Origin of the sequence: Fructilactobacillus fructivorans, from assembly GCF_001434095.1 — a bacterium.
Classification (GTDB): Bacteria; Bacillota; Bacilli; order Lactobacillales; family Lactobacillaceae; genus Fructilactobacillus; species Fructilactobacillus fructivorans.
The window spans coordinates 1-115,343 of sequence record NZ_AZDS01000003.1; the positions used below are offsets into that span (position 1 = coordinate 1).

Annotated in this window: 117 protein-coding genes, 6 tRNA genes, 1 other RNA gene, 1 pseudogene and 1 other annotated feature (1 of these 126 running past the window's edge); of the genes and pseudogenes, 105 read left to right on the forward strand and 20 right to left on the reverse strand. The window is 39.5% G+C overall.

What is annotated here, in order from left to right; all coding sequences use genetic code 11:
• The first annotated feature begins 35 nt into the window (after nucleotides 1-35).
• The 4 genes from FC73_RS03430 (at nucleotide 36) to glnA (ending at nucleotide 2,223) form a co-directional block, all read left to right on the forward strand.
• A tRNA-Asn gene (locus FC73_RS03430) sits at nucleotides 36-108 on the forward strand.
• A gap of 56 nt (nucleotides 109-164) precedes the next feature.
• Nucleotides 165-237, forward strand: a tRNA-Thr gene (locus FC73_RS03435).
• A 249-nt stretch (nucleotides 238-486) separates the two neighbouring features.
• Nucleotides 487-870, forward strand: a complete 384-nt coding sequence (locus tag FC73_RS03440) for a MerR family transcriptional regulator (protein ID WP_010021739.1) — start codon at nucleotides 487-489, stop codon at nucleotides 868-870.
• A gap of 12 nt (nucleotides 871-882) precedes the next feature.
• Entirely contained in the window at nucleotides 883-2,223 is a 1,341-nt protein-coding gene (gene glnA / locus FC73_RS03445; protein WP_010021741.1) for a type I glutamate--ammonia ligase, read from the forward strand.
• Between the two features lie 37 nt (nucleotides 2,224-2,260).
• Here glnA and mscL read toward each other — a convergent pair whose 3' ends face one another.
• Nucleotides 2,261-2,626 (reverse strand): large-conductance mechanosensitive channel protein MscL, encoded by a 366-nt coding sequence (gene mscL, locus FC73_RS03450; RefSeq protein ID WP_029327112.1) that lies wholly within the window; start codon nucleotides 2,624-2,626, stop codon nucleotides 2,261-2,263.
• Between the two features lie 127 nt (nucleotides 2,627-2,753).
• Between mscL and FC73_RS03455 the strand changes: the two genes are divergently transcribed.
• The 4 genes from FC73_RS03455 to FC73_RS03470 all read left to right on the forward strand — a co-directional run bounded on the left by FC73_RS03455 (nucleotide 2,754) and on the right by FC73_RS03470 (nucleotide 5,301).
• Complete coding sequence (locus tag FC73_RS03455) at nucleotides 2,754-4,238, forward strand: peptide MFS transporter (RefSeq protein WP_010021744.1); 1,485 nt, start codon at nucleotides 2,754-2,756, stop codon at nucleotides 4,236-4,238.
• Nucleotides 4,239-4,367: 129 nt separating this feature from the next.
• Nucleotides 4,368-4,450, forward strand: a tRNA-Tyr gene (locus tag FC73_RS03460).
• 8 nt (nucleotides 4,451-4,458) lie between these two features.
• A tRNA-Gln gene (locus tag FC73_RS03465) sits at nucleotides 4,459-4,530 on the forward strand.
• Nucleotides 4,531-4,599: 69 nt separating this feature from the next.
• Nucleotides 4,600-5,301, forward strand: coding sequence for a GntR family transcriptional regulator (locus FC73_RS03470; RefSeq protein ID WP_010021745.1), 702 nt, complete (start codon nucleotides 4,600-4,602; stop codon nucleotides 5,299-5,301).
• A 36-nt stretch (nucleotides 5,302-5,337) separates the two neighbouring features.
• Here FC73_RS03470 and FC73_RS03475 read toward each other — a convergent pair whose 3' ends face one another.
• A complete protein-coding gene (locus FC73_RS03475; RefSeq protein ID WP_010021746.1) occupies nucleotides 5,338-6,072 on the reverse strand; it encodes a WecB/TagA/CpsF family glycosyltransferase in 735 nt (244 codons plus the stop codon).
• 84 nt (nucleotides 6,073-6,156) lie between these two features.
• Between FC73_RS03475 and FC73_RS03480 the strand changes: the two genes are divergently transcribed.
• From FC73_RS03480 to FC73_RS03510, 7 genes are all read left to right on the forward strand, one after another.
• Nucleotides 6,157-7,623 carry a nicotinate phosphoribosyltransferase gene (locus tag FC73_RS03480; protein WP_010021748.1) on the forward strand — a complete coding sequence of 489 codons (1,467 nt, stop codon included), beginning with the start codon at nucleotides 6,157-6,159 and terminating at the stop codon, nucleotides 7,621-7,623.
• Between the two features lie 9 nt (nucleotides 7,624-7,632).
• The gene (gene nadE, locus FC73_RS03485; RefSeq protein ID WP_010021749.1) at nucleotides 7,633-8,472 is read left to right on the forward strand and encodes an ammonia-dependent NAD(+) synthetase; all 840 of its coding nucleotides are present in this window, start codon (nucleotides 7,633-7,635) and stop codon (nucleotides 8,470-8,472) included.
• 70 nt (nucleotides 8,473-8,542) lie between these two features.
• Complete coding sequence (locus FC73_RS03490) at nucleotides 8,543-10,711, forward strand: Tex family protein (RefSeq protein WP_010021750.1); 2,169 nt, start codon at nucleotides 8,543-8,545, stop codon at nucleotides 10,709-10,711.
• Nucleotides 10,712-10,723: 12 nt separating this feature from the next.
• Nucleotides 10,724-11,173: a SprT family protein gene (locus tag FC73_RS03495; RefSeq protein ID WP_010021752.1), complete on the forward strand. Its 450-nt coding sequence runs from the start codon at nucleotides 10,724-10,726 to the stop codon at nucleotides 11,171-11,173.
• A 6-nt stretch (nucleotides 11,174-11,179) separates the two neighbouring features.
• A complete protein-coding gene (gene thrB / locus FC73_RS03500; protein WP_010021754.1) occupies nucleotides 11,180-12,067 on the forward strand; it encodes a homoserine kinase in 888 nt (295 codons plus the stop codon).
• Nucleotides 12,068-12,123: 56 nt separating this feature from the next.
• Nucleotides 12,124-12,209 (forward strand) — tRNA-Leu (locus tag FC73_RS03505).
• A 149-nt stretch (nucleotides 12,210-12,358) separates the two neighbouring features.
• Nucleotides 12,359-13,801, forward strand: a complete 1,443-nt coding sequence (locus tag FC73_RS03510; protein WP_010021755.1) for a catalase — start codon at nucleotides 12,359-12,361, stop codon at nucleotides 13,799-13,801.
• 47 nt (nucleotides 13,802-13,848) lie between these two features.
• Here FC73_RS03510 and FC73_RS03515 read toward each other — a convergent pair whose 3' ends face one another.
• Nucleotides 13,849-15,003, reverse strand: coding sequence for an LCP family glycopolymer transferase (locus FC73_RS03515; protein WP_010021756.1), 1,155 nt, complete (start codon nucleotides 15,001-15,003; stop codon nucleotides 13,849-13,851).
• 187 nt (nucleotides 15,004-15,190) lie between these two features.
• Here FC73_RS03515 and FC73_RS03520 point away from each other — a divergent pair, with 187 nt between their 5' ends.
• The 3 genes and pseudogenes from FC73_RS03520 to FC73_RS03530 all read left to right on the forward strand — a co-directional run bounded on the left by FC73_RS03520 (nucleotide 15,191) and on the right by FC73_RS03530 (nucleotide 17,858).
• Nucleotides 15,191-16,138 carry an AEC family transporter gene (locus FC73_RS03520; protein WP_010021757.1) on the forward strand — a complete coding sequence of 316 codons (948 nt, stop codon included), beginning with the start codon at nucleotides 15,191-15,193 and terminating at the stop codon, nucleotides 16,136-16,138.
• A 159-nt stretch (nucleotides 16,139-16,297) separates the two neighbouring features.
• A pseudogene (locus FC73_RS03525) lies at nucleotides 16,298-17,163 on the forward strand (DMT family transporter).
• A 23-nt stretch (nucleotides 17,164-17,186) separates the two neighbouring features.
• Nucleotides 17,187-17,858, forward strand: coding sequence for a 2,3-bisphosphoglycerate-dependent phosphoglycerate mutase (locus FC73_RS03530; protein WP_010021761.1), 672 nt, complete (start codon nucleotides 17,187-17,189; stop codon nucleotides 17,856-17,858).
• A 95-nt stretch (nucleotides 17,859-17,953) separates the two neighbouring features.
• Here FC73_RS03530 and rpiA read toward each other — a convergent pair whose 3' ends face one another.
• Nucleotides 17,954-18,643, reverse strand: a complete 690-nt coding sequence (gene rpiA / locus FC73_RS03535; protein ID WP_010021762.1) for a ribose-5-phosphate isomerase RpiA — start codon at nucleotides 18,641-18,643, stop codon at nucleotides 17,954-17,956.
• 158 nt (nucleotides 18,644-18,801) lie between these two features.
• On the opposite strand from rpiA, the gene FC73_RS03540 reads away from it, so the two are divergent.
• The 14 genes from FC73_RS03540 (at nucleotide 18,802) to mprF (ending at nucleotide 30,404) form a co-directional block, all read left to right on the forward strand.
• Nucleotides 18,802-19,338: a dCTP deaminase/dUTPase family protein gene (locus FC73_RS03540; RefSeq protein ID WP_010021764.1), complete on the forward strand. Its 537-nt coding sequence runs from the start codon at nucleotides 18,802-18,804 to the stop codon at nucleotides 19,336-19,338.
• 15 nt (nucleotides 19,339-19,353) lie between these two features.
• Entirely contained in the window at nucleotides 19,354-20,736 is a 1,383-nt protein-coding gene (gene radA, locus FC73_RS03545) for a DNA repair protein RadA (RefSeq protein ID WP_010021765.1), read from the forward strand.
• Nucleotides 20,737-20,835: 99 nt separating this feature from the next.
• The gene (gene cysS / locus FC73_RS03550) at nucleotides 20,836-22,245 is read left to right on the forward strand and encodes a cysteine--tRNA ligase (RefSeq protein ID WP_056936290.1); all 1,410 of its coding nucleotides are present in this window, start codon (nucleotides 20,836-20,838) and stop codon (nucleotides 22,243-22,245) included.
• 5 nt (nucleotides 22,246-22,250) lie between these two features.
• Entirely contained in the window at nucleotides 22,251-22,676 is a 426-nt protein-coding gene (locus tag FC73_RS03555; protein WP_010021766.1) for a Mini-ribonuclease 3, read from the forward strand.
• Nucleotides 22,666-23,418, forward strand: coding sequence for a 23S rRNA (guanosine(2251)-2'-O)-methyltransferase RlmB (gene rlmB / locus FC73_RS03560; protein WP_010021769.1), 753 nt, complete (start codon nucleotides 22,666-22,668; stop codon nucleotides 23,416-23,418). Before FC73_RS03555 ends, rlmB begins: the two co-directional genes overlap by 11 nt.
• A 189-nt stretch (nucleotides 23,419-23,607) precedes the next feature.
• Nucleotides 23,608-24,189, forward strand: a complete 582-nt coding sequence (locus FC73_RS03565) for a sigma-70 family RNA polymerase sigma factor (protein WP_010021770.1) — start codon at nucleotides 23,608-23,610, stop codon at nucleotides 24,187-24,189.
• A 48-nt stretch (nucleotides 24,190-24,237) separates the two neighbouring features.
• Nucleotides 24,238-24,387 (forward strand): 50S ribosomal protein L33, encoded by a 150-nt coding sequence (rpmG, locus tag FC73_RS03570; RefSeq protein ID WP_010021771.1) that lies wholly within the window; start codon nucleotides 24,238-24,240, stop codon nucleotides 24,385-24,387.
• Nucleotides 24,388-24,400: 13 nt separating this feature from the next.
• Complete coding sequence (gene secE, locus FC73_RS03575; protein WP_010021772.1) at nucleotides 24,401-24,580, forward strand: preprotein translocase subunit SecE; 180 nt, start codon at nucleotides 24,401-24,403, stop codon at nucleotides 24,578-24,580.
• A 102-nt stretch (nucleotides 24,581-24,682) separates the two neighbouring features.
• On the forward strand, nucleotides 24,683-25,243 hold the full coding sequence (gene nusG / locus FC73_RS03580) for a transcription termination/antitermination protein NusG (RefSeq protein WP_010021773.1): 561 nt from the start codon (nucleotides 24,683-24,685) through the stop codon (nucleotides 25,241-25,243).
• A 124-nt stretch (nucleotides 25,244-25,367) separates the two neighbouring features.
• Nucleotides 25,368-25,793 (forward strand): 50S ribosomal protein L11, encoded by a 426-nt coding sequence (rplK, locus tag FC73_RS03585; RefSeq protein ID WP_010021774.1) that lies wholly within the window; start codon nucleotides 25,368-25,370, stop codon nucleotides 25,791-25,793.
• A gap of 91 nt (nucleotides 25,794-25,884) precedes the next feature.
• Nucleotides 25,885-26,577, forward strand: a complete 693-nt coding sequence (rplA, locus tag FC73_RS03590; protein ID WP_010021777.1) for a 50S ribosomal protein L1 — start codon at nucleotides 25,885-25,887, stop codon at nucleotides 26,575-26,577.
• A gap of 56 nt (nucleotides 26,578-26,633) precedes the next feature.
• Nucleotides 26,634-26,749: a sequence feature (ribosomal protein L10 leader region), on the forward strand.
• A gap of 26 nt (nucleotides 26,750-26,775) precedes the next feature.
• On the forward strand, nucleotides 26,776-27,294 hold the full coding sequence (gene rplJ, locus FC73_RS03595; protein WP_010021778.1) for a 50S ribosomal protein L10: 519 nt from the start codon (nucleotides 26,776-26,778) through the stop codon (nucleotides 27,292-27,294).
• Between the two features lie 38 nt (nucleotides 27,295-27,332).
• On the forward strand, nucleotides 27,333-27,698 hold the full coding sequence (gene rplL / locus FC73_RS03600; protein ID WP_010021780.1) for a 50S ribosomal protein L7/L12: 366 nt from the start codon (nucleotides 27,333-27,335) through the stop codon (nucleotides 27,696-27,698).
• Nucleotides 27,699-27,821: 123 nt separating this feature from the next.
• On the forward strand, nucleotides 27,822-30,404 hold the full coding sequence (mprF, locus tag FC73_RS03605; RefSeq protein ID WP_010021782.1) for a bifunctional lysylphosphatidylglycerol flippase/synthetase MprF: 2,583 nt from the start codon (nucleotides 27,822-27,824) through the stop codon (nucleotides 30,402-30,404).
• A 47-nt stretch (nucleotides 30,405-30,451) separates the two neighbouring features.
• Here the strand turns inward: mprF and nrdF are convergent, their stop codons facing one another.
• The 3 genes from nrdF to nrdH all read right to left on the reverse strand — a co-directional run bounded on the left by nrdF (nucleotide 30,452) and on the right by nrdH (nucleotide 33,951).
• Nucleotides 30,452-31,459, reverse strand: a complete 1,008-nt coding sequence (gene nrdF / locus FC73_RS03610) for a class 1b ribonucleoside-diphosphate reductase subunit beta (protein ID WP_010021783.1) — start codon at nucleotides 31,457-31,459, stop codon at nucleotides 30,452-30,454.
• A gap of 17 nt (nucleotides 31,460-31,476) precedes the next feature.
• Complete coding sequence (gene nrdE / locus FC73_RS03615; protein WP_010021784.1) at nucleotides 31,477-33,642, reverse strand: class 1b ribonucleoside-diphosphate reductase subunit alpha; 2,166 nt, start codon at nucleotides 33,640-33,642, stop codon at nucleotides 31,477-31,479.
• A 78-nt stretch (nucleotides 33,643-33,720) separates the two neighbouring features.
• Complete coding sequence (nrdH, locus tag FC73_RS03620; protein WP_010021786.1) at nucleotides 33,721-33,951, reverse strand: glutaredoxin-like protein NrdH; 231 nt, start codon at nucleotides 33,949-33,951, stop codon at nucleotides 33,721-33,723.
• A 160-nt stretch (nucleotides 33,952-34,111) separates the two neighbouring features.
• On the opposite strand from nrdH, the gene FC73_RS03625 reads away from it, so the two are divergent.
• From FC73_RS03625 to FC73_RS03715, 20 genes are all read left to right on the forward strand, one after another.
• Nucleotides 34,112-34,705 carry a class I SAM-dependent methyltransferase gene (locus FC73_RS03625; protein ID WP_010021787.1) on the forward strand — a complete coding sequence of 198 codons (594 nt, stop codon included), beginning with the start codon at nucleotides 34,112-34,114 and terminating at the stop codon, nucleotides 34,703-34,705.
• A gap of 14 nt (nucleotides 34,706-34,719) precedes the next feature.
• On the forward strand, nucleotides 34,720-35,184 hold the full coding sequence (locus tag FC73_RS03630; protein ID WP_010021789.1) for a nucleoside deaminase: 465 nt from the start codon (nucleotides 34,720-34,722) through the stop codon (nucleotides 35,182-35,184).
• Nucleotides 35,185-35,231: 47 nt separating this feature from the next.
• Nucleotides 35,232-35,318: signal recognition particle sRNA small type (gene ffs, locus FC73_RS06915), an RNA gene on the forward strand.
• Nucleotides 35,319-35,450: 132 nt separating this feature from the next.
• The gene (gene dnaX / locus FC73_RS03635) at nucleotides 35,451-37,250 is read left to right on the forward strand and encodes a DNA polymerase III subunit gamma/tau (protein WP_056936291.1); all 1,800 of its coding nucleotides are present in this window, start codon (nucleotides 35,451-35,453) and stop codon (nucleotides 37,248-37,250) included.
• A 15-nt stretch (nucleotides 37,251-37,265) separates the two neighbouring features.
• Nucleotides 37,266-37,580, forward strand: coding sequence for a YbaB/EbfC family nucleoid-associated protein (locus tag FC73_RS03640; protein ID WP_010021792.1), 315 nt, complete (start codon nucleotides 37,266-37,268; stop codon nucleotides 37,578-37,580).
• A 17-nt stretch (nucleotides 37,581-37,597) separates the two neighbouring features.
• Nucleotides 37,598-38,197, forward strand: coding sequence for a recombination mediator RecR (recR, locus tag FC73_RS03645; RefSeq protein ID WP_056936292.1), 600 nt, complete (start codon nucleotides 37,598-37,600; stop codon nucleotides 38,195-38,197).
• Nucleotides 38,198-38,207: 10 nt separating this feature from the next.
• Nucleotides 38,208-38,453, forward strand: coding sequence for a YaaL family protein (locus FC73_RS03650; RefSeq protein WP_039144534.1), 246 nt, complete (start codon nucleotides 38,208-38,210; stop codon nucleotides 38,451-38,453).
• A 97-nt stretch (nucleotides 38,454-38,550) separates the two neighbouring features.
• Entirely contained in the window at nucleotides 38,551-39,201 is a 651-nt protein-coding gene (gene tmk / locus FC73_RS03655; protein WP_010021797.1) for a dTMP kinase, read from the forward strand.
• 11 nt (nucleotides 39,202-39,212) lie between these two features.
• The gene (locus FC73_RS03660) at nucleotides 39,213-39,539 is read left to right on the forward strand and encodes a cyclic-di-AMP receptor (protein ID WP_010021798.1); all 327 of its coding nucleotides are present in this window, start codon (nucleotides 39,213-39,215) and stop codon (nucleotides 39,537-39,539) included.
• Nucleotides 39,540-39,547: 8 nt separating this feature from the next.
• On the forward strand, nucleotides 39,548-40,573 hold the full coding sequence (gene holB, locus FC73_RS03665; RefSeq protein WP_010021801.1) for a DNA polymerase III subunit delta': 1,026 nt from the start codon (nucleotides 39,548-39,550) through the stop codon (nucleotides 40,571-40,573).
• 13 nt (nucleotides 40,574-40,586) lie between these two features.
• Nucleotides 40,587-40,913 (forward strand): DNA replication initiation control protein YabA, encoded by a 327-nt coding sequence (locus FC73_RS03670; protein WP_010021802.1) that lies wholly within the window; start codon nucleotides 40,587-40,589, stop codon nucleotides 40,911-40,913.
• A 5-nt stretch (nucleotides 40,914-40,918) separates the two neighbouring features.
• Entirely contained in the window at nucleotides 40,919-41,800 is an 882-nt protein-coding gene (gene rsmI / locus FC73_RS03675) for a 16S rRNA (cytidine(1402)-2'-O)-methyltransferase (protein ID WP_010021803.1), read from the forward strand.
• Nucleotides 41,801-41,811: 11 nt separating this feature from the next.
• Entirely contained in the window at nucleotides 41,812-42,579 is a 768-nt protein-coding gene (locus tag FC73_RS03680; RefSeq protein ID WP_010021806.1) for an acyl-[acyl-carrier-protein] thioesterase, read from the forward strand.
• Between the two features lies 1 nt (nucleotide 42,580).
• Nucleotides 42,581-43,306 carry a tRNA (adenosine(37)-N6)-threonylcarbamoyltransferase complex dimerization subunit type 1 TsaB gene (gene tsaB / locus FC73_RS03685; RefSeq protein WP_010021807.1) on the forward strand — a complete coding sequence of 242 codons (726 nt, stop codon included), beginning with the start codon at nucleotides 42,581-42,583 and terminating at the stop codon, nucleotides 43,304-43,306.
• On the forward strand, nucleotides 43,290-43,886 hold the full coding sequence (rimI, locus tag FC73_RS03690) for a ribosomal protein S18-alanine N-acetyltransferase (protein ID WP_010021809.1): 597 nt from the start codon (nucleotides 43,290-43,292) through the stop codon (nucleotides 43,884-43,886). The genes tsaB and rimI overlap by 17 nt, the downstream gene beginning before the upstream one ends.
• Nucleotides 43,887-43,904: 18 nt before the next feature.
• Nucleotides 43,905-44,933: a tRNA (adenosine(37)-N6)-threonylcarbamoyltransferase complex transferase subunit TsaD gene (gene tsaD, locus FC73_RS03695; RefSeq protein WP_010021810.1), complete on the forward strand. Its 1,029-nt coding sequence runs from the start codon at nucleotides 43,905-43,907 to the stop codon at nucleotides 44,931-44,933.
• Nucleotides 44,934-45,084: 151 nt separating this feature from the next.
• Nucleotides 45,085-45,720, forward strand: coding sequence for a redox-sensing transcriptional repressor Rex (locus FC73_RS03700; protein WP_010021811.1), 636 nt, complete (start codon nucleotides 45,085-45,087; stop codon nucleotides 45,718-45,720).
• 144 nt (nucleotides 45,721-45,864) lie between these two features.
• Entirely contained in the window at nucleotides 45,865-46,149 is a 285-nt protein-coding gene (gene groES, locus FC73_RS03705; RefSeq protein WP_010021812.1) for a co-chaperone GroES, read from the forward strand.
• A 32-nt stretch (nucleotides 46,150-46,181) separates the two neighbouring features.
• Entirely contained in the window at nucleotides 46,182-47,807 is a 1,626-nt protein-coding gene (groL, locus tag FC73_RS03710) for a chaperonin GroEL (protein ID WP_010021813.1), read from the forward strand.
• A 151-nt stretch (nucleotides 47,808-47,958) separates the two neighbouring features.
• Nucleotides 47,959-49,794: an APC family permease gene (locus tag FC73_RS03715; protein ID WP_010021815.1), complete on the forward strand. Its 1,836-nt coding sequence runs from the start codon at nucleotides 47,959-47,961 to the stop codon at nucleotides 49,792-49,794.
• 51 nt (nucleotides 49,795-49,845) lie between these two features.
• Here FC73_RS03715 and ade read toward each other — a convergent pair whose 3' ends face one another.
• The 3 genes from ade to FC73_RS03730 form a co-directional block, all read right to left on the reverse strand.
• The gene (gene ade, locus FC73_RS03720) at nucleotides 49,846-51,519 is read right to left on the reverse strand and encodes an adenine deaminase (RefSeq protein WP_010021817.1); all 1,674 of its coding nucleotides are present in this window, start codon (nucleotides 51,517-51,519) and stop codon (nucleotides 49,846-49,848) included.
• Nucleotides 51,520-51,603: 84 nt separating this feature from the next.
• Complete coding sequence (gene lrgB, locus FC73_RS03725) at nucleotides 51,604-52,341, reverse strand: antiholin-like protein LrgB (RefSeq protein ID WP_010021818.1); 738 nt, start codon at nucleotides 52,339-52,341, stop codon at nucleotides 51,604-51,606.
• Nucleotides 52,342-52,347: 6 nt separating this feature from the next.
• Nucleotides 52,348-52,770, reverse strand: a complete 423-nt coding sequence (locus tag FC73_RS03730; RefSeq protein ID WP_010021819.1) for a CidA/LrgA family protein — start codon at nucleotides 52,768-52,770, stop codon at nucleotides 52,348-52,350.
• Between the two features lie 200 nt (nucleotides 52,771-52,970).
• Here FC73_RS03730 and FC73_RS03735 point away from each other — a divergent pair, with 200 nt between their 5' ends.
• Nucleotides 52,971-54,125, forward strand: a complete 1,155-nt coding sequence (locus FC73_RS03735) for a glycosyltransferase family 4 protein (RefSeq protein WP_081454150.1) — start codon at nucleotides 52,971-52,973, stop codon at nucleotides 54,123-54,125.
• A 7-nt stretch (nucleotides 54,126-54,132) separates the two neighbouring features.
• On the opposite strand, the gene FC73_RS03740 is transcribed toward FC73_RS03735, so the two are convergent.
• Nucleotides 54,133-54,783 (reverse strand): YigZ family protein, encoded by a 651-nt coding sequence (locus tag FC73_RS03740; protein ID WP_010021822.1) that lies wholly within the window; start codon nucleotides 54,781-54,783, stop codon nucleotides 54,133-54,135.
• A gap of 45 nt (nucleotides 54,784-54,828) precedes the next feature.
• Between FC73_RS03740 and FC73_RS03745 the strand changes: the two genes are divergently transcribed.
• The 18 genes from FC73_RS03745 (at nucleotide 54,829) to FC73_RS03825 (ending at nucleotide 73,861) form a co-directional block, all read left to right on the forward strand.
• Nucleotides 54,829-56,169, forward strand: a complete 1,341-nt coding sequence (locus FC73_RS03745; RefSeq protein ID WP_010021824.1) for an ATP-dependent helicase ComFA — start codon at nucleotides 54,829-54,831, stop codon at nucleotides 56,167-56,169.
• Nucleotides 56,170-56,250: 81 nt separating this feature from the next.
• Entirely contained in the window at nucleotides 56,251-56,847 is a 597-nt protein-coding gene (locus FC73_RS03750; RefSeq protein ID WP_147299365.1) for a ComF family protein, read from the forward strand.
• Between the two features lie 88 nt (nucleotides 56,848-56,935).
• The gene (hpf, locus tag FC73_RS03755; protein WP_010021826.1) at nucleotides 56,936-57,469 is read left to right on the forward strand and encodes a ribosome hibernation-promoting factor, HPF/YfiA family; all 534 of its coding nucleotides are present in this window, start codon (nucleotides 56,936-56,938) and stop codon (nucleotides 57,467-57,469) included.
• Between the two features lie 137 nt (nucleotides 57,470-57,606).
• Nucleotides 57,607-59,973, forward strand: a complete 2,367-nt coding sequence (gene secA / locus FC73_RS03760) for a preprotein translocase subunit SecA (protein WP_010021828.1) — start codon at nucleotides 57,607-57,609, stop codon at nucleotides 59,971-59,973.
• A gap of 54 nt (nucleotides 59,974-60,027) precedes the next feature.
• Nucleotides 60,028-61,144 (forward strand): peptide chain release factor 2 gene (prfB, locus tag FC73_RS03765; protein WP_115791451.1). Its coding sequence is split into 2 segments (ribosomal slippage): nucleotides 60,028-60,099 and nucleotides 60,101-61,144, totalling 1,116 coding nucleotides; the frame shifts between segments, so codons are not numbered across the junction.
• Between the two features lie 18 nt (nucleotides 61,145-61,162).
• Entirely contained in the window at nucleotides 61,163-62,320 is a 1,158-nt protein-coding gene (locus tag FC73_RS03770; protein WP_010021832.1) for a PDZ domain-containing protein, read from the forward strand.
• A gap of 114 nt (nucleotides 62,321-62,434) precedes the next feature.
• Nucleotides 62,435-63,451, forward strand: coding sequence for an HPr(Ser) kinase/phosphatase (gene hprK, locus FC73_RS03775; RefSeq protein WP_010021834.1), 1,017 nt, complete (start codon nucleotides 62,435-62,437; stop codon nucleotides 63,449-63,451).
• Nucleotides 63,452-63,453: 2 nt separating this feature from the next.
• On the forward strand, nucleotides 63,454-64,275 hold the full coding sequence (gene lgt / locus FC73_RS03780; protein WP_029327119.1) for a prolipoprotein diacylglyceryl transferase: 822 nt from the start codon (nucleotides 63,454-63,456) through the stop codon (nucleotides 64,273-64,275).
• A gap of 23 nt (nucleotides 64,276-64,298) precedes the next feature.
• Complete coding sequence (locus tag FC73_RS03785) at nucleotides 64,299-65,315, forward strand: NAD(P)H-dependent glycerol-3-phosphate dehydrogenase (RefSeq protein ID WP_010021837.1); 1,017 nt, start codon at nucleotides 64,299-64,301, stop codon at nucleotides 65,313-65,315.
• A gap of 23 nt (nucleotides 65,316-65,338) precedes the next feature.
• Entirely contained in the window at nucleotides 65,339-66,238 is a 900-nt protein-coding gene (gene galU, locus FC73_RS03790; protein WP_010021838.1) for a UTP--glucose-1-phosphate uridylyltransferase GalU, read from the forward strand.
• Nucleotides 66,239-66,355: 117 nt separating this feature from the next.
• Complete coding sequence (locus FC73_RS07145) at nucleotides 66,356-66,628, forward strand: redoxin domain-containing protein (protein WP_010021840.1); 273 nt, start codon at nucleotides 66,356-66,358, stop codon at nucleotides 66,626-66,628.
• Nucleotides 66,629-66,661: 33 nt separating this feature from the next.
• On the forward strand, nucleotides 66,662-66,865 hold the full coding sequence (locus tag FC73_RS07150; RefSeq protein WP_010021841.1) for a thioredoxin domain-containing protein: 204 nt from the start codon (nucleotides 66,662-66,664) through the stop codon (nucleotides 66,863-66,865).
• Nucleotides 66,866-66,881: 16 nt separating this feature from the next.
• The gene (gene trxB, locus FC73_RS03800; RefSeq protein WP_010021843.1) at nucleotides 66,882-67,814 is read left to right on the forward strand and encodes a thioredoxin-disulfide reductase; all 933 of its coding nucleotides are present in this window, start codon (nucleotides 66,882-66,884) and stop codon (nucleotides 67,812-67,814) included.
• A gap of 156 nt (nucleotides 67,815-67,970) precedes the next feature.
• The gene (gene uvrB / locus FC73_RS03805; RefSeq protein ID WP_010021844.1) at nucleotides 67,971-69,986 is read left to right on the forward strand and encodes an excinuclease ABC subunit UvrB; all 2,016 of its coding nucleotides are present in this window, start codon (nucleotides 67,971-67,973) and stop codon (nucleotides 69,984-69,986) included.
• A gap of 9 nt (nucleotides 69,987-69,995) precedes the next feature.
• The gene (uvrA, locus tag FC73_RS03810; RefSeq protein WP_010021846.1) at nucleotides 69,996-72,860 is read left to right on the forward strand and encodes an excinuclease ABC subunit UvrA; all 2,865 of its coding nucleotides are present in this window, start codon (nucleotides 69,996-69,998) and stop codon (nucleotides 72,858-72,860) included.
• A gap of 44 nt (nucleotides 72,861-72,904) precedes the next feature.
• Nucleotides 72,905-73,255, forward strand: coding sequence for a DUF308 domain-containing protein (locus FC73_RS03815; RefSeq protein WP_010021850.1), 351 nt, complete (start codon nucleotides 72,905-72,907; stop codon nucleotides 73,253-73,255).
• Nucleotides 73,248-73,445, forward strand: coding sequence for a DUF308 domain-containing protein (locus FC73_RS07105; protein ID WP_225416840.1), 198 nt, complete (start codon nucleotides 73,248-73,250; stop codon nucleotides 73,443-73,445). The genes FC73_RS03815 and FC73_RS07105 overlap by 8 nt, the downstream gene beginning before the upstream one ends.
• A gap of 146 nt (nucleotides 73,446-73,591) precedes the next feature.
• On the forward strand, nucleotides 73,592-73,861 hold the full coding sequence (locus FC73_RS03825; RefSeq protein WP_010021852.1) for a CsbD family protein: 270 nt from the start codon (nucleotides 73,592-73,594) through the stop codon (nucleotides 73,859-73,861).
• Nucleotides 73,862-73,930: 69 nt separating this feature from the next.
• Here FC73_RS03825 and FC73_RS03830 read toward each other — a convergent pair whose 3' ends face one another.
• Nucleotides 73,931-74,983 carry a lactonase family protein gene (locus FC73_RS03830; protein ID WP_010021853.1) on the reverse strand — a complete coding sequence of 351 codons (1,053 nt, stop codon included), beginning with the start codon at nucleotides 74,981-74,983 and terminating at the stop codon, nucleotides 73,931-73,933.
• 239 nt (nucleotides 74,984-75,222) lie between these two features.
• Here FC73_RS03830 and FC73_RS03835 point away from each other — a divergent pair, with 239 nt between their 5' ends.
• The 4 genes from FC73_RS03835 to whiA all read left to right on the forward strand — a co-directional run bounded on the left by FC73_RS03835 (nucleotide 75,223) and on the right by whiA (nucleotide 79,497).
• Complete coding sequence (locus tag FC73_RS03835; RefSeq protein ID WP_056936293.1) at nucleotides 75,223-76,575, forward strand: hypothetical protein; 1,353 nt, start codon at nucleotides 75,223-75,225, stop codon at nucleotides 76,573-76,575.
• 88 nt (nucleotides 76,576-76,663) lie between these two features.
• A complete protein-coding gene (rapZ, locus tag FC73_RS03840; protein ID WP_010021855.1) occupies nucleotides 76,664-77,545 on the forward strand; it encodes an RNase adapter RapZ in 882 nt (293 codons plus the stop codon).
• Nucleotides 77,546-78,553 (forward strand): gluconeogenesis factor YvcK family protein, encoded by a 1,008-nt coding sequence (locus tag FC73_RS03845; RefSeq protein WP_010021857.1) that lies wholly within the window; start codon nucleotides 77,546-77,548, stop codon nucleotides 78,551-78,553.
• An 11-nt stretch (nucleotides 78,554-78,564) separates the two neighbouring features.
• Complete coding sequence (gene whiA, locus FC73_RS03850; protein ID WP_010021859.1) at nucleotides 78,565-79,497, forward strand: DNA-binding protein WhiA; 933 nt, start codon at nucleotides 78,565-78,567, stop codon at nucleotides 79,495-79,497.
• Between the two features lie 70 nt (nucleotides 79,498-79,567).
• Here whiA and clpP read toward each other — a convergent pair whose 3' ends face one another.
• The 4 genes from clpP to FC73_RS03870 form a co-directional block, all read right to left on the reverse strand.
• The gene (clpP, locus tag FC73_RS03855; RefSeq protein WP_010021861.1) at nucleotides 79,568-80,161 is read right to left on the reverse strand and encodes an ATP-dependent Clp endopeptidase proteolytic subunit ClpP; all 594 of its coding nucleotides are present in this window, start codon (nucleotides 80,159-80,161) and stop codon (nucleotides 79,568-79,570) included.
• Nucleotides 80,162-80,259: 98 nt separating this feature from the next.
• Complete coding sequence (gene asnB, locus FC73_RS03860) at nucleotides 80,260-82,176, reverse strand: asparagine synthase (glutamine-hydrolyzing) (protein WP_010021862.1); 1,917 nt, start codon at nucleotides 82,174-82,176, stop codon at nucleotides 80,260-80,262.
• Nucleotides 82,177-82,367: 191 nt separating this feature from the next.
• On the reverse strand, nucleotides 82,368-83,024 hold the full coding sequence (locus FC73_RS03865; RefSeq protein ID WP_010021863.1) for a helix-turn-helix domain-containing protein: 657 nt from the start codon (nucleotides 83,022-83,024) through the stop codon (nucleotides 82,368-82,370).
• A 97-nt stretch (nucleotides 83,025-83,121) separates the two neighbouring features.
• Nucleotides 83,122-83,193: transfer RNA gene (locus FC73_RS03870), tRNA-Arg, on the reverse strand.
• Nucleotides 83,194-83,430: 237 nt separating this feature from the next.
• Here FC73_RS03870 and gap point away from each other — a divergent pair.
• From gap to FC73_RS03930, 12 genes are all read left to right on the forward strand, one after another.
• Complete coding sequence (gap, locus tag FC73_RS03875) at nucleotides 83,431-84,435, forward strand: type I glyceraldehyde-3-phosphate dehydrogenase (protein ID WP_010021864.1); 1,005 nt, start codon at nucleotides 83,431-83,433, stop codon at nucleotides 84,433-84,435.
• Nucleotides 84,436-84,525: 90 nt separating this feature from the next.
• Nucleotides 84,526-85,743, forward strand: a complete 1,218-nt coding sequence (locus tag FC73_RS03880; RefSeq protein WP_010021865.1) for a phosphoglycerate kinase — start codon at nucleotides 84,526-84,528, stop codon at nucleotides 85,741-85,743.
• Nucleotides 85,744-85,858: 115 nt separating this feature from the next.
• Nucleotides 85,859-86,626: a triose-phosphate isomerase gene (gene tpiA / locus FC73_RS03885; RefSeq protein WP_010021866.1), complete on the forward strand. Its 768-nt coding sequence runs from the start codon at nucleotides 85,859-85,861 to the stop codon at nucleotides 86,624-86,626.
• A gap of 86 nt (nucleotides 86,627-86,712) precedes the next feature.
• On the forward strand, nucleotides 86,713-88,032 hold the full coding sequence (gene eno, locus FC73_RS03890) for a phosphopyruvate hydratase (protein WP_010021867.1): 1,320 nt from the start codon (nucleotides 86,713-86,715) through the stop codon (nucleotides 88,030-88,032).
• A gap of 100 nt (nucleotides 88,033-88,132) precedes the next feature.
• On the forward strand, nucleotides 88,133-89,038 hold the full coding sequence (locus FC73_RS03895) for an LPXTG cell wall anchor domain-containing protein (protein WP_010021868.1): 906 nt from the start codon (nucleotides 88,133-88,135) through the stop codon (nucleotides 89,036-89,038).
• A gap of 85 nt (nucleotides 89,039-89,123) precedes the next feature.
• Nucleotides 89,124-89,360 (forward strand): preprotein translocase subunit SecG, encoded by a 237-nt coding sequence (gene secG / locus FC73_RS03900; RefSeq protein WP_010021870.1) that lies wholly within the window; start codon nucleotides 89,124-89,126, stop codon nucleotides 89,358-89,360.
• A 115-nt stretch (nucleotides 89,361-89,475) separates the two neighbouring features.
• Nucleotides 89,476-91,815, forward strand: a complete 2,340-nt coding sequence (gene rnr / locus FC73_RS03905; RefSeq protein ID WP_010021873.1) for a ribonuclease R — start codon at nucleotides 89,476-89,478, stop codon at nucleotides 91,813-91,815.
• Nucleotides 91,816-91,826: 11 nt separating this feature from the next.
• Complete coding sequence (smpB, locus tag FC73_RS03910) at nucleotides 91,827-92,300, forward strand: SsrA-binding protein SmpB (RefSeq protein WP_010021874.1); 474 nt, start codon at nucleotides 91,827-91,829, stop codon at nucleotides 92,298-92,300.
• An 83-nt stretch (nucleotides 92,301-92,383) separates the two neighbouring features.
• Nucleotides 92,384-93,085 carry a uracil-DNA glycosylase gene (locus FC73_RS03915; protein WP_010021875.1) on the forward strand — a complete coding sequence of 234 codons (702 nt, stop codon included), beginning with the start codon at nucleotides 92,384-92,386 and terminating at the stop codon, nucleotides 93,083-93,085.
• Nucleotides 93,086-93,087: 2 nt separating this feature from the next.
• The gene (gene pta, locus FC73_RS03920; protein ID WP_010021876.1) at nucleotides 93,088-94,062 is read left to right on the forward strand and encodes a phosphate acetyltransferase; all 975 of its coding nucleotides are present in this window, start codon (nucleotides 93,088-93,090) and stop codon (nucleotides 94,060-94,062) included.
• A 15-nt stretch (nucleotides 94,063-94,077) separates the two neighbouring features.
• Entirely contained in the window at nucleotides 94,078-94,554 is a 477-nt protein-coding gene (gene tsaE / locus FC73_RS03925) for a tRNA (adenosine(37)-N6)-threonylcarbamoyltransferase complex ATPase subunit type 1 TsaE (protein WP_010021879.1), read from the forward strand.
• Complete coding sequence (locus tag FC73_RS03930; RefSeq protein WP_010021881.1) at nucleotides 94,544-95,026, forward strand: GNAT family N-acetyltransferase; 483 nt, start codon at nucleotides 94,544-94,546, stop codon at nucleotides 95,024-95,026. The genes tsaE and FC73_RS03930 overlap by 11 nt, the downstream gene beginning before the upstream one ends.
• Before the next feature lie 18 nt (nucleotides 95,027-95,044).
• On the opposite strand, the gene FC73_RS03935 is transcribed toward FC73_RS03930, so the two are convergent.
• Both FC73_RS03935 and FC73_RS03940 read right to left on the reverse strand, forming a co-directional pair.
• On the reverse strand, nucleotides 95,045-95,578 hold the full coding sequence (locus FC73_RS03935; RefSeq protein ID WP_010021882.1) for a 3'-5' exonuclease: 534 nt from the start codon (nucleotides 95,576-95,578) through the stop codon (nucleotides 95,045-95,047).
• Between the two features lie 14 nt (nucleotides 95,579-95,592).
• Nucleotides 95,593-96,363, reverse strand: a complete 771-nt coding sequence (locus tag FC73_RS03940; protein ID WP_010021883.1) for an exodeoxyribonuclease III — start codon at nucleotides 96,361-96,363, stop codon at nucleotides 95,593-95,595.
• Between the two features lie 99 nt (nucleotides 96,364-96,462).
• Between FC73_RS03940 and murB the strand changes: the two genes are divergently transcribed.
• Both murB and FC73_RS03950 read left to right on the forward strand, forming a co-directional pair.
• Complete coding sequence (murB, locus tag FC73_RS03945) at nucleotides 96,463-97,362, forward strand: UDP-N-acetylmuramate dehydrogenase (RefSeq protein ID WP_010021884.1); 900 nt, start codon at nucleotides 96,463-96,465, stop codon at nucleotides 97,360-97,362.
• 14 nt (nucleotides 97,363-97,376) lie between these two features.
• Nucleotides 97,377-99,488, forward strand: a complete 2,112-nt coding sequence (locus FC73_RS03950) for a cation:proton antiporter (protein WP_010021885.1) — start codon at nucleotides 97,377-97,379, stop codon at nucleotides 99,486-99,488.
• Nucleotides 99,489-99,525: 37 nt separating this feature from the next.
• On the opposite strand, the gene FC73_RS03955 is transcribed toward FC73_RS03950, so the two are convergent.
• Entirely contained in the window at nucleotides 99,526-100,176 is a 651-nt protein-coding gene (locus FC73_RS03955; protein ID WP_010021887.1) for a DUF1361 domain-containing protein, read from the reverse strand.
• 167 nt (nucleotides 100,177-100,343) lie between these two features.
• Here FC73_RS03955 and cdaA point away from each other — a divergent pair, with 167 nt between their 5' ends.
• The 12 genes from cdaA to FC73_RS04015 all read left to right on the forward strand — a co-directional run bounded on the left by cdaA (nucleotide 100,344) and on the right by FC73_RS04015 (nucleotide 112,008).
• On the forward strand, nucleotides 100,344-101,192 hold the full coding sequence (gene cdaA / locus FC73_RS03960) for a diadenylate cyclase CdaA (RefSeq protein ID WP_010021889.1): 849 nt from the start codon (nucleotides 100,344-100,346) through the stop codon (nucleotides 101,190-101,192).
• A gap of 2 nt (nucleotides 101,193-101,194) precedes the next feature.
• Complete coding sequence (locus FC73_RS03965) at nucleotides 101,195-102,166, forward strand: CdaR family protein (protein WP_010021891.1); 972 nt, start codon at nucleotides 101,195-101,197, stop codon at nucleotides 102,164-102,166.
• Between the two features lie 17 nt (nucleotides 102,167-102,183).
• A complete protein-coding gene (gene glmM / locus FC73_RS03970) occupies nucleotides 102,184-103,536 on the forward strand; it encodes a phosphoglucosamine mutase (protein ID WP_010021892.1) in 1,353 nt (450 codons plus the stop codon).
• Between the two features lie 202 nt (nucleotides 103,537-103,738).
• The gene (gene glmS / locus FC73_RS03975; protein ID WP_010021894.1) at nucleotides 103,739-105,556 is read left to right on the forward strand and encodes a glutamine--fructose-6-phosphate transaminase (isomerizing); all 1,818 of its coding nucleotides are present in this window, start codon (nucleotides 103,739-103,741) and stop codon (nucleotides 105,554-105,556) included.
• A 157-nt stretch (nucleotides 105,557-105,713) separates the two neighbouring features.
• The gene (locus FC73_RS03980; RefSeq protein ID WP_082587784.1) at nucleotides 105,714-106,859 is read left to right on the forward strand and encodes an ABC transporter ATP-binding protein; all 1,146 of its coding nucleotides are present in this window, start codon (nucleotides 105,714-105,716) and stop codon (nucleotides 106,857-106,859) included.
• A gap of 56 nt (nucleotides 106,860-106,915) precedes the next feature.
• A complete protein-coding gene (locus FC73_RS03985; protein WP_010021900.1) occupies nucleotides 106,916-107,230 on the forward strand; it encodes a hypothetical protein in 315 nt (104 codons plus the stop codon).
• Between the two features lie 95 nt (nucleotides 107,231-107,325).
• Nucleotides 107,326-108,369 (forward strand): lactonase family protein, encoded by a 1,044-nt coding sequence (locus tag FC73_RS03990; protein ID WP_010021901.1) that lies wholly within the window; start codon nucleotides 107,326-107,328, stop codon nucleotides 108,367-108,369.
• A gap of 95 nt (nucleotides 108,370-108,464) precedes the next feature.
• Nucleotides 108,465-109,292, forward strand: a complete 828-nt coding sequence (locus FC73_RS03995; RefSeq protein ID WP_010021902.1) for an HAD-IIB family hydrolase — start codon at nucleotides 108,465-108,467, stop codon at nucleotides 109,290-109,292.
• 49 nt (nucleotides 109,293-109,341) lie between these two features.
• On the forward strand, nucleotides 109,342-109,590 hold the full coding sequence (locus FC73_RS04000) for a hypothetical protein (RefSeq protein ID WP_010021903.1): 249 nt from the start codon (nucleotides 109,342-109,344) through the stop codon (nucleotides 109,588-109,590).
• A gap of 85 nt (nucleotides 109,591-109,675) precedes the next feature.
• Nucleotides 109,676-109,996 carry an ArsR/SmtB family transcription factor gene (locus FC73_RS04005; RefSeq protein WP_010021904.1) on the forward strand — a complete coding sequence of 107 codons (321 nt, stop codon included), beginning with the start codon at nucleotides 109,676-109,678 and terminating at the stop codon, nucleotides 109,994-109,996.
• Entirely contained in the window at nucleotides 109,986-110,585 is a 600-nt protein-coding gene (locus tag FC73_RS04010; RefSeq protein WP_010021905.1) for a cation efflux transmembrane domain-containing protein, read from the forward strand. Before FC73_RS04005 ends, FC73_RS04010 begins: the two co-directional genes overlap by 11 nt.
• A gap of 82 nt (nucleotides 110,586-110,667) precedes the next feature.
• A complete protein-coding gene (locus tag FC73_RS04015) occupies nucleotides 110,668-112,008 on the forward strand; it encodes a dihydrolipoyl dehydrogenase family protein (RefSeq protein ID WP_010021906.1) in 1,341 nt (446 codons plus the stop codon).
• 61 nt (nucleotides 112,009-112,069) lie between these two features.
• Here FC73_RS04015 and FC73_RS04020 read toward each other — a convergent pair whose 3' ends face one another.
• Entirely contained in the window at nucleotides 112,070-112,951 is an 882-nt protein-coding gene (locus FC73_RS04020) for a 3-hydroxyacyl-CoA dehydrogenase (protein ID WP_010021908.1), read from the reverse strand.
• Between the two features lie 155 nt (nucleotides 112,952-113,106).
• Between FC73_RS04020 and FC73_RS04025 the strand changes: the two genes are divergently transcribed.
• The 4 genes in view from FC73_RS04025 to FC73_RS07110 are tightly spaced (at most 37 nt apart) and all read left to right on the forward strand, a layout consistent with a single transcriptional unit that may run on beyond the window.
• Nucleotides 113,107-113,634 carry a GNAT family N-acetyltransferase gene (locus FC73_RS04025; RefSeq protein WP_010021909.1) on the forward strand — a complete coding sequence of 176 codons (528 nt, stop codon included), beginning with the start codon at nucleotides 113,107-113,109 and terminating at the stop codon, nucleotides 113,632-113,634.
• 37 nt (nucleotides 113,635-113,671) lie between these two features.
• The gene (locus FC73_RS04030; protein WP_010021910.1) at nucleotides 113,672-114,424 is read left to right on the forward strand and encodes a sulfite exporter TauE/SafE family protein; all 753 of its coding nucleotides are present in this window, start codon (nucleotides 113,672-113,674) and stop codon (nucleotides 114,422-114,424) included.
• A gap of 18 nt (nucleotides 114,425-114,442) precedes the next feature.
• Complete coding sequence (locus tag FC73_RS04035) at nucleotides 114,443-115,189, forward strand: sulfite exporter TauE/SafE family protein (protein WP_010021911.1); 747 nt, start codon at nucleotides 114,443-114,445, stop codon at nucleotides 115,187-115,189.
• A 14-nt stretch (nucleotides 115,190-115,203) separates the two neighbouring features.
• A protein-coding gene (locus tag FC73_RS07110) for a sulfite exporter TauE/SafE family protein (protein ID WP_263852799.1) crosses the window boundary here: on the forward strand, nucleotides 115,204-115,343 show its 5' portion. The gene runs 274 nt beyond the window's last position; only the first 140 of its 414 coding nucleotides appear in the window; its start codon is at nucleotides 115,204-115,206; its stop codon lies beyond the right edge, outside the window.

Consider the following 115,343-nt stretch of genomic DNA (forward strand, 5'->3'; position numbering starts at 1 on the left):
CCCCCTGCAAGGGTAGGACGTTGCCACGCGATTATTCCGGCATAGCTCAGTTGGTAGAGCACCTGACTGTTAATCAGGTTGTCGACGGTTCGAGCCCGCCTGCCGGAGCTATGTCCGAGTGCTAACAACAATTGTCGTTAGCACTTTTAATTTATCGTCATTTTGCCGGCTTAGCTCAGCTGGTAGAGCATCGGTATCGTAAACCGAGGGTCACAGGTTCAAATCCTGCAGCCGGCATAAATCTTGTTTTATTCATTCTTAATGACGTTTGAATTCCGACATAGAAATACGAGTGAATAAAAATAATAATGGATTAAATGATCCATATACATAATGAAGGCATCAGAGATTATTTAATCTCTGATGCCTTTTTAATTAGCCTTAATTTTTAGAATAACTTGAATTGTATGTTACTTTTTATGACATACTATATTGACGCTTATACCAATAACGAATAGAATGGTCTCATATCAGGGAGATATGCATATGAGTGAGAAAGTATTAAGGAAATCCTTGGCGGTTCTCCCAATGGGAACCGTGATGAAGCTTACTTCCTTATCATCCAGACAAATAAGATATTACGATGATCAGGGCCTTGTTCATTCTAAACGAACCTCAGGGAACCGACGCTTATATTCATTAGAAAACGTCGATCAAATTCTTGAAATTCACAACTATTTAGTTGAGGGAATGACAATTGCTCAGGTTAAGCGAGTTTTTGAAAAACAACGTCGTCGAAAAGCTTTACATGATAGTAATCAATCACTTAGTGATGAAGATGTGCGTGAGTATTTAAAGGACGATATTTTAAAGGCTGGACGCTTGTATGATGATTCTGATTTAAAGCAACAAGGCAAGTATTTAAAATAAGGGAGATTACTTATGGTACATGATTATACAAAAGACGACATTCGCCAGATGGTAAAAGATGAAGATGTACGATTTATCAGATTAATGTTCACTGATTTAATGGGTAGCATCAAAAATGTTGAAGTTCCCGTTAACCAATTGGACAAGGTATTGGATGGGAAGATTATGTTTGATGGTTCTTCAATTGACGGATTCGTTCGCATTGAGGAAAGTGATATGTATCTTATCCCAGATCTCTCAACATGGATGGTATTTCCATGGGGTGATGAACACGGCAAAGTTGCTCGTCTAACATGTAGTGTTCATACTTCAGATGGCGAAGTATTCGCTGGTGATCCAAGAAACAACTTGATTCGTGTTCTTGGTGAAATGAAAGAAATGGGCTTTTCCAACTTTAACATTGGTCCAGAGCCTGAATTCTTCCTATTCAAGATGGATGATAAGGGTAACCCTACTACTGAATTAAATGATCATGGAAGTTACTTTGACCTTGCACCAATGGATCTGGCAGCCAACATTCGTCGTGATATGGTTTTAGAACTTGAAAACATGGGCTTTCGGGTTGAAGCTTCTCATCATGAAGTTGCATCTGGCCAACATGAAATTGACTTCCAGTATGATAATGCGGTTGTAACTGCTGACCACATCCAAACCTTTAAGTTAGTTGTGAAAACCGTTGCTAGAAAATACGGCTTATATGCAACCTTTATGCCAAAACCCTTAAATGGTATTAACGGATCAGGAATGCACATTAACATGTCATTATTTGATAAAGATGGCGATAACGTCTTTTACGATAAAGATGGTGACCTTCAGTTGTCACAAACGGCATATTACTTCTTAGGTGGACTTTTAAAGCACGCTAAGGCATTAACAGCCGTATGTAACCCAATCGTTAACTCATACAAGCGTCTAGTTCCTGGATTTGAAGCTCCTGTCTACGTGGCATGGTCTGCATCCAACCGTTCACCATTAGTTCGAGTTCCAGCCAGCCGTGGCTTAAGTACTAGACTTGAACTTAGAAGTGTTGATCCTTCAGCTAACCCATACTTAGCAATTGCTTCAATTCTTGAAGCTGGATTAGATGGAATCAAGAATAAAATTGAACCAGGTGAACCAATTGACCGTAACATTTACCACATGGATGGTCAGGAACGTAAGTTAGACCACATTGAAAACTTACCTTCTACTCTTCATAACGCACTAAAAGCCTATGAAGCCGATCCACTCATGAAGAAGGCCATGGGTCCTCACATGTACCAAAACTATTTGGACGCTAAAAACATGGAATGGAATGCTTACAGACAAAACGTTTCTCAATGGGAACGAGACAGATACTTGGATATGCTATAAAAAAACATCAACTTTTTGTTGATGTTTAAAGGGAAATTTATTTTTTAAGCAGTTTAATAATTTCTGCAAGATATTGATCAGTAAGGCTCGGTTCTTGAGCCTTCTTTTCTTGTTTTTTGTTAGATAATTTATTAATGAATTTAATTAATAAAAACACTATAAAAGCAATCAATAAGAAATTAATTACCGAATTTAGAAACAACCCATACTTTATCTTCGCCTTACCAACGGTAATTGCCAGAGATGAAAGATCGATTTTTCCTAAGAATAGGCCAATAAACGGATTAAAAATATTATTAACCAATGACGTTACGATGGAAGTAAAGGCAGACCCAACGATAATTCCAATGGCCATGTCGATAACATTTCCACGTGATATAAATTCTTTAAATTCCTTAAACAACATATCTACTTCCTTTTCCTTGATAATCACTATTCTAACAAATTTTTTGTCGAAATATGATTGTAAATGAAAATCAAGAATGGTATTATTTCTGATAATTGTTAAAAGATTGACAGGAGGAGATTTTATGGACGGACAAGGCGAGAAAAGTCTCGACCATGCGTTCTTTGGACAGCCAAAGGGGCTGCAAACACTGTTCTTCACTGAAATGTGGGAACGATTTAGTTACTATGGGATGCGTGCAATTCTTCTGTACTACATGTATTTCTCAGTTGCAAAGGGTGGATTAGGATTCTCTCCAACCACCGCAGCTTCAGTTATGGCGATTTACGGTTCACTGGTATTTCTAACCTCAGTTTTAGGTGGTTATCTAAGTGACCGGGTCTGGGGTAGTCGAAAGACCGTTCTATACGGTGGAATTTTAATCATGTTTGGTCACGTGGTCTTGTCGTTACCATTTGGCGCCGGAGCATTATTTATTTCGATCGTATTAATCACCGTTGGTACTGGGCTTTTAAAACCAAATGTTTCTGAAATGGTTGGTGCTCTGTATGGTGAAAATGATCCAAGGCGAGATACCGGATTTACGATTTTTGTTTTTGGAATTAACTTAGGATCATTTATAGCTCCAATCCTAGTCGGAACCGTTGGAATGGACTTTAACTTCCACGCTGGGTTCTCACTGGCTGCGATTGGAATGTTCTTTGCTTTAATTTACTACTACTTCAGTGGTAAAAAGACTTTGAGTATCGATGGCTTGTATCCAAGTGATCCCTTAGAACCAGACGATTTAAATCGGTTAGTTCTTGAAATCATTGGTGGCTTAGCTGTCTTTGCTGCTATCATCGCAGGAATGTGGTACTTCAAGGTTTTGAGCATTGATAACTTTGTTTTGTTATTAAGTATCATTGCAATCTTAACTCCCATTATTTACTTTGTTGTTATTTTGCGGAGTAAGAAGGTTACGAAGACCGAGCATTCACGGGTCTTAGCTTACATCCCATTATTTATCGCTGCGGCGGTATTCTGGGCAATTGAAGAACAAGGATCAGTTGTTTTAGCTTTATTTGCTGAAAATCAGACTAATAATAACTTAGGATTTCTTCATATTAATGCAACGTGGTATCAGTCATTAAACCCATTATTTATTATGATTTATACACCACTCTTTGCATTCTTGTGGACCTATCTTGCAAAGAGAAAAGATGAACCAAGTTCACCAGCTAAGTTTACTTGGGGAATGTTTTTCGCCGGACTGTCATACTTATTCATGATCATTCCAATCTTCTTGTTTGGATCATCTGCTAAGGTTAGTCCACTTTGGTTAATTGGTAGTTGGGCCATTGTTGAAATTGCTGAAATGTTGATTTCTCCAATTGGTTTATCAGTTACCACTAAACTTGCTCCTAAGGCATTTGAGTCACAGATGATGAGTATGTGGTTCTTAGCTGATGCTGCTGGTCAGGCCGTTAACTCACAAATTGTTAAGTTCTATACTCCTGGACATGAAATTGCATACTTCGGGATTGTTGGACTGGTTGCCATCGCATTTGGGGTTGTCTTACTATTGATGATCAAACCAGTTAAGAAGTTAATGGATGGAGTCAATTAAAATCACGATAATGAAAGGCGCTGTAAAGTTAGCGTCTTTTATTTTTTGCAAAAAAGGTGTTGACGAAACCATCATTTCCGTGTAATATAATAAACGTTGATTCGTTGCTACGAATTACTCATTTATTATGGAGGGGTAGCGAAGTCTGGCTAAACGCGGCGGACTGTAAATCCGCTCCTTCGGGTTCGGTGGTTCGAATCCACTCCCCTCCATTAATTCTTGGGCTATAGCCAAGTGGTAAGGCAACAGGTTTTGATCCTGTGATGCGCTGGTTCGAACCCAGCTAGCCCAATACTAATTATTGGTGTAAAATCGACTAACAGATGTTAGTCGATTTTTTTATACCAAGGTAGGAGTAATTATGACAGTACCTGTTTATATTAAGATTCACGATGATATCAAGAACAAGATTGAGAATGGGAGCTGGAAAGTAGGGACCGGAATTCCTTCTGAAAGGAAATTGTCCGAACAGTATGGGGTTAGTCGGATGACATTTAGACAGGCTGTGCAAGCGCTTGTTGAGGATGGTATTTTAAAACGTGTGGCCGGATCAGGAACATATGTTACCAATCAAAAGGTGCAAGAGAAGATGTCAGGAGTCACGAGCTTTACTAACATCATGCTGGCACAAGGCAAACAACCCTCCACTAAAACGCTATCGTATAAGATTGTGGAACCAACCTTTAAGGAAGCTTCCGTCCTGGGACTTAGTCAGGATGATCGAGTGCTGCGCATGAATCGGATTCGCTATGGTGATGAGGTACCAATTTGTTACGAGGTGGCGGCGGTTAATGCTTCCATGGTCGAAGGATTAAGTGAAGAAGATGTCTCAAGTTCTCTGTATCGTTCTTTAGAGGATAAGAAGGGCCTTCGTCCAAGAAGTGCGAAACAGTTTATCTCGGCCATTTTAGCTACTGATCGGATTGCAGAGTTACTTGACATTGATGCAAAGGCCCCAATCCTAAAATTAAAGCAGATTTCCTATCTCCAAAATCAGCAACCATTTGAATTTGTTCAAACTCAGTATGCGGCCGAACGATTTGAGTTTTATTTAAATAAATAAAAAACGGACCCGCAAGTGGATCCGCTCTGGATGAGATTATTTCTCATCCTTTTTTTGTTTTCTAACTAATTTTAAGAATTCTGGAATTGCTAGCATCCGTTTGAAACGGGTGGGCTGCTTGATTAGGCGATACAACCACTCAATGTGATGATCAATCCAAAATTGTGGCGCTCTTTGGGTGTGACCAGCGAGCACGTCGAAACTACCACCAACGCCAATCCATAAGCCGTTGTTTTTGTTTCTGTACTTCTCAATGAACTCCTCTTGGAAGGGGAATCCAGTGGCCACAAAGATCATGTCAACATCATGACTTTCGATGGTGCTAACAATGGGAGTTTCATTTTTGAAATAACCATCCTGCATTCCAACAATGTTTAAATTGGGGTAGTTAACCGCTAGAATTTTGCGGAGGTCAAACACCACCTCTGGTTTAGCGCCCAGAAAGTACGCTGATTTGTTGTTCTGATTACCCCATTCTAATAAGCGGCAAAAAATATCATAACCGGTAATTCTTTCGGGAATGGGATCATTCAACATTTGGGCTCCTTTAATAATTCCAATTCCATCTGGAGCGACATAAGTGGCTGATTTCAGAATTTTTTGGTATTGAGGATGATGATCCGCATACACCACAATTTCTGGATTAGCCGTTACCACAAACGTGTTTTTGTGATCATTAATACGAGCTTCAATTGTCCTCATAAAATCATTGAAAGTCGTGTTAACAAAGGGAATTGAGACGATGTCGGTGGTCTTAAATTTAGGGGTCATTTGATATCCTTCCTTAGGTTGAATTTGTGATACAATGTGACTTAAGTAACAGTGTCTTAGCTTCTAGCTAAAGGAGATTTAAAAATGTCAACATTAAGAGATCCTGATAATTTAACTTTACACACTGATGATTATGAAATCAATATGATGGCAACTTACTTTGAGAAACACATGCAAAATCGCCATGCGGTTTTTGAAGTGTTTTTCAGAGACATGCCATTTGGAAATGGTTACGCCGTGTTTGCTGGATTAAAGCATATCATTGAGTACATTAATCACATTCACTTTACCGAAGACGATATTAATTATCTAAAATCAGTTGGAGATTATTCCGATGAATTTTTGGATTACTTACGGAACTTTAAATTTACCGGAACCGTTCGTTCGGCGGTTGAAGGTGACCTGGTTTATAACAATGAACCAATCGTCCAAGTTGAGGGAACGATTGCGGAGTGCCAGTTGGTTGAAACTGCCATTTTAAACATGGTGAACTACCAGACACTAATTGCAACTAAGGCTGCCCGGATTCGTATGATAGCGGGTGATGATCCGCTAATGGAATTCGGTAGTCGAAGAGCTCAAGAAGTTTCTGCCGCACTGTGGGGAACGCGAGCTGCTTACATTGGTGGTTTTAATGCCACTTCTAACGTGTTAGCTGGTAAAGAATTCGGCATTCCGGTTAGTGGAACAATGGCGCACTCGTTGATCGAATCGTTTGGAAATGACTACGATGCCTTCATGGCATATGCTCAGACGCATAAGAACTGCACCTTTTTGTTAGATACCTTTGATACCATCAAAAGTGGAGTTCCTAATGCCATTAAGGTTGCTAAAAAGATGGGTAATAAAATTAACTTTGAGGGAGTTCGAATTGACTCCGGTGATATGGCTTATCTATCCAAACGAGTTAGAGAAATGCTGGATGACGCTGGTTTTAAAGACGTCAAGATCGTCGCTTCCAATGATTTAGATGAGTATACCATTAGCAGTTTGAAGATGCAGAATGCTAAAATTGATTCATGGGGAGTTGGAACCAAGTTAATTACGGCCTTTGATCAACCCGCACTGGGAGCAGTTTACAAACTGGTTTCAGTTGAGGATGAACAGGGTCACATGGTTGATACCATCAAGCTTTCTAACAATGCTGAAAAGGTTTCAACTCCTGGAAAGAAGCAGGTTTGGAGAATCACTGAAAAAGATGATGGGAAGTCCGAGGGTGATTACATCACCCTTGCTGGGGAAGATCCACAAGAACAGTCGTCATTGTTCATGTTTCATCCCCATTTCACTTACATCAATAAGACCATTAAAAACTTTAATGCTAAGCCACTCCTTAAAGATATTTTTAAAGATGGAAAACAGGTTTATTCTTTGCCATCATTAGAAGATACCAAGCAACATGCCACGGACTCACTCGGAGCTTTGTGGCCTGAATACAAGCGTCAACTTAATCCACAAGATTATCCGGTTGACCTTTCTAAGAAAGCTTGGGATCACAAGATGAATTTGATTAATCAGATTCATAATGGGGTTGAACAAAAATTAGAGTAGGTGAGTACGATGGATGAAAAGCAAAAACAACTTCAAAAACAAATTATTGATGATTTAAAGGTGCATCCAAAGATTGATCCAGAAACCGAGATTCGTCGTAGCGTTGATTTTATCAAGAATTACGTTCAAAAGAATTCCTTTATTAAGTCGGTTGTGCTAGGAATTTCTGGTGGGCAAGATTCGACTTTAACCGGAAAATTAGCCGCCATGGCCATGAACGAGTTAAGGGAGGAAACGGAAGATACGGAGTACCAATTCATTGCCGTTCGACTTCCTTATGGTGAACAGGCTGATGAATCCGATGCGATGGAAGCCATTGATTTCATGGATGCTGATCGTGTGGAACGTGTCAACATCAAGGCATCGGTTGACTCGATGGTGAAAGCGGTGGAAGCCAATGGTGATTCTATTTCAGACTTTAATAAGGGTAACATTAAGGCTCGAACTAGGATGATTGCTCAGTTTACGATTGCTGGTGCCAATCAAGGAATTGTCCTTGGAACTGATCATGCTGCCGAGGCGGTTACTGGATTTTATACCAAATTTGGGGATGGAGCTTCAGATATTGTTCCTATTTGGCGTTTAGACAAGCGTCAAGGACGCGCTTTGTTGGAATATCTTGGTGCTCCTAAACACCTTTACGAGAAGACCCCAACGGCTGATCTCGAGGACGACCGTCCGTCACTTCCAGATGAGAAGGCACTAGGGGTCAGTTATAAAAATATTGATGACTTCTTGGAGGGGAAAGATATTAGTTCAGACGCAGCTCAAGTCATTGAAAACTGGTATTTGAAAACCCAACATAAGCGTCACCTTCCAATTAATGTTTATGACACATTTTGGAAATAAGTAAATGTAAGTGTACTAAACTCCGTTAATTATTTAATGGAGTTTTTCTTTGAAGGAAGATGATTAAGAGATGGATAAAACGTTAGTTGACAAAACTGCCGGGGCCTTACCCCACATTTCAAAACGACAGATTGAAGTCACCCTAAAACTGTTAGATGATGGAAATACCGTTCCCTTTATCGCCCGTTATCGAAAAGAACGAACCGGAAACTTAGATGAAGTTCAGATTAGGGAACTCGAAGATACCTACAAACGATTAGAGAAACTCAGTCATCGAAAAACCGAAGTCATTAAAAAGATTGATGAAGAGGGACAATTAACCTCACAGCTAAAGAATGAAATTTTAAACGCAGAAAGCATGCAAATGGTTGAAGATCTCTACCTTCCATACAAACAGAAGCGTAAGACCAAGGCTACGGTTGCTAAAGAACATGGGTTAGAGCCACTTGCAGCTGCCATTTTACATTTTCGTAATCAACCCTTAGCCCAGTTGGCGCAAAAATTTGTAAATAATGAGCAGAACGTTGATTCAACTGATGATGCTTTAGACGGAGCCCATGAAATTATCGCTGATGCAATTGGTAATAACGCTAAGCTTAGAGAGTGGATTCGAAATTATACCCTCAAGAATGCCATTTTAGTGACTAAGGTTAAAACCAAGGGAAAGAAAAATGATGATGGTGGCGTTTATAGTGACTACTATGACTTTAGTGAACGAGCAAAAGCAGTTCCGAGTTATCGAATTCTGGCCATTAACCGTGGTGAAAAAGCCAAGGTTTTAAACGTGAAACTGGATGTTGATGTGAATGCCATCATTCATTACATCGATTTCCATGTGGTTGGTAATCATAAGGGGCCAGCTGTGGAGTTCGTAAAAGAAGCTGGAAAAGATGCTTACAAGCGGTTTATTGGTCCTGCCATTGAACGTGAAATTCGTTCCAACATGACTGATACGGCCGAAAAACATGCCATTGAAGTGTTTGGTAGAAACCTGTATCACTTATTGATGCAGGCGCCCATCAAGGGGAAAGTAGTACTAGGATTTGATCCAGCTTATCGAACGGGATGTAAACTTGCTGTGATTGACGCTAGTGGTAAATTTTTAACCAAGAAAATTATTAAAGCAACCAAACCAGCCACTGCTTCCGAGCAGGCCCATGCAAAGCAACAACTCATTGATTTAATTAAACATTATCACGTTGAAATGATTGCGATTGGAAACGGAACGGCTTCCCGTGAGTCAGAACAGTTTGTGGCGGATGCCATTAAGAAGATTAATTATCCGGTTCATTACGTAATTGTTAATGAAGCAGGAGCGTCCGTTTACTCCGCTAGTAACAATGCCAGAAAAGAATTTCCAGATTTACACGTTGAGGAACGGTCTGCAATTAGCATCGGACGTCGTTTACAGGATCCACTTGCGGAACTAATCAAGATTGATCCTAAGGCGGTTGGGGTTGGTCAGTATCAACACGATGTTTCTGAAAGTAATCTCGATGATCAGTTGGACCGAGTGATTGAGACGGCGGTTAATCAAGTTGGGGTGAACTTGAATACCGCGAGCCCGGACCTTTTAGAACATGTTTCGGGTCTTTCAAAGGCAATTGCCCAAAATATTGTGACGTATCGGGATGAAAATGGTATGTTTTCGAATCGTAATCAGCTCAAAAAGGTTAAGCGACTTGGACCAAAAGCTTTTGAGCAGTCGGTTGGCTTTTTGCGCATTATCAACGGTAAAAATTCACTGGATAACACTGATATTCATCCAGAAAGTTATCCAGAAGCTAAGCAAATTTTAAGTGAATTGGGATTAACCCATGATGATTTTAGTTCTGAAGATGGCAAGAAACAGCTCGAAAAAGCTGATCCAGTACAATTGTCCCGATCATTATCAATTGATCAACAACTTGTGACCGATATTCTGACTAGTCTTAAGAATCCAGGACGGGATCAACGGGATAACATGCCTAAGCCCCTCTTGAAATCAGACGTCATGAAGATTGATAATTTAAGACCCGGAATGAAATTACAGGGAACGGTGCGAAACGTAACCGATTTTGGAGCATTTGTTGACATTGGAGTAAAGCAGGACGGTCTGGTTCATATTTCTAAAATGAGTCACAAGTTTATCTCGGATCCGGCGAAGGTCGTTTCCGTTGGTGATATTGTTGATGTTTGGGTCTTAGACGTTGACCTTGATCGAAAACGGATCCAACTTTCAATGGTGGGACCAGAATAGGAGCGGGGCCAGTTGCAAGATGATGAATTACAGAAGTTAGTTGAACGAATTTCGTTAGAGTCGTTTGGAAAACCGTTTAAGCATCGGGCTTATTTTAATGGTCGCCTGAAAACAACGGGTGGTCGTTATCACTTAAAAGATCATAATATTGATATTAATCGAAAAATGGCAGACGTGATTTCAAAGGATGAACTGATTGGAATCATTAAGCATGAGCTGGTTCATTATCATTTACACCTAGCTGGTTACTCGGCTAATCATCGTTCTAAAGAATTTAAGCAGTTACTTAAAGCTGTCGGTGGGAGTAGATATGCCCCTAATTTAAAAGCAAAATCGACAATTTATTATCTTTACCAGTGTACGAATTGTGGTCAGATCTATCGACGTAAGCGACGGGTAAATATTTCCCGCTTTGTATGTAGTAAATGTCGTGGTAAGCTAAAATTAGTTAAAAAGGAGTGAAATATCATGGAAAAAATTATTGTTAGAGTTCCTGCAACCTCAGGAAACGTTGGAAACGGATATAGTTCAATCGGACTGGCTCTTCACATGTATTACACGGTTATTGTTGAAGAAGAGACGGAAAAATGGCGGGTTAACCACGCTTTTGGTGATTCAGTCCCTCACGACGACAAGAACTTAGTGGTTCAAACTATTTTGAAGGTTAATCCTAAGATTATGCCCCACCAACTAACGGTAATGTCAGATGTTCCGCTTGAAAAAGGACTAGGTTCGAGCACTACGGCAATTGCAGCGGGAATTAAGATTGCCAACAAACTTGAAAATATGAACTTATCTGTTAATGATCAGATTAACATTGGTAGTCGGATGGAAGGTCATCCGGATAACATCGCTTCGGCAATTTTAGGTGACATTACCATCTCTCATTATGAAGATGGTAAGACAGACGTGGTAAAAGCTCACATGCCTGACGAAATGCAAGCCTTGGTCTTTATCAGAAACGAGAAAATTACCCAAAAGAAGGGGATGGAACGTTTTCCTAAGGAAATTAAATTTGCCCAAGAGGTCCAAACCAGTAGTGCTTCGAATGTGTTTGTTGCTGCTTTGATGCAAAAAGATTGGGATAAGGCTGCTCATATGGTTGAAGCTGATAGTCTGATTCGAACCGGTCAGGGAAATGACTTTAAAGACTTTAAGGTTATTCAACAAACCGCTCATGAATTAGGAATCTATGGAACCTACATTAGTGGAGTGGGTTCCTCAATCATTACGTTAGGTGACTATGATCACTTAACGACCTTACAAAGCAAGATTGAAAATAACGATCAGTTGGACGGAAAATGTCGGTTAATTGACCTTGATCGTGATGGTGCTACCATTCGTGGTGAAGATTAATTCAAAAATTCATTGCGCTTCGTCGTTAAATTTGCTATGATGTTTATTGTAGCAATGCGGCCATGGCGGAATTGGCAGACGCGCAAGATTAAGGATCTTGTCGGGATTTATCCCGGTGGAAGTTCGAGTCTTCTTGGCCGCATAATTGAATGATGATTCAAATAACACCTAATCTTTCTTAAGATTAGGTGTTATTTTTTGGCTTTTAGGTTCCTTTGATTGACTTTCAGCGCGCTATGATTAACTTAAAGAAGTGGGTATATTAATTAATTATCAAGGGATGGTGTGATTATGACAGATAAATTAACAACTGAAGCTGGCCAACCATGGGCCAACAATGAACATTCACAAACTGCTGGGGTTCGTGGCCCAGTTTTAATGCAAGACTATCAACTGCTGGAAAAGTTAGCTCACTTTAATCGTGAGCGAATTCCAGAACGAGTTGTCCACGCTAAGGGTGCTGGTGCCAAGGGTGTTTTTAAACTAACTCATGATATGAGCAAGTACACTAAGGCTGACATCTTTAACGGAAAGGGGAAGGAAACCCCGATGACAATCAGAATTTCTCAGGTTGCAGGAGAAGCTGGTTATCCTGATACAGTGCGGGATGTTCGTGGATTTGCGTTGAAGTTTTACACCAAAGAGGGCAATTATGACATTGTCGGAAACAATACTCCGGTATTCTTTGTAAATGATCCCCTTAAGTTTCCTGATTTTATTCATTCTCAAAAACGTGATCCTAAGACTCACTTGCGTTCTCAAGAAATGCAGTGGGACTTCTGGTCTCATTCACCGGAATCAGTTCATCAGGTAACCTATTTGATGGGTGATCGTGGCAATCCGGCTAGTTACCGAACCATGAATGGTTATGGTAGTCACACCTATAAGTGGGTTAATAAAGAAGGAACTCCATTTTGGGTTAAGTATCACTTTATTAGTCAACAAGGTGTTAAAAACATGACGAATGAGCAGGCCTCTAAAGCAGCTACTAAGGATACGGATTACCTTATTCATGACCTGTACGATGCGATTGAACAAAAGAACTATCCAACATGGAAGGTTTACGTCCAAATTCTTCCATATCAAGCTGGAATTGACTATCAGCCTGACATTTTTGATGTCACTAAAGTTGTTTCTCATAAAGATTACCCATTGCAAGAAGTTGGTGAATTTACCCTTAATCAAAATCCAACTAACTATTTTGACGACGTTGAGGAATTAGCTTTCTCACCAGCTAACCTAGTTCCTGGAATCGAAGCTAGTCCAGATAAACTGTTACAGGGACGTTTGTTTGCCTACAAGGATGCTGAGCGATACCGTTTAGGAGCTAATTATGAACAGCTTAAGGTCAACCGTCCTGTTGATGGTGTTCATAACTATGAACGAGATGGCTTAATGGCACAAGGACAAGACGGATCGGTTAACTATGAGCCAAATAGTAAGGGCGGTCCAGTTGAAGATCTCAGTGCTTCAATCAGTCCTGATAAGGTCGAGGGTGAAACTGGTGCCTTTAAACCTTACGATACCGATTATTATAGTGAGGCTGGAAAGCTTTACCATGTTATGAAGCCTGAAGAACAAGATCGTTTGATTCAGACCATCAAGGGCGCTTTAGGTTCCGTTAATAACCATGAGATTAAGGTTCTGGAGACTAGACAGTTTTATAAGGCTGATCCTGAATATGGAACTCGGGTTGCTAAAGCATTAGGCCTTGATTTAAATGAAATTAGATAAAAAATTAAATTAAAATAAAAAGCACTTCACGTTACGTGAAGTGCTTTTTAGTATGCTGGTATGGTTGAAGTGGAACCAGAGTTACCACTTGAGTCTTGATTATTAGCTTGGTCCCCGCCATTTCCATTATTAGGGGAGTTAGTTTGTTGCTGCTTGGAAGTTAATCCCTTAGCAGGATCAAGATTCAAAGTTGTCCGAATATGATTAGAAACGTTCATTAACTCATCGGGTTGAGCTACTTGGTAACTAATTCCATTAATCATTGCTTCATTTCCCTGTAATGTTTCCGACTTAATGTGATGAGTAGCGGGACCATACTTGGCTCTTATCGCAATCATGTCATCAAATGACAGATCAGTCTTGAGATTTCCGTTTAGTGATTCAAGAATTTGCTGGTACCTAGGAATGGAAGAAATTCCCATTCCCTTCATCACCAGCTTTTCCAGAATTTGACGTTGTCGTTGTTGACGACCGTAATCACCCTTTGGATCATCGTCACGCATTCTGGAATAGTCAAGGGCTTGGTCTCCATCTAGGTGGGTCATTTTGCCTTTAACTACGTTTGCATTGCCGTATTTGAATGTGAGTGGTGGTTTAACGTCCACTCCACCGACCGAATTCACCATCTGTTTTAATCCGCCCATGTTAACAATGGCAAAATAGTCAATGGGAACGTTAAGAAGATCCTGGACGGTAGAAATGGCAGTTTTAGGACCGCCAATGGTATAAGCTGCGTTAATTTTTTCGTATGGTTGGGAATCGCCGTTAACAACCACCTTAGTATCACGAGGGATGCTGGTTAGGTAAGTAGTTTCTTTTTGTGGATTAACGGTGGCAACGATAATTGTGTCAGTACGACCGACGTCGTGTCTTCCTAGTGCCCCTGTATCAGTTCCCATCAATAGGATGGAAAAGGGCTTTCTTTTTTTGAGGATCCCAGATACGTTTCGTGATTTTCCAATGCCATCATCTTGAAACGTTCCGCCAAACGAATGACGTGCTTGCGTATAAGCTCGAAATCCGAACGCTAGTCCAATGAGGACAATTAGTAAGACGATGGCCATAAAGGTCCATGCGATTGGATGGTGTGGTTCTTCATCGTAATCAACGGCGGGTTCGGATTGTGGCTCCGCAAAGTGTGGATTACCTGACCGACGATTACGTGATTGATAATTGTCATTATTGTTATCGTTATTTGACATGTGTAGCCCCCACTTATTATTAATACTGGTTCAAATTATATAGCAGTTTTGAAGACAAACGCTAGTTATTTCTTAACTTTTTAGTATATTTTAATATAACCATATTGTCCCATTATAGTAGTCTTTAATAGCACAAAATCATATGGTACAATAAATTAAGTTAAATTTATAGGAATAGGATGGTCTAATGGGGATCTTTTTTAAAAGTATTTCAGGAATACTAATCGTGTTAATCATGATTATACTTGGTTTTGTTTTGGCAAAACGGCACTGGTTCAACGATGATTCCACGAACTTAATTGTAAAATTGGTGATTGATGTTGCCTTACCGTGTTACATGATTTATACCATTGGTCATGATTTTACGGCTGATACTCTACTTTCAACCTTGCCAGATTTGCGGTTTCCCGTGGTAAGTATGTTGATCATGTTCGGCATTTCTGTGGCAATTGCACGAGTTATTCGCATTAAAAAGTATCACCGCGGCTTGTTTGAATCGATGTTTTTAAATTCTAATACGGTCTTTGTTGGTTTGCCGGTTAATATGGCGTTGTTTGGAGCACAAAGTCTCCCATACGTTCTGGTGTACTACATGGCCAACACGACGTTTTTCTGGACCATTGGAGTTTACCTGATTCAAATGGACGGGGATGCCAATTCCAAGTTTGATTGGAAAAAGACAATCGGGAAGATCCTTTCGCCGCCACTTCTAGGATTCATTATTGGGGTCATATTGGTCCTTCTTAGGATCAAACTCCCTAGTTTCTTAATGAGTGATTTTCAATACGTTGGGAACTTGACAATTCCACTTTCCATGATGTTCACTGGAATTTCAATGGCAAATGTCAATCTTGCCAAGTTCGATTTGAGTGCTTCCAATTGGGGGATCTTACTAGGAAGGTTTATCATTTCGCCATCCCTCATGGCGCTCTTGGTAATTCCAACTGGAATGCCAATTTTAATGAAACAGGTCTTTATCATGCAAGCGGCCATGCCAGTTATGACAAATGCTCCAATTGTTGCCAGAAAGTATGGTGCGGACGCCGATTACGCTTCATTGATGGTTACTGAGACGACCATCATCAGTTTGATTGTTTTACCCATTTTAATGGTGATCGTACAACAGATCCATTAAGACGAGTCAATTGAAAAATAGACAAGTAAAGAATGGGAGTAGTAGTGTAAAGTGAAAAAATCAGTGATATATGTTTTAATTTCAACGTTAATGTTTAGTTCGATGGAGATTGCCTTAAAGGTTGCTGGCAGTGAGTTTAATCCAATTTAGTTAAATTTACTGCGATTCTTCATTGGTGGGGCAGTATTGTTGCCATTTGCCTTTTATGAGTTACATAAAAGACGGCGGAAGCTTAATCTAGATGACTGGAAAGCCTTTGCGTTTACCGGATTTGCATGTGTGGTTATCAGCATGACTTTGTATCAGTTAGCCATTGTTTATGATAAACCAGCCATTGTGGCCGTTTTGTTTAGTTGTAATCCAGTGTTTGCAGTTATTTTTGCCTACTTCATTTTGCACGAACGAATTGGCCGAGCAAATTTAATTTCGCTTATTATTTCCGTTATTGGGTTAATTGTGATTGTCAATCCGTTTAATCTGACTAATCCAGTTGGAATTATTTTATCCCTTCTGTCGGCGGTTACCTTTGGCTTCTATAGTATTTTGTCACAATCCTGTTCGGTTAAAAGGAATTTAGATGGGATAACCATTACCTGTTTTACATTTATTGCTGGTTCTTTTGAACTTTTTGTTCTATCATTGATTACCAACATTCCTGCTGTTGCTAGCGGAATGAAAACGGTGGGATGGCTAAACCAGTTCGCTGCCATTCCCATTTTGAAAGATGTTAACTTACAAAACTTTTGGATTTTGTTTTTTATTGGAGTTTGTGTGACTGGTGGTGGATTTGCCTTCTACTTCTTGGCCATGCAGGAGTCCGGGGTTTCTATTGCTTCCCTAGTATTCTTCATAAAACCTGGTTTGGCACCAATCTTAGCCATGATTTTTGTTGGTGAGAAGATCAGCCAACCGTAGTCGGGATCGTGATCATTTTGATTGGTTCCGTGGTTACCTTTATCGGAGAACGCTACAAGGAGACCGATGCCACCATGTTAAATGACAAGACGATTGAGGAAAGTAAGTAATCTTAGTTTATTGAGGCGATTGGATGAGTAAATTAGTAATTATGAGACACGGCGAAAGTGTCGCAAATCACACTAATACCTTTACTGGATGGAGTGATGTCCCACTAACTAAAAAGGGTGCTGAAGAGGCAATTAAAGCTGGCAAACGGTTAAAAGAAACCGGGATTCAATTCAGTGACGTCCATACTTCCGTTTTAAAACGTGCTATTGTTACCGCGGAGATTGTCCTAGATGTGATTGATCAGGATTTTATTCCTGAACACAAGAGTTGGCGCTTAAACGAGCGGCATTATGGTGCATTAAGGGGCCAAAATAAAGAAGAAGTTAGAAAACGGGTAGGAGATACCCAGTTTATGAAGTGGCGAAGGAGTTTTTATGCGGTCCCACCGAAATTAGACAAAGTCCCGCCGGTGCGAAAGTATCGACGACTGGGAGTGGTTGAACCGCCAGCAGAAAGTCTTAAAATGGCTTATGATCGTATGATTCCATATTGGCAGGATGAGATTGCTCCTCGACTTCTCGATGGCAAAAATCAATTGGTAGTAGCTCACGGAAGTACTCTACGAGCGTTAATTAAATACTTAGAAAACATTAGTGATAAGGGAATTGATGGAGTCGAAGTTAAAAATGGTCGTCCTATCATCTATACCTTTGATCCTGATTTAGACATTTTGGATAAAACGTATCTGAAGTAAAATAAAAAGGACGAAAACTTTTACTTAAGTTTTCGTCCTTTTTATTGGCTAAGATTGTTAAGACTTGGCGTAATTATTCTTGTAATTTCTCGAATCTAACGGGCTTCGATTGTTTCGGGACCGTCAGCATGTTCAACAATAATGGTATTAACGATGTTTAGGAACAAACCATGTTCCACAATTCCGGTCATACTATCGAGTTTTTCACCTAGTTGAACTGGGGTGGTGATCTCTGGTAGTCCAAGATCGATGATGTAATCACCGGAATCAGTCGTTAACTTTCCTCCATGACCACTTTGACGGAACTTTGGATGAAGTCCCATTCGATTAAGGCGGCGATAAAGTTGACCACTACCGTATGGAATTACTTCAAGTGGAAGTGGATAGTTGAGCTTTTTAACCATCTTACTTTCATCAACAATCCACATATTACGATCAGAGTTAATGGCCACGATTTTTTCCATCAAGTGCGCTGCACCGCCACCCTTAATTCCTTGGAAGTTCTTATCGATCTGATCAGCCCCATCAATGGTGAGGTCAATGTGATCGACTTTGTCGACGTCCTTGGTGGTAATCCCAAGACTTTCAGCATAACGCTTAGTCTTGTTAGAAGTTGGTACCCCAATAATGTCTAAGCCTTCGTTCTTAATGCGTTCGCTTAGAGCATCTACCATGTACTTGATGGTGGTTCCCGATCCAAGACCTAAGACCATTCCATCCTTAACGTGTTTAACAGCTTCTTTTCCAACGTGTTTCTTTAACTCTCGCTGATCTGCTGAATTCATTTGATTGTTCCCCTTCAAATTAAGTCGTTACTTTCAGTAACTTGACTACTAATATTAATTTTCACTGGTCTTCATGATTTTGTCAAGCAATGTCAAATTTTAGAAAAGACTGGTAAAATAATAATAGGAATTTTTGATAAATGAAGAGGTAATCGATTATGCTAAGAGGCTTTGAAATTGTTTCAAAATATCAGAACGAAAATTTAACGTTACCAAAACGAGCAACGGAAAAAGCAGCTGGCTATGACTTTGCCAGTGCTTGTGACATGACCATCCCATCAATCTGGAAAACCGGTTTGGTGCATGCGTTTGCCATTATCAAGGCACAAAAGAATTTAGATCAGCAAGCTATCATGGATTCAGAAAAGGCCTTAAAACCGTTTCTGGTTCCAACCGGAATCAAGGCTTACATGCAACCAAACGAAGTGTTGATTATCGCAAATCGTTCGAGTAATCCACTTAAACGAAACTTAGTGATTCCTAATGGGATTGGTGTCATTGATGCTGATTATTATAATAATGAAAGTGATGAGGGGGAGATTTTTGTCCAGATTTTAAATTTCGGCATCGTTGATCGCAAGATCAAGAAGGGTGACCGAATTGGACAAGGAATCTTCATGCCTTATTTATTGGCGGACAAAGATGAAGGACCAAAATTAACTCGAAATGGGGGATTTGGCTCTTCTGGCAAATAGTTAGGAAATGATTTAATGGCTAAAACAAAAACACAATACGTTTGTTCCAACTGTGGATACATTTCACCACGTTATATGGGACGTTGTCCCAACTGTGGCGAGTGGAACACGATGGTGGAGCAGACCGTTCAGAAGACCGATCCGAAAAAAGCTAATGTTAGTCGGGTTTCCCTTAGTGGCAACAAATCACGACCGCAGTTAATCGGACAGGTTAACGCAGAAAGTGCTCCTAGGGTCCAAGTAGACTCAAATGAATTAAATCGTGTCCTAGGTGGTGGAATCGTACCCGGGTCACTGGTATTAATTGGTGGTGATCCAGGAATTGGTAAGTCGACCTTACTCTTGCAAGTTTCTGGTCAGTTGGCTGAATCAGGGCAAAGGGTCCTCTATGTTTCGGGGGAAGAAAGTGCCGATCAGATTAAAATGAGGGCTGATCGACTGAATGTTTCCGAAAATGGTAATTTATACATTTATCCTGAGACTGACATGGCTTCAATCAGAAAAGCCATTGAAGAAGTAAAACCCGATACGGTCATTATTGATTCAGTTCAGACCATGCAGGAGGATGAAATTCCCTCTGCCATTGGATCTGTGACCCAAGTTCGTGGAGTTACCTCTGACTTAATGAATATTGCTAAAACGAATGGAATTACTATTTTCTTAGTGGGTCATGTTACCAAAGGTGGAACGCTTGCAGGCCCTAAGACACTTGAACACATGGTGGATACCGTCCTTTATTTTGAAGGAGACAAACATCACTCTTATCGACTATTACGGGCCGTTAAGAATCGATTTGGTTCTACTAACGAGCTAGGAATCTTTCAGATGGACGAAGACGGTCTCAAAGAGGTTAAAAATCCATCCGAAATTTTTCTGGAAGAACGCTTAAAGAATGCCACCGGCTCTGCCATTGTGGTAGCAATGGAGGGAACTCGTCCGATTCTAGTGGAATTACAGGCTCTGATTGTTCCATCGGTTTTTGGGAACGCACAAAGGACCGCTTCTGGTCTTGATCGGAACCGGGTCTCGTTGATTATGGCGGTTTTAGAAAAACGAGCTGGATTAATGTTGCAAAATCAGGACGCCTATTTAAAGGCTGCTGGTGGAGTGAAGTTAAACGAACCAGCAATTGACCTGGCAATGGCAATCAGTATTGCTTCCAGTTACGAAAACGTGGGAACCGATCCGAAAGAATGCTACATTGGTGAACTTGGCTTGACTGGTGAAATTCGACGGGTTAATCGAATTGAACAACGCGTCATTGAGGCCCAAAAGTTAGGCTTTAAGCGAGTACTTGTTCCCAAATATAACTTAAAGGGATGGACGCCACCAAAGAACATTCAAGTGGTGGGCGTCTCGACCATTGGTGAAGCATTGAAGACGGCACTAAAAAAGTAAAATATTTTCTTTTCAATTGGTCTAGTTCATAATGGATGGGATCATTGATTTGGGTCATTATGAGTATGTTAGTATTGAATAATAATTAGGAGGTTGGACATGCTAAAAGTTTATAATTCACTTACAAATGAAAAAGAAAAATTCGAGCCGATTACACCCGGTGTGGTTAATATGTATGTCTGTGGTCCAACTGTTTATAACTACATTCATATCGGTAACGCTAGAAGCGTGGTAGCGTTTGATACTATTCGTCGGTATCTAGAATATTGTGGCTACCAAGTGAACTATGTGTCCAATTTTACTGACGTTGACGATAAAATGATTAATGAAGCAAAAAAAGAGGGAACGACGGTTCCTAAGTTAGCTGATAAGTACATCAATGCTTACATGGAAGATACCAAGGCTCTAAACGTAAAGCCCGCAACCGTTAACCCACGGGCAACGGATAATATTAGGGACATCATTGCCTTTGTGGTTGATTTAATTGATAAGGGATATGCTTATAATGTTAACGGAACGGTCTACTATCGTGCCCGAAAGTTTAAATCATATGGCCTGTTAGGTCATGAGAACATTGATGATCTTGAGAGTGGTGCAAGTGAACACGTTTCAAGTGAAGAATTGGCCCAGAAGGAGGATCCAATTGATTTTGCCCTCTGGAAAAAAGCAAAACCGGATGAGATTTCATGGGATTCACCGTGGGGAAAAGGACGCCCGGGTTGGCACATTGAATGTTCAGTGATGTCAACCAAATATTTGGGTAATACTTTTGATATCCACGGAGGTGGAATTGATTTAGAATTTCCTCACCATGAAAATGAACGGGCTCAAAGTGAAGCCAAGACTGATCAAAAATTTGTTAATTACTGGCTTCATAATGGCTTCGTTACCGTCGGCGACGACGATGAAAAGATGAGTAAGTCAAAGGGAAACTTTGTGACGGTTCACGATCTCTTGAAAAAGGATAACCCACAGGCACTTCGGTTTCTAATCTCAACCACCCAGTACCGGCGTCCAATTCGATTTAGCCAGCAAGGAGTTGACGAAGCAGCTACTAATCTGCAAAAAATCCAAACCGCCTTTGACAATTTAAATTACCGATTAAAGGATGCTGAGGCTTACAATGATCCAAAATTAGATCAGGAAATTCGGCAAATCCAAGCTGATTTTCAGGATGCCATGAATGATGATTTTAACGTTCAAAATGGAATTGCGAAGGTTTACGAGCTAGCTAAACTTGGCAATGTCTACGCAGAACGTCCCGTTGTTTTTAAAGAATCAATCAAATTGTTGATGAAGCGACTGGAACAGTTATCTTCCATTTTTGGAATTAAACTCCAAAGTAGCGAATTAAATGATGATAAAGTTAAAGAATTAATTCAAGAAAGAAATAACGCTCGGGAGAACAAGCAGTTTGCCCGAAGCGATGAAATTCGTGATGAATTAAAAAATAAGGGAATTATACTAGAAGATACACCGCAAGGAACACGGTTCAGAAGGGAAAATTAATTTAGATGAGTGAAGCGGACGACAATATTCAATATCGACAGTTAAATGGAATTGTATTGGCTTATTTGGGGGATGCAGTTTACGAGGTATATATCAGACGTCATCTAATTGATGAGGGAGTTGCTAGACCAAACCAACTACAAAGGTTTGCCACCAAGTACGTATCCGCTAAAGCTCAAGCTGGACTAATTGATCTCATGAAGCAGGATGGAATTCTAAGTGATGAAGAGGCTTACTTCTTTAAACGTGGGCGTAACGCTAAGAGCTATACTCATGCTAAGAATACGAGTGTTGTTACTTATCGGATCTCAACTGGTTTTGAAGCCCTTTTTGGTTTCTTATCACTTAGTGGTCAGGACAAGCGTCTTGATGAATTGGCCAAGTGGTGCATTGATCAAGTAGACGCTGGGAGAGTGGAATATGAGAGATAATGAATACTTTATAATTGGAAGACATCCGGCAGTTGCTGCCTTGCGAAGTAAGGATCAAGAGATTAATAAGGTGTTTTTGCAAAGTGGAATTAGTCAGGATGATGACACGGTTAAAAACATTATTCGTTTGGCAAAGGGACGTCATCTAGTCATTTCGAAAGTCCCTAAACAGAAACTAGACCTAATGTCAGACAATCAGAATCATCAGGGAGTGATGCTCGCAATTGCTTCTTTTAAATATGCTTCAATTGATGATTTGTTTGAGAATGCCCAATCCAAGGGCGAAAAGCCGTATTTCGTTATTTTGGATAATATTGCTGATCCACATAACTTAGGCTCGATCATTAGAACTGCGGATGCTGCTGGAGTTCATGGCATTATTATTCCTAAACGTCGTGCGGTAGGGTTGACTTCAACGGTGGCAAAAACATCAGCGGGGGCCATCGAGCGGGTTCCAGTTGCACGAGTCACTAACTTGGTTAATACCGTTAAAGAACTTAAAGATCGTGGCGTATGGATTTTTGGAACGGATATGAAGGGAACCGATTATCGGCGCTGGGATGCACGTGGAGCTTCCGCATTAATCATTGGTAGTGAAGGTAAGGGAATCGCTCCTCTTCTTAAGAAACAGGTCGATGAGACCCTCACAATTCCAATGGTAGGCGACATTCAAAGTCTTAATGCTTCGGTAGCAGCGGGTCTTGTGATGTATCAGGGATTTAACTCCCGTCATCCGTTATAATTAAATAATTTAGTTTGGGAATGATACTTTTGGATCATTCTCTTTTTGTTACCTTAATATCGGATTTTCGATATTAAAAATTGGTTAGTGGATAATTTTTCGTATCAAACATTTGTTCGCTTGTTTTGATTAAATCTACTTGGGTACGATATTAATTGTTAATTAATTGATTGAGGGGAGATCCAACTTGTGAACAAAGAAAATGGACGTGCTAAAGAGTTGAAACTAATTGAAGATGCTAAGTGGAATGATGCTGACTTTATTAAATTATTTGAAAAATATGCACCAATTTATTTAAAACTGTGGAATGATTTTTACGTTTCGGATATGGAATTATCAGATTGGAAACAAGAAGCGGCCATTGTTCTTCACCGGACAATTATTCGATATGATGCAAGTCGAAATGTGACCCTTGGCAGCTATTACAAAACGAATTTAAAAAATCGATTATATGATATTTTACGAAGAAAACGGGCACAAAAGCGACTTCCTGATTCCAAAAAAGCATCTTTTAGTGCTTACAGCCAGTTTTATTCGGATACAATTGCTGATGTTCATGCTGCTAATCCAGAGCGAGTGCTCTCAATCTATGAAAATTTACAGATTCTAATGAAAAAATCTTCCGTAGTGGAAAGGCTAGTGGTTATTAAATCGCTTGAAAACCTTACTTTTGAAAAAATGGCTAACCTTTCTGATGAAAATATGATGAGATTGAAGAATGCGATGGCACGTTGCCGACGCAAGTATCATGAGATTAATCGAATTGACTAATGTCCCTATTGATGATAGTATTAACTAGATATTAAGGAGGTGCAGCTTATGGCACAGAAAAAAGTGGCACTAGCCTGTTCTGTATGTGGTTCAAGAAACTACACCATTGCTAGCAATCCTAATCGCGTTAAACGATTGGAAGTAAATAAATTTTGTAAGCATTGTGGAAAATACACGTTGCACCGTGAAACTCGCTAAGAGGGGAATTTACATGAAACGATTTTGGAACTTTTTAAAAAGTGTTGTTGCAGAAATGAAAGTGGTTGTTTGGCCGAACGCTAAACAAACGAGAACTGATACTTCAATCGTTGTTTGGACCACCATCTTTTTTGCAATTTTCCTTGGTGTAATTGACTGGGCTATTCAAGCAGCCTTGAAGTTGTTGGCCTAAACTAGATTAGTATGTTAATTTCTGTTATAGTTACTTTAGTGATAAGAACTTCGTTTACGCGGAGTTTTTTTATTTTGTTTTAAGTTAAAGGAGATAATCATTGTGGTAGAGACTGCTGAGAAGCAATGGTATGTATTGCATACATACTCTGGCTATGAAAACAAAGTTAAGATGAATCTTGAATCTAGAAAAGAATCTATGGGAATGGAAGATTATATTTTTGACATTGTGGTCCCAGAAACTGAGGAACATGAAGTTAAAAATGGCAAAGAAAAAGTTGTAATGAACAAAACTTTCCCAGGGTACGTCTTGGTTCAAATGGTAATGACTGATAGAGCTTGGTATGTTGTTCGAAATACCCCCGGTGTTACTGGATTCATTGGTTCTCATGGGCAAGGTTCTAAACCTAATCCCTTATTACCTGAAGAGGTTGATAACGTAATGTCGACCATTGGGGTGAAAAAGCATGTTAAGCCATTGGATAGCCAAGTTGGTGACACGGTTACCATCGTTGAAGGAGCATTCAAAGGCCTTTCTGGTAAGATTACTGAGATTGATAATACTAAGGGAAAACTCAAAGTTAACATTGATATGTTTGGTAGAGAAACCAGCACTGAACTTGAATTCGATCAAGTTAAACCCTTAGAAGCAGATTCTCAGTAAATTACTCATTGTCACGTTTAAATAAACGTGGTATATTTATCTAGTATGCGTATTGCATAAATTAACGTGGGAGAAGAAATTTTAATCTTCATTTACCACACACGGACTTAAGGAGGTATGTCTCGTGGCTAAAAAAGTAGCTAATGTAGTTAAACTACAAATACCTGCGGGTAAAGCAACACCCGCTCCTCCAGTTGGACCTGCTTTAGGTCAAGCTGGAATTAATATTATGGGTTTCACCAAGGAATTTAACGCACGTACTGCTGATCAAGCAGGAATGCTTATTCCAGTTGTGATTACTGTTTACGAAGATCGTTCATTTGATTTTGTAACCAAGACCCCTCCAGCCGCTGTCCTATTAAAGAAAGCCGCTGGTGTTGAACACGGTTCCGGTGAACCTAATACTAACAAGGTCGCTAAGGTTACCAAAGACCAAGTTAAGCAAATTGCCGAAACTAAAATGCAAGATCTAAACGCAGCTGATGTAGAAGCAGCTATGCGCATGGTTGAAGGTACGGCACGTAGTATGGGATTCACTGTTGAAGGTTAATTTCACTATGCCCGGACAGCACGTTATCGAAAGATAGTGTGCTAGTGGGAGGAAATTCCGTTATAACCACAATTGCAAGGAGGAAGACACAATGGCTCGTAAGAGAGGTAAGAAGTACGAAGATGCTTCTAAGCAAATTGATAAGAGTAAAAAGTACTCTGCTCAAGATGCTGTAGAATTAGTTCAAAAATTAGATGCAGTTAACTTTGATGACACTATCAGAGTTGTCTACAAATTAAACGTTGATACTAAACAAGCTGATCAACAATTACGTGGTGCCGTAGTTTTACCTAATGGTACTGGTAAGGATCAAACTGTTGTAGTATTTGCTAAGGGTGAAAAAGCCCAAGACGCTAAGGATGCCGGTGCTGACTACGTTGGTGACGATGACTTAGCTCAAAAGATTCAAGATGGATGGCTCGACTTCGACGTCGCAATTGCCACTCCTGATATGATGGCTCAAGTTGGTCGTTTAGGTCGTGTATTAGGACCTAAAGGATTAATGCCAAACCCTAAGACTGGAACTGTTACCATGGATGTTTCAAAGGCGGTTTCTGATGCTAAGGCTGGTAAGGTTACTTACAGAACTGACCGTGATGGAAACGTTGCAGTTGCAATCGGTAAAGATTCATTCGATGCAGATAAGTTGGCTGAAAATCTTAACACCATCAATGATGTGATTGTTAAGAATCGTCCAGCATCTGTTCGTGGAACTTACATTAGTAACATTTCTGTTTCATCAACAATGGGACCTGGTGTCGCTGTTGATCCTGAATCATTTTAGTTACTAACTAATTAAATAATCCCTAATTGACTAATATTTATCGTTATGATAGATTATTAGTTGAATGTGATTCGCCTAAGACTCAGGTGGTTTTAACCTTAATTATGCCTGCCGAGGAGTAAAACACTCTTTCTCTATGTTTTGGCGAACATAGGGATTTTTTATTAAGTCCCAAAATACATTGGGAGGTGAAATAATATGCCAAGAAAGAACGTTATTGATGCTAAAGCCAAGAAGGTTGATGAAGTTGCTGACCAACTGCAAAAAGCCGTATCAGCAATTGTTGTTGATTACCGTGGTTTAAGTGTTGCTCAAGATACTGATTTACGTAAACAACTACGTGATAATGATGTATCAATGAGTGTTATTAAGAACAAAATTTTGGAACGTGCCGCTGATAAAGCCGACGTTAAAGATTTAAAGGATACCTTTGTTGGACCAACTGCCGTTGCATTTTCTGATGAAGACCCAGTTGCTCCTGCCAAGATCTTGAAGAATTTTGCTGATGATAATCCAGAACTTGAAATCAAGGGTGGAATTATCGAAGGTAAGATTGCTTCACTTGATGAAATCAATGAATTTGCTGCTCTACCAAGCCGTGAAGAATTGCTTTCAACTCTTGCTAACATCTTGAAAGATCCTATCCGTAAGGTTGCTTATGCTGTTAATGCTGTTGTTGATAAAGATGACAATGGTGACGACAGTGATGCAGCTTAATAAAAATAAATTAAATGTCCTAATAGGAGGAAATTAAAATGGCTTTTGATAAAGATAATATTATTGCTCAATTAAAAGAAGCTTCAATTACTGAATTAAATGACTTAGTTAAGTCAATCGAAGATGAATTCGATGTTTCAGCAGCTGCCCCAGTTGCTGCTGCAGGTGCTTCCGGTGACGACAGTGCTACCAAAGATTCATACGATGTTGAACTTACTGAAGCAGGTCAAGAAAAGATCAAGGTTATCAAGGCAGTTAGAGATATCACTGGTCTTGGTTTGAAAGATGCTAAGGACTTAGTTGACGGTGCTCCTAAGGCTGTTAAAGAAGGCGCTTCAGAAGCAGATGCTAACGACATTAAGGATAAGCTTGAAGCCGTTGGTGCTACTGTAACTCTTAAGTAGTTTACACCCAAAAAGAACGTGCCTAAGCACGTTCTTTTTTTTGCTTTAATTTTGTGCAAATAAAGTTGTTTTATGTGATAAAAATTGAGAGAATGAAGTTAGCCAATTTTTGGGGGTTAACAATTGAAAAAAGCATTTAACAAAGTTATGGATTTCTATAACAAATATTCGAATTGGATTAAAGGGATTTTCGTCGCGTTAGTCCTTGTATTTGTTGTTTATGAAGCAACGCACGTCCTTTCAGAGATTAATGGAAAGCAGATGCGAGAAAGTTTAGCATCTCAGTCGCCAACAACCCTGATTATTTTAACGATTCTGGGATTCGTGGCCGTGTTACCAATGTTAATTTACGACTTTACCATCACGGAATTCTTGCCTGGTAAGTTTAAACCATCTTACATAGTCAAAAGTGGGTGGATCGTTAATTCGTTTACTAACATTGCTGGGTTTGGTGGTTTTCTAGGTGCCAGTCTAAGGGCGATGTTTTACAGTAAGGACGCCACCAAAAAGCAGGTTTTATATGCGATTTCTAAAATTGCTTTATTTTTACTGGCAGGACTTTCAACGTACTGTCTAGTTTCACTGGTTTTGATCTTCGGCTTTGGGATCGGATCCCAGTATGCCAAGGATTGGATTTGGCTAGTTGGTGGTGGGATTTATTTTCCTGTCATTTTTCTATTTACTAGATTTAATAATTCCGAGTTTTTCAGTGACTTAACCTTAAAACGAGAGTTTCAATTAATCATTGGTTCGTGTTTAGAGTGGGGTAGTTGTGCTATGCTCTTCTTGATCATTGGTTATTTCATGAAACTTAACATTAATTTGTGGAATGTCTTTCCACTTTTTATTATTGCGAATGTCATTGGAGTTGTCTCAATGCTACCAGGAGGACTAGGCTCATTTGATACGATGATGATTGGAAGTTTAAGTGCCCTGGGTGTCTCTCCAACAATTGCTGCTGTGTGGGTCCTTTTGTACCGTGTCTTCTACTACTTCTTACCATTCTTCGTTGGTGTGGTTCTTTTCTTCAGTGAAATGGGAGCTCGGATTAACAACTTTCTTGATGATATTCCTAAAACGATTATTCACAGATCGGCTCAGATTATCATCACGATCTTCATGTATTTCTCAGGAATCATGATGATTGTGTACGCTACCATTCCTAATCTGGCTTTGGTAAATCCCCTTTATGTGTCACTTGCACCGTACACTTTATTCTTCTTGGGGCAACTATCCAACGTGATTATTGGAATTTTATTGATCGGACTAGCTCGTGGAGTGGGTTCACGGGTCCACAAATCCTTCTGGCCAACCGTTATCATTTTGGTATTTGCCATTGCGAACACGCTTTGGAAGGAAGACTTTCCCTTAAAGTTGACGCTTTTACTTGGTTTTATCATTATTTGCTTGTGGTTATCAAGGAAAGGAATGTATCGCCAGAAGTTAACTTATTCATGGGGAAACGCCATTTTCGATGGAGTGATTTTCATCGGGACCTTCTTAATTTACTCCATTATTGGGATCTACATGAGCAATCATCATCTTCCCAGTCATGGTCCAATTAAAATGATGAATGTCTACCTCTTACCTTCCCAGCAGGTTTGGTTAACTGGATTTATTGGAATTATCATTGCGTTTATTATTTTATTTATGCTCTATAAGTACCTAACATACGCACGGATTCCGTGGTTAAATCAACCATTTGATGAAGTTAGGATTCGAAATGTGATTGATAAGTTTGGTGGAAATGAAGTTAGTCACCTGGTCTTTCTACGTGATAAGAAAGTTTACTTTTACGCTGAAGACAGTGAAGACGAAGTGATCTTTATGTATAAGCAGAAGGCCAACAAGTTAATTGTGATGGGGGAACCAATTGGCAATCAAGACAAGTTGGATGCTGCCATTGATCAATTTATGAGTGATGCCGATAAAGCGGATTTCACCCTAGTATTTTATGAAGTTGGGGAATCGTTAACGATGTTGCTTCATGAAAAAGGCTTTGATTTCATTAAGGCGGGTGAAGAAGGTCACGTTAATCTTACTGATTTTTCACTTGCTGGAAAACGACATCGTGGCGAGCGAGCTCTTATGCATAAATTTGATCGCGAAGGTTACCACTTTGAAGTTCTAGATCCACCATTTCCTAAAGAGCAGATGGATGAATTTAAACGTATCTCTGATGAATGGTTGAATGGTCGTGATGAAAAGGGCTTTTCACTGGGCTTCTTTGATCCTTATTACTTGAACCAGGCTCCGATCGCTGTTATCAGGGATAAGGAGGGGAAGATTGTTGCTTTCGCTAATATCATGCCAACTGGTGATCGAGTTATGACGTCGGTTGATTTGATGCGATCAGAAAACGATGCTCCTTCTGGAATCATGGACGGAATTTTTATTCACCTGTTTAAGTATTCTCAAGATGAGGGTTATAAGTGGTTTAACCTTGGAATGGCTCCGCTTGCTAACGTGGGTGAATCGAAGTTTAGTTTTATTAATGAGAAGATTGCCCATTTGATTTACCAGTACGGTGATGCTTTCTATAGCTTCCAAGGATTGCGTTCTTATAAGCAAAAATACGTTGATAATTGGGTCTCCAAGTACTTCGTATACCGGAAAGACAATTCGTTGGTATTCACGATGCTACAGCTCTTGTCAGTAGTTAGTGAACGACCTACGATTGAAAATGTAGAAGAAAATATTCCATAAAAAAAGGAGTTTCAGAATTAATTCTGAAACTCTTTTTTGTTTGAAAACTATTTTTTGTTTTTCTTATCACCGATATCATAGTCGGAATCACTCATAGCTTCTACGTTTCCTAGGCGGTAACCATTACCCACTTGTGAGAAGAAATCATGGTTAACCGTTGCCGTTGAAATTCCGTTCATAACAATTGGATTAACATCTTCCTCAGTGTCGGGGAACATCGGATCCTGTCCTAGATTCATTAATGCTTTGTTGGCATTGTAACGAATGAAGGTTAAAACGTCGTCAGTCCATCCTACTTGATCGTAAAGTAGATGAGTATACTTTTCTTCGTTTTGATAAAGATCGTACAAAAAGTTATACATCCAATCTTTTAAGTCGTTTTGTTCGTTTTCACCCAATTGGTTGAACTGAACTTGGAATTTATAACCAATGTAAGTTCCATGAACGGATTCGTCACGAATAATCAATTTGATGATCTCAGCAACGTTTGGAAGTTCGTTATGACCAAGATACCAAATAGGGGTATAGAATCCAGAATAGAAAAGAAATGTTTCAAGAAAGACACTTGAAATTTTCTTTTTAAGTGGATGTCCATCATCGTGGTATAGTGAATAGATTTTTTTGGTTTTGTTTTGAAGAAATTCTTCCGTGTCACTCCAATGAAAGATCTCATCAATTTCATCAGGGGTGTTCAAAGTTGAAAAGATTGAAGAGTAACTCTTAGCATGTACTGATTCCATAAACTGAATGTTATTTAAAACCGCAATTTCATGTTGCGTTACCGCATCTTTTCGAAGGGCTGCCATTCCGTCTTGAGACTGAAGGGTATCCAGTAAGGTTAACCCCCCAAAGACGTGACCAACAATCCATTTGTGATCATCATCAAGTGAACGCCAGTCCTTTAGATCGTTTGATAGTGGAATTCTAGTATCAAGCCAGAACTGCTCGGTTAACTTTTCCCAGGTAGCTTTGTCAATTTCATCATCAATAGAATTCCAGTTAATCGCTTTGTAGTTTCCTTTTGACTTTCCGGTTAAGACTTTATTAATGTCCATGTATTTCCTCCTAAGGATTAAATTACGCAGCTTTCACATTCATTGGCACCAACTTCAGTATTATCGTCAGTAAAGGTCCGTACGTAATAGAGTGATTTAATGCCTTTTTTGTAAGCATAATTTCGAAGGATCGTTAAATCTCTGGTTGACATTTTGTCACTTCTACCATCTTTCCATTCATAAAGGCCCTTTGGAATGGTTGAACGCATAAAGAGGGTTAAACTCATTCCTTGATCAACGTGCTTTTGAGCGGCAGCGTAAACGTCAATTACTTTACGCATGTCAGTGTCATAGGCTGATTCGTAGTAAGGAATGGTGTCATTTGAAAGGTATGGAGCCGGATAGTAAATGGTTCCAATCTTTGATTCTTGGCGTGCTTCAATTTTTTGAACAATTGGATGCAAACTTGCTGTTGCATCCCCAATGTAAGCAGTTGAACCATTAGGAGCTACGGCCATACGATTCTGGTGGTAGAGACCATACTCCATGACTGATTGTTTTAAAGCGTTCCAATCTTTTTCGGTTGGGATAAAGACACCATCAAACAGTGATTTTACTTTATCTGACTTTGGAGCCCAACTCTTGGTAGTGTACTGATCGAAATAAGATCCATCAGCATACTTACTTTTTTCGAAATTATGGAAAACTTTTCCGCGATCCTTAGCCATTTGATTAGAAGCCTTCAGGGTCCAGTAGTTTAAAAGCATGAAGTAGGTACTGGTAAATTCAATGGACTCAGGTGAGCCATAGTACATATGATTTTTAGCAAAATATGAATGAAGACCCATGGCTCCTAAACCAATTGAGTGACTTAGTTCATTTCCGTGCTTAACTGATGGAACCACGTTAATTGATGAGTGATCGGTAACGAAGGTTAGGGCTTTTACCATGGCTTCAACTGATTTACCGAAGTTTGGTGATGCCATGAGGTTCACTACGTTAGTAGAGCCCAGATTACATGAGACATCGGTTCCTAACTGTTCGTAGTTTTGTTCATCATCAACGATGGAAGGTGTTTGGACCTGGAGAATTTCGGTACACAGATTACTCATGACAATCTTGCCGTCAACCGGATTATCACGGTTGACGGTGTCAATGTTGATAATGTATGGATAGCCAGATTCTTGTTGTAGTTTTCCGATTTCGGTTTCAAGTTCACGAGCTCGAATCTTTTTCTTAGAAATGTTCTTGTTCTTGACCATATTGTCGTATTCTTTAGAAATATCAACATATGAGAAAGGAACCCCATACTCACGTTCAACATCGTATGGACTGAATAGGTACATATCATCATCGTTTTTAGCGAGCTCATAAAACTTATCTGGCACAACCACACCAAGTGAAAGGGTGTTTACTCGGATTTTTTCGTCGGCGTTTTCCTTTTTAACTCCCAAGAATTGAATGATGTCAGGATGGAAAACACTAAGATAAACAACCCCAGCCCCGTTTCTTTGTCCTAGTTGGTTGGAATAGGTAAAGCTATCTTCTAGTAACTTCATTACTGGAAGAACACCACTGGCTGCTCCTTGAATGTGTTTAATGGGATCACCAGCAGCTCTTAGGTTAGAAAGATTAATTCCAACTCCTCCACCAATTTTGGATAATTGAAGAGCTGAATTAATGGTTCTACCGATCGTATTCATGTTATCGGTGGTTTGAAGTAAGAAACATGAAATCAACTCACCCCGACGTTTCTTTCCAGCGTTCAAAAAAGTAGGGGTAGCTGGTTGAAAACGCTGATGAATTAATTCATCAGCTAGATTCATAGCTAATTTTTGGTCACCATTAGCTAGAAACAATGCGTTCATTGCTGTCCGATCTATGTAGCCTTCTAAGTACATGGAGTTGTCGTCAGTTTTCATTGCGTATTGAGCATAGAATTTGTAAGCAGCCATGAATGATTTGAAGTGAAAATTTTGACTATCCAAATACTTGTATAACTTCTCAATGAATGAAAATGGGTACTTATTAACGAAACCCTCTTCAATGTAGTTATGCTTAATTAGGTAATTAAAACGATCTTTTAACGAATCAAACTTAACGGTATTCGGATTAACGTTTTCTTTAAAGAAAGCCTTCAGTGCTTCCTGATCTTTTTCCAGTTGAATCCGGCCATCGACAGGGATATTAATTTCATTATTTAGTTTGTAATACGTAACATCGTGCAAATCCTTTAAAGACATATTAGACTATTCTCCCTTAATCGTGTCATGCGAAAATATCGTGAATGTTGGTTTTGTACTATACTATAAGTACAACAATTAACCAACGAGCTTTTTTAATTGTTCAGGTTGAAATCCGCTGAATGCATCGAGTGATTGGCTTTCAACAACTGGTACAGCATGAAATCCCTCACCCTTTAGATAATCCACGTATTCTGGATTTTCAGATGTGTTCTTTTCAACAAAATCAACGTTATGTTCACTAAGAAAACGTTTTGTCATCTTGCATTGAATGCAATTATTTTTGGTAAATACAGTAATTTTTTTCATTTTGTTTCATCCCCTTGATATCGTTCACTTGATGAGTTTACTCTCAAAAATCGGAATTTTCAACAGATAAAAGCACTACATATAGTGAAAATGATGATGAAAGGACGCTATATGTAGTTCTTGTAATTTTAAATATTAATTTTTTTAGGATGTGTTAAATTTGAACAATTTTTATTATACCGCAAATCCTGATGTTAAACATGAGGAAAAACATTGGAACTTTTCTTTATTAAAAACCACGCTAAGTTTTGTAACGGACAACGGTGTGTTTTCTAAAAGTACGGTTGATTATGGGTCACGAGTTTTAATTAAGAACGTTGATATTAACGAAATGCCCGCAGGACCGATTCTGGATATGGGGTGTGGCTATGGTCCGATTGGGATCTTCTTGGCTAAAACTCATCCAGAACGTCAGTTTACCATGGTCGACGTTAACAATCTGGCTTTGTCCCTTGCCAAACAGAATGCTGAGTTGAATCAGATCAGTAATGTGGACATTTTTGCCTCTGATGGGTATCAGAATATCACCCAAAAATATGCTGGGATCGTTACTAATCCACCTGTTCGTGCTGGGAAAGAAGTGGTAGATGAGATGATTACCGGATCGTATGATCATTTACTAGACGATGGGACGTTAACGGTAGTTTTACAGAAGAAACAAGGAGCTCCGTCCGCTAAGAAACTTATGAAACAAGTCTTTGGCAACGTTCAAATCGTTAAACGCGATAAGGGATACTATCCTTTTAAAGAGTAGAAAGGCTGCCACTGATGAATAAAAACGACGCGTATTTTATGGATCAAGCTCTAATTGAAGCCAATCATGCCGCCATCATTGGAGAGGTTCCTATTGGAGCAGTTATCGTCCAAGATGATCAAATTGTTGGAAGAGGACATAACTTGCGTGAACACACTGAAATGGGAACGGAGCATGCTGAGATCGTAGCGATTGAAGAAGCGTGTGCTAATCTAAAAAGTTGGCGCTTAAATGACTGCGAAATGTTTGTGACCGTTGAACCGTGTTTGATGTGTGCGGGTGCAATTATTAACACTCGAATTAAAAGATTGGTTTATGGTTCTAAAAATGAAAATGCAGGAGCAGTGGAAAGTTTATATCACACTTTAAATGATTCCAGACAAAATCATCAGGTTCGGGTTTCAAGTGGCTTGCGAGCCGCTCAAGCAGGTGCTATCATGAAAAAATTCTTTAAAGATAAGCGGAAACATCGGAAATAATTCTAGACATTTGATGGATTTTCGGTTATGATAATTAATGCCGTAAGGCCCTGAAGCAAGGGCGGACTTACGAACCGTGTCAGGTCCGGAAGGAAGCAGCACTAAGTATCTTTTGCCTTGTGCTTCTCGTTTTTAGAAATTAAACTCCTAGTCGTTTGACTGGGAGATTTTTTTTGGAAAAATTGGGGTTTAAAGTTATTAGCATTTCATCAATTTTCAATATATAATAATTGATGGTACCAACTTTCAATGAAAGGAAGCATTTCATGAGTTATCAAGCACTGTATCGGACTTGGCGTCCACAAAGATTTGATGAAATTGTTGGCCAGCCGGTCATTACTCAAACTTTAAAAAACGCATTGATAACTAATCAGATTAGCCATGCGTATTTATTTACGGGTCCCAGAGGAACAGGAAAGACTTCGGCAGCTAAAATCTTAGCCAAAGCGGTTAACTGTCCTAACTTAAAAGATGGGGAACCATGTAACGAATGTGCCACCTGTTTAGCTATCAACAAGGGTGCATTTAACGATGTCATTGAAATTGATGCCGCCTCCAATAACGGAGTTGAAGAGATTAGAAATATTCGTGATAAGGCCAAGTATGCTCCCACCGAAGGGAAGTATAAGGTCTATATCATTGATGAAGTTCATATGTTATCAACGGGGGCTTTTAACGCCCTTCTTAAAACATTAGAAGAACCACCAGAACACGTGATTTTTATTTTAGCGACCACTGAACCACAAAAGATTCCGGCTACCATTATTTCACGGACACAACGGTTTGATTTTAAGCGGATTAAAGCTAGTGACATCTTAAAGCGAATGGAATATATTCTTTCAGAAAAGAACATCGATTATGATGATAAAGCCCTGAAGGTGATCGCTAAAAGTGCTGAAGGTGGAATGCGGGATGCATTGAGCATCTTAGATCAAGCCCTTTCATATAGTAATGATAAGGTAACTTATGAGAGTGCACTTTCCGTGACTGGAAGTGTAACTAGGGATAAGCTACAGTCATACATTGAAGCTGTTTTTAATTCTGACGTTCAAACGGGATTAAAAATGGTTCAAGAAATTTTAGATGATGGAAAAGATGCTAATCAATTTATTGAAGATTTAGTTGATTATTGTCAGAATATTTTGCTTTATCATCAAGATCCCGAAATGGTCCAAAAGAGTGAGTTAGGACTTTTGGGTAGCAATTTTAAAAAGATTGCTGGCGAAATCGGTAGTGAACTAATCTATCAGTACGTTGAAATTATGAGTGATGTTCAGAATCAGATGCGTTATTCATCTCATCCCGATGTTTATCTTGATATACTAACGGTTAAACTTGCTAACGCCAAGAAATCTGGGACAGTTGCTGGTTCAAAAGATGAGGATCATGGTGAAAGTGGCGGAACTAAGGAACTTGAACAGCAACTCTTAGATCTTAAAAACCAGGTTTCGGAGTTACAATCTGAGCTGGATGATTCAAAAAAGAAGTCACCCGTTAATGAGACTAAAGATCAAAATGTCACTAAGTCCAAGCCAGTTCATCATCAGGATACTAATAAGCAGGTCCAGGTGAACCTTACTAAAGTCTACGAGGTATTGGGCAAGGCTACCAGGAAAGACTTAACGGCTTACCAAGATATTTGGCAGGAGCTGTTGCAGTCGCTGTCAGTCACTCAACGAGCTGTAATGCACGTTTCTAATCCCGTTGCAGCAAGTGATCAGGGTGTTGTAGTTGCGTTTGATTATGGCTTTTTGTACCAAAAAGCTGGAACTGATGGAGATCTGATGGATGCCCTCCAAAATGGGCTCGATCGGATTCTCGGTTTTGTTCCCACCGTGGTGTTTGTTCCAAATGATGAGTGGCCTCAAATTAGAAGTGATTATCTAAAGAAGCACCAATCAGGAGCTGATAAGTCAGAAGCAAATAATTCAGAGACTAAGTCCGATGCTCCTGATGCTTCAAGTGATGAACAACCTGAAGATACAAAGGGTAAAAAAAATAATGATTCCCTTAATCAAGCCAAGCAAATGTTTGGTAATGATATAATTAATGTTAAAGACGATTAAAAAGGAGAAATAATAATGAACGGAATGAATATGGGTAAGATGATGCAAAAGGCCAGAAAAATGCAACAAAAGATGCAGGCTGAACAGGCTGAAATTGAAAAAAGTGAATTTGTCGGTAAAGCACCTGAAGACATGGTAACCGTTACTTTTACTGGTGATCGTAAGATGAAAGACATGAACGTTAAACCAGATGCCATTGATCCTGATGATCCTGACATGCTTTCTGACTTGGTGATCAGTGCCGTTAATGATGCTTTAGGAAAAATTGAAAAGGATACCCAAGATAAAATGGGTCAGTACACTAAGGGAATGAATATTCCTGGCATGTAGTAGAAGAAGGGATTTAAATGCAATATCCAGAACCAATTGCTAAGCTGATTGATAGTTACATGCATCTACCAGGAATTGGTAGAAAAACGGCTACCCGATTGGCTTTCTATACGGTTGATATGAATAAAACTGACGTGAAAAACTTTGCGGACGCTTTGACTTCAACTAAAAATGACTTACGTTTTTGTTCAATTTGCGGCAACATTACCGAGACTAATCCATGTGAGATCTGTTCCGATCCGACCCGTGATCAAAGCAAGATCATGGTTGTGGAACAGTCTAAAGACGTTATGACCATGGAAAAGATGAAGGATTACAACGGTCTTTATCATGTTTTACATGGGGTTCTCTCACCAATTGAGGGAAAGGGTCCCGAGGATATCAACATCAGCTCGCTTATCAAGCGCTTGCAGAAAAATGAAGAAGTTAAAGAAGTCATTATTGCCACCAATGCCACTCCAGAAGGAGAAGCTACGGCAATGTATTTAGCAAAGTTAATCAAACCAGCTGGAATTAAAGTTACCAGATTGTCTCATGGATTGTCTGTCGGAAGCGACATTGAGTATGCGGATGAGATGACACTTTCTAAGGCAGTTTCGGGACGAACTGAAATGTGAGGAATTAGCTATGTTTTCTTTATTTAGATATAGTTCTATGAAACAAAATTATGATGACCAGTTGTTAGATACGATTAATTTTTTAAAAAATGATTGGGATCAGGCGGTCCAGACTGAACAAGCTGTTTCTGAGACAGATAATCACTTGTTTGCTCAGACGATGTTGACCAAACAAAAATACATGTTTATGTATCGTCAAGCACGGAAACGTAACATTAAAAATGATCGAATTCAGCCATCAGTATACGAAAACTAAACGCAAGCCAGCTAAACACTAGCTGGCTTTTTAAATAGACATTAAATATAACTTAAAGTACAATGAAAATAGCAAAAATGCTGGGAATGAATCGAATATGACAGGACAATTTATTACATTTGAAGGTACTGATGGAGCCGGTAAGACTACGGTTTTAAACCAGGTGGTTGATGAGATCAAGCCAGCCCTTGGTAAGCAATTGTTAACTACTCGAGAGCCAGGTGGTAATCCTGTATCAGAACAGATCCGAAAGGTTATTTTAAATAAAGATGAGACTGATATGGATGATCGATGTGAAGCACTTTTATTTGCGGCTGCCAGAAGGGAACATTTGGTAAAAACCATTTTACCAGCTTTAAAAAGCAACCAATTAGTGTTGTGTGATCGTTATCTTGATAGTTCAATTGCATATCAGGGTGGTGGTCGTGAGATTGGCGAAAAGGCCGTCTTGGACATGAATCAATTTGCTACTGAGGGACTCATGCCAGACACGACGATTTACTTTGATGTTCCCGTTGATGTTGGTTTGAAACGCATTGCCAACCATCGAAGTGGTGAAGTTAACCGGCTTGACCTTCAGGAGCATGATTTTTACGTTAGGGTCCATGATGCCTATGATCGCATCGCTAAGCGGGATCCCAAGCGTGTTATCAAAATTGATGCTACCAAACCAATCGATGAAGTAGTAAATCAAGTACTTTCCGTATTATATAAACGAGCAGGAAATTATTTTAATAAGAACAAATAGGAGGATCAGCCATGAAACTAATTATTGCAATTGTCCAGGATAAGGACGCAGCTAAACTACAATCTGAATTCATCAAACATAAGATTCAGGCCACCCAATTATCTACTAAGGGTGGATTTTTAAAGGCTAAGAACGTTACCTATCTAATTGGTGCTCAAGATGACAAAGTTGACGAGATTCTAGATATCATTAAGTCAACTTGTGAAACCAGAAAGCAGTATATGACACCACCCGTTAGTTTAGCTGGTAGCATTAGCGAAACTTCTTACCCAGTTGAAGTTCAAGTTGGGGGAGCTACGGTGATGATTTTACCAATGGAATCACTAAACCGTTTCTAATTAATATAATGGTAGAAGAAAATCCTGCGCAAAGCGTAATTAATGAAGCAAAACGAAAGCAGCCATCACTAACCAAACACTTTATGGGAGTGGTGACAGCTAATGATCTTAGTCATTCTTACCTTTTTTCAGGAGTAGACGGTCTTGGAAAGCTAGCGGTTGCTAAAACCATTGCAATGCGTTTATTTTGTAAAAATGTTCGAGATGGAATGCCTTGTGGTGTTTGCAATGAATGTATTCGAATTGCTAAGGATGAGCATCCTGACGTTGTGATGGTAAAACCTGATGGACGGAGTATCAAAGTTGATTCAATTCGCTATTTAAAGCGTGAGTTTTCTAAGAGTGCCGTTGAAGGGAATCAAAAGGTTTTTATTATTGATGATGCTGATACTATGACCACCAGTGCTGCTAATAGCTTGTTGAAGTTTATCGAAGAGCCGAACGGACAAGTTAATTCTTTTTTACTTACCGACGATTATCGAAAAATTTTACCGACGATTATTTCAAGGACACAGTTGATAGAATTTCCTAAGATTAACGAAGATGATCTGATTAAATACGTAACTAAAAAAGGGTTGTCTAAAACATCTAGCCAGTTAATCTTAGAACTAACTGGTGATTTAGCGTCACTTGACAAGATGCTTGAAGATGGTTGGTTTAACAAGATGAAAGCAACCGTTGAACGGTGGTTTAATGAGTTAGTTGAGGACGATTATCGTGCTTTTACGAATGTTCAAACCAATTTTATGCCACTTGTCACGGGACGTTTTGAGCAACAAATGACCTTAAAGATGATTTATCAGATTTTTAAGGATGTTTTTGATGTAAAATTTAAAGATTCTCGACCTGATAGTTTAGGATTTGGCGATCAGTATACTGCTTTGAAGAAAATGGCACTCAAATTGTCCGATGAACAATTGATTACGATCATTACATCAATTTTAGGTAGTACCCGAAAACAAGATATAAATGTTAGTTTCCAGAACATTTTGGAAGTTATTACCCTAAATTGTCTAGCAGTCATTGAAGGTTAGGAGTAAAAGTCGATTGAAAGAATCAGATGTTAACGAGGAATTTAATAATTTAAAGTCGCAATCAGAATTAATGAGTGAGAGAATTGGCGACCTTCGTGATGAAGTGGATAAAGTCATTGAGGAGAATTCAGAACTGAAAATTGAAAATGAACATCTTCGGGAATTAATTGCTGGAAAAGACGGCAAAAATAAAAAGAAACAACAACTTTCAATGTCGAAGAAGAATTTAGAGAAATTGTACAATGAAGGGTTTCATGTTTGTACCCAGTTTTATGGCAAACGACGTGATAGTAACAGTAGTTGTATGTTTTGTACCGATATTATATACGGAGAAAGGTAATTCAAGTGGATTTATCAGTTCAAAAGAGTTTTGCAAATCATAATACTGGCAGCTTGTATCTGGTCCCCACCCCAATTGGGAATCTTGATGATATGACAATTAGATCGATTAATATTTTAAAAGATGTGGATTTAATTGCTGCCGAAGATACCCGAAACACGCAGAAGCTGTTAAATCATTTTGACATTACGACCAAGCAAATTAGTTTTCATGAACACAATACAGAACAGCGTGCACCGGAATTAATTGAAAAACTAAGAGCAGGCACCTCAATTGCACAGGTTAGCGATGCGGGGATGCCCTCAATTAGCGACCCCGGACGTGAGTTAGTTCAACAATGTGTTGAAAATGACATTCCCGTGATAAGCGTTCCTGGTCCCAATGCTGGGCTTACTAGTTTAATTGCTTCCGGGCTTAAACCACAGCCCTTTTTGTTTTATGGATTTTTAAAACGAAAGCCAAAGGAACAAGTGGATGAGTTGGAAATTTTGGCGCAAGCATATCCGACCTTGATTTTTTATGAAGCACCACACCGATTGAAAAAGACGTTAATAAACATGCAGAAAGTGTTTGGCAACCGACAAGCAACTTTAGCAAGAGAACTTACCAAAAAATTCGAAGAATACGTGCGTGGTGGAATTGATGATTTGGTAGACTGGTCTAAGGAGAATGAAATTCGGGGTGAATTTGTGATTCTGGTCGCTGGGAATCCCAATGGTTTTAAAATCATGAAGCCAAATGAAAATAAGGCTCAATTATCGGTTGAAGAACAGATTGACCAATTGATTAGTAATGGTGATAAGCCCAATGCTGCAATTAAGAAAGTAGCTAAGCAAAATGGGTTAGTACGCCAGGATGTCTATAATCAATACCATCACTTAGAATAAGAGGAAATAAAATGACTGGAGATATTTTTTCTGAAAATCATGAAGTTGAATACTATGAGACTAACCTTTTAGGTAACATGACTTTATCCATGCTAACTGATGTGATTATCATGATTTCACAAGATCAAGCCACTGCACTTGGAGTAGGGACTCAGTATGTCATTGAACATGGGGTTACATGGGTGGTAGCTCAAACCGATATGGATATTACCCGTTTACCAAGGGTTCATGAGAAGGTTCAAGTGCAAACGAGGGGATCATCATATACAAAGTACTTTGCATATCGTGAGTTCTGGGTAAGAGATATGGATGGAAATGAATTAGTTCATGTTGGTAGCCTATGGGTCATGATGGATATTCAATCCAGAAAAATGGTGAAGTTGGATGAATCCATGGTCATCCCTTATCACTGTGATCGAGTTAGAAGAATTCAACGGTTAAACAAGATTCCGAAGATTCATGATGAACATGATATTATGCAAACCGAGTACCACGTTCGTTTTACTGATATTGATTGGAATTCTCATGTTAATAATGCTAAATATATAGGATGGATGGTAGACGTCTTGCCTTATGATTTTCTAGCTTCTCATGTGCCAACGGAAGTAAGCATCAAATATGAAGACGAAGTTACGTACGGAGATCCCGTGTTAAGTCGAGGTAAGTTCATCAATACCGATAATCAAATTCAAACTGTTCATGATATTTCAGTTAATGGAAGTACTAAATCGATTGCTGAAGTGAAATGGAAAAAGTTGGATAAAAAAGGAAGCAAATAACATGCATGTTTTAGCAATTGATACCTCTAATCAACCACTAACAGTGGCTGTTCTTGATGATGAGCGGGTCTTGGCAACGACTACCATGACTACGCATCGAAAGCATGCGGAGTATTTAATGCCCATTGTTGAAAAACTGGTCAAGTATGCCAAATTAACTCCCCAGGATTTAGATCGAGTTGTCATAAGTAACGGACCAGGGTCTTACACCGGAATTAGGATTGCTACTACGGTCGGAAAGGTGTTAGCAGATACGTTAAACATCGATTTAGTTGGTATTTCAAGTTTAATGGCACTTGTCCTAAACGTTCAAAAGGAACATCAGCTGGTGGTTCCGCTTTTTGATGGTAGAAATAATAATTTGTTTACAGGATTGTATCGGACTTCTCAAAACGGTCCCGAGGTTGTGATTGAAGATCAACACATCAATTTTGATAAGTGGTTACAGAAGCTTGACGAATTTAATGAACCAATCATCTTCGCTGGAAGTGATGTTGATCATTTTGTAGATCGTTTGAAATCACATTTTGGAACGAATTTTAAGAGTTTAACCGGAATTGATAATTTACCACAAGCTGCCAAGATCGGGGTTTATGGAGAAAAGCAGGACCCGGTTTCCAACATTAATAATTTTAATCCTAATTATCTTCGTTTAACTAAAGCACAAGCCGACTGGCAAAAGTTGAACCCTGGGAGGGAAAACGAGTCCTATGTTGAGAAAAATTGAATCATGGTTAAAAAAGAATTTGAAGAAAAAAGAAGAAGCCAAAATTCAGCGGGGACTTCAGATTCAAAATCACATTGTGGATATTAACGGAACTGATTACTATTTTGGAAAGGGCTCTATTACTGACATCCCTGATATTGTGAACGTTGAAGAAGAAGTTTATGATAAAAAGGCTGCTTGGGATCGAGAACGTTTTTTAAATGATTTAAAAAAACATAAAAATAGTTTATACATGGTGATTCGTAAAGCGGATGAATTGATTGCGTTTGTTGGATGTTACATTTCACGTGATAGTAAAAACTGTCACGTTGAAAACATCGCCGTGTTACCAAAGTTTCAGAATCGTGGTCTTGGCTATTTCTTATTAACGATGGTAATTAGAAGAGCACGATTAATGAAATTACGGAGTGTCTCAGTTGAGACTCGCCTAAGTAATATTAAGGCGCAAGATTTAAATCGTGATCTTGGGTTTATTCAAGTTGGAATTGATCCGGATTACTATAACGATGGTGAAGATGCCGTAGTAATGAAATTAGATCTATCTAAGCAAAAAGTAGCCCCAAATAATTTTGGAAGATAGTTAGAAACGGTGAGTGAGATGCAAGAAAACAGTATGATTTTGTCATTTGAAAGTAGTTGTGATGAAACAAGTGTGGCCGTCATAAAAAACGGGAATAAAATTTTATCCAATGTTGTTGCAACTCAAATTAAGAGTCATCAAAGATTTGGCGGAGTTGTTCCCGAGGTGGCTAGTCGACATCATATTGAAGAAATTACCATTTGTATCAATGATGCTTTACAGCGAGCTAACGTTACATACGATGATTTAACCACAGTCGCTGTGACTTATGGTCCTGGGCTTGTTGGTGCTCTTTTGATCGGAGTGACAGCTGCTAAGGTGGTTGCCTGGGCACATAATCTGCCACTAATTCCGATTAATCACATTGCGGGGCATATTTACGCAACTAACTTTGTTAAACCAATTACTTTTCCAGCCATGGCACTCGTTGTTTCTGGTGGTCATACCGAGCTAGTTTGGATGCCCAAGGAAGGTAAGTTCGAAATCATTGGTGAAACAAGGGATGATGCTGCTGGTGAAGCATTTGATAAAATTGGACGAGTACTAGGAATTAATTATCCAGCTGGCCCTACCGTCGATGCTATGGCACAAAAGGGTAAGGATACATTTGCCTTTCCACGTGCTATGGAAGCAGATGATAATTATGATTTTAGTTTCAGCGGATTAAAAAGTGCTTTTATTAATACGGTTCATCATGCCGATCAGATTGGAAAGACTCTAAATAAGAACGATTTAGCAGCCAGTTTTGAAGCCGCTGTGGTGGATGTCTTGGCAGAAAAATCACAAAGTGCACTTGAAAAATATCCTGTCAAAGAGTTCATTTTAGCTGGTGGAGTAGCAGCCAATCAGGGGATTAGAGAACGACTGGCTTCAGTTGCAAGTAAGGAAAATGTCGAATTTGTTAAAGCGCCATTAAAGTTATGTGGTGATAATGCTGCTATGATAGGTGCTGCTGCGGCGGCAATGCAGCACCATCAGGAAGCTGGCAAAGCTTCGTTAAATGCTGATCCCGGATTAGAGTTTGAATGGGCTCCAAATGAGAATTAAATCGTTAATAACAAATTAAAAAATTAATTTGTCCTACGTTGTCGGGCTTTTCAGACGCTTTCATTTTTATATTATTTCACAAACAATTTCTTTATGGTAGAATTGGTCTTGTGATTTATTAATCTCGACAATAATAATAGGAGATTTAGAAATGGCTGAGACAAAAATTCCGCGAGCAACCGCAAAACGATTGCCGCTTTACTACCGTTATTTAAATATTTTACATGACGGTGGTAAGAAACGAATATCATCAAATGAATTAGCCGACGCGATTCAGGTGGATTCTGCCACCATTCGTCGTGACTTTTCATATTTTGGTGCCCTTGGTAAACGGGGTTACGGATATGACGTAGATAGTTTACTAGAGTTCTTTAAGAAGATCCTGAACCAAGACCAACTCACCAATGTGGCTTTAATCGGTGTTGGTAATTTGGGACACGCTCTTTTGAATTTTAACTTTCATATGGATAGTAATATTCGGATCTCCGCTGCTTTTGATGTTAACCCTAAAAACGTTAATACCATTCAGGGTGGAGTTCCCATTTATCCAATGGATCAGTTGGTTAAACAACTGAAAGATCAACAAATCAGTGTTGTGATTCTTACGGTACCTGGTAAAGTTGCTCAGCAGGTTGCAGATCAAGTGGCTAAGGCTGGGGTTAAAGGAATCTTAAACTTTACTTCGGTTCGACTATCGGTTCCAAAAGAAATCAGAGTTCATAATGTTGATTTAACCAATGAACTACAAACATTGATTTATTTTATTGATCATTATGATAAAGATTAAGCATCCAAAATTGGATGCTTTTTTGTTTTTACTGGGCAAAGTTCTTGCAATAATTTGAAAAAAATAATATATTAAGAATGTAAGTTAGCACTTGATAAGTGTAAGTGCTAAAATTTAATAAAGATATTCATTGGAGGGATTAACGTGTTAGAACCATTAGGAGATCGCGTAATTGTCGAAGTGCAAGAACCAGAAGAAAAAAATGTCGGTGGAATTGTTTTAGCAAACAATGCTAAAGAAAAACCACAGATGGGTAAAGTTGTCGCTGTTGGCGCAGGTCGAGTTCTTGATAACGGACAAAAAGTTGCCCCTTCTGTTAAAGAAGACGACATGGTAATGTTTGATAAATATGCAGGTACAAAGGTTGAATACGATGGTACTCCATACCTTGTAATGCATGAAAAAGATTTACTTGCAATCGTTAAATAATTAAAAAAATAAATTAATATGAGGTGATAATCATGGCTAAAGAGATTAAATTTTCTGAAAATGCTAGAAATTCAATGTTAAATGGTGTTGACAAATTAGCTGACACTGTAAAAACAACGATGGGTCCTAAGGGACGTAACGTTGTTCTAGAAGAAAAAGCTGGAGATCCAACCATTACAAATGATGGTGTTACAATTGCTAAATCAATTGACCTTCCAGATCACTTTGAAAACATGGGTGCAAAATTAGTATCTGAAGTTGCTTCAAAGACTAATGATGTTGCTGGTGATGGTACTACTACTGCTACTGTTCTTGCTCAAGCAATTGTCAAGGAAGGTATGAAGAACGTTACCGCCGGTGCAAACCCAGTTGGTGTTCGTCAAGGAATTGAAAAAGCTACTAGAACAGCCGTTGACAGTCTTCACAAGATGAGCCATCAAGTAACTAGCAAGGACGATATTGCTCAAATCGCTTCAATTTCATCTGCCAATGAAAAAGTTGGTAACTTGATTGCCGACGCAATGGAAAAAGTTGGTAATGATGGTGTTATTACCATTGAAGAATCACGTGGTGTTGACACTAGTCTAGACGTTGTTGAAGGAATGGAATTTGATCGTGGATACATGTCACAATACATGGTTACCGACCAAGAAAAAATGGAAGCTAACTTAGATAATCCCTACATTCTAATTACTGACAAGAAAATTAATAATATCCAAGACATTTTGCCATTACTTCAATCAGTCGTTCAACAAGGTCGTTCACTATTGATCATTGCTGATGACATTGGTGGTGAAGCACTTCCAACCTTAGTTTTGAACAAAATGCGTGGAACATTTAACGTAGTTGCTGTTAAAGCTCCTGGCTTTGGCGACCGTCGTAAGGAACAATTACAAGATATTGCTACTTTGACTGGTGGTACTGTAATTACTTCTGATCTTGGTTTAGATCTAAAAGACACCACTATTGATCAATTAGGTCAAGCTAACAAAGTTAACGTTACTAAAGACAACACTACTATTGTTGAAGGTAAGGGTAGCAAAGAAGCAATCGACAAACGAATCGATGAAATCAAACAACAAATTGATGCCACTGATTCTGACTTTGACCGTGACAAGTTGAAGGAACGTTTGGCTAAGTTGGCAGGTGGAGTTGCTGTTATCAAAGTTGGTGCAGCTACTGAAACCGAACTTAAAGAACGTAAATACAGAATTGAAGATGCTCTAAATGCTACGAGAGCTGCCGTTGAAGAAGGATTTGTTCCTGGCGGTGGTACTGCATATGTCAACATCTTAAAGGACGTTGCTAAGATCCCTGCTGAAGGTGACGAAGCAACTGGAATCAACATCGTTGTTAAAGCACTTGAAGCTCCTGTAAGACAGATTGCTGAAAATGCTGGTGTCGATGGTTCAGTTATCGTTGATCACTTGAAAGATGAAAAACCAGGAGTTGGTTACAACGCTTTAACTGGTAAGTACGAAGACATGATCAATGCTGGAGTTGTTGACCCAACTAAGGTAAGTCGTTCAGCACTTCAAAACGCTGCATCTGTTTCAGCTCTTCTATTGACTACTGAAGCCGTTGTTGCCGAACAACCAAAAAATGATAATGATCAACCAGCCGCTCCACAACAACCTGGAATGGGTGGAATGATGTAATCAAAGTTTGATTAAAAAAAGAGTCCATACGGACTCTTTTTTTATTCTCAATTATGATGAATTATCTAGGTTAATGTAGTACAATTGCATTTGACTTTAAAATTAAGGATTTATTAAGTTAAATATGACATATTAAAGGAGTATGGATTAAATGTGGCGGTATTTAAAAAGACTAATTATTGGACGTCCGCTTAAAACAACGGAAGGCTCTGGTCAGTCTCTTACTAAGTTCAAAGGCTTAGCCTTATTATCATCGGATGCTTTGTCATCAGTTGCTTATGGTACTGAACAGATCACTGCAGTTTTAATTACTTTATCAACTGCAGCTTTGATGTATCAAATGTGGGTTGCACTACTAGTATTAGTTCTGTTAGCCGCTATCACATTGTCTTATCGACAGATCATTTATGCTTATCCTTCAGGTGGAGGAGCATATGTAGTTGCTAGAACTAACTGGGGTGATACAGCTGGTTTAGTGGCAGGTGGCTCACTACTAGTTGATTACATGCTGACGGTTGCGGTTTCAACTACATCAGGAACTGAAGCGATTACTTCAGCCATTCCTGCGTTGTACAATTATCAGATTCCAATTGCCATCTTAATTGTTGTGTTTATCATGATTTTGAATCTGCGGGGAATGCATGATTCTGCATCTTTCCTGGTTATTCCAGTGTACTTATTCATCGTGATGATTATCATTTTAATCATTGTCGGTGCTTACAATATTTTAACTAATAAAATTACTTATCATGCTTATGCACCATTAAATGCTTCAGTTAAGGGAATGACCCTAGTTCTATTCTTCAAGGCGTTCTCATCTGGATCAGCATCGTTAACCGGAGTTGAAGCGATCAGTAATGCGGTTCCTAACTTTAAGCAACCTAAGCGAAAGAATGCTGCTAATACGTTAGGAATTATGGCCATTATTTTAGGAATCTTCTTTGCCGGGATTACCTTCCTGAGTTATTACATGGGAGTTATTCCTAACGCCAAAGACACCGTCCTTTCGCAGATTGGTACGAATGTCTTTGGTCACGGAATCATGTATTACTTACTTCAGTTGGCAACCGCATTAATCTTGGCCGTTGCTGCTAACACCGGTTTTTCAGCCTTCCCAATCCTGGCCTACAACATGGCTAAGGATAAATACCTGCCTCATGCTTACCTAGATAAGGGTGACCGATTAGGCTATTCAAATGGAATTATTTCATTGGCATTGGGTGCCATCGTTTTGATCGTGCTCTTTAAGGGTAAGACCAACCTCTTAATTCCACTTTATGCCGTTGGTGTGTTCGTTCCATTTACATTATCTCAATCCGGAATGATCGTTCATTGGTTCAGAAACAAAGAGGGTTGGTGGCCAATGAAGGCCGTGATTAACTTCATTGGAGCCTTTATCTCGGTTATGCTGGTGGTCTTCCTGTTTGCACTTCACTTTGCAAACGTATGGCCATACTTGATCATCATGCCATTACTTCTCTTGATGTTTTACAAGATTCATCTTCACTATCAACGAATTGCGGAACAACTTCGGATCTCAACTGATCCTAATTACGAGAATCATACGTACGCCGGTTCAACGGTAATTGTGCTAGTTGGAAACGTTACTCAAGTTACTAGACAAGCAATCAATTATGCGCGTTCTATTGGTGATAACGTAATTGCAATGCATGTTTCGTTCGCTGATAATCCACAAAAAGAAGAGAAGATTTCTACGAAATTCAAAGAAGAGTATCCAGACATTCGATTTGTTGATATTCATACTTCGTACCGTTCAGTGGTTGATCCAGTACTGAGATTCTGTGATGTAATTGCTAAGCAGGATGAAGATCGTAATTATACAACCACGGTTTTGGTTCCTCAATTTGTGCCAAAACACTACTGGCAACAGGTTCTTCATAACCAGACTGCTGTTCGATTGAGAACTGCGTTAAATTCACGTCAAGATATTATTGTATCGACTTACAACTATCATTTGAGTGAGTAATTAAACAAAAATCAGGCTACCCGCGAAGGTAGCCTGATTTTTTTGTTTAGTTCACATATGAGAAGAAGCATTAACGTTAATAAATTGTTGTTGGTTAAAGTCATACAGTCCTTGATCGGTCATTTTAAGAGTTGGAATAACGGGTAACGTTAAAAAGGACAGGGTAATGAATGGATCGAAATCAATTGGAGCGGCAATTTGTTTATAATCGCGATAAATTTGTTTGGTTTCCTTAGCAACCGTTCGATAATCCTTATCTGACATCAGTCCAGCCACGGGAAGCGCAAGGGTGCTCAACGTTTGTTGCTTGTTTACAACTGAAATTCCACCACCAGCAGTGATTAAGTTATTGATAGCTTGTTCAATGTCATGATCACTCGTTCCAACGGCTACGATATTGTGATCATCGTGAGCAATGGTGGTTGCGATTGCACCATGTTTAATTTTAAATCCTTGGACTAAGCCAACTCCAACGGTACCTAAGTTGTGGTGACGCTCAACTACCACGATTTTTAAAATATCTTGACTCGGGTCACTTTGAAAGTTATCAGTAGGAGGGATATTTAAAATTAGGTGTTTTGTATCGATGTGATTAGGTTTGATGCCAAGAACGTGGGCCTTACCAGTAGTTAGAGGTAAACGGAGTTTGTTAGATTTAAATTGGACATGAACGGTATTTTCTGTAAAGGGCGTAGGATGACTATGATTTTCGGTGACAATCTGACCGTTTTTAATTACTTGAACGGGGGTTGGATTGTTAACATCGTTCAAAATATTAAGATCGGCCTTAAATCCTGGTTGGAGTTTTCCCACTTGTCTTAACTGATGGGCTTTAGCAGCGTTAAGGGTGGCCATGGTGTAGACTAATTCTGGTTTAACGCCCGCTCCTAAAGCTAGCTGAATGTTGTCATCAATGCTTCCTTCGTCAACTAAATCCGAAATCAACTTATCATCAGTACAAAAGGAGAAATTGACGGGATCTTCTCCCTTCATGGCGGGCAGCGTACTTTTTAGATCGCGTTCGACCGTTCCTTCACGTAAAAAGATCTTAAAGCCATGTCTAAGTCGCTCCTTAATTTCCTGCGAAGTGGTACTTTCGTGATCGGTTTGAATTCCGGCTTTCTCATAGACGGCTAATTGTTGATCGTTAAATCCAGCGGTGTGACCGTCAACACTTAGATGATGTTTCTTGGCATCTTTAATTTTAGCCATAATATCATTTTCACCACTAGCAACAGCGGGATAATCCATTACCTCGGCTAGTCCCTTTACCTCCTGATATTGGTAAAATTCGTGTAAGGAGTTAGCGGTAAGAGTGGCGCCATTATGGTCAAATGGGACACACGGAACACTGGATGGCAACATGTAGAAGATGTCTAAGGGTGTTTTTCTACTATCGGTAATCATGTACTTAATCCCATCCTTACCGATGACGTTCGCAATTTCGTGTGGATCTGCAAAAATGGTGGTTACGCCATGTTTTAATAATAGCTTACCCAATTCACTCGGAGTCACTAACGAACTCTCAATGTGGACGTGAGAGTCAATGTAGCCGGGGACAATCGCCTTCCCAGTTGCATCAATTGTTGTTTTAGGATGCAAGTTGCTAACTTGATCAAAACTAACCAATTTACCATTATTGATAAATAAATCTTTAACAATAAACTTCATACGATCTGGATCTAAAACCTTACCATTGATAATTTTGATATCATATTCAGCCATCAGCTTTTCCTCCCAAGGTAAAAAAATATCCCTAATTCTTAGTTTAATTACATCTAACAATTAAGGATATTTTATACTTTTATTTTACAGATGAACAATATTAGCAAACAATGGAACGATAATGTCCACTACTACCGAGATGATTACCACCGCGATTGCAGCCATGGATCCCTGAACCTCACCGAGTTCTAAGGCTTTGGCTGAACCCATCGTATGTCCCGCAGTTCCAAGTCCTAGTCCAATTCCAATGGGATTCTTAAGGTGGAATAGTTTGATGATCCAATCACCCAGTGCATAAATGATGACAGCGTTTAGGATACATGCCATGGCGGTAATTGCCGGCACTCCATGAATTCCTTGAGCAATTGGCATTGCTACAGCAGTAGTAGCTGCTTGGGGAAGCATGGACGCAATTTCTGATTTGTTCAATCCAATTAATTTGGATATAAAGTACATGATGATAACGGAAATAGTTAGACCAATGATTAACGATAAAATGATTTCAAACCAATATTTCTTCACAATGTCATTTCGTTTGAACAAAGGAACCGCGAAGGCAATTGTAGTTGGGAAGAGGAACCAAAAAATAATGTCACCACCTGGCTTGTAGAGGTTGGTGTAGATCCAGGTGACATTCACACCGGTGGCTTTGCTCATTAACCATAGGACAAAGATTCCTAGTACCATCCCAACGAATAACGGTTGAAAAAGGAAAAATCCGTTAAACTTTTTAAATAAAAATGATCCAATTAGGTAAACTACCAACGACAGAGCAATTCCAAACATTGGATTACCTAAAAATTTTAATAATTCAGCTTGCATATGGTTTTACTCCTTATCAAGATCTTCTTTTTTACCGAAAATTTTATTACGGGCCCAGATGAGAAATGTAGCAACTAATGCTACTGAGACTAGCATGACAACCGTTGAGATGATGATCATAATCACTAATTTCACTCCCGAATGTTTCATGATGTCTAGTGAGGCGGCGAGTTGAATTCCAGAGGGGACAAACAGGAATCCTAGAATGCCAATGAAAAAGGAACCCACTTTCTCTACCTGTTCTGGTTTAATGATTTTAAAAGTAAGTAGAAGGTACAAGATGACTAATCCAATTACTGGAGTGGGAACCGGAAAGTTGGCTGGAAAGAGTGCTGAAATTAAACTTGACACGAATAAAATGACTCCAAAGATTCCAAGTTGGGTGAGCAGTGGAGCGGCCTTCTTGGTTGTTTCTTTTTTGTTGTTCATGTTTTACTCCTTTCAAAAGTATGTGATGAATTTATCTATTTCTATATTTAATATCATATATGAAATTAATTAAAAAACAAACTAAAATTTTAAATTGGATCATTAGATTTAATTATCATTAAATTGTTGAAGGGAACCTTGTGTTTATTATTTTCCATTTGTATAATTGAAGATAAATTAATTGGGAAAGGCGTTGTCAATTGAAATTTGAAATATTCGTCTGTTTGTTTGCGACGACCATTATGTCAGCGGTCTTAACCCCGTTTATCAGGATTTTAGCATTCAAGATTGGCGCCATCGATAAACCGAATAAGAGACGTGTCAACAAGATTCCAATGCCAACTTTAGGTGGTTTGGCGATTTTGATTGCTTACACCATTACAACTTGCGTGTTTTTACGCAATCAAATTCCGTCGAGTAAGCTGTGGGGGATTCTTGGTGGAGAATTAATTATCGTCATGACGGGAATTATCGATGATATTTTTGTCTTAAAACCAAGACAAAAGGTCATTGGAATTTCGTTAGCAGCGTTGTGGGTTTACATTTTTGCGGGAATTCAGGTAAGCTCGGTTACGCTCCCAGTATTAGGTAACATCCAGTTAGGATGGTTGAGCCTACCCTTGACCTGGATTTGGATCCTAGGCATTACTAATTCGATTAATTTAATTGATGGTCTCGACGGTCTGGCAACAGGAGTGGCAATTATTGCGCTAACCACGATGGGGATCATTGCATTATTTTTCTTGAACGTCGATAACATTTATGTTTCCATTATGATCTTTACCTTTGCGGCCGCTTGTTTAGGGTTTTTGCCGTACAACTTTTTCCCAGCCAGAATTTATCTGGGTGATACGGGATCACTGCTAATTGGATTTATGATTTCGGTGTTTTCGTTACAGGGATTAAAAAATGCGACCTTTATCTCCGTTATTATTCCCGTGGTTATTTTAGGTGTTCCCATTTCGGATACGGCCTACGCAATCTTACGACGGTTACTTAACAAACAACCGATTTCTCATGCTGACAAACATCACTTACACCATCGGTTAATGCAGATCGGTTTAACCCATCGCCAAACGGTGCTAGTGATCTATGGAATTGCGTTAATTTTTGCGTTTATTTCCCTACTGTATCCATTGTCAAGTTTCTGGGGTTCGATCTTACTAACCGTAGCAACCTTGATCGGGATCGAGCTTTTTGTTGAAGCCATTGGGTTAGTCGGGAAAAATCGACAACCGTTGCTAAATCTGATTAAGCGGGTTGTTACTGGAACTACCAGTAAATCAAATCATGAAATTGAAGTCACTAAAATGAAGGCTAAAAAGAAAGCCAAACAAAACAAGAAAAAGGAGTAACCCGTGGTTACTCCTTTTTCTTTGTATGATATGGACTTTCGAAGTATGATTCCTGACCAATTTTGAATTGAACGTCACCTGCAAGTAAATTGGTGATCTGGTTCTCAAATTTTGAAACGGAGTCACTAATAACGGCCGTTTCAACTTGGACATCAGTTCCATAATTAGTTTTGTAAACCTGTAATCCATTTTGCTTAAGAAAGTATTGCAATTGTTCGTTTAACTTATAAGATACGGAAACGGTGATCCCGGTTTTCAGTGTCATCTGACTAATGCCACTTTTTTCCATGACATCTGAGGCCGAGTTACTGTATGCGCGAATTAATCCACCGGCGCCCAGTTTGATGCCTCCAAAGTACCTTGTTACCACCACGGCAGTATTATGAAGGTTCATATTCTTAATGGCATCAAGAATTGGCACTCCAGCGGTACCACTGGGTTCACCGTTATCACTTTCACGTTGAATACTGTCAGTGGCACCCACGACGTATGCAAAACAGTTATGAGTGGCCTTTTTATTTTGATCTTTAATCTTGGTAATAAATTGTTGAGCTTCAGCTTCGGTCGTGACCCGATCGACGTGAGCGATGAATTTTGATTTTTTGATGACGAGCTCGTTACTGTCAACTTGTTTGATGGTTAGAAAAGAATTTTTCATTGCGATATTCCTATTCTGCGTATTTTAGATTGAGGAGGGATACTGATGATTAAAAATCGAACAGACTTAATGGGAAGATTCATTCCCGATGTTTTAGTTGATCCCTTACTTCTAAATGATCCGTTACTTGAATTTACTTCAGCAGTAGTGGTTAATAAAACTAGTATTCATTGTAACCGATGTGGTTTTAATTGTGAAAAGACGAAGTGTAAGCTTCCTAATGAGATTTTTTATTGCCCGAATTGTATTGAAATGGGAAGAATTGATACCAGCATGAAGTTAGTAACCGTGCCCGAGACGAATGATTTTATGATTCCATCGGAAATCCTGACCTGGAAGGGTAACCTGACTTCCTTTCAAAGGGATTGTGCTAGTAAAATCATTACATCCGTTCAACATCAGCGGAACCATTTATTGTGGGCTGTGACTGGAGCTGGGAAGACGGAGATGCTATTCCCAGTCTTAAAGTGGGCAATTAAGCATCAAAAACGAATCGCGATTGCATCTCCCAGAGTTGACGTATGTTCTGAACTATATCCCCGCTTACAGGCAGCCTTTTCTAATCTAGATATGGTTTTATTGCATGGTAAAAGTAAGGAACAATATCGATATTGTCAACTAACAATCTGTACCACTCATCAGTTGATGCGTTTCTTTCACGCCTTTGATCTATTAATAATTGATGAAGTCGATGCCTTTCCCTTTGTTGCAAATGTCAACCTTAAATTTGCGGTTACTCATGCCCGAAAGCGTGATGGTCAGACTATCATGTTAAGTGCCACGCCGGGAATAAAACTAAGGGAAAAAGTGATTAAAGAACATGGGGATGTTAGTTATTTGCCGTTGCGTTTTCATGGTCATCTTTTGCCACAGATTAAGGTTCATCTTTCAAGGAATTGGCGGATGAAACTAACTAAAAAGAAATTACCTAAGATTTTGATTAAAATGTGTCAGCATAACATTGCCATTGGAAGAAGGTTTTCGTTATTTGTTCCCCAAATCAAAGACTTAGCGGTGATTGATCAGATCCTACAGAAGGAACTGAGTGGGAAAAAGGTCTGGGACTGTGTTTATTCGGCTGATAGTGAACGAATGGCGAAAGTTCAGGCCATGCGAGATCACGATGTTTTATTCTTAATTACCACCACCATTTTGGAGCGTGGTGTGACCTTCCCTGATATTGATGTCATGGTCCTTGGAGCGGACGACCCGGTCTTTTCCACGTCTTCATTAGTTCAAATTGCTGGAAGAGTGGGGCGAAAGAAAACGAGACCCACTGGAAACGTGGATTTTTTCGTTGGGAGTTATTCTGGGAGAATTAGAAGAGCTCAATCAGAAATTACGATTATGAATCGAAAGGGGATGCAATTAAAGGATGGCAAATGAATGCTTATGGTGTAAGCAAACAATCAGTCAAGAGCTAAGTGTTTCTTTTATCCTGAGTTTTAAGCCTATGTTGCGGTTCTTATGTGTGAAAAGTGTCGACAACTTTTTTCACCCATTGATCAAACGACGGCATGCCCAGGTTGTGGTAGAAAGCAGAAGCAGCCACGATTATGTGAAGATTGCCAAATTTGGCAAACTAGGCATGAGCCACAATTATCTAATCGGGCACTATTCCCGTATGCTACGGTGCAGGAATACATGGGTCGGTATAAATTTCAGGGAGATTATGAGCTACGAAAATTATTTCAAAAGCAGTTTCAAAGCTTTATTTTGGCGCATGCAACTGGAGTGTTGATTGTTCCCATCCCAATCAGTGAGAAGACGCTCGCGGTGAGAAAGTTTAATCAGGTTGAGGGATGGTTAGAAGGGCTGTCTTATCAAAAGGTGCTAGAAGCTGAATCACGGGATGGACTACCGCAGTCTAGGAAAAACAAACGGGAACGAATGCAATTAAAACAGCCTTTTTCAGTTCGAAATGATTGGAAGCAGCGCCTTAAAAATCGGTCAATTTGTCTAATTGACGATGTCTATACTACTGGGACTACTTTACATTTAGCATCGGACCTTTTATATTCATTTGGAGCTAAGAACGTCTCAAGCATTACGTTTGCGCGTTAGTATTAATTGTTATTTAATAGATTAAAATTTATAATAATGATAGAGGGTTCGTTTGATATATTTGACGCTAAACGTAGGAGAGACCAAGATGCTTGAAACTAAACTAAGAGGTGATGACGTTGAAATCACCAGTGATCTACGTGATTACATTAATCAACACATTAAAACAATTGACGAACGGTTCAACATGAACATTCAGGGTACTGCTCATGTTGACCTGATGAACTACTCAAACGAACGAATAAAAGCGGACATCACAATTGTGCTTCCAAACTTTTTATTGCGCGGGGAGGGAAATTCGAACGATACTCATAAAAGCATCGATATCGCTATTCATGATATTAAGCAACAGATTGATATATATGGGTCGAAGGTCAATGAAGAATTGACCGAACATGGCAAGAATTTGGCATTTAAGGATCCTAAGAGTCAGCTAACTGAATCTAAAATTGTTAGGAAGAAACGGATTCCCTTACAAAAGATGACAGCTGAGGAAGCCATTATTCAAATGAATTTAATTGGCCATGACTTTTTTGTTTACATTGACGTTAGTGATGATCGGACTGACATCGTTTATCGTCGCCACGATGGTGATTATGGATTAATTAAAACGGATCGATAGATAGAAAGAAGCAGAAATGAGATATTTCTGTTTTTTGTGGTGAGTTTTTAATTGATTTGATAAAATGTTAAAATGAGAAAATGGACTAAGAATTCGAGCAACAAAAGCGGTTTAGACACTAGAGGAGAAATTAATCAATGGCAACAAACCTTTTAAAGAAATGGGTTGAAAGTGATAAAAGCGAACTCAAACGATTAGGTAAGCTCGCCGATAAAGTCAGCTCATACTCAGAACAGTATCGAAAATTAGATGATAAAGAATTACAAGCTAAAACACCAGAATTTAAGCAACGTTACCAAAATGGAGAAAGTTTAGACGACCTGTTACCAGAAGCCTTTGCGGTAGCACGTGAAGGTGCTAGACGGGTGCTTGGATTAAACCCATTTAGAGTACAAATTATGGGTGGAATTGTTCTTCATGAGGGAAACATTGCTGAAATGAAGACTGGTGAAGGTAAGACGCTAACTGCTACCATGCCAGTTTATTTGAATGCTCTTTCAGGAAAGGGTGTTCATGTTGTTACCGTTAATGAATATTTATCACAACGTGATGCAACCGAAATGGGTCAGTTGTATAACTGGCTCGGTTTGAGTGTTGGGGTAAACTCAGCTGATAAGAACCCCGAAGAAAAGCGGGCCGCTTATAACAGTGACATTACTTATTCAACTAATAGTGAAATTGGATTTGACTACTTAAGAGATAACATGGTGGTTTACAAAGAAGATCGGGTTCAACGACCACTGAACTTTGCGATTGTTGATGAAGTTGATTCAATCTTGATTGATGAAGCTAGAACCCCATTGATTATTTCTGGTGAAGCTCGTGGATCCAATAAGTTGTACATGCAGGCTGACAAGTTTGCCAAGACGCTAAATCCTAAGACGGATTTCAAGGTTGACCTTGAAACGAAGACCGTTTCCCTTAAAGACGTTGGAATTGAAAAGGCTGAGAAGTATTTCAATTTGAATAATCTTTATGACACTGGCAATACGGCTTTGACCCACCATTTGGATCAAGCTTTACGAGCTAATTATGTAATGGAGAAAGATAAAGACTACGTGGTTTCAAACGATGAGGTCTTAATTGTTGATTCGTTTACTGGAAGAATCATGGAGGGCCGTCGTTTCTCAGATGGACTGCACCAAGCCCTTGAAGCTAAAGAGGGCGTTACGATTCAAGAAGAAAGTAAGACGATGGCAAACATCACTTACCAGAACTTGTTTAGACAATACAACAAATTAGCCGGAATGACGGGAACTGCCAAGACTGAACAAGATGAATTCAGAGAAATCTACAACATGGACGTTATTGCGGTTCCAACTAACAAACCAGTGGTTAGAATCGACGAACCCGATGTTTTGTACCCTAGTTTGGAATCAAAGTTTGACGCTGTGGTTGATAAGATTAAGAGTTTACACAAATGTGGTCAACCAATCCTAATTGGAACCGTTGCGGTGGAAACTTCTGAATATTTGTCAAAACGACTTGATGAAGAACACATTCCACACGTGGTTTTGAATGCAAAGAATCATGCTAAAGAAGCGGATATCGTTGCTAATGCGGGTCAAAAGGGAGCCGTTACAATTGCGACCAACATGGCTGGTCGTGGAACCGACATTAAGCTTGGACCTGGGGTTGTTAAGCTCGGTGGATTAGCTGTGATTGGTACCGAACGACATGAATCACGAAGGATTGATAATCAGCTTCGGGGTCGTTCCGGAAGACAAGGAGATCCTGGCTATTCACAATTCTACCTCTCGCTTGAGGATGATCTGATGCGTCGTTTCGGTTCAGACAAGGTTAAAAATATCCTTGATTCGATGAAGGTTGAAGGTGATGATGCGGTAATCAGAAGTCACATGATCACTAAACAAGTTGAGTCGGCGCAAAAGCGAGTTGAAGGTAATAACTATGATTCCCGAAAGAACGTTTTAAAGTACGATGATGTTATGAGACAACAACGTGATGTGATCTATGGTGAACGTAGTCAGGTAATTGACGAGAATAAGTCACTGAAATGGGTTATTATGCCAATGATTAAACGAACGGTTAACCGAATCGTTGACTTGCACACCCAGGGTGATCAAAAGAAGTGGGATCTACAGACCATTCTTGACTTCGCTATTAATTCACTGGTAAGTCCCGATCAGATTAGTATTGATGATTTGAAGGGTAAATCTAGTGATCAAATTAAGGATTACTTATTAGGATTGGTTAACACTGAATACAAGAACAAGGAGCAGGAACTTCAAGATCCCGATCAAATGTTGGAATTTGAAAAAGTGGTTGTTCTTCGAGTGGTTGATTCTCACTGGACTGATCACATTGATTCAATGGACCAGTTGCGAGAATCAATTGGACTTCGTGGATACGGTCAGTTAAATCCGTTGGTTGAATATCAACGAGAAGGATTTAGAATGTTTGAAGAAATGGTTTCAGACATTGATTATGACGTAACCAGATTGTTCATGAAGGCTGAAATTAGACAAAACATGGAAAGATAGTTTTAAAGCGGAGGACTCTAGTGGTCTCCGTTTTTTAATCTTTAGGAGTACATTATGGAATTAAGCGAAGCACGCGGACAAGTAGAAAAGATTGAACAAGCCATCAATGGCTTTAGGGGGTCGCTTTGACCTTGATCAGTTAAATGAGGATATTTCCGTTAACGAGGCCAAGATGACAGAACCGGGTTTTTGGGATGACCAAAGGAAAGCCCAAAAATTGATTGATGAAAATAATCGATTAAAATTAAAGTATGATAATTTTAATTCCCTTGTTAAGAAGGTTGATGATTTAAAGGTAAACCTAGAACTTCTGGAAGAATCTGATGACGCTGACTTGGAAAAAGAGTTTAATGATGAACTAAGTGAGACCCAGAAGGAACTTGATAGTTATCGACTAAGCCTCCTTTTGAATGGGAAGTATGATGAAAATAATGCCATCGTTGAGATTCATCCGGGAGCAGGTGGGACCGAATCGCAGGATTGGGGATCAATGTTATTTCGGATGTATGAGCGATGGGCTGAGCAAAATGGATTTTCGGTTTCCGTTGAAGATTATCAACCTGGTGATGTTGCCGGAATTAACAGTGTGACCTTTTTGGTCACTGGTCTCAATGCTTACGGGTATCTGAAATCTGAGAAGGGTGTTCACCGTTTAGTACGAATTTCCCCATTTGATTCGGCTGGAAGACGACATACCTCGTTTGCATCCGTTGATGTGATGCCAGAACTTGATGAGACCGTAAGCGTAGATATTAATCCTGAAGACTTGCGAGTAGATGTTTTTCGATCCAGTGGTGCTGGTGGACAGCATATTAACAAAACCTCGTCAGCCGTACGGATTACCCATCTGCCAACGGGAATTGTGACATCAAGTCAAGCTCAACGGTCACAATTACAGAATAGAGTTACCGCGATGAATATGTTAAAATCAAAGTTGTACGAACGTGAACAAGAGAAAAAAGAAGCAGAGAAGGCCAAGATTGAGGGTAAGCAGCTTGATATTGGTTGGGGTTCACAAATCCGGTCTTATGTTTTTCATCCCTACACGATGGTTAAAGATCATCGGACCAACTACGAAACCGGAAATGGTCAAGCGGTGATGGACGGAGATTTAAATCCGTTTATCAACGCCTACTTGCAGTGGAATTTAAAACAAAAGAACCCAAAATAACGAAAAAGGAAGTTCATTATGTCAGTTGCGACTAATATTTTGTTTTTTGTATTTATGCCAGTGTTTTGGTTTGCGCTTATTCGAGTTTTCTTCGTTTATAATCGAAGAGTTAACCGGGAGCGGAGATTGTTTGAGAGTGCCATTAATCCCAAGTTTCATGAGGGATGGGTTTTTCTGAAATCGTTAATTGTCCTGGGAATCGTGGGATCGCTTTTGACCGCTCTAGTGGGAGTCGAAACATCTCTAAATTGGATTTTGCTTTATGAGTTAATCGTTGCCATTAGTTTACTGATTCCATGGATATTGGTTCCAACCTTCCTTTTGTTTGGGGCGGTTTTGATGGGAGTCTTTTTCAATGATTATTCCATCCCAATGATTAAAGGAGGAGATATTGCCGGTGCCATTAACGTCAACGCGTCTCGTTCGTCTAACTTTCTGGCCCTCATTACAATTATGTTGATTTTAATGTTTATCTTCTTGAAGATGAACGGTAAGACCATTAATTCACCGCAGGTAGCAAAGAACCGACGAGGGAATCGAGTAGCATCGTATGGATTTAATGAGTTGGCGGTTTTCCCGTTAGTATTGTTAATTCCCGGTAAACTCATTGAGACCGTTATTCCCATGTGGCCAGTTTTCAACATTTTTGGTGCACATGTAACGTTTTTGGTGGTTCCATTTTTGATTGGATTCCGCTTTAAATTCATCAATCATTTACCAAATGAATTAATGCCAAGAATTTCAAACGCTATTGGCAAACTGGCACTTCTTGCCATTGTATTAACGGCAATCGCCTACTTCTTTAGAAATAGTTATTATGCCATTTTCGCCATTATCTTGTTAGCCATTGTCTACGCTTTAATTATTTACCATTTCCATCGTGTGGATCGAAAGACTGGTAGTCAAATTAGTCAAGCGGTTGATGGAATTCGAATCATTGGCATTAAACCTAATACTCCTGCTGACAAAATGGGGCTTAAAACGGGTGATCTGATTATTGAGGTTAACAACATGAATGTTAACTCAGAGAGTCAGTTGTACCAAGCCTTGCAGGATGATCCAACCTTTGTACATATGAAGGTTAAGAATCGTCACAATCAGTTAGAAATTAAAGAGACAGCCATTTACGATGGTTCGCCTCATGAAATCGGAATTGAAATGTTTCAAAATAACTAAGTGGAAGCACTCATTACGGGTGCTTCTTTTATTTTGGGCGAAATTAAGAACCGCCTAAAGCAGACTTGATTGTGTTAGAATTAAGTAAATTAATTTTATTTGGAGGTAAGTCCAATGGCTCAGAGTGTAACGGTAGCTGATTTAGTAAAGAACACTCATCTTAGCGTTTTTTGGGGTCGTGAGTATTTAGATCGCCCCATTACCACTAGTGACATTTCACGTCCAGGGCTTGAATTAACCGGGTATTTTAATTATTATCCAGCCAAACGAATTCAAATTTTTGGAATCACTGAAACCTCATTTGCTAAGGGAATGAGTGATGAAGAATTAAAAGAAGTAATGACTAAAATGTGTCAACCTGAAACGCCTGCATTCGTCATTTCTACTCAACTAGAACCACCTGAGCAGTTAGTTGCAGCCGCAAAGAAGGCGCACATTCCGATCCTTGGATCGAAGCTCACCACTTCGAGAATTTTGAGTAACATGACAACTTATCTAGAAGCTAAGTTGGCGGAACGAAAATCGATTCATGGAGTCTTAGTCGAAGTATATGGACTGGGAGTTTTAATTACTGGTGACTCCGGGATTGGTAAGAGTGAAACGGCCCTTGAACTGGTTAAACGGGGTCACCGTTTGATTGCTGATGATCGAGTTGAGGTTTACCAGCAAGATGAACAGACCTTGATTGGTCAGGCACCCAAGATTCTTAATCACTTGCTAGAGATTCGTGGAATCGGAATTATTGATGTGATGAACCTGTTTGGGGCTGGAGCGGTTCGCTCCCAGTCCAAGGTGGATTTAATCGTTCATCTTGATCAATGGAACAAGGATACGAAGTATGATCGCCTTGGGACTGATCGGGAAACTACCCGGATTTTTGACGTTGATTTGAAGAAATTAACGATCCCGGTTAAGCCTGGTCGAAACTTGGCAATCATCATTGAAACTGCTGCGATGAACTTTCGGGCTCGTTCCATGGGTTATGATGCAACCAAGGTCTTTGATGAGAACTTAAATGAATTAATCAAAGAAAATGCCACTAAGAATGACAAAGAACAAAAATATCAAAAGCAGGAAGAAGAACAAAATAAACAAGATATTAGTAAAGATGCTAATAAGGATCCTGAATAGGAGTGAAAGTTGTGTTTAGCATATTAGCATTAAATCCAGTGGCAATTCATCTTGGACCGATTGCGGTTCACTGGTACGGAATCTTCATTGCTGCGGCCGTTCTGATTGCCGTTTACCTGTCAATGAAAGAAGCTAAACGACAGCACTTAAATGAAGACATCTTGTACGACATGATTTTATGGGCCATCCCAATTGCCATTATTTCAGCGCGGATCTACTACGTTATTTTTCAATGGGGATACTATCAACATCATTTAGATGAGATTGTTCAAATTTGGGATGGTGGAATTGCCATTTATGGAGCTCTGATTGGAGCTGGACTGTTTATTTGGTGGTTCTGTTTTAAACACCATTTATCGGTGTGGCAAATTCTGGACATTGCCGCACCAACCGTTATCATGGCCCAGGGAATTGGTCGTTGGGGTAATTTCATGAACCAAGAGGCATTTGGTGCGGTTACTTCACTTCATTTTTTGCAACATTTACATTTACCAAGCTTGATCATTAACCAGATGTTTATCAGTGGTGCTTATCGCCAACCCACTTTTCTGTATGAATCGTTGTGGGACTTATCTGGGTTTGCATTTTTGATGATCATGAGACATGCACCGCAGTTCTTTAAGCGTGGTGAAATCTTTTTAAGTTACGTAATGTGGTACTCGTTTGGGCGTTTCTTTACCGAGGGAATGCGAACCGATAGTTTGATGTTATTTGGTGGAGTTCGAGTTTCACAATTACTGTCGATTGTATTATTCGTGGTAGCCTTAATTGTCTTGATTTACCGAAGAAAAAATGATCAATTAGTTTGGTACTATAATAGTTAATTTGTAGGAGAGAATAGAAAATAATGACAGAAAAAATTGCAGTACTTGGTGCCGGATCGTGGGGCAGCATGCTGGCTGATATTTTAGTTGAAAATGGTCACGAAGTTCGAGTTTGGTCAAAAAGTAAGGAACAGGTGGACGAACTAAACACCAAGCATACCAATTCTCATTACATCAAGGATTTTACCTTTCCAACCAAGATGAAGGCCTATGCGGATATGAGTGAGGCACTTGATGGAGTTGATGATATCTTGTTCATCGTTCCGTCGCAAGCGACTCGATCAGTGGCAAGACAAGCTAACGAAGTTTTGAATCAAATGAACATTAAGCCCTACATCATTCATGGTAGTAAGGGCATTGAAAAGGGATCCTACGATCGAATGTCGCAGGTCCTTCAAGAAGAAATTGATGAAAAGAATCGCAAATCGATTTCAGTAATTTCTGGACCAAGTCAGGCTGAAGACGTAGCCAGAAGAGATATCACATTGGTAACTGCTGCTAGTGATGACATGTCCTCAGCTGAACATTTTCAAAAATTATTTATGAATGATTACTTCAGGGTTTACACCAACAACGACATTATTGGTGTTGAAATTGGTGGGGCTTTGAAAAATATTATTGCACTTGGAGCTGGAGCCTTGGTTGGTTTAGGCTACGGCGACAACGCTAAAGCCGCTTTGATGACCCGTGGTATTGCGGAAATATCACGTTTAGGTGTATCATTTGGTGCGGACCCATTAACTTTTAGTGGACTTTCTGGTTTAGGTGATGTCATTGTCACCGCTACCAGTTCTGATTCACGTAATTGGCGAGCTGGTTATCAGCTTGGTCAAGGTAAGAAGTTAGATGACGTTGTAAAAGACATGGGCATGGTAATCGAAGGGATTGCCACTAACCAAGCTGCATATGAATTATCTAAACAACGTGGGGTTGAGATGCCCATTACATCCGCAATTCATGCAGTAATCAATGATGAAGAAACCGTTTCGGACGCTATTTCGACCCTCATGGCTCGAGAAGGTCGTTCAGAACAGGTTTAATTCTAAAAGGGGTATATAAGGAGATGAAAAAAGTAACTAAAGCTGTTATTCCAGCCGCTGGCTTAGGAACAAGATTTTTACCTGAAACCAAGGCACTTCCAAAGGAAATGCTACCAATCGTTGATATTCCAACCATTCAATATATTGTTGAGGAAGCCAAGGCTTCTGGCATTAAAGATATTGTGATTGTGATTGGCAAAGGTAAGCATGCAATTGAAGATCATTTCGATTCAAACGTAATGCTTGAAGAGAACCTTGAAAAAAAGGGTAAGGAAAAGATGCTCAAGTCAATTCAAAAAACGAATGATATGAACATCTACTTTATCAGACAATCATATCCACGCGGATTAGGTGATGCTGTTCTGACAGCAAAGAGTTTCATTGGCAACGATCCCTTCGTTGTAATGCTTGGTGATGATTTAATGGAGGATACTACTCCTCTCACTAAGCAGTTAATGAATAGTTACGAAAAAACCGGGGCTTCCACCCTTGCAGTAATGAAGGTTCCCCACAAAGAAACCTCTAAATACGGAGTAATCGACCCCGTTAGTGAAGTTTCTGATGGACTATACAACGTACGTAATTTCGTTGAAAAGCCAGATCCAAAGGACGCTCCAAGTGATTTAGCCATTATTGGACGTTATCTTTTGACGCCCCAGATTTTTGATGTTTTGGAACACACTAAACCTGGTAAGGGCAACGAAATTCAATTGACAGATGCCATTAACACTTTAAATCAAACCCAGAGGGTGTTTGCTCACGAGTTTAAGGGTGATCGTTACGATACAGGTAACAAATTGAGTTGGCTTGAAACTAACATTACCTTCGGGTTGAAGCATCCTGAAATTGAACAGGAATTACGTGAATACATTAAAAAACTTGGTCAAAAATTGACTAAGGAAGATGAACAACAAAAGAATTAATTGAAATGCCGGCACTAGTCGGCATTTTTTATTTGTGAGTATAAAGATTAAACATTTAATTCAATTTATGATAATATAATTTTGTACAATTGATATTAGTTAAGGAGGTTTTTGGTTATGAAAATTAAATTAGGTGGACTACCAGTATCATGGTTAATGGGCAATGATCAACCCAAAGTAGGAGACTATCTACCACAGTTTACGGTAAAGAATGCTGATGGTAAGGATGTTACAACCAATGATTTAAAGGGTCAGACAACTTTGATTAGTGTTGTTCCTAACCTGAAGACAAAGGTATGTAGTTTAGAAACCGCACGTTTTAACCAAGAGGCATCAAAGTTTGAGGGAGTGAAATTCATTACAATTTCCAATAATCCCATTGAATTTTAAAAGAATTGGTGTGCAGCTCATGGTGTTAACAACATGGAAATTCTGTCAGATTTCAATGGTTCATTCGGAAAAGCAATGCACTTATATATCCCGGCATTTGGCCACTTGGCTCGGGTAGTTTACTTGGTAAATCCCGAAGGCAAGATTTTGTATTGCCAAGCTGTTCCTGAAATCACCCACCAACCAAACTATGAACCAGTTCTTGACGAATTAAAGAAAGTAACAAACAATAAATAATGATTGAGGTGATAAAATGGCAAAACAATATGATGTAATCGTAATCGGTGCTGGTCCAGCCGGAATGACGGCAGCACTGTATGCATCACGTGCCGAACTATCAGTATTAATGCTTGATCGCGGAATTTATGGTGGTCAAATGAACAATACCGCCGAAATTGAAAATTATCCTGGATTTAAATCAGTTTTAGGGCCCGATTTATCCAAGAAAATGTACGATGGTAGTACTCAATTTGGTGCTGAATATGGTTATGGAACCGTTACTGGCATTGATATTGATGGTGATAAACGAATCGTTAGAACCGAAGATGGCGACTATGAAGCTCCTTCTGTAATTATTGGATCAGGCTCTGAGTACAAAAAACTTGGTGTGCCTGGTGAACAAGAATACAGTGGAAAGGGTGTTTCGTACTGTGCCGTTTGTGATGGTGCGTTCTTTAAGGGTGAAGACGTTGTCGTTGTCGGTGGTGGTGATTCCGCCATTGAGGAAGCAACTTATTTGTCCAATATTGTAAAGCACGTCACGGTTATTCACCGTCGAGATCAACTTCGGGCTCAAAAGATTCTTCAAAAGCGTGCTTTTGACAAAGATAACATTGACTTTGTTTGGAACACCAATGTGACCGAGATCAAGGGTGATAATCAGAAGGTAACTGGTGTTGAAGTGAAGAACAACAAGACCGGTGAAACTTCTTCAATTAAAGCCTCAGGTGTCTTTATTTATGTTGGAATCCTTCCAATGACGGATGCCTTTAAGAACTTAGGCATTACCGATGAAAGTGGTTGGATTGACACTGATGATGAGATGAAGACTAAAATTCCTGGAATCTTCGCAATTGGTGATGTTCGAAAGAAGCATCTTCGTCAGATTACCATTGCCGTTGGTGACGGTGGTACTGCCGGTCAGGGCGTTTTCAATTATGTTGAAGGACTCAAAACTAAAAAGTAATTAAAAAGTGCGGAATTGATTCCGCACTTTTTGTATGGTGAACGAACTGGTCTAATTACTTTGCGAAAGTATGTTCGTATGCTAGAATTATTATAAGTAATGGGAGAAAGTTAAAACTTTCTCCTTTTTTTCCGAGTTTAAGAAGAGGTGCCAATAATGATTAAAAAAACGAATAATAATTTTGATCTGGTCTCAAAATTTACTCCTACTGGTGATCAGCCTGAAGCAATTAAAGAACTGACTCAGGGGATTAAAAATGGTGATCGGGATCAAGTCCTTTTGGGTGCAACTGGAACCGGTAAAACCTACACGATGGCAAATGTCATTAAAAACATTAATAAGCCTACGCTGGTTTTATCTCATAATAAGACTTTAGCCGGACAACTTTACAGTGAGTTAAAACAGTTATTCCCTAATAATGCGGTGGAATACTTTGTTAGTTACTATGACTTTTATCAACCCGAGGCTTACGTTCCTTCAAGTGATACTTACATTGAAAAGGATGCTTCCATTAATGATGAGATTGATCAATTGCGTCATGCCGCTACCAGTGCGTTACTAGAACGAAATGATGTGATTGTCGTTGCCTCGGTTTCTTCAATCTTCGGATTAGGAAGCCCGAAAGAGTATCAGGATCACACCGTGTCGTTGCACGTTGGACAACAACTAGAGCGCGATGTCTTTTTGCGTCAGTTGGTTAACATTCAATTTGATCGAAACGACATTGATTTTCAGCGTGGTCGTTTTCGTGTTCATGGTGATGTTGTGGAAGTCTTTCCGGCTTCTCGAAATGAACATGCTTATCGCATTGAATTTTTTGGTGATGAAATTGATCGGATTACCGAAGTGGATACGTTAACGGGAGAAGTCATTGGTGAACGTAAACAAATTACGATTTTTCCTGCAACTCATTTCTTGACCAATAAAGAAACGATGGACGTGGCACTCCCTGAGATTAAGGATGAAATGGTAAAACAGGTTGCTGATTTTGAGAAGAAGGGCAAGTTACTAGAAGCTCAACGATTGAAACAGCGAACTACTTATGACATCGAAATGATGCGAGAAATGGGTTATACAACGGGAATTGAAAATTATTCTCGTTACATGGATCGGAGAAAGCCTGGAGAGGCTCCGTATACGCTGCTGGATTTCTTTCCCAAAGATTACCTGATGTTTATTGATGAATCACATCGAACGATTCCTCAAATTGGTGGGATGTTTAACGGTGATAAAGCCCGTAAACAACAGTTAATTGATTATGGATTCAGATTACCAAGCGCACTTGATAATCGTCCTCTCAAGTTACCTGAATTTGAAAAGCGAGTCAATCAGGTCGTTTACATGTCCGCTACTCCTGGACCGTATGAAGAGGAAAAGACCGATCATGTGGTCCAACAAATCATTCGTCCTACGGGGTTACTAGATCCGACCGTTGAAGTTCGTCCTACTAAGGACCAGATGGATGATTTAGTCGGTGAGATCAATAAACGAGTTAAAAATCATGAGCGAACTTTTGTGACAACTTTGACTAAAAAAATGGCTGAAGATTTGACTGACTATCTTAAGGATTTAGGAATCAAAGTTAAATATCTGCACAGTGATATTAAGACCCTAGAAAGAACACAAATTCTCCGTGATCTGCGTTTGGGTAAATTTGATGTCTTGGTTGGAATTAATCTGTTGCGAGAGGGAATTGATGTTCCCGAAACTTCTTTGATTGCCATCTTAGATGCTGATAAGGAGGGCTTCTTGCGTGATAAGCGTTCGCTGGTTCAAACCATCGGACGAGCTGCACGAAATTCGCACGGACATGTTATTATGTACGCGGATAACGTCACCGATTCAATGAAGTACGCAATGGACGAAACTGCTCGTCGTCGTTCCATTCAAATGAAGTACAATAAGGAACACAACATTACACCAAAGACCATCATTAAACCAATTCCTAAAGCAATTTCTGCTTACAAGCAGGGTGAAAAGAATAATGATGATAATACCAATGGGAGTTTCGTTGAATCTGACTTTGATCAAATGAGTGCCAAGGATCAAAAAGAAATGATTGGTAACTTGGAGGATGAGATGAGAGCTGCTGCAAAGAAGCTTGATTTCGAACAAGCCGCTAATTTAAGAGATACTGTTATGCAATTGAAAGGTGAAAAAAAGAAAAAGTGAGGTGATTAGATGGCAAATGATGTGATTCGCATCAAGGGAGCTCGTGAACATAATCTAAAGGACGTCAATGTTGATGTACCTAAGAATAAGATGGTTGTCATGACCGGACTTTCAGGATCAGGGAAGAGTTCCTTAGCGTTTGACACTTTGTATGCTGAGGGTCAGCGCCGTTACGTCCAAAGTCTTTCTTCGTACGCTCGCCAATTTTTAGGCCAAATGGATAAGCCTGACGTTGATTCAATTGAGGGGCTCAGTCCGGCCATTTCGATTGACCAGAAAACTACCTCTAAGAATCCACGTTCAACTGTCGGAACCGTTACTGAGATTAACGATTACCTGCGTTTACTGTGGGCGAGAGTTGGAACTCCGATCTGTCCAAACGATGGAACGGTCATTACCAGTCAGTCGGTTGATCAGATGATTGACGAAATCATGGCTCTACCCGAACGAACCAAGCTCCAGATCATGTCACCGGTCGTCAGAGATAAAAAAGGACAGCACAAAAAGGTTTTTGAAAGAATTAAACGCGAAGGCTTTGTGCGAGTTCGGGTTGACGGGGAAATTCATGATGCAACCGAGGACTTTAATTTAGATAAAAACAAACGGCACAACATTGATGTAGTGGTCGATCGGATCGTTGTCAGAAACGGAATTAATTCCCGATTATCTGATTCACTCGAAACGGCCCTTCGGTTAAGTGATGGTTATGCAATTGCTGATTTTCTAGGTAAACGAGATCCAATGGTCTTTTCAGAACATTATTCTTGTCCCATCTGTGGCTTTACCGTAGGAAAATTAGAGCCACGACTATTCTCGTTCAATGCTCCATATGGTGCATGTCCAGAATGTGATGGTCTTGGAGTTAAACTTGAAGTTGATAATGATCTGGTTGTTCCAGATCCCGATAAAACCCTTAATGAGGGTGCAATTGAGCCTTGGAATCCCATTAGTTCTAAGTATTATCCCGCTATGTTGGAACAGGCATGTGCGGCTTTTGGCATTGATATGGATACCCCATATCGGAAATTGTCGAAAAAGCAACGTGATCTATTGATGAATGGTTCCAACGGAAAAACCTTCCATTTTCATTACAAGAGTGATTTTGGTGGTGTCCGTGATGTTGACGCTCCCTTTGAGGGTGTGATTAACAACGTTGAACGTCGTTATCATGAAACTAATAGTAATTTCACGCGGGAACAAATGGAAAAATACATGACAGAATTGACCTGTCAAACGTGTCATGGTTATCGTTTAAACGAAAAGGCCCTGGCAGTCAAAATTAACGGCAAACACATCGGTGAAGTGTCTGATATGAACATTGCTGATGAACGTCAATTCTTTAGTAAACTTACTTTTGGGGAACAGGATACTGTTGTTGCCCATCCCATTATTAAAGAGATTTGTGATCGACTCGAATTTCTAGAAAACGTTGGATTAAATTATCTAACTCTGTCAAGATCAGCCCGAACTCTTTCTGGTGGAGAGGCACAAAGAATTCGGCTTGCCACCCAGATTGGTTCTAACCTATCAGGAATTTTGTATGTCCTAGATGAACCATCAATTGGTCTTCATCAACGGGATAACGATCGCTTAATTAAGTCACTGAAGAAGATGCGTGATTTAGGAAATACCCTTGTGATTGTGGAACACGATTCGGACACCATGCGGTCCGCTGATTATTTAATCGACGTGGGACCAGGTGCCGGTGAAAACGGTGGTAAGATTGTTGCCACTGGAACTCCTGAAGAAGTAGCCCAAAATCCGAAGTCATTGACGGGACAGTATTTGTCAGGTAAAAAATTCATTCCGGTTCCGTTGAAACGACGGAAGGGGAACGGAAAGAACGTAACCCTGAAGGGTGCTCAAGAAAACAATTTAAAGGATATTACCGTTAAATTTCCATTAGGAAAATTCGATGTAGTTACCGGAGTCTCTGGATCTGGGAAATCGACTTTGGTGAACGATATTTTAAAGCGTGCCTTAGCACAGAAACTAAATCATAATTCCGAAAAGCCCGGTAAGTATAAGTCAATCACGGGATGGAAGAACATCGAAAAACTAGTCAGCATTGATCAGAGTCCAATTGGTCGGACACCACGAAGTAATCCCGCTACATACACGGGGGTCTTTGATGATATTCGAGGGTTATTTGCCGAAACCAATGAAGCAAAACTACGTGGTTATAAAAAGGGCCGCTTTAGTTTTAACATCAAAGGTGGTCGTTGTGAGACCTGTCATGGTGACGGAATTTTGAAGATTGAGATGAACTTTTTGCCTGATGTCTACGTTCCTTGTGAAGTTTGTCATGGGAAACGATATAATTCTGAGACCCTTGAGATCCAGTATAAGGGTAAAAATATTGCTGAAGTCCTTGATATGACTGTTAACGAATCGCTCGAATTCTTTAAGGCGATTCCGAAGATCACCCGGAAGTTGCAAACCATTGCAGATGTTGGGCTAGGATACGTCAAGTTAGGGCAACCAGCTAATACCTTGTCAGGTGGTGAAGCTCAACGAATGAAGTTAGCTTCAGAACTGTACAAGCGTTCCACTGGAAACAATTTCTATATTCTTGATGAACCTACCACTGGTCTTCATACGGATGATATTAAACGTTTGATTGGGGTGCTATCTCAGTTAGTTGATAAGGGAAATACCGTTTTAATCATTGAACACAATTTGAATGTGATTAAAGAAGCTGATCATGTGATTGATCTAGGTCCCGAAGGTGGAGCTGCCGGTGGATACGTTGTCGGTACTGGCACTCCTGAACAGATTGTCAAACTAAAAAATAGTTATACGGGCGAATATTTAAAGCCCGTTTTAGAACGTGATACGAAGCGAACTATCGCAGCTGAAAAACAACCAAAGTAGATGTGGTAAGATATAGTTGTAATAAACTATTGGAGGTCATATTTATGATGAACGAAGGTAAAGAATGGGGATTTGATTGGTTTGAATGCCTGTTTGGAGTCGTATTATTGTTGGCTGCCGTATTAATGTTCTTTCATCCTACTGGTAGTGCTGCAGCACTCGCCGTTATCTTTGCGATTGTTGCGCTAGTTGCAGGAGTGAAGTCCATTTGGGTTTACCGGAAGCTAAGTCAAGAAATTGGTTATCGGAGTTTTACGATGCTGATTGGTGGTGCCATTGAGATTTTACTAGCACTTCTCTTCTTGTTTAAGATTCATGCTGGGATCTTTACCATTGGAATTTTATTTGCGGTTTGGATTTTAGTCTATTCAATCTGTCAACTAATTGGTGGTTGATCACGTTAGAAAGTTTAATGGTGGTATCTTCTGGACCTCACTAATTTTCGATCTCATTACACTATTCTTAGGATTTTTCTTGTTGTTAGATCCTAACCTAGTTGCCAAAGTTTTGGCCGTCATTATTGGGATCATACTATTGGTTGCTGGAATCAATATGATCATGTTGGCATTTGTTCACAGATTATAAAATAAAAAAGACATTTGAATATATCAAATGTCTTTTTTGATAAAAACTATTAAGAAGTGATCTAGTGGGGGAAGTCTTTGCTAGTTATTATTTTCCAACCATGATATTATTATATTGATTAATCAAACAATATTAGGAGGGTCATTATGAAGAATTTACTTTTAGGTTTTAGTTTAGGTGCAAACATTGTTTTAGGTTACTTAGTACTTGAAGATCGTTACGATTTAGACGATATTGCTGATCGTGTCGATAACTTGAGCGATGTAGCTGAAGGCAAAGCACAACAAATTAAAGGCGCTTTATCGGGTGACACCATTGATAAGATCAAAGGTGATTTACAAAGCGGTAAAGGTAACTTAAAGAACAAAGCCCAAGATGTTAAAGATGACATCGACAGTGACCTCGATAACGAATAAAGAATTAACTAAAAAGGCAACTTGCTGAATTTCAGCAAGCTGCCTTTTTGTTTGATACTAAATCAATTATTAGTCGATATTTTCTCGTCTAACGACACAAGTCCCTTCAGGAACTTGGAAGTCTTTTTGAATTAAAGTGAGCTTTCCGGTCTCGGCATCACGAGAATAAAGACTGGCATTATCACTATTTTGGTTAGTAACGATGAACATGGATTCGTCTTCACTGAAGTTGAAGTCTCGAGGGAATTCACCTTCGCTTGAGATCAATTGAATCCGTCTTAAGTCACCGTTTGGTTTGATCTTAAAGACTGCAATTGAATCATTTCCACGGTTGGAGACGTAGACAAAGCGTTTGTCTTTAGAAACCTTAATTCCGGCTGCTCCGTTGTGGCTTTCCCAGTCGTCAGGAATGGTGGAAATAATTTGTTGAATTGTGAATAAGCCGGCTTCTTCGTTATAGTCAATTACGGCCACTTTACTGCTTAATTCGCCAACTAGGTAACCCTTTCCAGTTCCGGGCACGAAAGTAATGTTTCGTGGTCCAAAGCCAGGATGGGTATTGATTTCACTGACAAGGCTTAACTTACCTTGATCGGAAACATCATAAAGGTAAACTCGATCAAGTCCCAAGTCACAGACAACTAACCGGTCATCTGGGGTAAGGTTAGCGTAGTGAGGGTGTGGTCCGTCAGCTTGTTCTGGAAGTGGACCAGGGATTCCGTTGTCATGAGCACGATCAGTTAGTTTGAGTGTGCCATCTGATTGAATCTTGTAAACACTGGCGTGCCCCATGTGGTAATTGGCAGTGAAAACAAACTGTCGTCTTTCGTCGATGGAAACAAAGGCAGCTGAAGTTCCCTTCTCGATGCATTCTTGCATTTCCTTGGCGGGAATGGTCTTGCCATCGAACGTAGCTACTCCTCCTCGTAGTTCAGGTTCTTCCATGTTTCTGTCAACTGAGTAGATCTTGTGGGCCTTTGACTCTGCGAGGTATGTAGGGCTTCCAATTTCCGCTACTAGTTGGGTGTTTTGCAGCTGTTTCTTGTCGGTATCTAATTCAATTTGATAGATTCCTTGACTTGCATTAATGGTGTAAGTTCCAATTAAAAATTTTTCAATCATGGTCTCAAATCCCTCCTAATGTATACGGTTTCATTATGCCACAAATGTCTCTGTTTTGCAGTTTAAATTTGACTTTATTTGGGTAAATTTAAGCTTTTAGGAATGAATCATAAAATTGTGGGCGATTACTCAATTAATTAACCAAATTCTATTGACGTGAAAGCTGAACGGTGTAAACTGTTGGAAATTTCACTAATTGATTCAAAGTGAAATTAATCAAAGCGTTTGGAGGGATGAAAATGAGAAGCAAAGTAGAACTTGCAAGTTCATCAAACGAACTGTTCGCTGGTTTGTTTGGCATCGAGATCGAAGAAAATCGGGTTGATCTCAGTCGTAATAGTCTCTCCCGCTTCCCGCATCAAAAGGAATTGGGTGATCGACAGGGGAAGAAGACTCACTTTCAGACTGATTTTGCTGAGAGTATGGAGGAACTGGTTACCGATAAACACGCAACCATGAAAGGTGTGTTGGAGCAGATGCGTTCCCTTCAATCAATTTTGCATGGAACCCTCAAACCAAATGAGATTATTTGGCCGATGTCGATGCCACCTAAACTAAATGAAGATGATGTTGATTTTGTTAGGAACACGTTTAAGCGCTTTTGGATGGCCGATTATCGCAAGTGGCTAGTAAAGCGTTACGGGATTTTTCGGCAAATCATGTGTGGAATTCACTTTAATTATTCACCAAGCGATCAAATAATTGCGATTTTTCAAAGTAATCATCATATTAAGAGAAAAAAACGGGCACAAACGGAACTTTTGTTTCAAATTGCCCAACAATTAGTTGGTGAACGTTGGTTAATTACGTATCTATTTGGAGCTACACCACTATCAGAAAACTCGGATGATCAATTATTCGGGGTGGAGCAACAAGTTGTCCCAGTCCGTTCCTTGCGATCCAGTAAGTATGGTTATGAAAATTCTAAAGAGATTCACGTCTCCTATGGCAGTTTAAGTGAATATGTGAATGATCTGCAACATGAAGTGAATTCGCATAAGTTATTTTCTGAAAGTGAGTTTTATGGTCCAGTGAGGTTAAAGGCAAAAGATGGAATTAATTCAGTTCAAGCAAAGGGGTTTGATTACCTTGAACTACGAACCCTAGATTTAGATCCATTTGATTTTTTGGAAATCGATTTAAAGACCTTGGATTTAATCCACCTCTTAATTGTAGATGCCATTATTAATCCCCAAGAGTGGAATGATGAGCAATTGGATGAAGCTAAAGCACAAAATAATCAGGTTGCTTTGCAACATCCTACTGACCATTTACCGACCAATTTAAAGCAACAAGCCAGTGTGATCATGAAGCGCATTAATCGTTTGGTTCAGTACGCTCCAGATAGTTTAAAAGTGGAGTTAGAGGAAGCCCTTGCAGCTGCCACCAAAAAATTAATTGATCCTAATTTGACCCCAGCCGCTCAACTAATTAAATTTAAAAAACAGAATTCATTGATGGATTTTGGAATTCAACGGGGAAAGCAACTAAAGCAACAGTATGCAAATCAAAGCGTTGCCGAAGCTTTTCCGGGAATCAATCCAGATGCGGTGAATCAGTACATTGAAAAACAGGAAGGGATTAATGGGTAGTCATTAATCCCTTTTTTGGAATCAAAGGTTAGCTATATAAATGACACACCCGGTATGTTATACTGGGAAGAGTTTGGAGGCATCAAAAATGGCAGACAACGAACAGTTTGTGATTATTACGGGTATGAGTGGAGCGGGTAAGACACTTGCGATGCAGACATGTGAGGATTTAGGATATTTTTGTGTGGATAACATTCCACCGGCTCTGATTCCAAAATTCATGGAACTAGTTCATACATCTAGTGAAATCAAGAAAGTGGCTTTAGTAATTGATTTAAGAGCACCAGCTTCGTATCGTGAAATTGTTGATACTTTAGTTGAAATGGCCAATGATAAAGACACTGAGGATCAGGTAATCTTCCTCGATGCCTCTGATGAAAAATTAGTATCTAGATATAAAGAAAGCCGTCGGACCCATCCATTAGCACGAAACGGACGGGTTGTTGACGGAATTGAAAAAGAACGGAAACTAATGAAAAGGGTTAAAGATTCGGCTGATCTGGTCATTAATACTAGTGATTTGACACCGCAAGAGCTCCGTGAGGAAATTATTCATAAGTTTGAATTATCTCATTCGGAACCATTTCACGTTGAGTTAATGTCATTCGGGTTCAAGTATGGACTTCCAATCGATGCTGATATTATTTTAGACGTGCGTTTTTTGAAGAATCCCTTTTATGTAGTTAAATTGAGAAGTAAGACTGGGAAAGATCAAGACGTTTATGATTACGTCATGAACCAGGATGAAGCAAATGAATTTTACAAAAAAGTCTTTAACCTCGTTAAGTTTACGTTACCTAAATTTAAAAAAGAAGGAAAATCAACTGTCACAATGGCAATTGGTTGTACTGGCGGTCAACATCGTTCGGTTGCAATGGTTGAGCGATTAGCTAAGGATATCAAGGATCAACTTGGGTATCCCGTTAATGTCACACATAGAGACATTAACCGCCACAAAGGGGTTAAGTAAATGATTGACAAAGTAGGTAAAAGAATCGGTCGCCCGAAGATGGTTGTCATTGGTGGGGGAACCGGATTACCTGTAATTTTAAAGAGTTTAAAAAAACGTGATGTTGATATCACTGCAGTGGTCACGGTCGCTGACGATGGTGGATCATCTGGCATCCTTAGAAACTATATCAATGTACTACCGCCGGGAGACATTCGAAACGTCTTGGCGGCGCTTTCGACGTTGCCACAGATTGATTTAGATATTTTCCAGTATCGCTTTGAATCGTCTGACAAGTTTCTTGCCGGTCATGCCATTGGTAATTTAATAATTGCTGCACTCTCGGAAATGAGTGGAGGCTTTTTTGATGCCATTCAAAAGTTAACTGACATTATGAAAGTTGATGGTCATGTTTATCCGGTGTGTGATGAGAGTCTGGAACTACATGCTGAATTCGCTGATGGCACAACTATGTCTGGTGAATCAGAGATCACTAATTCTGATAAAATGATTCGAAGAGTTTGGGTTGAGCCAACTGATGGGAATAAGAAGCCAGAAGCGGTTCCAAGTGTGATTAACGCTATTATGGATGCTGATCAAATTGTGTTAGGCCCAGGAAGTTTATTTACCAGCATCCTGCCTAACTTAATGGTTGATAATGTTGGTAAGGCTGTTACCGAGACTGATGCCGAAGTGGTCTATATTTGTAATATTATGACCCAAAAGGGTGAAACTGATAATTTTACCGATGCCGACCACGTTCGGGTCTTGAACCGTCATCTGAAAACTAATTTTATTGACACCGTTTTAGTTAATAATAAGAAAGTGCCCGCTAGTTACGTTGATCATCAACGTTGGGGTGATGAAGCTCAACCAGTTAAATCAGATTTTAAGGGTTTAAAAGAACAGGGGTGTCGCGTCATTTCCTCTGATTTTCTTGAATTACTGGATCATGGGGCTTTTCATAATGGCCCACTAGTTTCAGATGAACTGATTCGCTTATTAGGACAACCTAAAATTCGTCATTAGGGGATGATGAGATGTCATATGCTAGTGACGTCAAAAAAGAATTAACTAATCTAGAAGTTCATCGAGCCAACGCCAAGGCTGAATTGATGGCTTTGATTAGAATGAATGGAACACTTAAAATATACGAAAAACGATTCGTACTGGATATGCAATCTGAGAATCCCGCAATCGCCAGACGATTGTATCGACTTTTACTTCAGTTTTATCACGTGGAGGGAAAAGTCTTAGTAAGAAAAAAGATGAAGCTGAAAAAGAACAATCTTTACGTTGTGCGACTAAATCATCATGTGCGTGAAATCTTGGATGATCTTGGAATTTTGGACGGCAATAAAATCATTGAACGGGTTCCAATGGAGCTTCTGAAGGATGACGGACAGGTGCGTTCTTATTTGCGTGGCGCCTTTTTGGCGGGCGGGTCCGTTAATAATCCCGAAACGTCTCGGTATCACTTGGAGATTTATTCTACGTACGAAGATCACAATGAAATGATTGCGGAAATGATGAACCACTACCATTTGGGGGCTAAAACCACTACCAGACGGAGCGGTTGTATCGCATACTTAAAGGAAGCCGAAAAGATTGCTGATTTTCTTCAGTTGATTGGAGCCACGAACTCCATGCTGAAGTTTGAAGATATTCGGATTGTACGGGACATGCGTAATTCCGTGAATCGGTTGGTGAACTGTGAGAACGCCAACATGAATAAAGTGGCCAATGCTTCTACCAAACAAATTGAGAACATTCGGTTTATTAAGGATACGGTGGGATTAAAGAAATTACCACCAAAATTGCGCGATGTAGCAGAAGTTCGGATGAAGCACCAGGAGGTTAGTTTAAAGGAACTAGGCGATCTGGTGCCAAATGGTCCGATTTCTAAGTCAGGAGTCAATCACCGTTTACGTAAGATTAATGAATTTGCGACGGAATTGCGGTCAAATGAATGATAATAAAACAACAAAAAAGCAGTATTTAGAATAATTCTAAATGCTGCTTTTATTATGAAATAATATTTAATTATTTTTTGTCAGAACTGTTCTTCATGATGCCATCAATCAAACCATAATCAACTGCTTCATCAGCAGTAAGGTAATTATCTCGCTCAGTATCACGGTTAACTCGTTCAAGTGGTTGACCGGAGTTTTCAGCAAGTAATTCATTAATCATCTTACGTGCTCGTAAAATTTCTTTGGCAGCAATTTCAATTTCAGTTTGTTGACCTTGAGCACCACCAGATGGTTGGTGAATCATGATTTGAGAATGTGGTAATGCAAAACGCTTACCCTTAGCACCAGATGAAGCCAAGACACTGGCCATTGATGCAGCCATTCCCATAACGATGGTTTGAACATCTGCGTGGATGAAGTTCATCGTATCGTAGATGGCCATTCCTGAAGTGATCACACCACCGGGTGAGTTGATGTACAAGTAGATATCTTTGTCAGAGTCTTGGGCATCCAAGAACAATAGTTGAGCGATAACTGCGTTAGCCATATCATCCTGAATTTCACCGGATAACATAATGATTCGGTCTTTTAGAAGACGTGAGTAGATGTCATATGCACGTTCACCTTGTGGTGAGTTTTCAATGACAGTTGGAACTAAATTCATATCCATACTCCTCCTTTGATAATTTTAAATTATATCAAGTTATAAAAGTCATTCTACATTAAAGGTCAATAAAGGTCAAAGACTTTGCTTGATGATAATTAAGCGATCGATTCACGTGAGTATTTGTGTAAATCAACTTCTTTATTGTAGTTCATGTTGGTGTCTTCTGGGAAGTAAACACCATACCAAAGAATGAAAGTGTAGATGGTAAAGATCTTCTGCATACTGGACTTACCTTCCATGTGTTCTTTTAGAATGTAGTCTAATTCGTCCACGTTGAAGAATTTTTTAGCGATATCAGAGTGAAAAGCTTTCTCAATTCGATCATGATATTTAGGTTCCTTGATCCATTGAGCGATTGGTGATGGGAAACCAAGCTTTTCTTTATCAGCGACCACCTTTGGAACTTGTGAGGCAGCAGCTTTTCTAAATGCTGCTTTGGTAATTGGATTACCATCCTTATCAAAGGTGATTCGCGTCTTAGTTGGCATTGTTTGTGCAAAGGCGGCAACTTCCTTATCAACTAGTGGGGTACGAACTTCAAGGCTGTTAGCCATACTCATACGATCGGCTTTATGCAAGATATCAAATGGTAACCAGGTATTAATGTCAAAGTATTGTTCTTGGGTTACTTCATCTTTGCCAGCAACTTCGTCAAAGATGTGTTTAGTGTACTCACCAGTATCAAAGTTAAGTGACTTATCCTTTAAGACACGATCACGATCATGTTGATCAAAGACATAGTTAACCCGGTAGTAACGTTCGTAAAGTGGTTCGGCACCACGCATTAAGAAGCGACGTCCGTGGAAACGTGGGAACATTGAAGCCATCTTACCGAGAGCTGTTCTTACAAACTTAGGAACCATTTTTTGATATTTCTCAAAAGTGAAGGCTTCTAGGTAGGTATTGTAACCACCGAAGAATTCATCGGCACCTTCACCAGAGAGTGACACAATGAGGTCTTTTCGTGCACTGTGTGATAAGTAGTAAAGTTGTGGTGCAGATGGGTTTGATAGAGGTTCGTCCATGTAGTACATCATGGTAGGAAGAAAATCAAAGTAATCATCGCCATCAATGGTGGTAGCGGTATTTTTCTGCCCAATTTCCTTAGCAAATTTAGTTGACCAGCTTAATTCACTGTACTTAGAACCGTTAAAACCAAGTGAGAAGGATTGCATCGGTTTGATTTTAGCAGCTTCGTTTAAAACGTAACTGGAGTCAACTCCACTTGATAGAAAACTACCTAATGGAACATCGGAAGCCATGTGGACTTTAACACTGTCATCAACGAGTCCTTCGATTTTTTTAGCGTCACTATCGATGGTTTGAGAGTCATCAATGTGATCGTAATTGTATTTGTAGAATGTGTCAGTGGTAGTTTTTCCATCTTTATAGATGAAGTACTGTCCTGGCATAACCTTGTAGACATTCTTGAACATTGTTTCTGCTGAGGGGATGAATTCAAAACTAAGATGAACCGGGAGCAGTTTCGTGTTAATTTCTTTTTTGAAATTTGGGTTAGCCAAAAAGGCCTTGATTTCTGATCCCCACATAAAGTTCTTACCATCATCATAGTAATACATTGGTTTAATCCCAAAGTGATCTCTAGCACCGAACACCTGATGCTTTTTGGAATCATAGATGGCAAACGCGAACATTCCACGGAGTTTAGAAAGTAACTTCTTAGGACCCCATGCTTCGTATCCACGAATTAAAACCTCTGAATCACAATCAGTATCGAATTCCTGGCCAGCTTCAATTAGTTCTTTTTGTAAATCTTTGTAATTATAAATTTCACCATTAAATGTTAAGACGTCGGTGTCATTGTCACCAAACATTGGTTGATGACCGTTGGCAAGGTCAATAATTGATAAACGCCGAAATCCCATCGAGACATCTTCGTTTTGGAAGAATCCATCATCATCTGGACCACGATGTTTAATTCTTTGAGCCATATTTTTGATAGTATCCTTTGGGATATTATCTTGGTTAATATAACCAGTAAATCCACACATAGTATCTTCTCCTTTTTAAATTGCTTACTTACTTCTGCATTAACTTCAATAACTATCTTAAGTTGTTCACACACAAAAGGCTAGCTAAGCATGGCTAGTCTAAACAAAATATTAATAATTATGTCTATTTAAGGGTTACATCACGGGTTACATTGCTTTGATATCAGCATTTTCATGATGTAATTGTCTAACTAATTCTTAGACGACCGTTTGACCGTCATTCGCTTAAGTGGGAATAAAATTCCTAAAATCAAGCCAACACTTAGTGTTAATGAAAACATAATTATACCAATAATGGTTCCAATTTTCATCATTAAATCATGACTAAGCATGGCGTCAAGGTTAATAATGCAGCCAATCAGAAAAATAACTAGCCATAGAATGGGTGATAAAATTTCGATTTTTTTCATCAATGGCTTGTCATCTGTGATGGTTTTCCAATTCTTTTCGTAAAGGATGATGACACAAAGATCAATTACGAAGAGGGGGATTAACCATAGGTCATGGAGATTAAACGGCAAAATGAATAAGACTACCCCAATTACTAGTAAAACTAGCTCAAAGAAGTAGGCGTATTTGGAAATGTAGCCGTAACGTTTGATTCGGATCATTTTCTGTCTAAATGTTAATTTTGATTGTGATGAACCCTTGGGTTTGGATCCGATTAGTTCATTAGTTGAGATGTCATAGAGATTCGCTAACGCTGTGATGGCATCTTGATCAGGCCTGCTTCGACCATTTTCCCATGCTGAAATGGTCTTGCGAGACACGTTGAGTTTTTGGGCCACTTCGGCTTGGGTAAGGTTATTTTGATTTCGATATTTTTTTAGTTTTTCGTTTAATTTCATGCTGGTTTCCTTACTAGACTAGTATCAATTTTCTTCTATTATACTGGCAAATTGAGCGAAATTAAAAGCAGTGAGGGTTAATCTCTCACTGCTTTTATGCGCATGGACGGAATCGAACCGTCATCTTAAGAACCGGAATCTTACGTGCTATCCATTACACTACACGCGCAGTACATTCTTAAATATAGTAGATTAGAGGAAAAAACTCAAGATAATAATGGTTTTTTAATTACAAATCGGGTTAGTTTTTGCTATACTATCTCTGGTGATGAATTTCGAATTCATTGTCACAATTTTATCGCTTGCGGCTTGTCGTTTGGTGTTTTTAATCACTGACATGATTTGGCAAAAGTGTTAAGATGTGAATGTATTAAAATTTGATTATTCCAAAAGGAGGAAGCATATTATGACTACAAAAATTGGTCTTAATGGTTTCGGAAGAATTGGTCGTCTAGCATTCAGACGTATCCTTGAATTAAATTCAAGTGATATCGAAGTCGTAGCAATTAATGATTTAACTACCCCTTCAATGTTAGCTTACCTACTAAAATATGACTCAGTTCATGGTCGTTTTGACGGTGACGTTTCAGCTACTGAAGATGCAATTATCGTTAATGGTACTCGTATCCCAGTTTATGCAGAACGTGACGCAAAGAACATTCCTTGGGTTAAGAATGATGGTGTTGACTTCGTACTTGAATGTACCGGTTTCTACACATCAAAAGAAAAGGCACAAGCTCATCTTGATGCCGGTGCAAAGCGTGTCTTGATTTCAGCTCCTGCTGGTCAAATGACTACTGTTGTTCCTGGTGTTAACATGGACGACTTAACTTCAGAAGACAAGATTGTTTCTGCTGGTTCATGTACCACTAGTTGTTTAGCACCTATGGCTTACTGGTTGAACAAAGACTTCGGCGTTAAGTTAGGTACTATGACTACTGTTCATGCTTACACTGCTTCACAAGCACTTCAAGATGGCCCACGTAGTGCTAAGTTACAAAATAACCGTGCCGCTGCTATTAACACTGTACCTCACTCAAGTGGTGCTGCTAAAGCTATCGGTTTGGTTATCCCTGAACTTGATGGTGTCCTTAAAGGTCACGCACAACGTGTTGCCGTAGCTGATGGTTCATTAACTGAATTAGTAGCTATCTTAGACAAGAACGTTACTGCTGAAGAAGTTAACGATGCTATGAAGAGCCATGTTAACGATGCCTTTGGTTACGCTAACGATTACATGGTTTCAACTGATGTTATCGGAGACTCACACGGGTCAGTATTTGATCCAGGTCAAACTGAAATCACCCAAAGTGGTGACACACAATTAGTTAAGACTGTTGCTTGGTACGATAACGAATGGGGCTTCACTTGCAACATGGTTCGTACCTTGTTGAAATTTGCTACTCTATAATTTTAGATTGCAACTTTGAAAAGGCGGAGGAGGGAAATCTCTTCCGTCTTTTCCTTTATAAAATATAATTAAACATTGGAGGCAATCACGATGGCAAAAGTAATCGTTGACGATTTAGATGTTCAAGGCAAAAAAGTTCTAATTAGAGTCGATTTTAACGTTCCGGTTAAGGACGGTAAAATTGGTGATGATAACCGAATTGTTGCTGCACTTCCTACAATCAAGTACGTAATTGATCATGGGGGTAAGGCAATTCTGTTCTCTCACTTAGGCCGAATTAAAAAAGAAGACGACAAACCAGGTTTGTCACTTCGTCCAGTCGCAGAAAAGCTAGCTGAGTTGCTTGGCAAACCAGTTACCTTTGTTCCTGTTACTGAAGGTCCACAACTTGAAGAAGCTATTGACAATATGTCAGATGGCCAAGTCCTTTTGGTACAAAATACTCGTTATGAAGACGTTGTAAATGGTGAAAACGTTAAACGTGAATCTGGTAATGATCCTAAGTTAGGTGAATACTGGGCTTCACTTGGTGATGAATTCATTAATGATGCGTTCGGAACTGCTCATAGAGAACATGCTTCAAACGTTGGTATTGCCAAGGCAATGGAAAAAGCAGGGAAGCCAGTTGCTGCCGGATACTTGATGGAAAAGGAAATCAAGTTCTTAGGTAACGCTGTTGATAATCCTAAGCATCCATTCATCGCAATTCTTGGTGGTGCTAAAGTTTCTGATAAGATTGGTGTTATTGACCACTTATTAGATAAAGCCGACAAGATCATCATTGGTGGTGGAATGACTTATACTTTCTATGCTGCTAAGGGCATTCCTACTGGTAACTCACTTGTTGAAAAAGACAAGATTGATGTTGCCAAAGATATCCTTAAAAAGGCTGGCGATAAAATCGTCCTACCCGTTGACTCAGTTGTAGCTGATAAGTTCTCAAATGATGCTAAAGCTGAAGTCGTTGATGGTGGAATTCCTGATGGCATGATGGGTCTTGATATTGGACCTAAGAGTATTAAATTATTTGAAGACGTTCTAAAAGACGCTAAAACGGTCGTTTGGAATGGACCAATGGGTGTCTTTGAATTTCCTAAGTTTGCTAAGGGAACCTTGGCAATTGGTGAATTCTTAGGTACTTTGAAGGATGCTACTACCATTGTTGGTGGTGGCGATTCAACTGCTGCTGTTAAAGAATTGGGTGTTGCTGATAAGTTAACCCATATTTCAACCGGTGGTGGAGCTTCACTTGAATACCTTGAAGGTAAGACACTTCCAGGGATTGCATCAATTTCAGATAAAAAGTAATTTAAAAAGTCATCGATTTATTCGATGACTTTTTTTGTCTATGTCAATTTTCTAGCTTATTGCTTCTCTTTCGGCTAAAATGTAGATAAAGATGAATTACGAAAGGAGAAGTATCATGCGTATTCCTTTTATTGGTGGGAACTGGAAAATGAACTTGTCTTTAGATGAAGCGGTTCAATTTGTAATCGATATTAAAGATAAGTTACCAGATCCTAAGAACGTTGAGACTGCTTTAGCAGCTTCACCATTGTTTCTTGAATCAATGCTTAAAGCCAATGGACCTAGTCCATTGCATGTCACAGCCGAAAATTGTTTTTACAAAAATGAAGGTGCTTATACGGGGGAAGTAAGTCCCAAAGCACTCAGTCAGATGGGAATCCCGTACGTCATTGTAGGACATTCTGAGAGACGTCGTTATTTTAATGAAACCAACGATATTATCAATAAGAAGGTTCATGCGGTTCTAAGCAACGGAATGCGTCCCATTCTCTGTTGTGACGAGACAATGGGTCGGCTTGAAACCGGTGATCGAATTCACTGGGTTGTTAACCAAGTGACGGCTGGGTTAAAGGGTGTTTCTGAAAAGGACGCCCTAAAGGTTGTCATTGCTTACGAACCAAGCTGGGCTATCGGAACAGGCCACAGTGCGTCAACTACTGAAGCTGAAGAAGGATGTTATTTAATCAGACAAACTTTGGCTGACATCTATTCGGATGATGTTGCTAATCAGATCAGAATTTTGTACGGTGGTAGCGTTGATCCTGATAACATCGTTGCTTTGATGAAACAGATTGATATTGATGGCATTTTAGCCGGAAAGAGCAGTCTCAAATCTAAGGAATTTTTAGAGCTAGCAAATTACCAAGATTTACAAAATAAATAGTTATTATGATTGCAACTTAAGGCCTAAACTAATAGAATTAAGTTGACCTTTAAATATAGGTAACAAATTCACTAAGGAGAGATAACATGTCAATTATTTCTGATATTTATGCTCGCGAAGTGTTGGATTCACGTGGTAATCCAACTGTTGAAGCTGAAGTTTACACAGAAGACGGTGCAATGGGCCGTGGAATCGTCCCATCAGGTGCCTCAACCGGTGAACACGAAGCTGTTGAACTTCGTGACGGAGACAAAAATAGATATATGGGCAAAGGTGTTACTAAAGCTGTTAGCAACGTTAACAACATCATTGCAAAAAAAATCGTTGGTTTTGATGTAACTGATCAATTAGGTATTGACCAAGCTATGATCAAGCTTGATGGTACTCCTAACAAAGCTAAGTTAGGTGCTAACGCAATCTTGTCTGTTTCAATTGCTGCTGCTAGAGCTGCAGCCGACGAACTTGGTGTTCCATTGTATAACTACTTAGGTGGTTTCGATGCACATGTTCTTCCAACTCCAATGATGAACGTTATCAATGGTGGTAAGCATGCTAACAACAAGGTTGATTTCCAAGAATTCATGATTATGCCAATTGGTGCAAAAACATTTAGAGAAGCCGTTCGGATGGGATCAGAAACTTTCCATAACTTAAAGGCTATCTTGGCAGAACGTGGATACTCAACCGCTGTTGGTGATGAAGGTGGATTTGCACCTGATTTGAAGAATAACGAAGAGCCATTTGAAATCTTAGTTGAAGCTATTAAACGTGCTGGATACAAGCCTGGTAAGGACATTTCAATTGCCTTTGACTGTGCGGCTTCAGAATTTTACAACGCTGACACTAAGAAGTACAACTTGGTTGGTGACGGTAAGTCATACACTGCTGACGAATTTATCACTTTACTTGATGAAATCGTTGACAAGTACCCAATCATTTCAATCGAAGACCCATTGGATGAAAACGAATGGGAAGATTGGCAAATGGCTACTAAACGCTTAGGTAAGAAAGTTCAAGTTGTTGGTGATGATTTGTTCGTTACTAACACTGAATACTTATCAAAGGGTATCAAGATGAACGTTGCTAACTCAATCTTGATCAAACTTAACCAAATCGGTACTTTAACTGAAACTGTTAATGCCGTTAACATGGCTAAGGAAGCTAGTTACACTGCAATTATTTCTCACCGTTCTGGTGAAACTGAAGATACCACTATTTCAGACTTAGTTGTTGCTTTAAACACTGGCCAAATCAAGACTGGTTCAATGAGCCGTGGTGAAAGAATTGCTAAGTACAATCAATTGATGAGAATTGAAGATCAATTAGGATTAGTTGCTGTGTACAAGGGAATTAACTCATTCTACAACTTGAGCCCAGAAGCTAAGGAAGCAATCATTAAAAAATAATAAAATTAAAACACCTTCGTTATGAAGGTGTTTTTTTATACATAAATTCATAAGTTTCGAATCCTCCTGCGTATCTAATTACAGAAAGAGGAGGAGAAATATGAATATCACAAAAAAGTTTCCACTGTTTTTAGCATTAATTGTTGCTACCGTTGGTTTGTCAATGAGTTTTCTTGCACCAATTACGAAAGCAAGTGAGTATACCATTACCGCTCACAAGCATTGGATTAATCAGGATGGAGTAAAGGATTCATCCTACGCCTTTGATATTGCAAAGGTGAACGTTAAGAATCGAGCTGACATCAAGGCTCCGATCATTCCTGGGTTCCATTTAGACACAAGTATTGCACCAATCTATATTGGGAGGGATGTGGTGGTCTTTAATTACAATAAAGATGAAAAAATTCCTGATCCAATTCCAACACCACCAGTGCCAATTACACCTGTTCCTAGTGATAATAAGCCAGAACCAAAGCCAATTCCTAATCATGATGAGAAAAAGCATACTACGGTCGTACCCATTCCGGATAAACCAACCCACCATCATGATGAGAACCATGGGAAGGGGAATAACGAAGATCATCATATTCCATTAAAACCTACTAAAGGGGATCACAATTCTGAAAGTGAAGAAAAGATCAAGAAGCCTTCGAAAAAGCAACCTTCCAAAGATCGTTTAGTCTTGCCGAAGCCTACAGATCATACTCGTTCTACAGATGGGATGATAAATCATAACAATAACCAAGTTTCTGATGATCACTTCAATCATCATTTGAGAAAGCCCACAACTAGTTGGCCAGAAATTTATGATCATCGGGTTACGAATAACGCAAATCACCGAACCCAACCTACTTTTAAAAATAATAAAATTACCACTGGGCGTCGTCACTCCCGGAGTTTACCTCGAACGGGTGAAAAAAGTAGTTGGTTCTTATCATTGATTGGGGTAGTACTCTTATTAGTTAGTTCAGTTTGGTTCATTAGAATCAATCGGACCGGAAAATAGGATGGACTAGAAATAACTCCACATTTATGCTAAACTAATTAAAGTATTGATAAGCCTGTTTAGCTAATGGGTAGGAGGCATTTTTTTGAATAATCTTTTGATGATATTATTATGGATCGTTAGTATCCTCATTATTGGTGCAGTTTTAATGCAACCTTCTAAGAATAATGATGCAATGTCATCACTCTCTGGTGGTGCGAACGATTCTTCCTCTGAGTCCAAGCCTAGGGGCTTTGAGGCATTTATGCAAAAAGTGACTGTGGTACTAGGAATTTTGTTCTTTGGTATTGCATTAATTCTGATGTGGATTTCATCACATTAATAAAAAACCTCCTGTTAAGCAGGGGGTTTTTGTATTTAAAGCGGATTACTAGCGTTTATTAAAGAATGAGATTTATAATTGACTATAAGTCAATTGGATTGTAGAGGAAAATATATTGCAAGATAATAAGTTAAAAAATGAAATTGAGCAGGAGTTACAATCACATCCTGATCAAAGTTATAGTGTTGAAAAATTAGCTGATGACTTGAATTACCATGGATCATCAGCTTTCAAGTTAATTGTTTCAGAGCTTGCTGCCCTGGAGCGTGACCGTGCCGTAGTGGTAACTGGGAACGGTGATTTTAAAATTAATCCTAGTGAATTAAAGTTAGAAGGAATTTTTCATTCTAACCCTAAGGGTTTTGGATTTGTAAGATATGATGATGAGTTACCCGATGCATTTATTGCACCAGATGAGACCATGCATGCGATGAACTTGGATAAGGTTGAGATTCAGATCACTAAGCCAGGGGAAAAAGATTCTGATCGTGGACCGCAAGCTAAAGTGGTTAATATTCTGGAACACCACTATACTCATGTGGTAGGAGAATTTCGTCAGACTGACGATGACCATGGCTACTTAGGTCAGGTTATTTTAAAGGATAAGAAGCTCTCAGGTCTCAAATTTTACGTTGTTGATGCTGGACTTCATCCAACCCCAGGAGAAGTGGTTACTGCCGATATCACTGAGTATCCTAGTAACGAACATCCTGATTACATGGTTGGAATCGTTAAGCAGGTTATCGGAAGTGTTGACGATCCTGGGATTGATATCCTTCAGGTAGTTTATGCCCATGACGTTCCATCCCAATTTCCTGAAGATGTTTTGGAAGAAGCTGATGCCATTCCAGATCATGTTCTACCAGAGGAAACCAAAGGCCGGGAAGATATCACTGATCAAGACTTAGTCACCATTGATGGTGAATCATCAAAAGACTTAGATGATGCCGTTACCGCATGGAAGTTGCCAAACGGAAACTATCATTTAGGGGTTCACATTGCTGATGTTAGTCACTACGTTAAGCAGGGAACTCTCTTAGATCGTGAAGCGTATAAGCGTGGAACGTCAGTGTACTTAACCGATCGTGTTATTCCAATGTTACCGCGTCGTTTATCAAACGGAATCTGTTCCCTTAATGAAGGACAACTTCGTTTGTGCTTGAGTTGTGATATGGAAATTAACCAACAGGGTAAAGTGATTAAGAAGCGAATTCATCCTAGTGTGATGAAGTCAAAAGCTCGAATGACATACACTGCCGTTAATAACATTCTTGAATCAAAAGACAAGAAAACTCGGGAAGAATACCATGATTTAGTACCAATGTTTGAAACCATGGCTGAACTACACCGCATTTTATACAAACAAAGAAAACGTCGCGGTGCAATCGACTTTGATGATGATGAAGCAGAAATTATCATGAACAAGGAAGGTAAGCCAGTTGACATTAAACTGAGAACCAGAGGTTTGGCTGAAAGAATGATTGAATCATTCATGTTAGCCGCCAATGAAACGGTTGCCGAAACATATTATAAGCTTAAGGTTCCGTTCATTTATCGTGTCCATGAAACCCCAGATCCAACTCGGGTTAAGGATTTCTTTGAATTCTTGACCGCCTTTGGAATCGAGGTTAAAGCAGATCCAGATCACTTGACTCCTAAGACTTTGCAAAATATTTTAGGTAAGGTGAAGGGATTGCCTGAGGAAACGATGGTATCAGTAATGATGCTTCGAAGTTTGCAACAGGCGAAATACAGCGACAAGTGTGTGGGTCACTTTGGTTTAGGTGCCAAGTATTACACCCACTTTACCTCACCAATTCGTCGTTACCCTGATTTGTTTGTTCACCGCTTGATTCATTATTATGAAGATAATGGGATTAACGATGAAACCCGCCAAACTTACGCGGATCAAGTTGGAGAAGTAGCTGTGCACTGTTCTGAGACTGAACGTCGTGGAGTTGATACTGAACGTGATGTTGACTCAATGATGAAGGCAGAATACATGACCCAACACATTGGTGAAGAGTACGATGCCGTCGTATCATCAGTAATGAAATTTGGGATGTTCGTTGAACTACCAAACACCGTTGAAGGTTTGATTCACATTAGTAAGATGGACGATGATTACTACGAATACGTTGAAAAGTACATGGCACTCGTTGGGCGAAACACACGAAGAACCTACAAGATCGGACAGACTTTACGGGTTAAATGTGTTGCGGCCGACGTTGATCAGATGACCGTTGACTTTGAAATTGTTAAACCAGAAGATGCACCACTGAGTGAACTTTTGCCAAAGCAAGAGCACAAAAATGACAAACATCATCACAGTGGAAAGCACTCCGATGGCAAGAATCGTCGTCAGAGTTATAAGAATCAAGATCGGAGAAAGAACGGTAAGAAGGGACATTCATTTAAGATCAGAACCAAACCATCTAATAGTCGTAAAAAATAGGAGATGGGATCATGGCTAGAAAAAAGCATCAACCAACTGAAAAAAATGTAATGGCAACCAATCGAAAGGCTCGGCATGATTACTTTATTTCAGACACCTATGAAGCTGGAATATCGTTAACTGGAACTGAGATTAAATCGGTTAGAGCACGTCGAATGAATTTAAAGGATGGCTTTGTGCAGATTCGAAACGGACAGGCATATTTGATGAACGTTCACATTAGTGAGTATGCACAAGGAAATCAATTTAATCATGATCCATTACGTAATCGAAAGTTATTGTTGCATAAAAAAGAGATCAAGAAGCTTGGTGAAGCCACATTGACTAAGGGAATTACCATTGTTCCCCTGAAGGTTTATCTAAAACACGGTTATGCTAAGGTGCTTATCGGAGTGGCTAAGGGTAAACGTGAATACGATAAGCGTGAAACCATCAAGCAACGTGATACTCAACGGCAGATTGATCGTGTTATGAAACATTACTAATTAATTAGGGAGTGCTTTGGTACTCTTTTTTTGTTTACCAAGAAAGCGCTCTCTTATGGTAAAATATAATTGAGGTGTTGGAAGTGAAACCATTTATTCATAATGACTGGTGGCCAGTATTGGAGCCAGAATTTAAGAAACCGTATTATCAAAAATTAAGACATTTCTTGGTGGAAGAATACAATAATAAAACCATCTATCCAGAAATGCATCACATTTTTCAAGCATTTGAGTGGACTCCGTTTAGCAAGGTGAAGGTCGTTATTCTAGGTCAAGATCCCTATCATGGCCCACATCAAGCTAATGGACTTAGTTTTTCGGTGATGCCAGGTGTCGCTGTTCCACCATCACTAAAAAATATTTATAAGGAACTACAAAGTGATCTTGGGATTAAACCGGTTAACCATGGTTACTTAAAGAGCTGGGCTGAACAAGGCGTTTTGTTGCTGAACTCGGTTTTGACCGTTCAAGATGGAGTTGCATTTTCTCATCGTGGAAAAGGTTGGGAGAGATTAACTGATTATGCGATTGAGCAACTTTCTAAGCGACCCGAACCCGTTGTTTTCATTCTATGGGGACGTGCTGCTAGAGATAAAATCAAATTGATTAATACCGACGCTAACATTGTCATTCAATCTGCTCACCCTAGTCCTTTATCTGCTAATCGTGGTTTCTTTGGCTCCAAACCATTTTCAAAAACGAACGAAGCACTTGAAGCGATGGGGGAGAAACCAATTAACTGGAAATTACCAGAACATGTCACTGCCACTAATAAGGAGAGTTAATTATGGACCTTTTTGATAGTTTGAAAGCAAAGATCAATGGTAAGAACATCAAATTAGTATTTCCCGAAGGAGAAGATCCTCGAATTGTTGAAGCCGCAAGCCGACTTAAGAAAGACCATCTGGTTGAGCCAACGTTATTAGGTGACCCTCAGGCAATTAAACAGGTTGCTGATGAAAATGGGATTGATTTAGATGGGATTACAATTATTGATATTAATAATGTTGATCCAGCAACATTTAACCAAATGGTTGATTCATTGGTTAAGCGCCGAAATGGCAAAACCGATGAAAAGACCGCCCGTGAGTGGTTAAAAGATCCCAACTACTTTGGAACTATGATGGTATACATGGGAACCGTTGACGGAATGGTTTCAGGGGCAGCTCATCCTACTGGTGACACTGTTCGTCCTGCTTTACAAATTATTAAAACTAAACCAGGAGTAAAATTAATTAGTGGGGCCTTTGTGATGCAAAAGGGTGACACACGTTACTTGTTTGCCGATTGTGCCATTAACATTGAGTTAGACGATCAACAACTCGGTGAGGTAGCGGTTGAAAGTGCTCATACAGCCCGTTTGTTTGATATTGACCCTAAGGTTGCTCTCCTAAGTTTCTCAACGAAGGGTTCGGCAAAGGGTCCTGAAGTTGATAAGGTGCAAAGCGCAACTAAGATTGCTCAAAGGTTGGATCCAGACACGCCGATCGACGGTGAATTGCAGTTTGATGCTTCCATTGTTCCCTCGGTTGCTAAGAGTAAGGCACCAGGATCAGATGTTGCTGGTCAGGCAACGGTCTTTGTCTTTCCAGAGCTTCAGTCCGGAAACATTGGTTACAAGATTGCCCAACGATTGGGTGGTTTTGAAGCCATTGGGCCAATTCTTCAGGGATTAAATCAACCTGTTTCTGACTTATCGCGAGGATGCAATGCTGAAGATGTCTACAAGGTAGCCATCATTACGGCTACTCAAGCACTTTAATTCGAGGCGATTTATTTGATTAAATTTAAAGTCGATAGTCCTGAACAAACCGAAAAATTAGGTGAGGAACTCGCTCCAGATTTAAAAGCCGGAGATGTCATTTTACTTGATGGTGATCTGGGTGCGGGCAAAACAACCTTTACAAAAGGACTGGGTAAAGGATTTGGCATTAAGCGAAACATTAAAAGTCCTACCTTTACCATTATTCGGGAGTACAAGAACGGGCGATTACCCCTTTATCACATGGACGTCTATCGTCTTGAAGAAGGCGGAGCCGACGAGTTGGGTTTAAACGAATACTTCAATGGTGATGGAGTGAGTGTTGTGGAATGGTCGAAATTTGCGGAGGATGAACTTCCTGATGATTACTTACGGATTAAGTTCACCAGAAATGATGAGTTAGGTGATAATGATCGGACGATTGAAATGACTGCTAGTGGTGATCACTTTAATGCGATTCTAAAGTCGGGGGATTTGAACCTTGGCAGATGATGAAATCACAATTCGAGCAGCTAATTCTAAGGATGCTGCCGCATTAATTAAATTAATGAAACAGTTGAGTAAAGAATCGAAAAATTTCACCACTGACGTTCAGGTTGATCAGTTGACTGCTGAAACCGAAGCTGAGGCGATTGATGCTGTTAACGCTACGGGGACTAATCTCATTATGGTGGCGATTGCTGGAACAAAGCTAATCGGAGTTTTAAGTATCAGTCAGGTTGCTCATACTGTCGGTGAACTTGGAGTGGCAATTTTATCCGACTATCAAGACATGGGACTTGGCACCTACTTGATTCAAGAAGCCATTGATTGGATTGCTAATTTTAGTCAATTGGACGAATTAACTTTATCGGTTCTAAAAGCCAACCAGGGCGCGTTTCGATTGTATAAAAAACTAGGATTTGTTGTTACTGGTCAAGATGATCATGTAATTGAAATGAAAATGAACATAAAAAAAGGCTGAGAATAAATCTCAGTCTTTTTAAATGGATTTAACAAACGGTTTAATGGCATTTTTACCAAACTGTTGGTATTCGTAAATTAGGATATTAGCGCACGCTAGGCTGTCGTCTAAGGCGTTGTGGTGGTGCTGTAATTCGATCCCTAAATTTTGACTAACCGTGTTTAGTTTATGATTAACAAATCCAGGATAAAACTTTTTTGAAGTTTTAACGGTATCAAGAGTTTGGTAGTGAGGTTGTCTTAAACCATATCGCTCCAAACTTTTCTTTAAGACACTGTTATCGAAGTTATTGTTATGAGCAATTACCAATTTGTTTCGATCGAAGAGGGGATTAATTTGGTCCCAAACTTCTGGAAACGTTGGTGAATCGACTACATCTTTTTCGTGAATACCATGAACGTTGATATTTCGCCAGTTAAACTCACATTCGGGGTTGATTAATGAGTAAAATTCATCAACCACCTCGTCGTTTCTTACGATCGTTAGTGCAACCGAACATGCACTAGCACGCTTCCCAGCAGCGGTTTCAAAGTCGATTGCCGCAAAATTCATTTAAATGATCCTCTCTAATTAAGTTTAAGTCCGTCAGTAATTAATTGAATTGGAGCGTGATCCGAACCCATCACGTTACCTAAAATATTTGATTCAGCCACGTCGTTTTGAATGGAGTCAGAAACTAGGAAATAGTCCATTCTCCAACCACGATCACGTGCTCGTTCGTCGTATCTATAACTCCACCAAGTGTAGGCACCACTTTGATGAGGATGGAGGGCTCGAAATGTGTCGACAAATCCTGAAGCTAAAAGACGACCAAAATCATCACGTTCTTGTTGTGTGTACCCAGCTTTATGATGATCTTCTTCAGGATCGTCAATATCGATTGGCTGGTAGGCGACGCTCATGTCACCACCAATTATGACTGGCTTGGTGCCAGTAAGTTTGTTAACAAAGGTAATAAATTTTTGGTCCCAATCAAGGCGATAATCAAGTCTTTGTAACTCTTCGCCTGAGTTGGGAACATACGTGTTAATTAAATAAAAGTCAGGATATTCAAGGGTTAGGCAACGACCTTCAACATCAGTATCAGTCCCATCAACGCCATAAATGACGTTTTGAGCCTTGTGCTTTGTGAAAGTTGTTACTCCAGCGTAACCGGGGCGTTCAGCTGAATCCCAGTATTGATAGTAATTACCAGGAACTTCTAAAGCAATATCATTTTCATGAACCCGAGTTTCTTGGACGTTAAAAAAGTCAGCATCAATTTCATTGAAAAATTCGTAAAAATTCTTTTTAACTGCGGATCGTAAACCATTTACATTCCATGAGATAAAATTCATTGTATCCCCTCCTTCAATGCCAGTATATCACGATCGGAAGTGTTTAAATAATGATAACGTGCTAGAATATAGTGTGTATATTTAGAAAGGAAAATGACGATGGTTGAAGACTTAACAAACAAATTCAAGGAGATTGAAATCTTAAAAGATGAGCCACTTTCCAATTATTCTTGGACTAAGACTGGTGGAAAAGCTGATTTTCTCGCATTTCCCTCATCATTTAAAGAAACCGAAGAATTATTAAACTATGCAAACGAAATTAAAATGCCAATTACGGTGCTGGGTAATGCCAGTAATCTGATTGTTCGAGATGGCGGAATTCGGGGATTAACAATTATCCTCACTAAAATGAATGCCATTCGAACTGAGGACCATCGGGTGATTGCGGAAGCAGGAGCTGCTTATATTGACGTAACTAAAGCCGCTCAAAAAGCTGGCTTAACCGGCCTAGAATTTGCGGCTGGAATTCCAGGAAGTGTCGGTGGTGGTGTGTTCATGAACGCTGGAGCTTACGGTGGGGAAACTCAGTATATTTTGGAGTCAGCAACGGTCTTAACCCCACAGGGTGAGATCATTGTTTTAAATAATGATCAATTGGATTTTGGGTATCGTCATAGTAGTATCCAAGACTATGGTGATGTGGTACTAGAAGCCACTTTCAAGTTGGAACCTGGTAATAAGCCAGAAATCCAGAGTGAAATGGATCATCTAAACTACCTCAGAAGATCGAAACAACCCTTAGAGTGGCCTTCATGTGGAAGTGTCTTTAAACGTCCCAAGGGTTATTTTGCTGGTAAACTAATCCATGATGCTGGCCTGCAGGGATATCGATCTGGTGGAGCTGAAGTTTCTAAGAAGCACGCTGGATTTATTATTAACGTTGGTGGTGCCACCGCTACCGATTATTTAAATGTGATCAAACACGTTCAAGAAACGGTTTATCATGATAATCAGGTTCACCTTGAAACCGAAGTCAGGATCATTGGTGAACCAAAATAGGAGGGAAGTAGCATATGGTAATAGTTGAAGCAGTCATCACGTTAATCGTTTTAGTCCTGCTTTCTAGCATTATCTCCCACTATGTCACGAAAATTCCGGTTAGTTTAATTCAAATTTTACTTGGTTTAGGATTAGCTCTTTTCTTTAAGTTTAAGATTGATTTAAACACTGACTGGTTTTTACTGTTGTTCATTGCCCCACTACTATTCAATGATGGACGAGATTTTCCGAAGCGTGAGTTGTGGGAATTGCGAGGACCGATTTTTGAAAATGCCATCTGGTTAGTCTTTATTACGACCATTATTGGTGGTTATTTTGTCAATTGGCTAGTGCCATCGATGCCACTAGCGGCCTGTTTTGCCTTAATTGCCATTCTATCTCCCACCGATCCGATTGCCGTCCAATCAATTTCAAAACGAGTTCATCTACCAAGTAACATCCTGCATCTGGTATCTGGAGAAAGTTTGATAAACGATGCCAGTGGGCTAATTGCGTTTAAGTATGCAATTGCAGCGGTTGTAACGGGATATTTTTCTTTGAAAAATGCAGCGGTTGACTTTGTCTATACCGCGCTGGTAGGTTTGATTATTGGAATTGTCGGCATGTCGCTGATCATTGTTTTACGAAACTTACTATTAAAGGTCCATTTTAACGATGTTATCTTTAATGTGGTTCTCCATATCTTGACCCCGTTTATTATCTACGTCATTGCAGAAGATGCTTTGCATGCCTCGGGAGTGATTGCGGTCGTTGCGGCTGGAATTATTGATCATTTGCAGACCAATGTTGCTAACACTAAGTCACCCGAGGTAAACCTATTAACGAATCGAACCTGGGATGTCATTGTGTACTGTTTAAATGGAATTGTCTTTTTAATTCTAGGGATTGAGCTGCCAGTTGCTACCCGGGTTGTTATCAATGGATCAGAGTATCGAACTCTAGCATCATTCGGAATTGCCTTCGCAGTTTGGGTGGCCCTATTGGTAATTCGAGTGGTTTGGATTTTAGGTTATGAGTTATTTTCATACTATGTAACCAAACGTTCCAATCGAAAGCCAAGTTTGTCGGTGGCCCTTTTAGCCGGAATTTCAGGAGTACGTGGGGCCATTACGATGGCCGGAATTCTTTCTGTTCCTGCTCTCTTATCGGATGGAAAAGCCTTTCCGGATCGTTCGCTAATGCTTTTCATTGCGGCAATGGTAATTGTCATTAGTTTAGTGGCTGCAACGATTATTTTGCCAATTATCTCGCCTGGTGCTAGTCCGCTTGAGACTCGGGCCTCTTTGATTGATAAAGACGAAGATGATGACGAAACAGAAGACGAAAAGGACGAACAAGCGGGTTACGTTTCAGAGGACGATGCGCGCATTTTTATCATCAAAAGTGCCATTGCAAGTCTTGAAAATAACAAAACGAATGATAACGAACGTGCGGTTTACGACACGGTTTTAGACTATCAAGTTGAGTTAAGAAATCTTTTGCGTAAGACTCGGGACGATAGTGCAGAAAGTAAGTCGTTAAACGAAGAATTGAGTTTAAGACGGGTCGCTTTAGAAGGGAAACGAGACGCCATTAAAGAACTGTATCGAGAAAAACAAATTTCTAAAGATACGTACTGGATTGCCAATCGTCGGATTAACCGGGAAGAACGTCGGATGTTTGCGAACGGTTATGATGGATACAAAAAGAACCACTGGTATTATCCAGGATGGTTCTCGTCGATCCTTCATTCCATTAAGAGTTGGCAGGTTAGTGAGTCCGAAAGTAAGAAAACGAAGAGTGAATTACGGTTGGTCACGGTAGTAGGTGATCAGGCTGCTATTGATGCCATTTCTGACTTTTTGAGTCGAAGTGACATCAACGAGCAGGATTTTGATTCACAAATTATTCACTTTATTATTACCTTTTATCAAAGTCAGATTGAACGAGCTCATTCCTACAATGATCCTGATGAGGATGACGAGGAATATGAGTACCAGCTTCTACGGCTTCGTTCAATTGCACTTGAAGCTGAGCGACGCGCGGTGGAAAGGTTGATTAACAATCGTAAAGTTAGCCACGCAATGGGGCTGCACCTGCGTCAGGATATTAATTATAAGGAAACATTAATGTTAAGTGATAACTAAAAAAGGCCTTACACTTTTAAAGTGTAAGGCCTTTTGGTTATTCCTTGTTATTACTAATAATGGTGTAAATCCAATATATCATCAACTGAAGAACGGTCATCAAAAAGACAAAGACCAACATGTGCATGTTCCACATGTTTAAGAATGGTCGAATGTACATTCGGGGTGAAAGAATCAGGTAAATGGTATGAACTCGCATGAATCTGCCTATGAACAATCCGATTGAACTGGCTACCGTTAAGATGACAATGGTAACGAAATTCGAAAAGTTGCCTGGCAAATGGATCTTGACATCGATGGCTTTAGCAACATGGACTAAACTCCAGAAACCGATGAACGCGCAACTTAGTGCGCTAATCATTAAACAGGTGTACAAAAACCACACATGCGGATCCAGTCTAAGGAGGCCATTAGCTTCGTCTGGATGTAACCAGGCGAGATGCAGAAGGTCGGTTAGAATATAAGGTGAATTTGGATAGAAAAGTAACCACAGAAGTGACAAAAGCCAAAAAACAAAACTATTTTGATGAGGTTTATTGCCAATGTGAAAACTCAATTCAATGGTAATGTAACCCAATAGTGTATTCAGTGCTAAAAATCCAAATCGTGTATCACGAAGGAATAAGAACAGTAGCACCATCCATCCGATGAAAAATATTCTAACTTGCCATTTTTTGTTTTGTGACATGATAATTCGACCCCTTTTCCTCTATATATAAATTAAACCCCAAATTAAAGAAAAAAACTAGAAATTTAACTATAGAATTAAAATTTTTTAATATTTGGAATTAGCGAAGTGCCTTTATTTAGGTAATAATTCAGTGATATAATAATATACAAACTGGAGGTTGTGCTATGGGGATTGATTGGAGTAGCTTGTTTACGTTACATAATCTAAGCAACTTAATTGATATATTAGTTGTTTGGCTCATTATTTATGAATTGATAATGCTTCTTCGTGGCACTCGTGCGGTGCAGTTATTGCGTGGAATCATTGTCATTATTATCGCCAAAATTGCCAGCTGGTACTTGGGATTAACCATGGTCTCGTGGATTCTGGACCAAATTATCAACTGGGGAGTAATTGGATGTATCATCATCTTTCAACCCGAAATTCGCCGGGGACTTGAAAAATTAGGTCGTGGATCAGTCTTTAGGTCAACTCAGAACCAGGATGAAAAGGCTGAAAGGATGATTAAAGCCTTGGATGGTGCCATTCAATACATGTCCAAACGCCGAATTGGAGCTTTGATTACCATCCAAATGCATACGGGACTCGAAGAATACATTGAAACTGGAATCAAACTTGATGCAGATATTTCCAGTCAGTTATTGATTAACATTTTTATTCCCAATACTCCCTTGCATGACGGAGCGGTCATCATTAAGGATGATAAGATTGCCGCAGCTGCGGCTTACTTGCCATTATCGCAAAGTAATCTAATTCCAAAAGAGTTAGGAACTAGGCATCGTGCTGCCGTGGGAATCTCGGAGGTTTCAGATGCTTTAACAATCGTTATTTCAGAAGAGACGGGTGAGGTCTCAATTACTAGAAATAATGAGCTTCTCCGGGGAATGACCCAAGAGGATTACTTGAAGTACTTGAGGAGTCAGTTGATTCCTAGGGAACATCCGAATCAACATCAAACCATCGTAACGCGTGCGATTAGTTTCTTCCAGAAACATTTCGGAGGTGACAAGTAGCTATGAAAAAGTTCTTTCAAAGTAAGTGGTTTTACGCTATCTTGGCACTGATTTTTACCTTCGCACTGTTCTTCTATGTCCATGATGGTAAAAATGATATGGGATTAACTAATAGCACCAGTAGTTCAACTAATACCACTCAGATGGCAGCAAATAAGTCGAAGGATCTCTCGGTTCCATTGCAACTGAATGTCAATTCAGACAAGTACTTTGTGATTGGTTATCCAGAAAAAGTGAACGTTCAATTGTCTGGGCCATCGGCTTTGGTTACGACCACCGCTAACACTCAGAATTTTAAGGTCTATGCTGACCTTGGTAATTTAGGCCCAGGTGAGCACACGGTGAAACTTCAGCAACAGGGACTTAATTCTGATATCCATAGTAAAATCAAGCCATCCAAGATTCATGTGAATATTCAACCACGACGGACGGTGAAATTCCCGGTAAAGGCTACGTACGATAAGAAAAACATTGCCTCAGGATATAAAGTTGGGAAAGCATCATCTGACGTTAGCTCGGCTAAGGTAACTGGTCCAATTGATCAAATTAATCGCATCGATTCAGTGGTGGCTAAGATAAGTCTAAAGCCCAACACCAAAAGTGATGTAAAACAGGATGCGGTGATCGAAGCTCTAGATAAAAAAGGGAAAAACATTAATGTAATTATCACTCCATCTACAAGTTCAGTTGATTTACCTGTCTCAGCGGGTGATAATAAGAGAGTGCCAGTCAAAGTTAACTTAAATAATAAGCAAGATGATAAAACATACGACGTGAAGTGTGATCCATCTGATGTCTTACTGTTAGGTGATAAGAATGCTATTAGTGGGATTAATTCAGTTAATGCTGACGTCGATGTTAGTAAGATGTCCGGTAAGAACACCAAGACGGTTTCGCTTGATACCGGTAATTCTAAGGTGAGTGGACTGGATCCATCAACGGTGAAAGTACAAGTAGACGTAAAGGATAAGTAAATCAAAGTGAGGTATTTATGAGATATTTTGGAACAGACGGAATTAGGGGAGTGGCTAATAAAGAGCTAACTCCTGAATTAGCTTTTCGCGCTGGACGAGCTGGTGGATATGCTTTAACTAAGCATAGTGTGACTGATCATCAACCACGTGTGTTGGTTGCAAGGGACACTCGCATTTCTGGTCAAATGTTGGAAGATGCATTAGTAGCTGGAATGTTATCCGTTGGCATTGAAGTTGTCCAGCTTGGAGTTGTCACAACTCCAGGAGTTGCATACTTAGTGCGTGATCAAAGCGCTGATGCGGGAGTCATGATTACAGCCTCGCATAATCCAGCTGAATTTAACGGCATTAAGTTCTTTGGTGGTGATGGATATAAGTTATCTGATGACATTGAAGCGGACATTGAGAAAATTCTTGAAAGTGATCAAGATAACCTTCCACGTCCTTCAGCTAAAGGATTAGGAACTGCGGCTGAATATAGTGAAGCTTCCCAGAAGTACCTTCATTTCTTGTCTCAAACCATTCCAGATGAATTAAGTGGGATTAAAGTTTCAGTTGATGCTGCTAATGGTGCTACTAGTAATTTAGTTCCACGTTTGTACGCTGACCTTGGACTTGATTTTAAAACTATGGCCACCTCACCCAATGGATTAAACATTAACGATCACGTTGGCTCAACTCATCCCGAACAATTGCAAAAAATGGTAGTTGAAAATGGTTCACAACTTGGGATTGCCTTTGACGGTGATGGTGATCGTTGTATTGCGGTTGACGAAAAGGGTAATATTGTCGATGGTGACAAGATTATGTATATCTGTGGAAAGTACATGGATGCCAATGGTCGTTTAAAGCATGATACGATTGTGACGACGGTGATGAGTAATCTGGGAATGTATAAAGCCATGGAAGCTAACGGTTTGAACAGTGTCAAAACCAAAGTTGGTGATCGTTACGTCGTTGAAGCAATGAAGGCTAACGGTTATAACCTTGGTGGTGAACAGTCTGGACACGTTGTCTTCCTGGACTTCAATACCACCGGAGATGGAATGTTAACTAGTTTACAATTAATGCACATCATGAAAGATACTGGTAAACCACTTTCCGAACTAGCTGATGAAGTAAAGAAGTATCCGCAAAGCCTAGTGAACGTGAAAGTTTCTGATAAAAAACATGCCATGGATCATGATGACGTTAAGAAAGCAATTGAGAAAGTTGAAAATGAAATGAATGGAAACGGACGAGTGTTGGTTCGTCCTAGTGGGACTGAACCACTGCTCCGAATAATGGTTGAAGCGCCTACTCAAGAAGAAAGCGATAAGTATGCTAATGAAATTGCGGACGTCGTTAGAGATGATATGGGAATTGAATAATTTAATGATTAGTTAATAAAAGAGTTAACGAGAGTTAACTCTTTTATTATGTTTAAATTTACGTTAAATTTTTCTTTATCAGTGCTATACCAATTTCAACTTATGTTTGACAAACACTTGTGAAACCATTATCATCAAAGATGTTAAGTATATAAATAAAGTTTAAATACATCTATACCAATTTTAAAGAGAGGTCATTCCCATGTGCGGAATCGTTGGAGTTACAGGCAATAAGAATGCAACATCCATTTTAGTTAATGGATTAGAAAAATTACAATATCGAGGATATGATTCAGCGGGAATCTTTGTGGATAGTAAGGACCACAAAGATTACTTAGTGAAAACCACTGGAAGTATCGACGATTTAAAGAAAAAGATTGGACCAGAAGTTCAGGGTACAGCTGGAATTGGACACACACGATGGGCTACTCACGGTGGCGTTAACATCGATAATGCTCATCCACAGTTTTCAGACGATGACCGTTTCTACTTAGTTCATAATGGTGTGATCGAAAACTATGAACAATTGAAGAAAGAATACTTACCAAACGTTAAGTTTCACAGTCAAACCGATACTGAGGTGGCCGTTCAGTTGGTTGATAAGTTTGTCACTGAAGATGGAATGACTACGAAGGATGCTTTCATTAAGATGCTTTCGCTACTTAAGAATTCTTCTTATGCTTTCATTTTAATGGATCGAGATGATCCCGATACTTTGTATGCCGCTAAAAACAAGAGTCCAATGTTGATCGGTTTGTGTGATGGCTTCAACGTGGTATGTTCTGATTCCATTGCCATGTTAGATGTCACCGACACCTTCTTGGAAGTTGTTGATGGAGACGTTGCCATCGTTAAACCAGATAGTGTAACCGTCTTAGATGAAAAGCGGAAGCCCGCTAAGCGGAATCAGTTCAAGGTTACTATTGATCCAAGTGCTTCTGATAAGGGTACATATCCTTACTACATGCTTAAAGAAATTGATGAACAACCCAACGTGATGAGAAAATTAGTCAAAAAATACTTTGATGCGGATGGAAACATGAACGTCGGTTGTGGTTTAATGGATAACATTCTTGATTCTGATCGTATCTATATCGTTGGTGCTGGTACTAGTTATCACGCTGGTCTGGTTGGAAAAGAATTGATGGAAAAGTACACTGGGATTCCAACTGAAGTACACGTTTCTTCTGAGTTTGCCTATGAAGAACCACTTCTTCCTAAGAAGCCATTCTTTATTTTCCTAACTCAGAGTGGGGAAACGGCTGATAGTCGTGAGGTTCTAGTGAACGTTAACAAGCAGCATTTTCCAAGCTTAACGATCACTAACGTTGCTAATTCAACGTTATCACGTGAAGCAACGTATACAATGCTGCTTAATGCTGGTCCTGAAATTTCAGTGGCTTCCACTAAGGCTTATACTGCTCAAATTGCCATTCAAGCTATCTTGGCTAAGGCAGTGGGAATGCGTGGTAATCGTCAAGTTGCCAAAGATTTCGACCTAGGTCGTCAACTAGGATTGGTAGCTACCGGAATGCAATCCATCGTTGAAGAAAAAGATAAGATTGATGAAATTGCTAAAAAGTACTTTGTCAATGCTAAACAGGCTTTCTACATCGGACGGGGTGTTGATTACACCGTTTCCCTTGAAGCTGCCTTAAAGCTAAAGGAAATTTCGTATGTTCATGCCGAAGGATTTGCTTCTGGTGAATTGAAGCATGGAACGATTGCATTGATTGAAAAGGGAACACCTGTGATCGGTATCATTACGCAAAAGAAGACGGCGGGATTAACCCGCAGCAACTTGGAAGAGACCGCTGCGCGTGGTGCCAATGCACTTACAATTGTCCGTCAGAGTCTAGCTCAGGATGGTGATACGTTCGTCATTCCCGATGTTGATGAATTGTTAACACCACTGTTAAGTGTTATTCCAGCTCAATTGATTGCTTACTACACTAGTCTGAATAAGGGATTGAACGTTGATCGTCCCCGAAATCTTGCTAAAAGTGTTACAGTTGAATAATTTTAAAAGAAGGGGTTACTTGTTGGTAACTTCTTCTTTTTGTAAATAGTATTAAGTGAGACTATTTACACTTTGACCATACCTTTACATTTGGGTGTTTTTCTCGTATTATTTTATTATCGTGTCAGTTGTAATTTTGAAATTTAGGAAGTAAACCATGGCTGAAGAAAATTATAAAATCAAAGTACAAAATGTCACTAAAGAGTATGACATGTTCAAGACTCAATCTGACAAATTAAAATCGTTTTTTTCATTATCAAAGAAGAATAAAATTCACCACTTCTGGTCTTTGATGGGAATTTCTTTTACCGTTCAACCAGGTGAGGCATTAGGAATCATTGGAGTAAATGGTTCAGGGAAATCAACCATTTCAAACATCATTTCGGGAATCATTCCCCAAACCACAGGACAGGTTGACGTTCGGGGCGATACTTCAATTGTTGCGATTAATGCTGGGTTAAGAAAGAATCTAACCGGTCGGGAAAACATTCGAATGAAATCTTTAATGCAGGGACTTACCAATCGACAGATTGATGACATGATGGATGATATCATTGCCTTCGCCGACATTGGAGACTTTGTTGATCAACCTGTGAAGGACTATTCGAGTGGAATGCGCTCACGGTTGGGATTTTCGATTGCCGTTCACATTAAACCAGACATTTTAATCATTGATGAGGCCCTATCCGTTGGTGATGACACCTTCTATCAGAAGTGTGTTGATAAGATTGACCAGTTCAAAGAAGAGGGCAAGACCATCATCTTTGTTTCCCACTCTCTGAAACAGGTTCGGTTATTGTGTGACCGAGTGGCCTGGATTAACTACGGTAAGCTTCGTAAGATTGGACCAATGGAAGAGGTTGTTTCTGAATATCAGAAGTTTATTAAATGGTTTAAATCTTTAAGTAAAAAAGAAAAGAAACAATTTCAGAAAAAAGAAAAAACGATTCAAAAGAACTTTGATATTGATAAGTATCAAAAAGAAATTACTCAGGAATACGCTGAGTCACATCCCCAAGATCATAATCCTGCTAAGACCATTCACAAACGTTTTTATAGTGAAGTGATGCAGGAGAAGATGCCATGGACCGCTAAGATCCTGACGTGGGTTGTTTTATTTGCGATGGTTTTCTTTTGCTTGGTTAACGTGTCGGGACATCCAACAATGGCGGTGGTAAGACACCCAAGCTATATTGTCAATCCAAGTAAGAAGATGCGGTATCAAAAGAAAGATGGTAAGTCAGTGATGGTTACCAAGCACGAGTATAAGCAACTAGAAAAGCATGCTTGGGGACAACGATAAAAATTTTGCTATTATTCAACCGAATAATAGCATTTTTGTTTAGGAGGATGATTTAAATGGCAATGAAAAGTCACGAAACGTTTACCTTAATTGAAGAAATTACCCGGTTAGATGGAACGAAGTACCTCGAAATCAGTAATATGGTTCAAAACGGACGGGCTGAACTTGCGGCCGAACGGAAGATGATTAAACAGGTCCGTATTCTACAGTTGAATATTCCACATTCAGTCCACGTGATTAATTATGAAAATTACATTAATCAAAACTATGAAATGCCTGCGGAGAATTTTGATCACTTTGAGGAGTGGAAACGAACGCCAGAAATGGACCAAGAAGTTCAGATGATCCTAAAGGAAAATCACATCGGCTAGCAAGTTAACTTTTGTGAATTAAATCGTTAGTTTTTGTTATCACCAAAGGGCAAATATGGCATAATAAGTGTGGATAATATTTGGAGGCGTTAGTAATGACTGAAAAATTTTTAATTGGAACTTATACCCAAAAGACAAGTAAGGGTGTTTATCAAATTGAATTAGATACCGATCAAAAACAATTAGAGAACGCCCAGTTGATCGCCAAGATCAGCTGCCCAACCTACGTTGTTGAATCAAATGATCATAAAATTTATGCCATTGATCGAAATCAGGATGAATCTGAAACTCGTGGCGGTTTAGCCGTATTTGATGGAAGTACGATGCCAGCTAAATTGATGCAAGAAGACATTGAAGTTGGTCCTTCTCCAGCTTACATTACCGTCGATGAGGGACGAAAGATGGTTTATACCGCTAACTATCATACTGGTAACGTCATTGCATATCACATTGAAGCCGACGGAACGGTTAAGGAATCCCAACGAATTCATGACGATGGGATGACCGGCCCTCTTCCAGAGCAACAAAGTGGTCCTCATCCACATTATGCTGATCTGACTCCTGATGATCGACTCGTGATTTGTGACTTGGGGTTGGACCGGGTTTACCTAGATGATGTTTCTGATGAGGGTGAAATTACCCCAGTTAGTGAAGTTCAACTCTCACCTGGATTTGGACCTCGTCATATTGCCTTTGTTGAGTCAGCGGGTAAGGCATACTTGATTGGAGAATTAAGTAGCAAGATTGCCGTCTTAGATTACAACGAAGAAGCTGGGATCTTTACCGTTCAACAAGTGGTTAAGACTGTGCCAGATGATTATAAGGATCAAAATGGTGGGGCTGCTATCCGGGTTTCAAACGATGATAAGTACGTATATGTATCTAATCGAGGCCATGATTCCATTGCCGTCTTTAAGATTTTAGATGATGGGGATTTGGAACGTATCCAAGTCATTTCAACTGAAGGTGAGTTTCCCCGTGATTTTAATTTCAATTCCGATCAATCATTTCTGATTGTGGTTAATCAAAACACTAATAACGCTACTTTATACGAACGTAATCCTGAAACGGGTAAGTTAACGATGGTGCAAAAAGATTTTGCAGTTCCTGAGGGAACCTGCGTGGCACCCCGAAAATAGTTAATTTAATTAAAAGTTAATGCCACGAAGGCATTAACTTTTTTCATTCCATTAACAAATTGATATAATTGAACTAAACAGGTGGGGTGAAAATTTTGATTAAATTAATTGTGACTGATATGAATAAAACGTTTTTAAACGAAGCTAATCGTTATGACGAGATCAAGTTTGCGAAGACGTTTCAAAAAATGAAACAGCAAAACGTTAATTTTGCCGTTGCCAGTGGGGGTCCAAACGATAAATTACAAAACCTGTTTATTGATTATCAAGATCAGATGGATTTTATTTCGCAAAATGGTTCCGTGATTTACCGTGGAAGTGACCTAGTTCATGCTGAATCATTAAGTGATGACCAAATTAAGCAAACTTTGAAAATGTTGTATGATGATTTTGGCCCTGACATTGTGGGTGTTAATGTTTCAGGTCTTAAGCATACTTACGTTGACAAAAAATTACCTGAGAAAATGTATCAGCTAATGAAGCAATACTACAGTAATACCGTTCGTGTCGATGACTTATCTGATATTTCTAGTGCTAGCACGAATGATCAACTAGTTAAAGTCGGAGTGACATTCAAACAGGGCGAGAATGTCATGCGGAAAGTCCACGAAATGCGACAAATGCTTCCTAGTGGACTGGAAAGTTTAAACTCAGGATTTAACACAGACTTAATTGGGACTCAGGGAGTTGATAAAGCCACTGGAGTTCGTTATCTGATGAGAAAATATGATGCTAACCCGGAAGAAGTGGTAACCTTTGGTGATAACGAGAATGACCTAGGGATGCTTCGGTTAACGCCCAATAGTTATGCCATGAAAAATGGAATTGCGGAAGCTAAAGATAACGCTGGCCATGTGACTGAGTTTGATAATCGACATGATGGAGTTTTACGGACGATTGATAACATTTTAGATAACCAGTAGTTTAAATTAGTAATATAATGAGATTATAAATAAACGTGAGGCGATTAAGATGAACAATGAAGAATTGAATAACATCGTTGAGGGTCGGTTGGATAAATACTTTGAAAAGTATCCCAGTACTCCAGACGTTGAAATGTACAAGATTGAATTAAAACGATCAATTGTTAAGGACGCACTAGCTAAGATTTCAGATGAAGTTACCATTAATGATGCGATCAACCAAGCTTTCTCTGATTTTGGGGATATTGATCACGCAATTAATCAAGTCATTTTTAAAGACCATGGTATCAAAGACTAATTAAGATGAGCCGAGAAGGCTTTTTTTATTGGAATACATATGATATTATTTTCATATGATATAAAATGCATATGTAGGAGGAACCATGAATAATAAGATTAGTACGAAAAAATTAGCCGAAGTTCATGAGTTATTTAAGTTATTAAGTAATCCGACCCGAATTCAGATGTTGGTGTTATTAGAGGATCACCCCATGAATGTTGGTCAGATTAGTGATGAACTTAAAATTGAACAGTCGGCAGCTTCACATCAATTGGCCATGCTCAAAAAGCACCAATTGGTTAGTAATGTCCGGGATGGCAAGTCAATTTACTATCAGCTTGATGATCCACACATTATGGATATCGTAAACGAGGGACTAGCTCATTCCGATCACGTGGTAAGAGGAGTAAAACATGGAAACTAAAAGGGTGGTTGGATATGGTATTATTGTGGAATTAGTAGCAATTACTTGGATGGTAGTAGAATTCTCGGTTGGATTTAAAGTTGGGATTGATGCCCATTCGGTAGTATTAATCGCGTTTGGTCTTGACAGTCTAATGGAAATTGTGGCTGGAATCGTGTTGTTAGTGCGATTAGGCGTCGAATTTGATGGATCCAAAATGGATATTAATCGGTTAGATCGGATTTCAACCAAAATTGTGAGTATTATTTTATTACTTTTATGTGGCTACATCTTGATTACTTCTGGATACAATTTGTTTCAGCATGAGGGGGCTGATTCCAGTCTGATGGGGATGGTCATTTCAATTATGTCGCTAATTATCATGCCATTCATTGCCTATGCCAAATACTGGATTGGAAAAGTGATTGGTTCGGATGCTCTAATTCAGGATGCCATGTGTAGTGTGACCTGTGCCTATCTGGCTGGGACAGTTTTGGTTGGAGTTCTAATTAATTATTTCTTTCATATCTGGTGGATCGATTCAGTCGCCGCAATTCTAATTGTTTTCATTATCGGGAAAGAGGCATTAGAATGTTTTGTAGATGACTAATCTTGACAAGTAATATTATAGAACTATAATAATAATTGTATAAAGTTTAGTTGCACAAAACTGAAAAGACGAGGTGTTAAGTATGAGTGAAAACAATTATCAATTTGATGTATTGTATTTAGGAAGCGGACACGGTGCTTTTAACGGTGCTATTCCACTGGCCTTAAAGGGTAAAAAAGCTGGCATTATTGAAGTTGGAAAAATTGGTGGAACCTGCCCTAACAGAGGTTGTAACGCTAAGATTGCCTTAGACTTCCCAGTTAAGATGAAAAAAGACGTTGATAACTTTCAAGGGCATGGTTTAGATGGTACTCCTAAGATTAATTGGGCAGACAACGTTAAGCATGAAAAAGAAGTTATCAGTCAATTACCTGGTGGAATTGAACAAGGCTTAAAGAGTGTTGGAATTGACGTTATTCATGGATATGGAAAAATTGTTGATGCGCATACAATCGAAGTTAATGATACTAAATATACCGCTGACAAGCTTGTTGTAGCCACTGGTGCTCATTACCACAAGATTGATATTCCTGGTGCTGATTTAGCAAACGATGGAACTGATTTCTTGAACCTCGAAAAACAACCAGACCGTATGACAGTTATCGGTGGTGGATACATTGCGATCGAATTTGCAACCATCGCTGCTAATGCTGGCACTAAAGTTACGATCTTATTGCACCATGACAAAGCTTTAAGAAAGTTCTACCAACCATTTGTTGAAGACTTACTTAAAGATCTTGAAGCTCAAGGTGTTCAAGTTGTTCGTGACGTAAATCCAGAATCAATTGAAAAATCTGGTGACAGCTTTGTTGTTAAGACAAACAAAGATGACTACGATGCTGATTGGATTCTTGATGCAACTGGACGTGATCCAAACGTTGAAGGCTTTGGCCTTAAAGAAGTTGGCGTTGATTACGACAAGAACGGAATCAAAGTTGACGATCACCTTCAAACTTCAGTTGACAGTATCTATGCTGCCGGTGATGTTCTTGACAAGAAGGTTGGTAAGTTAACACCAACTGCCATCTATGAATCAATGTACTTGACCAAGTTATTTACTGGTGCAACTACTGACCCAATCGAATATCCTGCTGTTCCAAGTGCTGTCTTTGCTTCACCACGAATTGCTGAAATTGGTGTTAGTGTTGATGAAGCTAAAGCTAACCCTGACAAGTATGATGTTAAAGAATCAGATCTTTCGACTGATTGGTTCAGATTTGCTATGCAAGAAAACAAAGGTAAGACCATTGCTGTTACCGATAAGCAAGGTTACCTGGTAGGTGCAACTGAAATCAGTTCTGAAGCTGATAATGTGATTAGCATCTTGGCTCCATTTATTGAGTACCATATCTCACCTGAAAAGATGAGTAACTTGATTCCATTGTTCCCAACCTTAGGTTCTGAAACTTTGAATCATCTATAAAATAAAATACGCAAAATAAAAAGTTCGCCGATTGGCGAACTTTTTTGTGTCTAATTATTAATTATTTGAGAAATTCAGGCTTTTTAAAGTCTGGATCAGGATAGGTGTAGAATCCCTTGCCTGATTCTCGACCGATCTTACCTTGGTCAATCATTGTCTTGAACTTTTCGGAGGCCTTCTTAACTTCAGGATTAGTTGACATCTTGGTGATGTCGTACATGGTCTTCATTCCAATGCTATCCATGATAGCGAATGGACCAAGTGGGGCACCGGTTCCGATCATCCATGCTCGGTCAATGGTTTCAGGATCAGAAACGCCGTTGTTCCAGAGAACGAGGGCATCTGACAAGAAGGGTACTAAAAGTGAATTTAAAAGGTAACCCGGTTGTTCCTTGTTGACTAAGATAGGTACCATTCCGATTTCGCGTGAAAATTGTTCCATTTCCTTTGGAAGATCTTTACTAGTCTTTGATTGAGACATGATTTCAGCGGTGTTGTTCTTCCAGATGGAGTTAGCGAAGTGATAACCCAAGTATTTTTCAGGGCGACCAGTTGCATCAGCAAACTCTGATGGGAGTAAGGTCGATGTGTTGGTAACGATGACGGTGTCCGGATCAGCTAAATCACTGAACTTCTTGTAAAAATCATTTTTAACATCTGGGTCTTCAGAAAGAGCTTCGACTACTAAGTCGGCGCCCTTAAGAGCGGCCTTTAAATCAGTGGTGTAATGAAGATGTGCTTCGGCATCTTTAACTTGTTGATCAGTAGCACCGATATCTTTTTTTACGGCTTCTTCCCAACGAGCAACTCGAGCCTTGGCACGATCTAAGGATCCGTCAGAGCGGCCCCAGATAGTAGTATTTTTTCCATGAAAAGCTGACATGAAGGCAATTTGTGATCCTAAAGTTCCTCCACCGACAACTACAACGTTATTGAATGTCATTGTGAATTCCTCCTGTGTTCTTATTTATTGCTTAAATCTATTTTATGCTTATGAAAGCGCTTAATCAACTTTATTTGTTTGCTGGAAACGGTAATGGTTGCACGTCCAGCAAATTTAGTTAAAATATTAACTAAAATCTTAATGGAGGCAAGGAAATGAATAAAGTCAGAAAAGTCACAATCAATGATGTTAATGAACTTCAGAATATTAGTCGTGAGACGTTTGCGGATACATTTGGTGCTGAGAACAAGCCGGAGAATCTGAACCAATATTTGGATAATGCATATGATACCGAAAAATTACAACAAGAGATTGCGAATCCAAATTCCGAATTTTATTTTGCGTACATTGATGGTCAGCTAGCTGGTTACTTGAAATTAAACGTAGGAAGCGCTCAATCGGAGAAGATGGGTGACGATTACTTGGAAGTTCAACGAATTTATCTGAAAAAGAACTTTAAGCGTCACGGCTTAGGAACGGAATTGATGAACCTAGCCGTTAAAAGAGCACAAGCCTACGGCAAGCCCAAAATTTGGTTGGGAGTATGGGAACATAATGATGGTGGCTTAAAGTTTTACCAAAAAATGGGATTTAAGCAAATTAGTGATCATGTTTTCCAACTTGGCAGAAGTTCACAACGGGATTTGATAATGGAGAAGCCAATTAGTGTTAGCATTAAGTAAGTAGTTAACGATTTTAATTGGAAAGTTGGTTCTTTAATTGTTATTTAATGGGATTTTTCTCTTAATTGCTAGTGTGATTGCTGGGACATTGAGCAGTGTCGTTGGAATGGCAAGTGTGATTTTGTATCCAGCCCTTTTGTTTGTAGGGTTGCCGCCAATTATGGCTAACGTCACGATTACAGTTGGAATCATTTTTAGTGGAACGAGTGCCGTCCTTTCATCAAAGCGAGAACTAAAGGGACAAGGTTCGGTTACCTTGCACGTCATGGCGTTTGCGGTGATTGGTGCTATTATTGGATCGATTATTTTGTTACATAGTTCCAATAAGAGCTTTCAAGATGTAGCCCCGTTTGTCATTTTGCTTTCAGGGGTGTTAATGCTGATTCCAAAGAAGCAGTCCGCTTACGTTCATGAGAGTGTTTCCAAAACTGCCAGTGCGATTGCGGCCATAGCCATTGTAGTGGTCGGAATTTACGTTGGTTATTTTGGTGCTGGTGGTGGAGTTTTAATGGCAGCGATTTTGATTCGAATCATTGATGCTCCTTATGCCATTTGTAATGCGGTCCGAAATGTATCGACACTAACCATGAATGCTGTTTCAGCGCTCATTTTTATTTTTACGACGCCGATTAGTTGGAGTGCCTTGGTTGTTCTTGCCGTTGGTCTGTTCATCGGTGGATATATCGGACCGATCATTGTACGAGTCATCCCATCAGCCATTATGAAATATTCGGTTGCCATTGGTGCCATCATTCTGGCGGCCTTCTTAGCTTATCAGGCCTATTTTTAAAAGTATGAGGAAAACATAATGTTGAAATTAATTTTTTTAGTGGTGGCAGGAGTTATCAGTGGGGTACTAGAAAGTACGGTTGGATTAGCTAGTTTGGTTGCTTATCCGGCAATGTTACTTGCTGGGTTTGCTCCCATTGTAGCGAATGTAACCAACACCGTTGGGTTTGCGTTTAGTGATTCTAGTGCTATTTTGGCATCTCAAAAGGAACTAAAGGGACAGAGTAAAATCATCATGAAGGTGATTGTCTTTGCTGGGATCGGGACGATCATCGGTTCCCTCATCCTGCTTAATAGTTCCAACAAAAGTTTTGAAAACGTGGCTCCAATCATCATTATGATTTCAGGAATTTTGATGTTATTGCCAAAAAGTCAACGGCAACTGACTGAGACCCACATGACATGGTTTGGAAAGATCATCACAGCAATCGCTTTGGTACTGGTTGGGATGTATTTAGGTTACTTCGGAGCTGGTGGCGGAGTGATGCTCATTGCGATTTTACTTCGGGCCGTCAACCAACCATATGCCATCTGTAATGCCATTCGGAACTTTGTTTCGTTAATTTTGAACTGGATTTCAGCTGTGATCTTCATGTTTACGATGCCAATTAACTGGGTGGCTTTGATTGCGATTACAATTGGGCTTCTGGTTGGTGGCTACATTGGTCCGTCGATTGTGCGTCATATTCCATCTAAAATTATGAAGTATGGAGTTGGAATTGGTGCGGTAGTATTAGCAATTTGTTTAGGGATTAAAACTTATTAATAGAATAAGGAGAAATGGAAAGTTTGATTTTAAAGTATGTTTTGTTGATTATTGCAGGAATCTTCAGTGGAATTATGGGAACTGCTGTTGGTCTAGCTAGTGTAATTTCTTACCCGTCCATGCTAGCCGCTGGACTGTCTCCCATCGTAGCAAG

Excerpts from the sequence above, each read along its gene's own strand:
- FC73_RS03440 (WP_010021739.1), top strand. The coding sequence starts at position 487 with ATGAGTGAGAAAGTATTAAGGAAATCCTTGGCGGTTCTCCCAATGGGA.
- glnA (WP_010021741.1), top strand. The coding sequence starts at position 883 with ATGGTACATGATTATACAAAAGACGACATTCGCCAGATGGTAAAAGAT.
- FC73_RS03455 (WP_010021744.1), top strand. The coding sequence starts at position 2,754 with ATGGACGGACAAGGCGAGAAAAGTCTCGACCATGCGTTCTTTGGACAG.
- FC73_RS03470 (WP_010021745.1), top strand. The coding sequence starts at position 4,600 with ATGACAGTACCTGTTTATATTAAGATTCACGATGATATCAAGAACAAG.
- FC73_RS03475 (WP_010021746.1), bottom strand. The coding sequence starts at position 6,072 with ATGACCCCTAAATTTAAGACCACCGACATCGTCTCAATTCCCTTTGTT.
- FC73_RS03480 (WP_010021748.1), top strand. The coding sequence starts at position 6,157 with ATGTCAACATTAAGAGATCCTGATAATTTAACTTTACACACTGATGAT.
- nadE (WP_010021749.1), top strand. The coding sequence starts at position 7,633 with ATGGATGAAAAGCAAAAACAACTTCAAAAACAAATTATTGATGATTTA.
- FC73_RS03490 (WP_010021750.1), top strand. The coding sequence starts at position 8,543 with ATGGATAAAACGTTAGTTGACAAAACTGCCGGGGCCTTACCCCACATT.
- thrB (WP_010021754.1), top strand. The coding sequence starts at position 11,180 with ATGGAAAAAATTATTGTTAGAGTTCCTGCAACCTCAGGAAACGTTGGA.
- FC73_RS03510 (WP_010021755.1), top strand. The coding sequence starts at position 12,359 with ATGACAGATAAATTAACAACTGAAGCTGGCCAACCATGGGCCAACAAT.
- FC73_RS03515 (WP_010021756.1), bottom strand. The coding sequence starts at position 15,003 with ATGTCAAATAACGATAACAATAATGACAATTATCAATCACGTAATCGT.
- FC73_RS03520 (WP_010021757.1), top strand. The coding sequence starts at position 15,191 with ATGGGGATCTTTTTTAAAAGTATTTCAGGAATACTAATCGTGTTAATC.
- FC73_RS03530 (WP_010021761.1), top strand. The coding sequence starts at position 17,187 with ATGAGTAAATTAGTAATTATGAGACACGGCGAAAGTGTCGCAAATCAC.
- rpiA (WP_010021762.1), bottom strand. The coding sequence starts at position 18,643 with ATGAATTCAGCAGATCAGCGAGAGTTAAAGAAACACGTTGGAAAAGAA.
- FC73_RS03540 (WP_010021764.1), top strand. The coding sequence starts at position 18,802 with ATGCTAAGAGGCTTTGAAATTGTTTCAAAATATCAGAACGAAAATTTA.
- radA (WP_010021765.1), top strand. The coding sequence starts at position 19,354 with ATGGCTAAAACAAAAACACAATACGTTTGTTCCAACTGTGGATACATT.
- cysS (WP_056936290.1), top strand. The coding sequence starts at position 20,836 with ATGCTAAAAGTTTATAATTCACTTACAAATGAAAAAGAAAAATTCGAG.
- FC73_RS03555 (WP_010021766.1), top strand. The coding sequence starts at position 22,251 with ATGAGTGAAGCGGACGACAATATTCAATATCGACAGTTAAATGGAATT.
- rlmB (WP_010021769.1), top strand. The coding sequence starts at position 22,666 with ATGAGAGATAATGAATACTTTATAATTGGAAGACATCCGGCAGTTGCT.
- rpmG (WP_010021771.1), top strand. The coding sequence starts at position 24,238 with ATGGCACAGAAAAAAGTGGCACTAGCCTGTTCTGTATGTGGTTCAAGA.
- secE (WP_010021772.1), top strand. The coding sequence starts at position 24,401 with ATGAAACGATTTTGGAACTTTTTAAAAAGTGTTGTTGCAGAAATGAAA.
- rplA (WP_010021777.1), top strand. The coding sequence starts at position 25,885 with ATGGCTCGTAAGAGAGGTAAGAAGTACGAAGATGCTTCTAAGCAAATT.
- rplJ (WP_010021778.1), top strand. The coding sequence starts at position 26,776 with ATGCCAAGAAAGAACGTTATTGATGCTAAAGCCAAGAAGGTTGATGAA.
- rplL (WP_010021780.1), top strand. The coding sequence starts at position 27,333 with ATGGCTTTTGATAAAGATAATATTATTGCTCAATTAAAAGAAGCTTCA.
- nrdF (WP_010021783.1), bottom strand. The coding sequence starts at position 31,459 with ATGGACATTAATAAAGTCTTAACCGGAAAGTCAAAAGGAAACTACAAA.
- nrdE (WP_010021784.1), bottom strand. The coding sequence starts at position 33,642 with ATGTCTTTAAAGGATTTGCACGATGTTACGTATTACAAACTAAATAAT.
- nrdH (WP_010021786.1), bottom strand. The coding sequence starts at position 33,951 with ATGAAAAAAATTACTGTATTTACCAAAAATAATTGCATTCAATGCAAG.
- FC73_RS03630 (WP_010021789.1), top strand. The coding sequence starts at position 34,720 with ATGAATAAAAACGACGCGTATTTTATGGATCAAGCTCTAATTGAAGCC.
- dnaX (WP_056936291.1), top strand. The coding sequence starts at position 35,451 with ATGAGTTATCAAGCACTGTATCGGACTTGGCGTCCACAAAGATTTGAT.
- FC73_RS03640 (WP_010021792.1), top strand. The coding sequence starts at position 37,266 with ATGAACGGAATGAATATGGGTAAGATGATGCAAAAGGCCAGAAAAATG.
- recR (WP_056936292.1), top strand. The coding sequence starts at position 37,598 with ATGCAATATCCAGAACCAATTGCTAAGCTGATTGATAGTTACATGCAT.
- FC73_RS03650 (WP_039144534.1), top strand. The coding sequence starts at position 38,208 with ATGTTTTCTTTATTTAGATATAGTTCTATGAAACAAAATTATGATGAC.
- tmk (WP_010021797.1), top strand. The coding sequence starts at position 38,551 with ATGACAGGACAATTTATTACATTTGAAGGTACTGATGGAGCCGGTAAG.
- FC73_RS03660 (WP_010021798.1), top strand. The coding sequence starts at position 39,213 with ATGAAACTAATTATTGCAATTGTCCAGGATAAGGACGCAGCTAAACTA.
- holB (WP_010021801.1), top strand. The coding sequence starts at position 39,548 with ATGGTAGAAGAAAATCCTGCGCAAAGCGTAATTAATGAAGCAAAACGA.
- FC73_RS03680 (WP_010021806.1), top strand. The coding sequence starts at position 41,812 with ATGACTGGAGATATTTTTTCTGAAAATCATGAAGTTGAATACTATGAG.
- tsaB (WP_010021807.1), top strand. The coding sequence starts at position 42,581 with ATGCATGTTTTAGCAATTGATACCTCTAATCAACCACTAACAGTGGCT.
- rimI (WP_010021809.1), top strand. The coding sequence starts at position 43,290 with ATGTTGAGAAAAATTGAATCATGGTTAAAAAAGAATTTGAAGAAAAAA.
- tsaD (WP_010021810.1), top strand. The coding sequence starts at position 43,905 with ATGCAAGAAAACAGTATGATTTTGTCATTTGAAAGTAGTTGTGATGAA.
- FC73_RS03700 (WP_010021811.1), top strand. The coding sequence starts at position 45,085 with ATGGCTGAGACAAAAATTCCGCGAGCAACCGCAAAACGATTGCCGCTT.
- groL (WP_010021813.1), top strand. The coding sequence starts at position 46,182 with ATGGCTAAAGAGATTAAATTTTCTGAAAATGCTAGAAATTCAATGTTA.
- FC73_RS03715 (WP_010021815.1), top strand. The coding sequence starts at position 47,959 with ATGTGGCGGTATTTAAAAAGACTAATTATTGGACGTCCGCTTAAAACA.
- ade (WP_010021817.1), bottom strand. The coding sequence starts at position 51,519 with ATGGCTGAATATGATATCAAAATTATCAATGGTAAGGTTTTAGATCCA.
- lrgB (WP_010021818.1), bottom strand. The coding sequence starts at position 52,341 with ATGCAAGCTGAATTATTAAAATTTTTAGGTAATCCAATGTTTGGAATT.
- FC73_RS03730 (WP_010021819.1), bottom strand. The coding sequence starts at position 52,770 with ATGAACAACAAAAAAGAAACAACCAAGAAGGCCGCTCCACTGCTCACC.
- FC73_RS03740 (WP_010021822.1), bottom strand. The coding sequence starts at position 54,783 with ATGAAAAATTCTTTTCTAACCATCAAACAAGTTGACAGTAACGAGCTC.
- FC73_RS03745 (WP_010021824.1), top strand. The coding sequence starts at position 54,829 with ATGATTAAAAATCGAACAGACTTAATGGGAAGATTCATTCCCGATGTT.
- FC73_RS03750 (WP_147299365.1), top strand. The coding sequence starts at position 56,251 with ATGTGTGAAAAGTGTCGACAACTTTTTTCACCCATTGATCAAACGACG.
- hpf (WP_010021826.1), top strand. The coding sequence starts at position 56,936 with ATGCTTGAAACTAAACTAAGAGGTGATGACGTTGAAATCACCAGTGAT.
- secA (WP_010021828.1), top strand. The coding sequence starts at position 57,607 with ATGGCAACAAACCTTTTAAAGAAATGGGTTGAAAGTGATAAAAGCGAA.
- FC73_RS03770 (WP_010021832.1), top strand. The coding sequence starts at position 61,163 with ATGTCAGTTGCGACTAATATTTTGTTTTTTGTATTTATGCCAGTGTTT.
- hprK (WP_010021834.1), top strand. The coding sequence starts at position 62,435 with ATGGCTCAGAGTGTAACGGTAGCTGATTTAGTAAAGAACACTCATCTT.
- FC73_RS03785 (WP_010021837.1), top strand. The coding sequence starts at position 64,299 with ATGACAGAAAAAATTGCAGTACTTGGTGCCGGATCGTGGGGCAGCATG.
- galU (WP_010021838.1), top strand. The coding sequence starts at position 65,339 with ATGAAAAAAGTAACTAAAGCTGTTATTCCAGCCGCTGGCTTAGGAACA.
- FC73_RS07145 (WP_010021840.1), top strand. The coding sequence starts at position 66,356 with ATGAAAATTAAATTAGGTGGACTACCAGTATCATGGTTAATGGGCAAT.
- FC73_RS07150 (WP_010021841.1), top strand. The coding sequence starts at position 66,662 with ATGGAAATTCTGTCAGATTTCAATGGTTCATTCGGAAAAGCAATGCAC.
- trxB (WP_010021843.1), top strand. The coding sequence starts at position 66,882 with ATGGCAAAACAATATGATGTAATCGTAATCGGTGCTGGTCCAGCCGGA.
- uvrB (WP_010021844.1), top strand. The coding sequence starts at position 67,971 with ATGATTAAAAAAACGAATAATAATTTTGATCTGGTCTCAAAATTTACT.
- uvrA (WP_010021846.1), top strand. The coding sequence starts at position 69,996 with ATGGCAAATGATGTGATTCGCATCAAGGGAGCTCGTGAACATAATCTA.
- FC73_RS03815 (WP_010021850.1), top strand. The coding sequence starts at position 72,905 with ATGATGAACGAAGGTAAAGAATGGGGATTTGATTGGTTTGAATGCCTG.
- FC73_RS03825 (WP_010021852.1), top strand. The coding sequence starts at position 73,592 with ATGAAGAATTTACTTTTAGGTTTTAGTTTAGGTGCAAACATTGTTTTA.
- FC73_RS03830 (WP_010021853.1), bottom strand. The coding sequence starts at position 74,983 with ATGATTGAAAAATTTTTAATTGGAACTTACACCATTAATGCAAGTCAA.
- FC73_RS03835 (WP_056936293.1), top strand. The coding sequence starts at position 75,223 with ATGAGAAGCAAAGTAGAACTTGCAAGTTCATCAAACGAACTGTTCGCT.
- rapZ (WP_010021855.1), top strand. The coding sequence starts at position 76,664 with ATGGCAGACAACGAACAGTTTGTGATTATTACGGGTATGAGTGGAGCG.
- FC73_RS03845 (WP_010021857.1), top strand. The coding sequence starts at position 77,546 with ATGATTGACAAAGTAGGTAAAAGAATCGGTCGCCCGAAGATGGTTGTC.
- whiA (WP_010021859.1), top strand. The coding sequence starts at position 78,565 with ATGTCATATGCTAGTGACGTCAAAAAAGAATTAACTAATCTAGAAGTT.
- clpP (WP_010021861.1), bottom strand. The coding sequence starts at position 80,161 with ATGAATTTAGTTCCAACTGTCATTGAAAACTCACCACAAGGTGAACGT.
- asnB (WP_010021862.1), bottom strand. The coding sequence starts at position 82,176 with ATGTGTGGATTTACTGGTTATATTAACCAAGATAATATCCCAAAGGAT.
- FC73_RS03865 (WP_010021863.1), bottom strand. The coding sequence starts at position 83,024 with ATGAAATTAAACGAAAAACTAAAAAAATATCGAAATCAAAATAACCTT.
- gap (WP_010021864.1), top strand. The coding sequence starts at position 83,431 with ATGACTACAAAAATTGGTCTTAATGGTTTCGGAAGAATTGGTCGTCTA.
- FC73_RS03880 (WP_010021865.1), top strand. The coding sequence starts at position 84,526 with ATGGCAAAAGTAATCGTTGACGATTTAGATGTTCAAGGCAAAAAAGTT.
- tpiA (WP_010021866.1), top strand. The coding sequence starts at position 85,859 with ATGCGTATTCCTTTTATTGGTGGGAACTGGAAAATGAACTTGTCTTTA.
- eno (WP_010021867.1), top strand. The coding sequence starts at position 86,713 with ATGTCAATTATTTCTGATATTTATGCTCGCGAAGTGTTGGATTCACGT.
- FC73_RS03895 (WP_010021868.1), top strand. The coding sequence starts at position 88,133 with ATGAATATCACAAAAAAGTTTCCACTGTTTTTAGCATTAATTGTTGCT.
- smpB (WP_010021874.1), top strand. The coding sequence starts at position 91,827 with ATGGCTAGAAAAAAGCATCAACCAACTGAAAAAAATGTAATGGCAACC.
- pta (WP_010021876.1), top strand. The coding sequence starts at position 93,088 with ATGGACCTTTTTGATAGTTTGAAAGCAAAGATCAATGGTAAGAACATC.
- FC73_RS03935 (WP_010021882.1), bottom strand. The coding sequence starts at position 95,578 with ATGAATTTTGCGGCAATCGACTTTGAAACCGCTGCTGGGAAGCGTGCT.
- FC73_RS03940 (WP_010021883.1), bottom strand. The coding sequence starts at position 96,363 with ATGAATTTTATCTCATGGAATGTAAATGGTTTACGATCCGCAGTTAAA.
- murB (WP_010021884.1), top strand. The coding sequence starts at position 96,463 with ATGGTTGAAGACTTAACAAACAAATTCAAGGAGATTGAAATCTTAAAA.
- FC73_RS03950 (WP_010021885.1), top strand. The coding sequence starts at position 97,377 with ATGGTAATAGTTGAAGCAGTCATCACGTTAATCGTTTTAGTCCTGCTT.
- FC73_RS03955 (WP_010021887.1), bottom strand. The coding sequence starts at position 100,176 with ATGTCACAAAACAAAAAATGGCAAGTTAGAATATTTTTCATCGGATGG.
- cdaA (WP_010021889.1), top strand. The coding sequence starts at position 100,344 with ATGGGGATTGATTGGAGTAGCTTGTTTACGTTACATAATCTAAGCAAC.
- FC73_RS03965 (WP_010021891.1), top strand. The coding sequence starts at position 101,195 with ATGAAAAAGTTCTTTCAAAGTAAGTGGTTTTACGCTATCTTGGCACTG.
- glmM (WP_010021892.1), top strand. The coding sequence starts at position 102,184 with ATGAGATATTTTGGAACAGACGGAATTAGGGGAGTGGCTAATAAAGAG.
- glmS (WP_010021894.1), top strand. The coding sequence starts at position 103,739 with ATGTGCGGAATCGTTGGAGTTACAGGCAATAAGAATGCAACATCCATT.
- FC73_RS03980 (WP_082587784.1), top strand. The coding sequence starts at position 105,714 with ATGGCTGAAGAAAATTATAAAATCAAAGTACAAAATGTCACTAAAGAG.
- FC73_RS03985 (WP_010021900.1), top strand. The coding sequence starts at position 106,916 with ATGGCAATGAAAAGTCACGAAACGTTTACCTTAATTGAAGAAATTACC.
- FC73_RS03990 (WP_010021901.1), top strand. The coding sequence starts at position 107,326 with ATGACTGAAAAATTTTTAATTGGAACTTATACCCAAAAGACAAGTAAG.
- FC73_RS04000 (WP_010021903.1), top strand. The coding sequence starts at position 109,342 with ATGAACAATGAAGAATTGAATAACATCGTTGAGGGTCGGTTGGATAAA.
- FC73_RS04005 (WP_010021904.1), top strand. The coding sequence starts at position 109,676 with ATGAATAATAAGATTAGTACGAAAAAATTAGCCGAAGTTCATGAGTTA.
- FC73_RS04010 (WP_010021905.1), top strand. The coding sequence starts at position 109,986 with ATGGAAACTAAAAGGGTGGTTGGATATGGTATTATTGTGGAATTAGTA.
- FC73_RS04015 (WP_010021906.1), top strand. The coding sequence starts at position 110,668 with ATGAGTGAAAACAATTATCAATTTGATGTATTGTATTTAGGAAGCGGA.
- FC73_RS04020 (WP_010021908.1), bottom strand. The coding sequence starts at position 112,951 with ATGACATTCAATAACGTTGTAGTTGTCGGTGGAGGAACTTTAGGATCA.
- FC73_RS04025 (WP_010021909.1), top strand. The coding sequence starts at position 113,107 with ATGAATAAAGTCAGAAAAGTCACAATCAATGATGTTAATGAACTTCAG.
- FC73_RS04035 (WP_010021911.1), top strand. The coding sequence starts at position 114,443 with ATGTTGAAATTAATTTTTTTAGTGGTGGCAGGAGTTATCAGTGGGGTA.